The sequence below is a fragment of the Cupriavidus sp. 30B13 genome (assembly GCF_049059565.2).
GTDB lineage: Bacteria > Pseudomonadota > Gammaproteobacteria > Burkholderiales > Burkholderiaceae > Cupriavidus.
Map to the genome: position 1 here is coordinate 723,327 of NZ_CP188223.1, position 113,099 is coordinate 836,425.

The 113,099-nt window shown below is 69.5% G+C and carries 98 protein-coding genes and 1 other RNA gene (2 of these 99 cut by a window edge); 63 read left to right on the plus strand and 36 right to left on the minus strand.

Going from position 1 to position 113,099, the window contains the following annotated elements; translation table 11 throughout:
• A protein-coding gene (locus ACKI2N_RS03465) for a FadR/GntR family transcriptional regulator (protein WP_420994630.1) crosses the window boundary here: on the plus strand, positions 1-703 show its 3' portion. Its footprint begins 50 nt before the window's first position; 703 of the gene's 753 nt are visible here — the last part of the coding sequence; the start codon falls outside the window, past its left edge; its stop codon occupies positions 701-703.
• A 78-nt stretch (positions 704-781) separates the two neighbouring features.
• On the opposite strand, the gene ACKI2N_RS03470 is transcribed toward ACKI2N_RS03465, so the two are convergent.
• The 3 genes from ACKI2N_RS03470 to ACKI2N_RS03480 form a co-directional block, all read right to left on the minus strand.
• Positions 782-1,765, minus strand: a complete 984-nt coding sequence (locus ACKI2N_RS03470; protein WP_420994631.1) for a Bug family tripartite tricarboxylate transporter substrate binding protein — start codon at positions 1,763-1,765, stop codon at positions 782-784.
• Between the two features lie 142 nt (positions 1,766-1,907).
• Positions 1,908-2,867, minus strand: coding sequence for a LysR substrate-binding domain-containing protein (locus ACKI2N_RS03475; RefSeq protein ID WP_420994632.1), 960 nt, complete (start codon positions 2,865-2,867; stop codon positions 1,908-1,910).
• A gap of 60 nt (positions 2,868-2,927) precedes the next feature.
• The gene (locus ACKI2N_RS03480; protein ID WP_426990413.1) at positions 2,928-4,565 is read right to left on the minus strand and encodes a thiamine pyrophosphate-binding protein; all 1,638 of its coding nucleotides are present in this window, start codon (positions 4,563-4,565) and stop codon (positions 2,928-2,930) included.
• Between the two features lie 316 nt (positions 4,566-4,881).
• Between ACKI2N_RS03480 and uvrA the strand changes: the two genes are divergently transcribed.
• Together uvrA and ACKI2N_RS03490 are read left to right on the plus strand one after the other, a co-directional pair.
• Positions 4,882-10,794 (plus strand): excinuclease ABC subunit UvrA, encoded by a 5,913-nt coding sequence (uvrA, locus tag ACKI2N_RS03485; RefSeq protein ID WP_420994635.1) that lies wholly within the window; start codon positions 4,882-4,884, stop codon positions 10,792-10,794.
• A gap of 281 nt (positions 10,795-11,075) precedes the next feature.
• Positions 11,076-11,399 carry a hypothetical protein gene (locus ACKI2N_RS03490; RefSeq protein ID WP_420994636.1) on the plus strand — a complete coding sequence of 108 codons (324 nt, stop codon included), beginning with the start codon at positions 11,076-11,078 and terminating at the stop codon, positions 11,397-11,399.
• A 15-nt stretch (positions 11,400-11,414) separates the two neighbouring features.
• On the opposite strand, the gene ACKI2N_RS03495 is transcribed toward ACKI2N_RS03490, so the two are convergent.
• From ACKI2N_RS03495 to ACKI2N_RS03505, 3 genes are all read right to left on the minus strand, one after another.
• On the minus strand, positions 11,415-12,134 hold the full coding sequence (locus ACKI2N_RS03495; RefSeq protein WP_420994637.1) for a GntR family transcriptional regulator: 720 nt from the start codon (positions 12,132-12,134) through the stop codon (positions 11,415-11,417).
• A gap of 134 nt (positions 12,135-12,268) precedes the next feature.
• Positions 12,269-13,003 carry an aspartate/glutamate racemase family protein gene (locus ACKI2N_RS03500; RefSeq protein ID WP_420994638.1) on the minus strand — a complete coding sequence of 245 codons (735 nt, stop codon included), beginning with the start codon at positions 13,001-13,003 and terminating at the stop codon, positions 12,269-12,271.
• A 20-nt stretch (positions 13,004-13,023) separates the two neighbouring features.
• Positions 13,024-14,535, minus strand: coding sequence for an NCS1 family nucleobase:cation symporter-1 (locus tag ACKI2N_RS03505; protein WP_420994639.1), 1,512 nt, complete (start codon positions 14,533-14,535; stop codon positions 13,024-13,026).
• A 306-nt stretch (positions 14,536-14,841) separates the two neighbouring features.
• On the opposite strand from ACKI2N_RS03505, the gene ACKI2N_RS03510 reads away from it, so the two are divergent.
• The gene (locus ACKI2N_RS03510; protein ID WP_420994640.1) at positions 14,842-16,044 is read left to right on the plus strand and encodes a pyridoxal phosphate-dependent aminotransferase; all 1,203 of its coding nucleotides are present in this window, start codon (positions 14,842-14,844) and stop codon (positions 16,042-16,044) included.
• Here the strand turns inward: ACKI2N_RS03510 and ACKI2N_RS03515 are convergent.
• Genes ACKI2N_RS03515 through ACKI2N_RS03535 form a run of 5 tightly spaced genes read right to left on the minus strand, consistent with a single transcriptional unit; the run spans position 16,021 to position 21,397 of the window.
• Positions 16,021-17,550: an efflux transporter outer membrane subunit gene (locus ACKI2N_RS03515; protein ID WP_420994641.1), complete on the minus strand. Its 1,530-nt coding sequence runs from the start codon at positions 17,548-17,550 to the stop codon at positions 16,021-16,023. The genes ACKI2N_RS03510 and ACKI2N_RS03515 overlap by 24 nt on opposite strands.
• Before the next feature lie 11 nt (positions 17,551-17,561).
• Positions 17,562-18,719 carry an ABC transporter permease gene (locus tag ACKI2N_RS03520; protein WP_420994642.1) on the minus strand — a complete coding sequence of 386 codons (1,158 nt, stop codon included), beginning with the start codon at positions 18,717-18,719 and terminating at the stop codon, positions 17,562-17,564.
• Positions 18,716-19,696, minus strand: a complete 981-nt coding sequence (locus ACKI2N_RS03525; protein WP_420994643.1) for an ABC transporter ATP-binding protein — start codon at positions 19,694-19,696, stop codon at positions 18,716-18,718. Before ACKI2N_RS03525 ends, ACKI2N_RS03520 begins: the two co-directional genes overlap by 4 nt.
• Positions 19,693-20,685, minus strand: a complete 993-nt coding sequence (locus tag ACKI2N_RS03530; RefSeq protein ID WP_420994644.1) for an HlyD family secretion protein — start codon at positions 20,683-20,685, stop codon at positions 19,693-19,695. Before ACKI2N_RS03530 ends, ACKI2N_RS03525 begins: the two co-directional genes overlap by 4 nt.
• Before the next feature lie 28 nt (positions 20,686-20,713).
• On the minus strand, positions 20,714-21,397 hold the full coding sequence (locus ACKI2N_RS03535) for a TetR/AcrR family transcriptional regulator (protein ID WP_420994645.1): 684 nt from the start codon (positions 21,395-21,397) through the stop codon (positions 20,714-20,716).
• Between the two features lie 230 nt (positions 21,398-21,627).
• On the opposite strand from ACKI2N_RS03535, the gene ACKI2N_RS03540 reads away from it, so the two are divergent.
• On the plus strand, positions 21,628-23,043 hold the full coding sequence (locus ACKI2N_RS03540) for a carbohydrate porin (protein WP_420994646.1): 1,416 nt from the start codon (positions 21,628-21,630) through the stop codon (positions 23,041-23,043).
• 1,005 nt (positions 23,044-24,048) lie between these two features.
• Here ACKI2N_RS03540 and queF read toward each other — a convergent pair.
• Together queF and ilvA are read right to left on the minus strand one after the other, a co-directional pair.
• Complete coding sequence (gene queF, locus ACKI2N_RS03545) at positions 24,049-24,882, minus strand: NADPH-dependent 7-cyano-7-deazaguanine reductase QueF (RefSeq protein WP_426990418.1); 834 nt, start codon at positions 24,880-24,882, stop codon at positions 24,049-24,051.
• Between the two features lie 92 nt (positions 24,883-24,974).
• The gene (ilvA, locus tag ACKI2N_RS03550; RefSeq protein WP_420995822.1) at positions 24,975-26,501 is read right to left on the minus strand and encodes a threonine ammonia-lyase, biosynthetic; all 1,527 of its coding nucleotides are present in this window, start codon (positions 26,499-26,501) and stop codon (positions 24,975-24,977) included.
• A gap of 238 nt (positions 26,502-26,739) precedes the next feature.
• Here ilvA and otsB point away from each other — a divergent pair, with 238 nt between their 5' ends.
• From otsB to otsA, 3 genes are all read left to right on the plus strand, one after another.
• On the plus strand, positions 26,740-27,537 hold the full coding sequence (gene otsB, locus ACKI2N_RS03555; protein ID WP_420995824.1) for a trehalose-phosphatase: 798 nt from the start codon (positions 26,740-26,742) through the stop codon (positions 27,535-27,537).
• 96 nt (positions 27,538-27,633) lie between these two features.
• The gene (locus tag ACKI2N_RS03560; RefSeq protein ID WP_426990822.1) at positions 27,634-29,391 is read left to right on the plus strand and encodes a glycoside hydrolase family 15 protein; all 1,758 of its coding nucleotides are present in this window, start codon (positions 27,634-27,636) and stop codon (positions 29,389-29,391) included.
• A gap of 48 nt (positions 29,392-29,439) precedes the next feature.
• The gene (gene otsA / locus ACKI2N_RS03565) at positions 29,440-30,831 is read left to right on the plus strand and encodes an alpha,alpha-trehalose-phosphate synthase (UDP-forming) (protein ID WP_420995827.1); all 1,392 of its coding nucleotides are present in this window, start codon (positions 29,440-29,442) and stop codon (positions 30,829-30,831) included.
• A gap of 22 nt (positions 30,832-30,853) precedes the next feature.
• Here otsA and ACKI2N_RS03570 read toward each other — a convergent pair whose 3' ends face one another.
• The 8 genes from ACKI2N_RS03570 to ACKI2N_RS03605 all read right to left on the minus strand — a co-directional run bounded on the left by ACKI2N_RS03570 (position 30,854) and on the right by ACKI2N_RS03605 (position 39,287).
• Complete coding sequence (locus ACKI2N_RS03570) at positions 30,854-31,522, minus strand: nucleotidyltransferase family protein (protein ID WP_420995828.1); 669 nt, start codon at positions 31,520-31,522, stop codon at positions 30,854-30,856.
• Positions 31,523-31,574: 52 nt separating this feature from the next.
• Positions 31,575-32,603 carry an XdhC family protein gene (locus tag ACKI2N_RS03575; protein ID WP_420995829.1) on the minus strand — a complete coding sequence of 343 codons (1,029 nt, stop codon included), beginning with the start codon at positions 32,601-32,603 and terminating at the stop codon, positions 31,575-31,577.
• Complete coding sequence (locus ACKI2N_RS03580; protein WP_420995830.1) at positions 32,576-33,211, minus strand: CoxG family protein; 636 nt, start codon at positions 33,209-33,211, stop codon at positions 32,576-32,578. Before ACKI2N_RS03580 ends, ACKI2N_RS03575 begins: the two co-directional genes overlap by 28 nt.
• On the minus strand, positions 33,202-34,470 hold the full coding sequence (locus ACKI2N_RS03585; RefSeq protein ID WP_420995831.1) for a vWA domain-containing protein: 1,269 nt from the start codon (positions 34,468-34,470) through the stop codon (positions 33,202-33,204). The genes ACKI2N_RS03580 and ACKI2N_RS03585 overlap by 10 nt, the downstream gene beginning before the upstream one ends.
• Positions 34,471-34,473: 3 nt before the next feature.
• Positions 34,474-35,367, minus strand: coding sequence for an AAA family ATPase (locus tag ACKI2N_RS03590; RefSeq protein ID WP_420995833.1), 894 nt, complete (start codon positions 35,365-35,367; stop codon positions 34,474-34,476).
• A 212-nt stretch (positions 35,368-35,579) separates the two neighbouring features.
• Complete coding sequence (locus ACKI2N_RS03595) at positions 35,580-36,380, minus strand: FAD binding domain-containing protein (RefSeq protein ID WP_420995835.1); 801 nt, start codon at positions 36,378-36,380, stop codon at positions 35,580-35,582.
• Positions 36,381-36,394: 14 nt separating this feature from the next.
• On the minus strand, positions 36,395-38,788 hold the full coding sequence (locus tag ACKI2N_RS03600) for a xanthine dehydrogenase family protein molybdopterin-binding subunit (protein WP_420995837.1): 2,394 nt from the start codon (positions 38,786-38,788) through the stop codon (positions 36,395-36,397).
• A 10-nt stretch (positions 38,789-38,798) separates the two neighbouring features.
• Positions 38,799-39,287, minus strand: a complete 489-nt coding sequence (locus tag ACKI2N_RS03605; RefSeq protein ID WP_420995839.1) for a (2Fe-2S)-binding protein — start codon at positions 39,285-39,287, stop codon at positions 38,799-38,801.
• A 256-nt stretch (positions 39,288-39,543) separates the two neighbouring features.
• Between ACKI2N_RS03605 and ACKI2N_RS03610 the strand changes: the two genes are divergently transcribed.
• The 17 genes from ACKI2N_RS03610 to ACKI2N_RS03690 all read left to right on the plus strand — a co-directional run bounded on the left by ACKI2N_RS03610 (position 39,544) and on the right by ACKI2N_RS03690 (position 60,253).
• A complete protein-coding gene (locus ACKI2N_RS03610) occupies positions 39,544-40,122 on the plus strand; it encodes a YqaA family protein (RefSeq protein ID WP_420995841.1) in 579 nt (192 codons plus the stop codon).
• 168 nt (positions 40,123-40,290) lie between these two features.
• Positions 40,291-44,265: a DUF3683 domain-containing protein gene (locus ACKI2N_RS03615; protein WP_426990425.1), complete on the plus strand. Its 3,975-nt coding sequence runs from the start codon at positions 40,291-40,293 to the stop codon at positions 44,263-44,265.
• A complete protein-coding gene (locus ACKI2N_RS03620; RefSeq protein ID WP_420995845.1) occupies positions 44,262-44,699 on the plus strand; it encodes an HIT family protein in 438 nt (145 codons plus the stop codon). The genes ACKI2N_RS03615 and ACKI2N_RS03620 overlap by 4 nt, the downstream gene beginning before the upstream one ends.
• 150 nt (positions 44,700-44,849) lie before the next feature.
• Positions 44,850-46,733, plus strand: a complete 1,884-nt coding sequence (locus ACKI2N_RS03625; RefSeq protein ID WP_420995847.1) for an ABC transporter ATP-binding protein/permease — start codon at positions 44,850-44,852, stop codon at positions 46,731-46,733.
• A gap of 52 nt (positions 46,734-46,785) precedes the next feature.
• On the plus strand, positions 46,786-47,199 hold the full coding sequence (locus ACKI2N_RS03630; protein ID WP_420995849.1) for a gamma-butyrobetaine hydroxylase-like domain-containing protein: 414 nt from the start codon (positions 46,786-46,788) through the stop codon (positions 47,197-47,199).
• Between the two features lie 101 nt (positions 47,200-47,300).
• A complete protein-coding gene (gene ubiE / locus ACKI2N_RS03635) occupies positions 47,301-48,032 on the plus strand; it encodes a bifunctional demethylmenaquinone methyltransferase/2-methoxy-6-polyprenyl-1,4-benzoquinol methylase UbiE (RefSeq protein WP_420995851.1) in 732 nt (243 codons plus the stop codon).
• A 51-nt stretch (positions 48,033-48,083) separates the two neighbouring features.
• The gene (locus ACKI2N_RS03640; RefSeq protein ID WP_420995853.1) at positions 48,084-49,070 is read left to right on the plus strand and encodes a Tim44 domain-containing protein; all 987 of its coding nucleotides are present in this window, start codon (positions 48,084-48,086) and stop codon (positions 49,068-49,070) included.
• Between the two features lie 201 nt (positions 49,071-49,271).
• Positions 49,272-49,967 carry a ubiquinone biosynthesis accessory factor UbiJ gene (locus tag ACKI2N_RS03645; RefSeq protein WP_420995855.1) on the plus strand — a complete coding sequence of 232 codons (696 nt, stop codon included), beginning with the start codon at positions 49,272-49,274 and terminating at the stop codon, positions 49,965-49,967.
• Positions 49,968-50,039: 72 nt separating this feature from the next.
• The gene (gene ubiB, locus ACKI2N_RS03650; protein ID WP_420995857.1) at positions 50,040-51,617 is read left to right on the plus strand and encodes a ubiquinone biosynthesis regulatory protein kinase UbiB; all 1,578 of its coding nucleotides are present in this window, start codon (positions 50,040-50,042) and stop codon (positions 51,615-51,617) included.
• A gap of 64 nt (positions 51,618-51,681) precedes the next feature.
• A complete protein-coding gene (locus ACKI2N_RS03655) occupies positions 51,682-52,305 on the plus strand; it encodes a methyltransferase domain-containing protein (RefSeq protein WP_420995859.1) in 624 nt (207 codons plus the stop codon).
• A 284-nt stretch (positions 52,306-52,589) separates the two neighbouring features.
• A complete protein-coding gene (locus ACKI2N_RS03660; protein ID WP_420995861.1) occupies positions 52,590-54,026 on the plus strand; it encodes a sodium:solute symporter family protein in 1,437 nt (478 codons plus the stop codon).
• Between the two features lie 200 nt (positions 54,027-54,226).
• The gene (locus ACKI2N_RS03665) at positions 54,227-54,571 is read left to right on the plus strand and encodes an FmdB family zinc ribbon protein (protein WP_420995863.1); all 345 of its coding nucleotides are present in this window, start codon (positions 54,227-54,229) and stop codon (positions 54,569-54,571) included.
• Between the two features lie 14 nt (positions 54,572-54,585).
• A complete protein-coding gene (locus ACKI2N_RS03670; RefSeq protein WP_420995864.1) occupies positions 54,586-55,287 on the plus strand; it encodes a DUF502 domain-containing protein in 702 nt (233 codons plus the stop codon).
• A gap of 43 nt (positions 55,288-55,330) precedes the next feature.
• The gene (gene aspS, locus ACKI2N_RS03675) at positions 55,331-57,136 is read left to right on the plus strand and encodes an aspartate--tRNA ligase (protein WP_420995866.1); all 1,806 of its coding nucleotides are present in this window, start codon (positions 55,331-55,333) and stop codon (positions 57,134-57,136) included.
• Positions 57,137-57,496: 360 nt separating this feature from the next.
• On the plus strand, positions 57,497-58,366 hold the full coding sequence (locus ACKI2N_RS03680; RefSeq protein ID WP_420995868.1) for a TauD/TfdA dioxygenase family protein: 870 nt from the start codon (positions 57,497-57,499) through the stop codon (positions 58,364-58,366).
• A gap of 14 nt (positions 58,367-58,380) precedes the next feature.
• Entirely contained in the window at positions 58,381-59,241 is an 861-nt protein-coding gene (locus tag ACKI2N_RS03685; RefSeq protein ID WP_420995870.1) for an HpcH/HpaI aldolase family protein, read from the plus strand.
• Positions 59,242-59,266: 25 nt separating this feature from the next.
• Positions 59,267-60,253, plus strand: coding sequence for a Bug family tripartite tricarboxylate transporter substrate binding protein (locus ACKI2N_RS03690; protein WP_420995872.1), 987 nt, complete (start codon positions 59,267-59,269; stop codon positions 60,251-60,253).
• Positions 60,254-60,274: 21 nt separating this feature from the next.
• Here ACKI2N_RS03690 and ACKI2N_RS03695 read toward each other — a convergent pair whose 3' ends face one another.
• Positions 60,275-61,024 carry an IclR family transcriptional regulator gene (locus ACKI2N_RS03695; protein WP_420995874.1) on the minus strand — a complete coding sequence of 250 codons (750 nt, stop codon included), beginning with the start codon at positions 61,022-61,024 and terminating at the stop codon, positions 60,275-60,277.
• A gap of 137 nt (positions 61,025-61,161) precedes the next feature.
• Here ACKI2N_RS03695 and ACKI2N_RS03700 point away from each other — a divergent pair, with 137 nt between their 5' ends.
• The 6 genes from ACKI2N_RS03700 (at position 61,162) to ACKI2N_RS03725 (ending at position 66,322) form a co-directional block, all read left to right on the plus strand.
• Positions 61,162-62,064 carry an isocitrate lyase/PEP mutase family protein gene (locus tag ACKI2N_RS03700; protein ID WP_420995876.1) on the plus strand — a complete coding sequence of 301 codons (903 nt, stop codon included), beginning with the start codon at positions 61,162-61,164 and terminating at the stop codon, positions 62,062-62,064.
• On the plus strand, positions 62,061-63,335 hold the full coding sequence (locus ACKI2N_RS03705) for an aconitase family protein (RefSeq protein WP_420995878.1): 1,275 nt from the start codon (positions 62,061-62,063) through the stop codon (positions 63,333-63,335). The genes ACKI2N_RS03700 and ACKI2N_RS03705 overlap by 4 nt, the downstream gene beginning before the upstream one ends.
• Positions 63,332-63,859, plus strand: coding sequence for a hypothetical protein (locus tag ACKI2N_RS03710; RefSeq protein ID WP_420995880.1), 528 nt, complete (start codon positions 63,332-63,334; stop codon positions 63,857-63,859). The genes ACKI2N_RS03705 and ACKI2N_RS03710 overlap by 4 nt, the downstream gene beginning before the upstream one ends.
• Positions 63,860-64,029: 170 nt before the next feature.
• Positions 64,030-64,929: a hypothetical protein gene (locus ACKI2N_RS03715; RefSeq protein WP_420995882.1), complete on the plus strand. Its 900-nt coding sequence runs from the start codon at positions 64,030-64,032 to the stop codon at positions 64,927-64,929.
• A 134-nt stretch (positions 64,930-65,063) separates the two neighbouring features.
• Complete coding sequence (gene nudB, locus ACKI2N_RS03720) at positions 65,064-65,543, plus strand: dihydroneopterin triphosphate diphosphatase (protein ID WP_420996009.1); 480 nt, start codon at positions 65,064-65,066, stop codon at positions 65,541-65,543.
• Entirely contained in the window at positions 65,540-66,322 is a 783-nt protein-coding gene (locus tag ACKI2N_RS03725) for an endonuclease/exonuclease/phosphatase family protein (protein ID WP_420995884.1), read from the plus strand. The genes nudB and ACKI2N_RS03725 overlap by 4 nt, the downstream gene beginning before the upstream one ends.
• Positions 66,323-66,341: 19 nt before the next feature.
• On the opposite strand, the gene ACKI2N_RS03730 is transcribed toward ACKI2N_RS03725, so the two are convergent.
• Positions 66,342-67,220 carry a LysR substrate-binding domain-containing protein gene (locus tag ACKI2N_RS03730; RefSeq protein ID WP_420995886.1) on the minus strand — a complete coding sequence of 293 codons (879 nt, stop codon included), beginning with the start codon at positions 67,218-67,220 and terminating at the stop codon, positions 66,342-66,344.
• Between the two features lie 137 nt (positions 67,221-67,357).
• Between ACKI2N_RS03730 and ACKI2N_RS03735 the strand changes: the two genes are divergently transcribed.
• Entirely contained in the window at positions 67,358-67,960 is a 603-nt protein-coding gene (locus ACKI2N_RS03735; protein WP_420995888.1) for a short chain dehydrogenase, read from the plus strand.
• On the opposite strand, the gene mobB is transcribed toward ACKI2N_RS03735, so the two are convergent.
• Positions 67,945-68,472, minus strand: coding sequence for a molybdopterin-guanine dinucleotide biosynthesis protein B (gene mobB, locus ACKI2N_RS03740; protein WP_420995890.1), 528 nt, complete (start codon positions 68,470-68,472; stop codon positions 67,945-67,947). The genes ACKI2N_RS03735 and mobB overlap by 16 nt on opposite strands.
• 131 nt (positions 68,473-68,603) lie before the next feature.
• Here mobB and clsB point away from each other — a divergent pair, with 131 nt between their 5' ends.
• From clsB to ACKI2N_RS03770, 6 genes are all read left to right on the plus strand, one after another.
• Positions 68,604-69,938, plus strand: coding sequence for a cardiolipin synthase ClsB (clsB, locus tag ACKI2N_RS03745; RefSeq protein ID WP_420995892.1), 1,335 nt, complete (start codon positions 68,604-68,606; stop codon positions 69,936-69,938).
• A 375-nt stretch (positions 69,939-70,313) separates the two neighbouring features.
• Entirely contained in the window at positions 70,314-70,904 is a 591-nt protein-coding gene (locus ACKI2N_RS03750) for a TetR/AcrR family transcriptional regulator (RefSeq protein WP_420996010.1), read from the plus strand.
• Between the two features lie 73 nt (positions 70,905-70,977).
• Positions 70,978-72,765 carry an acyl-CoA dehydrogenase C-terminal domain-containing protein gene (locus ACKI2N_RS03755; RefSeq protein WP_420995893.1) on the plus strand — a complete coding sequence of 596 codons (1,788 nt, stop codon included), beginning with the start codon at positions 70,978-70,980 and terminating at the stop codon, positions 72,763-72,765.
• Between the two features lie 246 nt (positions 72,766-73,011).
• Positions 73,012-75,435, plus strand: coding sequence for a 3-hydroxyacyl-CoA dehydrogenase/enoyl-CoA hydratase family protein (locus ACKI2N_RS03760; RefSeq protein WP_420995895.1), 2,424 nt, complete (start codon positions 73,012-73,014; stop codon positions 75,433-75,435).
• An 18-nt stretch (positions 75,436-75,453) separates the two neighbouring features.
• Positions 75,454-76,653 carry an acetyl-CoA C-acyltransferase gene (locus ACKI2N_RS03765; protein WP_420996011.1) on the plus strand — a complete coding sequence of 400 codons (1,200 nt, stop codon included), beginning with the start codon at positions 75,454-75,456 and terminating at the stop codon, positions 76,651-76,653.
• Between the two features lie 162 nt (positions 76,654-76,815).
• Positions 76,816-77,592 carry an enoyl-CoA hydratase gene (locus ACKI2N_RS03770; protein ID WP_420995897.1) on the plus strand — a complete coding sequence of 259 codons (777 nt, stop codon included), beginning with the start codon at positions 76,816-76,818 and terminating at the stop codon, positions 77,590-77,592.
• A gap of 4 nt (positions 77,593-77,596) precedes the next feature.
• On the opposite strand, the gene ACKI2N_RS03775 is transcribed toward ACKI2N_RS03770, so the two are convergent.
• Complete coding sequence (locus ACKI2N_RS03775; protein ID WP_420995899.1) at positions 77,597-79,807, minus strand: TonB-dependent receptor; 2,211 nt, start codon at positions 79,805-79,807, stop codon at positions 77,597-77,599.
• A 209-nt stretch (positions 79,808-80,016) separates the two neighbouring features.
• A complete protein-coding gene (locus ACKI2N_RS03780) occupies positions 80,017-80,421 on the minus strand; it encodes an acyl-CoA thioesterase (protein ID WP_420995901.1) in 405 nt (134 codons plus the stop codon).
• Between the two features lie 151 nt (positions 80,422-80,572).
• Between ACKI2N_RS03780 and ACKI2N_RS03785 the strand changes: the two genes are divergently transcribed.
• The 4 genes from ACKI2N_RS03785 to ACKI2N_RS03800 all read left to right on the plus strand — a co-directional run bounded on the left by ACKI2N_RS03785 (position 80,573) and on the right by ACKI2N_RS03800 (position 85,441).
• Positions 80,573-82,468, plus strand: coding sequence for an ABCB family ABC transporter ATP-binding protein/permease (locus ACKI2N_RS03785; protein WP_420995903.1), 1,896 nt, complete (start codon positions 80,573-80,575; stop codon positions 82,466-82,468).
• Between the two features lie 183 nt (positions 82,469-82,651).
• Complete coding sequence (locus ACKI2N_RS03790) at positions 82,652-83,770, plus strand: ABC transporter substrate-binding protein (protein ID WP_420995905.1); 1,119 nt, start codon at positions 82,652-82,654, stop codon at positions 83,768-83,770.
• Between the two features lie 2 nt (positions 83,771-83,772).
• A complete protein-coding gene (locus ACKI2N_RS03795) occupies positions 83,773-84,639 on the plus strand; it encodes an ABC transporter ATP-binding protein (RefSeq protein ID WP_420996012.1) in 867 nt (288 codons plus the stop codon).
• A gap of 16 nt (positions 84,640-84,655) precedes the next feature.
• Positions 84,656-85,441, plus strand: coding sequence for an ABC transporter permease (locus ACKI2N_RS03800; protein ID WP_420995907.1), 786 nt, complete (start codon positions 84,656-84,658; stop codon positions 85,439-85,441).
• Between the two features lie 64 nt (positions 85,442-85,505).
• On the opposite strand, the gene ACKI2N_RS03805 is transcribed toward ACKI2N_RS03800, so the two are convergent.
• Positions 85,506-85,967 (minus strand): Lrp/AsnC family transcriptional regulator, encoded by a 462-nt coding sequence (locus tag ACKI2N_RS03805; protein ID WP_420995908.1) that lies wholly within the window; start codon positions 85,965-85,967, stop codon positions 85,506-85,508.
• A gap of 69 nt (positions 85,968-86,036) precedes the next feature.
• Entirely contained in the window at positions 86,037-86,597 is a 561-nt protein-coding gene (locus tag ACKI2N_RS03810) for a cysteine dioxygenase (protein WP_420995910.1), read from the minus strand.
• Positions 86,598-86,771: 174 nt separating this feature from the next.
• Here ACKI2N_RS03810 and ACKI2N_RS03815 point away from each other — a divergent pair, with 174 nt between their 5' ends.
• The 6 genes from ACKI2N_RS03815 to ACKI2N_RS03840 all read left to right on the plus strand — a co-directional run bounded on the left by ACKI2N_RS03815 (position 86,772) and on the right by ACKI2N_RS03840 (position 92,764).
• Positions 86,772-87,779: a LysR family transcriptional regulator gene (locus tag ACKI2N_RS03815; protein WP_420995912.1), complete on the plus strand. Its 1,008-nt coding sequence runs from the start codon at positions 86,772-86,774 to the stop codon at positions 87,777-87,779.
• Positions 87,780-87,897: 118 nt separating this feature from the next.
• Complete coding sequence (locus tag ACKI2N_RS03820) at positions 87,898-89,217, plus strand: Glu/Leu/Phe/Val family dehydrogenase (protein WP_420995914.1); 1,320 nt, start codon at positions 87,898-87,900, stop codon at positions 89,215-89,217.
• Positions 89,218-89,646: 429 nt separating this feature from the next.
• Positions 89,647-90,546: a glutamate/aspartate ABC transporter substrate-binding protein gene (locus ACKI2N_RS03825; protein ID WP_420995916.1), complete on the plus strand. Its 900-nt coding sequence runs from the start codon at positions 89,647-89,649 to the stop codon at positions 90,544-90,546.
• Between the two features lie 63 nt (positions 90,547-90,609).
• The gene (locus tag ACKI2N_RS03830) at positions 90,610-91,338 is read left to right on the plus strand and encodes an amino acid ABC transporter permease (protein ID WP_420995918.1); all 729 of its coding nucleotides are present in this window, start codon (positions 90,610-90,612) and stop codon (positions 91,336-91,338) included.
• Between the two features lie 11 nt (positions 91,339-91,349).
• The gene (gltK, locus tag ACKI2N_RS03835) at positions 91,350-92,033 is read left to right on the plus strand and encodes a glutamate/aspartate ABC transporter permease GltK (RefSeq protein ID WP_420995920.1); all 684 of its coding nucleotides are present in this window, start codon (positions 91,350-91,352) and stop codon (positions 92,031-92,033) included.
• Positions 92,030-92,764 carry an amino acid ABC transporter ATP-binding protein gene (locus ACKI2N_RS03840; RefSeq protein ID WP_420995922.1) on the plus strand — a complete coding sequence of 245 codons (735 nt, stop codon included), beginning with the start codon at positions 92,030-92,032 and terminating at the stop codon, positions 92,762-92,764. The genes gltK and ACKI2N_RS03840 overlap by 4 nt, the downstream gene beginning before the upstream one ends.
• Before the next feature lie 80 nt (positions 92,765-92,844).
• Here the strand turns inward: ACKI2N_RS03840 and ACKI2N_RS03845 are convergent, their stop codons facing one another.
• Positions 92,845-93,675, minus strand: coding sequence for a class II glutamine amidotransferase (locus ACKI2N_RS03845; protein WP_059410478.1), 831 nt, complete (start codon positions 93,673-93,675; stop codon positions 92,845-92,847).
• Positions 93,676-93,859: 184 nt separating this feature from the next.
• On the opposite strand from ACKI2N_RS03845, the gene ACKI2N_RS03850 reads away from it, so the two are divergent.
• From ACKI2N_RS03850 to rnpB, 5 genes are all read left to right on the plus strand, one after another.
• Entirely contained in the window at positions 93,860-94,948 is a 1,089-nt protein-coding gene (locus ACKI2N_RS03850) for a tartrate dehydrogenase (protein WP_420995925.1), read from the plus strand.
• Entirely contained in the window at positions 94,945-96,258 is a 1,314-nt protein-coding gene (locus ACKI2N_RS03855) for a glycerate kinase type-2 family protein (protein ID WP_420995927.1), read from the plus strand. Before ACKI2N_RS03850 ends, ACKI2N_RS03855 begins: the two co-directional genes overlap by 4 nt.
• Positions 96,259-96,308: 50 nt before the next feature.
• A complete protein-coding gene (pyrC, locus tag ACKI2N_RS03860) occupies positions 96,309-97,343 on the plus strand; it encodes a dihydroorotase (RefSeq protein ID WP_420995929.1) in 1,035 nt (344 codons plus the stop codon).
• 11 nt (positions 97,344-97,354) lie between these two features.
• On the plus strand, positions 97,355-98,242 hold the full coding sequence (locus tag ACKI2N_RS03865) for a DUF3025 domain-containing protein (protein ID WP_420995931.1): 888 nt from the start codon (positions 97,355-97,357) through the stop codon (positions 98,240-98,242).
• Between the two features lie 79 nt (positions 98,243-98,321).
• Positions 98,322-98,662, plus strand: an RNA gene (gene rnpB, locus ACKI2N_RS03870) — RNase P RNA component class A.
• 85 nt (positions 98,663-98,747) lie between these two features.
• Here rnpB and ACKI2N_RS03875 read toward each other — a convergent pair.
• Positions 98,748-99,170 (minus strand): OsmC family protein, encoded by a 423-nt coding sequence (locus ACKI2N_RS03875; RefSeq protein ID WP_420995933.1) that lies wholly within the window; start codon positions 99,168-99,170, stop codon positions 98,748-98,750.
• Between the two features lie 772 nt (positions 99,171-99,942).
• Between ACKI2N_RS03875 and rplM the strand changes: the two genes are divergently transcribed.
• The 5 genes from rplM to erpA all read left to right on the plus strand — a co-directional run bounded on the left by rplM (position 99,943) and on the right by erpA (position 102,740).
• Positions 99,943-100,371, plus strand: coding sequence for a 50S ribosomal protein L13 (gene rplM, locus ACKI2N_RS03880; RefSeq protein ID WP_420995935.1), 429 nt, complete (start codon positions 99,943-99,945; stop codon positions 100,369-100,371).
• Between the two features lie 11 nt (positions 100,372-100,382).
• A complete protein-coding gene (rpsI, locus tag ACKI2N_RS03885; protein ID WP_017226024.1) occupies positions 100,383-100,775 on the plus strand; it encodes a 30S ribosomal protein S9 in 393 nt (130 codons plus the stop codon).
• Positions 100,776-100,996: 221 nt separating this feature from the next.
• Positions 100,997-101,737 carry a DUF6776 family protein gene (locus tag ACKI2N_RS03890; RefSeq protein ID WP_420995937.1) on the plus strand — a complete coding sequence of 247 codons (741 nt, stop codon included), beginning with the start codon at positions 100,997-100,999 and terminating at the stop codon, positions 101,735-101,737.
• A gap of 42 nt (positions 101,738-101,779) precedes the next feature.
• Positions 101,780-102,250 carry a bactofilin family protein gene (locus ACKI2N_RS03895; RefSeq protein ID WP_420995939.1) on the plus strand — a complete coding sequence of 157 codons (471 nt, stop codon included), beginning with the start codon at positions 101,780-101,782 and terminating at the stop codon, positions 102,248-102,250.
• A gap of 121 nt (positions 102,251-102,371) precedes the next feature.
• Complete coding sequence (erpA, locus tag ACKI2N_RS03900) at positions 102,372-102,740, plus strand: iron-sulfur cluster insertion protein ErpA (protein WP_420995941.1); 369 nt, start codon at positions 102,372-102,374, stop codon at positions 102,738-102,740.
• Positions 102,741-102,847: 107 nt separating this feature from the next.
• Here erpA and ACKI2N_RS03905 read toward each other — a convergent pair whose 3' ends face one another.
• Positions 102,848-103,660 (minus strand): phytanoyl-CoA dioxygenase family protein, encoded by an 813-nt coding sequence (locus ACKI2N_RS03905; protein WP_420995943.1) that lies wholly within the window; start codon positions 103,658-103,660, stop codon positions 102,848-102,850.
• 101 nt (positions 103,661-103,761) lie between these two features.
• Between ACKI2N_RS03905 and ACKI2N_RS03910 the strand changes: the two genes are divergently transcribed.
• Positions 103,762-104,676 (plus strand): LysR substrate-binding domain-containing protein, encoded by a 915-nt coding sequence (locus ACKI2N_RS03910; RefSeq protein WP_420995945.1) that lies wholly within the window; start codon positions 103,762-103,764, stop codon positions 104,674-104,676.
• Positions 104,677-104,707: 31 nt separating this feature from the next.
• Here the strand turns inward: ACKI2N_RS03910 and ACKI2N_RS03915 are convergent, their stop codons facing one another.
• Both ACKI2N_RS03915 and ACKI2N_RS03920 read right to left on the minus strand, forming a co-directional pair.
• Positions 104,708-105,859, minus strand: coding sequence for an anhydro-N-acetylmuramic acid kinase (locus tag ACKI2N_RS03915; protein WP_420995947.1), 1,152 nt, complete (start codon positions 105,857-105,859; stop codon positions 104,708-104,710).
• 6 nt (positions 105,860-105,865) lie between these two features.
• Entirely contained in the window at positions 105,866-107,245 is a 1,380-nt protein-coding gene (locus ACKI2N_RS03920; protein WP_420995949.1) for a M23 family metallopeptidase, read from the minus strand.
• 225 nt (positions 107,246-107,470) lie between these two features.
• Between ACKI2N_RS03920 and tyrS the strand changes: the two genes are divergently transcribed.
• The 4 genes from tyrS (at position 107,471) to ACKI2N_RS03940 (ending at position 110,673) form a co-directional block, all read left to right on the plus strand.
• Complete coding sequence (tyrS, locus tag ACKI2N_RS03925; protein ID WP_420995951.1) at positions 107,471-108,712, plus strand: tyrosine--tRNA ligase; 1,242 nt, start codon at positions 107,471-107,473, stop codon at positions 108,710-108,712.
• 19 nt (positions 108,713-108,731) lie between these two features.
• Positions 108,732-109,193: a D-aminoacyl-tRNA deacylase gene (gene dtd, locus ACKI2N_RS03930; protein ID WP_420995953.1), complete on the plus strand. Its 462-nt coding sequence runs from the start codon at positions 108,732-108,734 to the stop codon at positions 109,191-109,193.
• A gap of 64 nt (positions 109,194-109,257) precedes the next feature.
• Positions 109,258-109,914: a YbhB/YbcL family Raf kinase inhibitor-like protein gene (locus tag ACKI2N_RS03935; protein WP_420995955.1), complete on the plus strand. Its 657-nt coding sequence runs from the start codon at positions 109,258-109,260 to the stop codon at positions 109,912-109,914.
• A gap of 84 nt (positions 109,915-109,998) precedes the next feature.
• The gene (locus tag ACKI2N_RS03940; protein WP_420995957.1) at positions 109,999-110,673 is read left to right on the plus strand and encodes a histidine phosphatase family protein; all 675 of its coding nucleotides are present in this window, start codon (positions 109,999-110,001) and stop codon (positions 110,671-110,673) included.
• A gap of 21 nt (positions 110,674-110,694) precedes the next feature.
• Here the strand turns inward: ACKI2N_RS03940 and ACKI2N_RS03945 are convergent, their stop codons facing one another.
• The 3 genes from ACKI2N_RS03945 to ruvB all read right to left on the minus strand — a co-directional run.
• Complete coding sequence (locus tag ACKI2N_RS03945) at positions 110,695-111,420, minus strand: queuosine precursor transporter (protein ID WP_420995959.1); 726 nt, start codon at positions 111,418-111,420, stop codon at positions 110,695-110,697.
• Positions 111,421-111,510: 90 nt separating this feature from the next.
• Positions 111,511-112,095 carry a BPSL1445 family SYLF domain-containing lipoprotein gene (locus tag ACKI2N_RS03950; RefSeq protein ID WP_420995961.1) on the minus strand — a complete coding sequence of 195 codons (585 nt, stop codon included), beginning with the start codon at positions 112,093-112,095 and terminating at the stop codon, positions 111,511-111,513.
• 196 nt (positions 112,096-112,291) lie between these two features.
• Positions 112,292-113,099 carry the 3' portion of a Holliday junction branch migration DNA helicase RuvB gene (gene ruvB, locus ACKI2N_RS03955; RefSeq protein WP_420995963.1) on the minus strand. The gene runs 248 nt beyond the window's last position, so 808 of the gene's 1,056 nt are visible here — the last part of the coding sequence; the start codon falls outside the window, past its right edge; its stop codon occupies positions 112,292-112,294.

Consider the following 113,099-nt stretch of genomic DNA (forward strand, 5'->3'; position numbering starts at 1 on the left):
GGCGCGCGGCGCGGGAGACCGCTCCTACCAGGCGCTGGCCCGGCAGATCGTCCAGCTGATCGCATCGGGCGAGCTGGCTGCCGGCATGCGGCTGCCTTCCGAGCGCACGCTGGCCGAGCGCTTCGGCGTGAGCCGCACCTCGGTGCGCGAGGCGATCATCGCGCTCGAGGTGCAGGGCATCGTGGAGGTCCGGCTGGGTTCGGGGATCTATGTGACGGCCGGCGTCGGCGCCGCCCCGTCGGCGCGGCCCGTCGCGTTCGAGTTTCCGCGCGGCCCGGGGCCGATCGAGGCGTTGCGCGCGCGCGCGCTGATCGAATCGCAGGTGGCGGGGCTGGCCGCCACCGAGCGCAAGGACGCCGACCTCGACCGCATCTTCGCGGCGCTGGCGACGATGCGCGAGAACATGGACGACAAGGCCGCCAACGAGGCGTCCGACCGCGAGTTCCATCTGTGCATCGCGGCGGCCACCGGCAACAACGTGCTGCTGCACGTGGTGACGGCCATGTGGGACGGCGCGCGCAGCGACCCGCTGTGGGCCAAGATCGAGCAGCATTTCCACAGCCGCAAGATGCGCGTGGCCTCGCAGGAGGAGCACCAGCGCATCTTCGCCGCCATCATGGCGCGCGACGCCGAGGCCGCGCGCGCGGCCATGAGCGCGCACCTGGACCGCGTGGTCAACGAATTCACGCAGGCCTGGCGCTGAGGCGGCGCCGGGGCGCCGCGGCGGGTTGGGCGGACCAGGCGGGCGGCCCGGCGGCCCGCCGCCCGGGATCGGCCGGCTTTACTCCGCGCTGGCGCCGGAGTCCTTGGCCACCTTGGTCCACTTGACCGTCTCGGTGCGGATGAAGCCGGCCAGCTGCGCGGGCGTCATGTCGCCGGCGGTCACGCCCTGTTCCTCGAAGCGCTTCTGCACGTCGGGCTGCCTGAGCAGCCTGGCCAGCTCGGCGGCCACGCGCTGCTCCACCGCCGGCGGCGTGCCGTGCGGCGCCATCACGGCGTACCACGTGGTCACTTCGAAGCCTTTCACGCCGCTCTCGTCCAGCGTGGGCACGCCCGGGTAGGCGCCCGAGCGCTTCGCCGTCGTCACCGCGAGCGCGCGGACCTTGCCGCTGCGCACGTGCGGCGCGGCCGACGGGCTGGTCTCGATGGCCATCTGGATCTGGCCGGCGATGAGGTCGGTCATCATCGGCGCGCCGCCCTTGTAGGGCACGTGGGCGATGTCGGTGCCGGTCATCGAGCGGAACAGCTCGCCGGACAGGTGCTCGGTGCTGCCGGTGCCGGCCGAGCCGTAGTTGACCTTGCCCGGATGCGCCTTGATGTAGGCGATCAGCTCCGGCACGTTCCTGGCCGGGATCGACTGGTTGACCAGCAGCACGTTGGGCGTCAGCGCGGCCAGCCCGACGGGATCGAGATCCTTGACGAAGTCGTAGGGCAGGGACTTGTAGATGCCGGGCGCCATGGTGTGCGCCACCGTGGCCAGCAGCAGGGTGTAGCCGTCCGGCTGCGCGCGCGCCACGATGCCGGCGCCGAGCGTGCCGCCCGCGCCGGGGCGGTTGTCCACCACCACCGGCTGGTGCAGCGCCTCGCCGAGCTTCTGGCCGATGGTGCGGCCGATGATGTCGGTGGTGCCGCCCGCGGCGAACGGCACCACCAGCGTGACCGGCTTGGCGGGCCACGGCTCGGCCGCGAACGGCGCGGTGCCTGCCGACATGAGGATGGTGCCGAGGATGCCGGCGAGCGCGGCGCGGCGGGCGGTGGACTGCATGATGTCTCCTGGAGGGATGGCTCTTGTCGTGGCGTGCGTCCGGCGCCGGGCAATGCAGGGGCATGCGCCGGCGCGGCGCGCTGTTGGCGTGACTGTACGCAGCGCCGCGCGGCGGCGCCAGTCACGTTGCGGCAAGGGGTCTTCAGGATTCGTGAAGGGTGGCGCCCGGCCAGCGGCCCTCGGTGACCAGCGCGCGCGTCACGCTGGCCAGCACGCTGCGCGCGGCCAGGCCGGCCGGCGACAGTTCGTCGTCGCACAGGCTGACCAGCAGGTTGGGCCGGCACACCGTGCCGGAGCCATTGCCGCCATTGGCGCCATTGCCGCCGTCGGCGATCTCGGTCATGGCGAGCGGCTCGCCCAGCAGCCGCGCCACCGCGGCGCCGGGCTGGATGGTGGCGCCCAGCCCGGCGCGCACCGCGTCCATCAGCATGGCCAGGCCGTCGATCTCGGCCACCACGTTGGGCTGGTGCTGGCCGCGCGCGAACGCCTGGTTGAGCAGCGCGCGCAGGCCGTGCGGGCTGCTCGGCAGGATCAGCGGCAGCGCGCCGAGCTGCTCCAGTTCCAGCGGCCCGCCGGCGGGCATGCCGGCCAGCCCGTCGCGCGCGATCAGGAACAGGCGCTCCTCCAGCAGCGGCGTCACGCTCCAGCGCTGGCCGGCCTCGACCTGGAACAGCACGGCCAGGTCGAGCTGGCGCGCGCCGATCATCGCGGCCAGGTTGCCGGACAGGTTCTCCACCAGGTGCAGGCGGATGTCGGGATAGCGTGCGCGCATGGCGAGCAGGAAGGGCAGGCCGAGCACGGCCACGGTGCTGGGCGCCATGCCCACGCTGACGTGGCCGGACAGGCGCGCGAGCTGGGCCGCGCGCACTGCGTCGTCGGCATGGCGGATCGCCAGCTGGGCCTGGCGCCAGAAGGCCAGGCCGGCGTCGGTGGGCACCGCGCCGCTGGAGGTGCGCTGCAGCAGGCGCGTGGACAGCTCGCTCTCCAGCCGGCTGATCTGCTGGCTCAGCGCGGAGGTGACCACGCCCAGCTTGTGCGCCGCCTGTCCCATGCTGCCCATCTCCACCACCTGGACGAAATAGCGTAGCTGCCGAAGTTCCATGTCTGCCTTTCTTTTGGTTTTCCCGTACCTGGCATTGTGTACCGCGCCCGTGCACCGCGCCTAGCCGCGCGCCACCATCGACGCCACCACCGGCGCCGCCACGCCTTCGATCCGCACGTTGACGCAGGCCGGCCGGCCCGAGGCAATGGCGCGCCGCACGGCGGGCAGCAGTTCCGGGGCCGTCCGCACCAGCTCGCCGTGGCCGCCGAAGGCCGCGCATACCTGGTCGTAGCGCGTGGGCAGCAGCTCGCAGCCGACCAGGCGGTCCCGGCCGTAGCTGTTCAACTGGATCTGGTACTCGGCGTTCCAGCGCGCGTCGTTGCCGACCACGGCGACGAACGGCAGGCCGTAGCGCAGCGCGGTGTCGAACTCGGCGATATGGAAGCCCGTGCTGCCGTCGCCCATCATGGCGATCACGGGCGCGTCCGGCTGCGCCAGCCGCGCCGCCAGCGCCATCGGCAGGCCCGCGCCGATGGCGCCCGCGGGCCCGTTGATGACGCGGTGCGGCGCCTGCAGGCAGGCCTGCGCCCACTGCCCGAACTCGCCGCCGTCGGACACCAGCACCGCATCGGGGTGGCTGTCCAGGATCGCCTGCAGCGGGCGGCACGCCTGCGCCGGGTGCAGCGCGCCGGCGCCGGCCGCGGTGTCCCACGCCGCCGGCCGGTAGCGGATGGCGGCCGCCACCTCGTCGCGCCACGCGGCGTGCCTGTGGGCGCCGTCCGCGCACGCCATCAGTTGCGCGATGGCGCTGCCCGCCCCGGCCTGCCGGGCGAAACGCAGGCGCGCGCCCGCCGCGCGGCGGGCGCGCGCCAGCTCGGCCTCGTCGGCGTCGATCTGCAGGAAGGCGCAGTCCGGCGCGAAGGCGGGCGCGGCGCCGAAGCGCAGCGTGAAGTCCAGGCGCTTGCCCAGCAGCAGCACGCAGTCGGCCCGCGCCAGCATTTGCGCGAACGCGCCCAGGCCCGGGTCGGCGATGCCGCGCGGACTTTCCATGCCGGCCACGGGGATGCCGGTGCGCGCCTCCAGCGCCGCGGTGGCGGCGCGGCCGCGCGCGCCCAGCCAGGCCGGCCCGGCCAGGATCAGCGGGCGCTGCGCGCCCGCCAGCAGCGCCAGCGCGGCCCGCGCGTCCTGCGCGCCGAGCGCGGGCGCATCGGCCGGCGCGGCGATCGACGCGGGCGTGCCGGCGTGGCGCACGAGGTCTTCGAGCGCGTCGGTGGGCAGGCTCAGGTGCACCGGGCCGGGCCGCCCGGCGGCGGCGATGCGCATCGCCAGCGCCACGTCGGCGGCGACGGCGTCCGCGCCGGCGCAGGTCCAGGCCGCCTTGCACACCGGCGCCGCCATCTCGGCCTGGCGCATTTCCTGGAACGCGCCGAAACCGTGCTGCCGGTTGGGCGCGTGGCCCGACAGCAGCACCACGGCAGATTCCGACATCTGCGCGGTGTAGAGCGCCGAGATCGCGTTGGCGTGGCCGGGGCCGCCCGTGACCAGCGCCACGCCGACCTCGCCGGTCAGGCGCGCCCAGGCGTCCGCCATGTGCACGGCGGCGGCTTCGTGGCGCGTGTGCAGCAGCGTGATGCCGGCGTCGAGGCAGGCGTCGAAGACCGGCATGACGTGGTTGCCGGACAAGGTGAAGATGCGGCGCACGCCGGCTTGCGCCAGCGTGGCGGCGAGCGCGTCGGCGCCGCGTGGGGACTTCGCCATCTGTGTTTTCCTGTGTTTGCGGTTTTCGTGGGCGGCCCGCGGCGGGGCGCGCCCCGCAGTTTGCCAGCCCGGCGGCGCATCGGTTTCCGGGCCCGTTCCCCGATGCGTCCCCATTTTCTCCTGACAGCGTACTGTCAGGAGATGTCAGCGCCACACCCGGGTCCCGGGCACGCGCGCGTGCTTCGGGATAGGATAGCGGCCTGATCGTACCAATACCGCATGCTGCATGCCGCCGGCGGCACCCGCCCGGGCGGCCGGATCCTCCGCCGCGCGCCGGCGGGCCCGCAGCAAGCCGCAAGTCAAAAGGACGCAATCCATGTCATCCGGTGTCATCCGCATCCGCGGAGCCCGTCAGCACAATCTCAAGAATCTCGACCTCGACCTGCACACCGGCGAAATGACCGTGGTGACGGGGCCGTCGGGGTCGGGCAAGTCGAGCCTGGTGTTCGACACGCTCTATGCCGAAGGCCAGCGCCGCTACGTCGAGACCTTCAGCGCCTACGCGCGCCAGTTCCTCGACCGCATGGACCGGCCGCAGGTGGACCGCGTGGACGGCGTGCCGCCGGCCATCGCCATCGACCAGACCAACCCGGTGCGCAGCTCGCGCTCCACGGTCGGCACCATGACCGAGCTCAACGACCACCTCAAGCTGCTCTACGCGCGCGCGGCCGAGCTGTTCGACCGCAAGACCGCGCGGCCGGTGCGCCACGATTCGCCCGAGACGATCTACGCCGAACTGCAGGCGCGCGCCGCGCAGGACGACCCGCGCCTGGTGGTGACCTTCCCGGTGGAGCTGCCCGAGACCACCACCGAGGCCGAGATCGAGCAATGGCTGTCGGTCAGCGGCTACACGCGCGTGCAGGCGCAGCGCGTGGTGGAGTCGCCCACCGGCCCGCGCAAGGTGCTCGACGTGGTGGCCGACCGCTTCCGCCTGGGCAACACGGAAAAAGTGCGCGCGCTCGAGGCCATCGAGGCCTCGCTCAAGCGCGGCGGCGGCCGCGTCAACGTCTATGTGCTCGACGCCGGCGGCGGCGACACCGCCGCCGAGCCGCAGGTGTGGCGCTTCTCCACCGGCCTGCACAGCCCCGAGAGCGACATCCGCTACGCCGATCCGCAGCCCGCGCTGTTCTCGTTCAACTCCGCCTACGGCGCCTGCGAGGCGTGCCGCGGCTTCGGCCGCGTGATCGGCGTCGACCTCGGGCTGGTGATCCCGGACGAGCGCAAGAGCCTGCGCGACGGCGCCATCAAGCCGATGCAGACGCCGGCCTGGAAGGAATGCCAGGACGACCTGATGCGTTACGCCGCGAAGGCCGGCATCCCGCGCGACGTGCCGTGGTCCAGCCTGATCGCGGCCGAGCGCGCCTGGGTCATCGACGGCTCGCCGGACTGGAACGGCAAGTGGAACACGCACTGGTACGGCGTCAAGCGCTTCTTCGACTACCTCGAGTCGAAGGCCTACAAGATGCATATCCGCGTGCTGCTGTCGAAGTACCGCAGCTACACCCCGTGCGAGACCTGCGGCGGCGCGCGCCTGAAGACCGAGGCGCTGCTGTGGCGCCTGGGCAGCAAGGCCGGCGCCGATGCCGTGTGCGAGCCGGCGCGGCGCTTCCTGCCGCGCGGCGTCGACTGGGACCGCGCCCGGCTCGAAGCGATGCCGGGCCTGACCGTGCACGACCTGATGCTGATGCCGATCGAGCGCATCCGCCAGTTCTTCGACGAACTCACGCTGCCGAGCCTGATGCTCGACGACGCGCTCAAGCTGCTGCTGGCCGAGGTGCGCACGCGCCTGAAATACCTGTGCGACGTGGGCCTGGGCTACCTCACGCTGGACCGCCAGAGCCGCACGCTGTCGGGCGGCGAGGTGCAGCGCATCAACCTGACCACGGCGCTGGGCACCTCGCTGGTGAAGACGCTGTTCGTGCTGGACGAGCCCAGCATCGGCCTGCACCCGCGCGACCTCAACCGCATCGTCGAGGCCATGCGGCGCCTGCGCGACGCCGGCAACACGCTGGTGGTGGTGGAGCACGACCCGTCGGTGATGCTGGCGGCCGACCGCCTGATCGACATGGGCCCCGGGCCCGGCGAGCGCGGCGGCAACATCATCTATGACGGCACGCCGGGCGACATCCGCGCCTCCGGCACGCTGACCGGCGAATACCTCGCCGGGCGCCGCCAGGTGACCGACCTGTCCGCCTGGGCGCCACGCCCGGTGGACGCCGCCACGCCGCGCATCGTGCTGGAAGGCGCCACCGAGCACAACCTGCGCGACGTCACCGTGGAGATCCCGCTGCAGCGCCTGGTGTGCGTGACCGGCGTGTCCGGCTCGGGCAAGTCCACGCTGCTGCAGGACGTGCTGTATCCGGCCATGGCGCGCCACTTCGGCAAGTCCACCGACGCGCCGGGCGCGTTCCGCCGCCTGGCCGGCGCCGAACAGGTCAGCGACGTGGTCTTCGTCGACCAGTCGCCGATCGGCAAGACCGCGCGCTCCAACCCGGCCAGCTACGTCGGCGCGTTCGACGAGATCCGCAAGCTGTTCGCCAAGGCGCCGATGGCGCTGCAGCGCAGCTATACCGCCGGCATGTTCAGCTTCAACTCCGGCGACGGGCGCTGCCCCACCTGCGGCGGCTCCGGCTTCGAGCACGTCGAGATGCAGTTCCTCTCCGACGTCTACCTGCGCTGCCCCGACTGCGACGGGCGCCGCTACCGCGCCGAGATCCTCGAGGTGAAGATCGAGCGCGCGCTGCCGGGCCAGCCACCGCGCCCGCTCAGCGTGGCCGACGTGCTGGAGCTGACCGTGAGCGAGGCGGTGGCGTACTTCGCCGGCGACGCCGCGGTGCTGCGCGTGCTGCAGCCCATCGTCGACGTGGGCCTGGAATACGTCAAGCTGGGCCAGCCGGTGCCCACGCTGTCGGGCGGCGAGGCGCAGCGCCTCAAGCTGGCCGGCTACCTGGCCGAGACCGCGCAGGGCGGCATGGCGTCGCGCAACAAGCCGCTGCCGCACGAAGGCCGGCTGTTCATGTTCGACGAGCCCACCACCGGCCTGCACTTCGACGACATCGCCAAGCTGATGCGCGCGTTCGGCAAGCTGCTCGACGGCGGCCATTCGCTGATCGTGATCGAGCACAACCTCGACGTGGTGCGCGCCGCCGACTGGATCATCGACCTCGGCCCCGAAGGCGGCGACGCCGGCGGCGAGGTGCTGTGCGTGGGCACGCCGCGGGACGTGCGCGGCTGCGCCGCGTCCCATACCGGCCAGGCGCTGCTGCACTACGACCGCGCCATCGGCCACGCCTTCGCTCTGGACGACGAAGGCGTGCCGCTGCAGGCCGCGCTGCGCGCCGCGCGCGAGCGCCGCGCGGTGGAGGGCGTGGACGTGGTGCGCATCGTCAACGCGCACGAGCACAACCTCAAGGCGCTCAACGTCGACATCCCGCACGGCAAGTTCAACGTGGTCACGGGCGTGTCCGGCTCGGGCAAGTCCACGCTGGCCTTCGACATCCTGTTCCACGAAGGGCAGCGCCGCTATCTCGAATCGCTCAACGCCTACGCGCGCTCCATCGTGCAGCCGGCGGGCCGGCCCGAGGTGGACGCGGTGTACGGCATCCCGCCCACGGTGGCGATCGAGCAGCGCCTGTCGCGCGGCGGGCGCAAGAGCACGGTGGCCACCACCTCCGAGGTCTGGCACTTCCTGCGCCTGATGTACGTGAAGCTGGGCATCCAGCACTGCATCCACGACGGCACGCCGGTCACCTCGCAAAGCCCCGAGTCCATCGCCGCGCAACTGCTGCGCGACTACAAGGGCCAGCACGTGGGTTTGCTGGCGCCGCTGGTGGTCAACCGCAAGGGCGTCTACACCGACCTCGCCAAGTGGGCCAAGGCGCGCGGCAATACGCACCTGCGCGTGGATGGCGAATTCCTGCCGGTCGATCCGTGGCCGCGCCTGGACCGCTTCCGCGAGCACACCATCGAGCTGCCGGTGGGCGACCTCAAGGTGTCGGCCGAGAACGAGGCCGCGCTGCGCGCGCTGCTCGGCCAGGCGCTCGAAGCCGGCAAGGGCGTGATGCACCTGCTGGCGCCGCTCGACGGGCTGGACCATGCGATGGGCAACGGCGGCACGCGCGGCATCGGCGCCACCACGGTGTTCTCCACCAAGCGCGCCTGCCCGGTCTGCAGCACCAGCTATCCGGAGCTCGACCCGCGCCTGTTCTCGTACAACAGCAAGCACGGCTGGTGCCCGAGCTGCGTCGGCACCGGCCTCACGCTCACGCGCGAGCAGCGCGCGGCCTTCGACGACACCGTGATGGCCGACGACAACCGCGGCCGCGAGCAGACCCTGCCGTCCGAGCAGCAGGAGCCCGACGACGTGGCCGACCTGCCGTGCCCCGACTGCGGCGGCACGCGCCTGAACCCGGTGGCGCGCGCGGTCACGTTCGACGCGCACGCCATTACCGACGTGGCGCAGTGGACCGTGTCCGACACCCACCGCTGGGTGCAGAAGCTGCGCCTGGCCGGGCGCGACGCCGAGATCGCGCGCGACGTGGTCAGCGAGATCCGCAGCCGCCTGCAGTTCCTCGAGGAAGTGGGCCTGGGCTACCTCAGCCTGGACCGCGCCGCGCCCAGCCTCTCGGGCGGCGAGGCGCAGCGCATCCGCCTGGCCGCGCAGCTCGGCAGCAACCTGCAGGGCGTGTGCTACGTGCTCGACGAGCCGACCATCGGCCTGCATCCGCGCGACAACCAGATCCTGCTCGACGCGCTGCGCAAGCTCGGCGAGAAGGGCAACACGCTGGTGGTGGTGGAGCACGACGAAGACACCATCCGCCGCGCCGACCACATCATCGACATCGGCCCCGGCGCCGGCAAGCGCGGCGGCACGCTGGTGGCGCAGGGCGGGGTGGCGGCGCTGTCGGCCAGCCCCGACTCGCTGACCGGCCAGTTCCTCGCGCACCCGATCCTGCACCCGCTGCAGCCGCGCCGCGCGGTGCGGCCCGCAGGCAAGGGCCGCGAGGCGGTGCCGGCGCAATGGCTGACCGTGCACGGCGCTTCGCTGCACAATCTGCGCGGCGTCACCGCCGCCATCCCGCTCGGGCGGCTGGTGGCGATCACCGGCGTGTCCGGCTCGGGCAAGTCCACGCTGGCGCGCGACGTGCTGATGACCAACCTGCTCGACGCGGTGGGCCGCTCGGTGATGTCGTCGCCGGCCACGCGCCGCGCGCGCAAGGCGGCCGGCGCCGACGCGGCCAGCGCCGCGCGCACGCGCAGCGCGGCGCGCGCCGAGCCGCGCCGCAAGCCCGACGTCACGCACGACTGGCAGGGCTGCGACGCCGTCACCGGCTTCGAGAGCATCGACCGCGTGCTGGAAGTGGACCAGACCCCGATCGGCAAGACGCCGCGCTCGTGCCCGGCCACCTACATCGGCGTGTGGGACACCATCCGCAAGCTGTTCGCGCAGACGCTGGAGGCCAAGGCGCGCGGCTACTCCGCCTCGCGCTTCTCGTTCAACACCGGCGACGGCCGCTGCCCGGCCTGCGAAGGCCAGGGCGTGCGCACCATCGGCATGAGCTTCCTGCCCGACGTGAAGGTGCCGTGCGACGTCTGCCACGGCCAGCGCTTCAACCCGGAAACGCTGGCGGTGACGTGGCGCGGCAAGAACATCGGCGACGTGCTGACCATGGAGATCGACGAGGCGGTGGAGTTCTTCGCCGCCATGTCCAACATCGCCCACCCGCTGCAACTGATGAAGGACGTGGGCCTGGGCTACCTCACGCTGGGCCAGCCGTCGCCCACGCTGTCGGGCGGCGAGGCGCAGCGCATCAAGCTGGTGACCGAGCTGTCCAAGGTGCGCGACGACATCACGCGGCGCGGGCAGCAGGCGCCGCACACGCTGTACGTGCTGGACGAGCCCACCGTGGGGCTGCACATGGCCGACGTGGCCAAGCTGATCCGCGTGCTGCACCGGCTGGCCGACGGCGGCCACAGCGTGGTGGTGATCGAGCATGACCTCGACGTGATCGCCGAGGCCGACTGGATCATCGATCTCGGGCCGGAAGGCGGGGTGGCCGGCGGCGCCATCGTCGCCGCGACCGATCCGGAAGGGCTGGTGAAGGTCAGGGCCAGCCATACCGGCGCGGCGCTGGCGCCCGTGCTCGCGCGCGGGAAGGCGCCGGCCGCCGCGCCGGCGGCCGGCACGGATGGCGGCGAGCCCAAGCGCCGCGCGGTCGCGCTCGAGTAGGAAGCCGTTTCGAAAAGATCCTGGCGTCGTCGCGGGGCGCGGCAGGTACTGCTTGTGCTGTCCGCGGCCCCGCGCCGGGCCAGGACCGCTTCGCTTCATCTTGAAACCACCTCCAGGGCTCCGAGGCCGCTTGCCGGGGGCGGGGACGCGGCCGGTGCCCGGCGCGGCCCGCCCGCCGGCAATATGCCCCGGCCGGCCGCCATCTGAGACAATGGCGGCTTCAGCAACTGCGATGACGGCGCCAGCCGCTGGCCAGCCCCGTGCCGCGCCGCCGTGTGACAGTGATCTCCAGACCCCTTATCTTCCTTCTCGTGGCGCTATCCGCCGGCATGGCCGCCCAGGCCGCGCCGGCGGCGCCGCCGTCCCCGTCCGCCGCCAGCGATGCCCGCGCGGCAGGGCAGGCCGCGCCGCGCGCCGGCGGCAATGCAGCCGCTTCGCCGGCCGCCCAGCAGGCCGCTCAGCAGGCCACGCCGCCTGTCTCGCAAGGCAGCCGCGACCAGTACGCGCTGCGCCCCGAGCGCGAGGCGCAGCCGCGCAGCAGCTTCGGCCTGCGCATGAAACCGGGCTGGGTGCAGCCCGGCGACGGGGATACGGGCGGGCGGTAGGCCCCCCCCGGGCGCTCAGCCGCGCGCGAAGATGCTGTGGAAGTCGGGCGTGCCGCTGGCCTGCGCGGTGAGGTCGAGCGAGGCCTCGATGTGTTCCAGGTGCTCGGTCATCAGTTCGGCGGCGCGCCGCGCGTCGCGCTTTTCGATGGCGTCGATCAGTTCGCGGTGCTCGTGCTCGGGACAGGCCGGGGCGCCCGGGCGGTCGTAGAGCGTGATGATCAGGCAGGTCAGCGAGACCATCTCGCGGATCAGCTTCTCCAGGATCGCGTTGCCGGCGATCTCGGCCAGCAGGATGTGGAATTCGCCGGACAGGCGGATCATGGCGGCGCGGTCGCCGCGGCTGCGCGCGCTGTCTTCCTCCTGCGCGTGGCGGCGCAGGCTGCGGATGCGGGCCGGCGTGGCCTGGCGCGCGAGCACGCCGGCCAGTTCCGGCTCCACCACGCGGCGCGCCTGGAACACCTGGCGCGCCTCGTCCACCGTGGGGTTGGCGATGAAGGCGCCGCGGTTGGGCACCAGCGTCACCAGCTTCTCGTGCGCGAGCCGCGCGAATACCTGGCGGATGCGCGCGCGGCTCGCGCCGGTGACTTCGCACAGGCGCTCCTCCACCAGCTTGGTGCCCGCCAGCAGGCGATGCTCCATGATCGCGGTGAGCAGGTGGAGGTAGATGGTCTCGACGGCCGAGGCCTCGCCGGTTTCGGCCGCCTCGGCCGCCTCCGTGGCGGTATCGCCGGCCACGGCCTTTTCCTTTTCCTTCGGTTTCGCTCTGCTTCTGCTGGTTGCCATCTGGGTACGCATGGTCGGCTTGCCGCCGAGATTGGCGACGAAATTCCCGCATATCGTACACAAGTTGGCCGGGGCCGGCTGCGGCGTCAGTTGAGCGCGAACGGCGCCAGCATGCCGGCGTAGGCCTTGGGCAGCGGGCGCGCCCAGTCTCCGCGCTTGCTGGTGCCCAGCCCGATCGAGACCAGCCCTTCGGCCATCTTCACCGCCGCGCTGACCCCGTCGATCACCGGCGCGCCGATGGCCTCGGCGATTTCCTCGCACAGGTCGGCCATGCCGGCGCAGCCCAGCACGATGCAGTCGCTGCCGTCGCGCGCCAGCGCGCGGCGGCACGCCTCGGCGACGATGCGGCGCGCGTCCGAGCCGGGCCGCTCCAGGTCCAGCACCGGCAGGTCGCAGGCGTGCACGTCGCGGCAGAAGCGCTTCATGCCGTAGCGCTCGGCCAGGTGCCAGGCGATGTTGCAGGTGCGCGCCAGCGTGGTCACCACGCTGAAGCTGGTGCCGACCATGCTGGCCATGTGCATGGCCGCCTCGGCCACCCCGATCACCGGGCCGCGCGCGACCTCGCGCGCCGCGTACAGGCCCGGGTCGCCGAAGCAGGCGATCACGTAGCCGTCGGTGCCGTCCTGCTCGCCGGCCAGGATCTCGTCGAGGATGCCCGGCACCGACAGCGCTTCGTCATAGTGGCTTTCGATCGAGGCCGGCCCCATGCGCGGGCTGACCGCGGCGATACGCGTGCCGGGCGCGGCCACGGCGGCGGCGCACTGCCCGATCTTGTCGGTCATGCTCTGGGTGGTGTTGGGGTTGATGATCTTGAGCTTCATGGCGAGTCTTGTTCTGCGGTTCAGGAAGGGTTGGCAAGGTGGGCCGGCATCAGGCGCGGCGCCAGCAGGCGGTACAGCAGCAGGGCCATGCCCATGCCGATGAACCAGCTGTAGTTGGCCAGCAGCTGCCACGCCGGCACCACCACGCACAGGATCGGGATCAGCGCGGACGGCACCATGGCCAGCACGGCGGCCGGGTTGTAGCCCTTGCGGTACCAGTAGCGGCCCTGCGGGCTCATGGTGTAGAGATCGTCCACCACCACTTGCTGCCGGCGCACCAGGTAGTAGTCGGCGATCAGGATGCCGAACAGCGGGCCGATGAAGGCGCCCAGGATGTCCAGCGTGTAGTGGATGACCTGCGGGTTGTTGTAGAGATTCCACGGCGTGATGAAGATCGACGCCACCGCCGCGATCATGCCGCCGGTGCGCCAGCTGATGTGCCGGGGCGAGACGTTGGAGAAGTCGAACGCCGGCGAGACGAAGTTGGCCACGATGTTGATGCCGATGGTGGCGGTCATGAAGGTGAACGCGCCCAGCAGCATGGCGAAGGTGCTGTCGATGTGGCTGACGGTTTCCACCGGGTCGGTGATGAGCTTGCCGAACACCGGCAGCGTGGCCGAGGTGGTGATCACCGTCAGCAGCGAGAAGCCGAGGAAGTTGACCGGCAGGCCCCAGAAGTTGCCGCGCCGCACGGAGCGGAAATCCTTCGCATAGCGCGAGAAGTCGCCGAAGTTCAGCATCGGGCCGGAGAAGTAGGACACCACCAGCGCGATCGCCGTGAGCATCACCGGCACCGCGTCCCAGCCGGTGTACTTGAGAAAGCTCAGCGTGAAGTTGACGTTCTCCCAGCCGGCCTTCCGCACCAGCCAGATGGCCAGCGCGATCATCACCACGTAGACCGCCGGGCCGGCCCAGTCGATGAACTTGCGGATGGTCTCCATGCCGTTCCAGAACACCAGCGCCTGCAGCACCCACAGCGTCATGAACGCGCACCAGCCCAGCGCGGACAGCCCGGCGAAACCGTGCAGCCCGGCATCCGCGTAGGGCGCCAGCGCCGGGAAGAAATGCAGCGCCAGCACCAGGAACGCGCTCGACGCGAGATAGGTCTGGATGCCGTACCACGCCACCGCGATCAGCCCGCGGATCACCGCCGGGATATTGGCGCCCAGCACGCCGAACGAGGCGCGGCAGATCACCGGGTAGGGCGTGCCGGTGGCCTGGCTGGGCTTGGCCACCAGGTTGCAGAAGAACTGCACGATCACGATGCCCACCAGCAGCGACACCAGCACCTGCCAGCTGGACAGGCCCAGCGCGAACAGGCTGCCGGCGGTGATGTAGCCGCCCACGCTGTGCACGTCGGACATCCAGAACGCGAAGATGTTGTAGGTGCCCCAGGTCTGCTTGCGCAGCGGGGCGAGGTCCTCGTTGGTCAGCCGCTCGTCGTAGCCGGGCTTGATGAGGGCGTTGCCGTGCGCGTGGCCGGCGGCCTGGGCAGCGTCGGGCGGCGCGGTGGGGGTGGCGGTCGCTTGCATCGTGGGTTTCTCCTGGTGGCGGGTGCCGGCCGTGGTGCCGCCCGCAGCCTGCCGCTATATTGAAAACAAGATTGTCTACAAAATTTACTGATGTTGTAGACGAATTTGTAGGCGATGCGGCCCGGGGAGTCAATGTGGACGGGATCGGGACAATCCCTAGGCCGGGAGGGTTGGGAAGGGGCCGGGTGGCGCGGGAATTGCCCGGCGCCCCGGGCCGGCGCCGCTACCGGGGACGCCCGCTTTGCGTTACGCTTGCCCGGTCCGCCGCCGCGCGGCCCGGATTCCCCTCACCACCAAGGAGTGCAGATGTCCACCAGCCAGCCCGGCCCGGCGGCCCGTTTCGCCAGCCCAGCCGCCGCCCGCGCCGCCGTCCATGACCTGCGCGCCTCGCGCATCCGCGAGGTGGCCAATGCCGGCATCGGCCTGCCCGACGTGCTGCCGTTCTGGTTCGGCGAGTCCGACCAGGTCACGCCCGCCTTCATCCGCGACGCCGCCAGCCGCGCGCTGGCCGGCGGCGCCACCTTCTACACCCACAACCTCGGCATCGCGCCGCTGCGCGAGGCGCTGGCCGGCTACGTGAGCGCGCTGCACGGCGCCACCGCGACGGACAACGTGGCGGTCACCAGCGCCGGCGTCAACGCGCTGATGCTGGCCGCGCAGCTGGTGGCCGGCCCCGGCGACCGCGCCGTCGCCGTCACGCCGCTGTGGCCCAACCTGGTGGAGATTCCCAAGATCCTCGGCGCCGAGGTGCAGACCGTCTCGCTCGACTACGGCGCCCACGGCTGGACGCTCGACCTGGACAAGCTGCTGGCCGCGCTCACGCCGGGCACGCGGCTGCTGATGATCAACTCGCCCAACAACCCGACCGGCTGGGTGATGTCGCGCGCGGACCAGCAGGCCGTGCTCGACCACTGCCGCCGGCATGGCATCTGGATCGTCGCGGACGAGGTCTACGAACGCCTCTACTACGGCGCCGGCGAGTCCGGCGTGGCGCCGTCCTTTCTCGACATCGCCGGCCGCGACGAGCGCGTGATCTGCGTGAACTCGTTCTCGAAGGCGTGGCTGATGACGGGCTGGCGGCTGGGCTGGATGGTGCTGCCAGCGGCGCTCGCCGGCGATCTCGGCAAGCTGATCGAGTACAACACCTCGTGCGCGCCGTCCTTCGTGCAGGAGGCGGGCATCGTGGCGGTGCGCGAGGGCGAGGCCTTCACGCGCGAGCTGGTCGGCAAGCTGCGCGCGGCGCGCGACCACCTCGTCGGCGCGCTGTCGGCGGTGCCGGGCGTGGACGTGCATGCGCCGCAAGGCGCGATGTACGTGTTCTTCCGGCTCGAAGGCGCGCGCGACAGCCTGGCGCTGTGCAAGCAACTGGTGCGCGAGGCGCATCTCGGCCTCGCGCCCGGCAGCGCGTTCGGCGACGAAGGCGAGGGCTTCGTGCGCTGGTGCTACGCCTGCGACACCGCCCGCCTGGACGAAGGCGCGCGGCGGCTACGGGCGTTCCTGGGCCGCTGAGGCGAGGCCGCCGCCGGTGGCTTGCGGCGCGGCGGCTTCCCGCTCCTGCCACCAGCCGCCGCCGAGCGCCTGCAGCAGCGCCGCCGAGTCGGCAAACCGGCTCGCGCGCGCCTGCGCCAGCGCCAGCCGCGCCTGCCGGTCCCGCCGCTCGGCATCGAGCACCGCCAGCTGGCTGGCGCCGCCGAGGCGGTACTGTTCCCTGACCACCGCGAGCGTGGCGCCGGCCTGGCGCGCGCTGTCCGCGCGCGCCTGCAACGTGCCGGCGTCGGCTTCGAGCGCGCGCAGCGTGTCGGCCACTTCGCGCAGGCCGGTCAGCACGGCCTGCCGGTAGGCGGCCAGCGATTGCTCGTACGCCGCCTCGGCCGAGCGCTTGCGCGCCATCAGCTCGCCGCCGCGGAACACCGGCTGCACGATGCCGGCGGCCAGCGACCACACGTTGAAGCTGTCGAACAGGTCGCGCGTGGACATGGCCTGGGTGCCGGCGCTGCCGCTGAGCGTGAGCTGCGGATAGAGCTGCGCGGTGGCCACGCCGATATTGGCCGAGGCCTGGTGCAGCAGCGCCTCGGCCGCGCGGATGTCGGGCCGGCGCTGCGCCAGCGCGGACGGCAGGGCCAGCGGCAGCGTGTCGGGCAGCGTCAGGTCTTCCAGGCGGAATTCCGGCAGCCCGGCGCTGGCCGGCGGCTGGCCCGCGTACACCGCGAGCTGGTGGCGCGTGGCGGCGAGCTGCTGGACCAGTCCCGGCAGCAGCGCCTGGCTCTGCGCCAGCTCGCCGCGCTGGCGCTGCACGTCGACGGCGGCCACGCCGCCGGCCTGGTAGCGCTGCTGCGTGATGGCGAGCTGCTGCTCCCCGGCCTGCACGATGGCCTCGGTGTCGGCGATCTGCGCGCGCAGGCCGGCCTCGCGGATGGCCGCGGTGGCCACGTTGCCGGCCAATGCCAGGCGCGCCGCCTCCAGCTCGAAGCGCTGGTAGTCCACCGCCGCGCGCAGGCCTTCGAGCTCGCGCCGCGCGCCGCCGAACAGGTCGAGCGTGTAGGAGACCTCCACGCTGGCGCCGTACAGCGTGAACGGGCCCGGGCTGGGAAACGCGGTGATGCCGACCGTGGCGAGGTCGACCTGCTCGCGCGTGGCGTTGAGCCTGGCGTCCACGCGCGGCAGCAGCAGCGCGCCGGTGCCGGCGGACAGGTCCTGGCGCGCCTGCTCCAGCCGCGCGCGCGCCTGCGCCAGCGTGGGGCTGGCTTCCAGCGCGGCGCGGATGGCGCGCTCCAGCGCCGGGCTGCGGAACAGGGTCCACCACTGCGCGGGCACGTCGGCGCCGGCCACCAGTTCCTGCGCCTGGCCGTCCGGCGCGTCGGCCGCGCCGGTGCGCCGCGGCTGCGTGCCGGCGGTGTAGGTGTCGCCGTCCGGCGCGGGCGGCACCGCGAAATCGGGGCCGGCGGCGCAGCCGCCGAGCGCGAGGGCGAGCGCGGCGGGCAGCATGGAGACGAGCAGACGCGGCGAGGCTGGCATGGCCGGCTCCCTTAGTCGAGTGTGCGGCGGTAGAAACGCACCGCGATGGCCATCACCACGGCGGTAAACAGCAGCAGCGGCCACACGTCGGGCCACAGCTCGGCCCAGCCGTTGCCCTTGAGCAGGATGCCGCGGATCATGCGGTTGAAGTAGGTCAGCGGCAGCACGCTGCCGATGCCCTGCGCCCAGCCCGGCATGCCCTGGAACGGGAACATGAAGCCCGACAGCAGGATGCCCGGCAGGAAATAGAAGAAGGTCAGCTGCACCGCCTGCAACTGGTTCTGCGCCAGCGACGACAGCGTAATGCCGACCGTCAGGTTGGCGGCGATGAACAGCAGCGCCGCCAGGTAGACCGCCACCACCGAGCCGACGAACGGCACGTGGAAGATCCAGCGCGCCGCCAGCAGGATGATGGTGGACTGGATCAGGCCGATGAACACGTAGGGCACGATCTTGCCGGTGATCACCTCGAGCGGCCTGACCGGCGTGGCGAGCAGGTTTTCCATGGTGCCGCGCTCGCGTTCGCGCGTCATCGCCAGGCCGGTCATCATCACCATGGTCATGGTCAGGATCACGCCCATCAGGCCGGGGATGATGTTGTACGGCGTCAGGCCTTCCGGGTTGTAGAGGCGCTGCACCTGCACCTCGAACGGCGCCTTGCCGCCGGCCAGGTGCGCGAGCGCGCCCTGCAGGTCCTTGTCGGCCACCGAGTAGGCCAGCTGCGGCAGCGCGGCGATGGCCTGGCCGGTGGCGGACGGGTCGGTGGCGTCGGCCTCGACCAGCAGCGCCGGGCGCTCGCCGCGCAGCAGCCGCGCGGTGAAGTCGGCCGGGATGGTGAGCACGAACTGCACGTCGCCGCGGCGCAGCGCGGCGCGCCCGGCCGCTTCGTCGGGCAGGGTGCGGGTCACGCGGAAGTAGGTGGAAGCCTGCATGCCGGCCACGAACGAGCGCGTGAACTCGCTCTGGTCCGCCGCGATCACCGCGGTGGGAAGCTGGCGCGGGTCGGTATTGATGGCGAAGCCGAACAGCATCAGCTGGATGATGGGCAGGCCCACGATCATGCCGAAGGTGACGCGGTCGCGGCGCAGCTGCAGGAACTCCTTGATGACGATGCTCCACCAGCGCTGCAGCGAGAAGGCGAAGCGGCCGCCGTTGCCGTGGGCGCTCATCGGCGGGCCTCCTGGCCGGCGCGCATATTGTCCTCGGCGCGGCTCATCATGTGGATGAAGACGTCTTCCAGGCTGGTGTCGATGCGCTCCAGCCGGTGCTGCGCGCCCGCCACGCGGCGCAGCGTGGCTTCCAGCGCGGCCGCGTCGTGGCCGGTGACGTGCAGCGCGCTGCCGAACACCACCGTCTGTTCCACGCCGGGCGCGTCGCGCAGCTGGTCCGACAGCGCCGAGAGCCGTTCGCCCTGCACGCTCCAGGTGACCAGCTTCTGGCTGGCCACCACCTCGTCCGCGGTGCCCTGCGCCAGCAGCTTGCCGTAGGCGATATAGGCAAGCTTGTGGCAGCGCTCGGCCTCGTCCATGTAGTGCGTGCTGACCAGCACCGAGATGCCGCGCGCGGCGAGCTGGTGCAGTTGCGCCCAGAAATCGCGCCGCGCCTTGGGGTCGACGCCGGCGGTGGGCTCGTCGAGCAGCAGCAGTTGCGGCTCGTGCAGCAGGCAGGCGGCCAGCGCCAGGCGCTGCTTCCAGCCGCCCGAGAGCGAGCCGGCCAGCTGTTGCGCGCGGCTGGCCAGGCCGAGCTCCTCGAGCGCGCGGTCGACGGCTTCGCGCCGCTTCGGCATGCCGTACACGCGCGCGACGAAATCCAGGTTCTCGCGGATGGAGAGGTCGTCCCAGTAGGAGAACTTCTGCGTCATATAGCCCACCCGACGCTTGATCTGCGCGCTCTCGCGCAGGATGTCGTAGCCCAGGCAGGTGCCGCTGCCGCCGTCGGGCGTGAGCAGGCCGCACATCATGCGGATCGAGGTGGTCTTGCCGCTGCCGTTGGGGCCGAGGAAGCCGAAGATCTCGCCGCGCGTGACCTGCAGGCTGAGCTTGTCGACGACCACCTTGTCGCCGTAGCGCTTGCTGAGGTCGCGCACGTCGATGACCGGTCCGGCGTGGCCGCCGGCGCGCGCGGCCGGCGCGGAGGATGCGCTCATGGCCGCGCCACCTCGACCGGCTGGCCCGGGTGCAGCTTCGGCGCGTCGGCCGCGGCCGGGCGCGCCTCCACCAGGAACACCAGCTTGCCGCGCGTCTCGTTGCTGTAGATCACCGGTGGCGTGAACTCGGCCTGGCTGGAGATGTAGCTGACGGTGGCGTCGACCGGCGCGGCGCAGCCGTCGCAGCGCACGCGCACCGCCTGGCCGGCCCGCAAGGCGCCGACCACGGTTTCCGGCACGTAGAAGCGCACCTTCACGTTGCCCGGCGGCAGCATCCTGACCACCGGGCTGCCGGCCGGCACCCAGTCGCCCAGGCGGAACGGCGTGTCGTAGACCAGGCCGGCCTGGGCCGCGCTCACGGTCTTGCGCGAGAGTTTCCAGTCGGCCTGCGCGAGCGCGGCGCGCGCGGCGGCCACCTGGGCTTCCTGCGCGGCGCGCTGGGCGCTGCGGCCCGGCAGGCGCGCGACTTCCACGTCGCGCTGCAGCTCGCGCACGCGGGCCGCGTCGGCGGCGGCGCCGGCGCGGCTTTCCTCGAGCTGCGCCTGGGCGATGCCGCCGATGGCGAACTGCGCCTGGTCGCGCCGGTACTGCGCCGCGCTGCGCACCGCGCTGGCCTGCGCCTGCGCGAGCTGGGCGCGCGCGGCGTCCACTTCGGGCGGGCGCTTGCCGGTCTGCAGGTCGGCCGACTGCGACTCGGCCACGCGCAACTGCGCGGCGGCCTGCTGCTGCGCGGCGCGCTCGTCGTCGGCTTCCAGCGCGAACAGCGGCGCGCCGCCGGCGACCTGCTGGCCGCGCTGCACGGCAAGCTGGTCCAGCCGCCCGGCGAACGGCGAGGCCACGCTGACGAACTCGCCTTCCACATAGCCCTGCCACGAGGGCGGCGCGTCGTTGCCGCAGGCGCCGAGCAGCGCGGCGGCGCCTGCGCCGGCGCCGGACAGGGCCAGGGCGGCGGCGCGGCGAGAGAGTCGGGAGAGGCGGTAGCGATGCATGGGCGGCTCCGGGCGCATGGCTGGATTTTCAGGCGGAGGGGCTGGGCGGGACAGGCAGCGGCGACATCCCGTGCGCCAGCAGCGCGCCGACATGGCGCGCCAGCGCTTCGGCGTCGATCGCCTGCGCGCCGGGCAGGCGCCGCCAGATATGCGTGGTGGCCAGCGGCAGCAGCGCCAGGCCGATCAGCGACACCATCAGCAGCGCCGGCTCCACGCCCGGGTTGAGCTTGCCGGCCGCGCGCGCGGCGCTCAGGTGGGCGGTGACGAGGCCGGCGCGCCGCAGCGCGATCTTCTGCAGCACGCGCTCGTGCAGTTGTCCCTCCACGCTGACGATCTCGCGAATCCACAGCCCCGGGAACCACGGCGTGGCGGCGGCGGCGCGGATCAGCCGCGTGGCAATGCCCACCAGCATCGCGGTGGGGTCGTCCAGGTCCGCCAGCGCGGGCGCGAAGACCTGCTCCACCAGCGGCTGCAGGCGCTCGTCGACCACCGCGTCGAGCAACTGGTCGCGGTCGCGGAAGTAGTAGTGCACCAGCGCCGGCGTGACGCCGGCATGCGTGGCGATGGTCTTGATCGGCGTGGCGGCCACGCCGTGCTGCGCGAACAGGGCGGTGGCGGCGTCCAGCAGCTGCGCGCGCTGGCCGGCCGTGGCCGCCTTGCCGGCGGCGGGCCGGCCCGGGCGCCGGGGCGGGGAAGGGGTGTCTGCGGGCATGGACGGAGAGACGGCCGGAATGAAGGAAATATTAATTTTCGAATTAATTAATTCAAGGCCGGTTACAAAATGGCTGGAGCCGGGTCCGCGCCGCGCTTGTATTGTTGCAATGCAGCAATACAAGGTAGACATGTCATAAACGCTTGGCTATGCTTCGTCCCGCCAATTCGCCCGGCAGCGCCGTTGCTGCCGCCGGCCACGCCGCCGGTCATGCTTTCCCCGGATTTTTCATGCTGCTTCGCCGTCTCATTGCCGCCCCGGCGCGGCTCCGCTTGCCTGCCGCCTGCCGGCTGTCGGCCGCCGCCCTTTCGCTGCTGGCCTGCGCCGGCATGGCGCAGGCCCAGGACGCGGGCGCCGGCCAGGTGCCCGCCCCGATGCCGGCCTCGGGCAGCCTGGTGAACGAGGCCGACGCGCCATTTTCGTTCCACGGCCAGACCACCTATATCTGGCAGCGCAAGCCGGACTTCGGCGCGGCCTATTCGGGCGAGAACAGCCTGAGCACGCAGCGCGCCAAGAGCTATTCGTTCAGCACCACGCTCGACCTGGGCATCCGCCTGTGGCGCGGCGCGGAATTCCACTTCAACCCGGAAGTGACGCAGGGCGTGCCGTTCTCCGAACTGCACGGCCTGGGCGGGCTGCCCAACGGCGAGCTGGCCAAGGTATCGAGCACCAGCCCGGTGTTCTACCGCGCGCGCGCCTTCATCCGCCAGACCTGGGGCCTGGGCGGCGGCAGCGAGGACGTGGAGGCCGATTTCAACCAGTTCGCCGGCAGCGTCGACAAGCGCCGCGTGGTGCTGACCGCCGGCAACTTCGGCGCGCTCGACGTGTTCGACCAGAACGAATTCGGCTCCGACCCGCGCACCCAGTTCATGAACTGGTCGTTCCTCACCCACGGCTCGTTCGACTACCCGGCGGACGCGCGCGGCTACGACTGGGGCGTGGCGCTGGAATATATCGGCGACACCTGGTCGGCGCGCATCGGCCGCTTCCTGCAGCCGCTCGAATCCAACGGGCTGGAACTGGACACGCGCATGTTCCAGCACTACGGCGACATCCTCGAATTCGAGAAGCGCTACAGCATCGCCGGCCAGCCCGGCACGGCGCGGCTGCTGTTCTTCCGCAACAAGGCGCGCATGGGCGCGTTCAGCGACGCGCTGCAATTCGGCGCCGCCAACGGCACCACGCCGGACGTGGCCGACGTGCGCGAGGAACACGCCAAGATCGGCGTGGGACTCACCCTGCTGCAGCGGATCAACGATTCCCTGGGCGTGTTCGCGCGCGCCAACATGTCGGACGACAAGACCGAGACCTACGCCTTCACCGAAATCGGCCGCCAGGTATCGGCCGGCGGCATCCTCAACGGCAACGCCTGGGGCCGCCCGCGCGACGCGGTGGGGCTGGCGGTGGCAGTCAACATGCTGGGGCCGCGCCACCGGGCATACCTGGCGGCCGGCGGCCTCGGCGCGTTCCTCGGCGACGGCACGCTGCGCTACGGGCCGGAGCAGGTGCTGGAACTGTATTACAGTTTTCAGCCGGTGAAGTATTTGAGTATCAGCCCGGATTTTCAGTATATTCGGAATCCGGGGTATAACCGGGACCGGGGGCCGGTGAAGTTTTATGGGGTAAGGTTACATGGGGAGTTTTGATTTTCTTGATTTGTGATGGTTGAGGGGGGTGGATTGGGATTGATTGGTTTTTTTTGGCGTATTTAGAGTCTGCTTGTCTTTGTGGGCCTAGCGGCTTTGGCTTGGTAGCCCATTCGCACACATGTAAGTGTCACTTTTCTTTTCTCGAAAAGAAAAGTAACCAAAAGAAAGCGATTCTTGCAGAAGGCTGGGCGCTCAGACTTTAAATCTGATTTGGGTTTCGTGGTGGTCGCGACGGCTTCGATAAGACTGCTGACGCTACCGGTTTGCTCGCCTGCGGCGTCGCGGGTGGTGTTCGATTCGCGGTGAAGCTGCATGATGGCAGCGGCCCAGGTGGTTCAAGCTGCTGCCGCGACCGGAGCGGATGGGCACGTCATAGGCGCCGCGCTGGTTTCGTGGTGGGCGCGGTGGCCCCAGTTTGAACGTAGCCCCATACATCCGCGCTCCGGTCCACCACGCCCACCACGAAACCACGAGGATGCTACGCCGTGGCCGCCCAAGCCGGTAACGGCAGATGGCAGAACAAGCAGTGCGCCCGCCATCATAGGTCTGACCCCGAGACCACTGCCGTCAGCAAGATCGTGGCCGCTCGCACCGGTAACGGCAGGATGCCAGCAGAACCACCGTCCCCACCACGAAACCACCAACAACCAGAAACCCCAACGTTTCTGCCCCTGCCGGCCAGGCAGTCCGCTTTCTTTGCCTACTTTCTTTTCGGAAAAAAGAAAGTAGGTCGCTCCGGGGGAGCGAAAGCCTTTGACTTTGAAGTTAAGACTTTGAAGTTAAGACTTTGAAGTTAAGACTTTGAAGTTAAGACTTTGAAGTTAAGACTTTGAAGTTAAGACTTTGAAGTTAAGACTTTGAAGTTAAGACTTTGAAGTTAAGACTTTGAAGTTAAGACTTTGAAGTTAAGACTTTGAAGTTAAGACTTTGACTTTAAAGACTTTGAATTTAAAGATTTTGACTTTGAAGTTGACTTTAATCTTCCAAAAAAAATAAAAATCCCTACTGCCGAGCATTCCGCCGATTATCCGGCCACGCCGTATTATAATTAGTCCGAAACGGATTAATATCCAGCCCGCCGCGCCGCGTATACCTCGCATATACCGCCAGCTTCACCGGCCTGCACTCCCGCATCACGTCAGTAAAAATCCGCTCCACGCACTGCTCATGGAATTCATTATGGTTGCGGAAAGAAATCAGATACTTGAGCAGCCCTTCCTGGTTGATCGGCGCACCCACGTAGCGGATCTGCACGCTCCCCCAGTCCGGCTGGCCGGTCACCAGGCAATTCGACTTGAGCAGGTGCGACACCAGCGTCTCCTCGACCGGCGCCTCGTCCTGGTTCGCGTGCAGCAAGTGCGGCGCGGGTTCGTAGATGTCGGTCTCGATGTCGAGGCGGTCGAGCTGGATGCCGTCGAGTTCGCCCATCTTCTGGGTGCCGAGGTCGGCTTCGGTCACGAGGCGGACCTGCACGGTGCCGCCGGCGGCTTCGGACAGGTCGTGGTGCAGCAGTTGCTGCACGGCCTCGGGCGAGGCGATCTTGCTCTGGTTGAACGAGTTCAGGTAGAGCTTGAACGACTTGGACTCGACGATGTTGGGCGTGTCGGCGGGAATGATGAAGCTGGCCAGCGCGACCTGGGGCTTGCCTTTCAGGTTCAGCCACGACAATTCGTAGGCGTTCCAGATGTCCACGCCGAAGAAGGGCAGGGCGCGGCCTTCGGCCAGGCCGATCTCGGTGCGCTTGGGCTGGCGCGGGATCGGGAACAGCAGGCTGGGGTCGTATTCGGTCTTGTAGGCCGAGGGCTTGCCCAGCGGCGAGTGTTCGGGGAGGCTCATGGGGGCTCCGGGGGCATCGGGGTCTCCCCCTCCCTCTCCCGCGGGCGGGAGAGGGAGGGGGAGACCCCGGCTATCGTTTCGGTCGGGGCAAATCAGGACAGGAACAGCTTGTAGACCGGGTTCTCGGTTTCTTCCCAGTGTACGTAGCCCAGCGTGGCGAGGAAGGCGCGGAACGCGCGTTTCTCGTTCTTGGGTACCTGGATGCCGACCAGGATATTGGAAGTGTCGCCGCCCTGGTTGCGGTAGTGGAACAGGCTGATGTTCCAGTTCGGGCTCATGCTGGAGAGAAAGCGCATCAGCGCGCCCGGGCGCTCCGGGAACTCGAAGCGGTACAGCAGTTCGTCGTGCGCCAGCGGCGAGTGGCCGCCCACCATGTAGCGGATATGCTGCTTGGCCAGCTCGTTGTTGGACAGGTCCACCGTCTCGAAGCCGTGGCGGCGGAAGCCCGCGGCGATCTTGTCGTTCTCGGCGCGGCTGGCGATCTGCACGCCGACGAAGATGTGCGCCGTGCTGTTGTCGGCGATGCGGTAGTTGAACTCGGTCACGTTGCGGGTGCCGACCTGTTCGCAGAAGCGCCTGAAGCTGCCGCGTTCCTCGGGGATGCTGACCGCGAACACGGCTTCGCGCGCCTCGCCCACCTCGGCGCGCTCGGCGACGAAGCGCAGGCGGTCGAAGTTCATGTTGGCGCCGCAGGCGATGGCCACCAGGTGCTGGCCCTTGAGCTTTTCGCGCTCGGCGTAGAGCTTGAGGCCGGCCACGGCCATGGCGCCGGCCGGCTCGAGGATGCTGCGGGTGTCCTGGAACACGTCCTTGAGGCCGGCGCAGATGGCGTCGGTGTCCACCAGCACGATCTCGTCGACCAGCTCGCGCGTGATGCGGAAGGTTTCCTTGCCGACCAGCTTGACCGCGGTGCCGTCCGAGAACAGGCCCACTTCCTTGAGTTCCACGCGTTTGCCGGCGTCGACCGAGCGCTTCATCGCGTCGGAATCCACGGTCTGCACGCCGATCACCTTGATCTCGGGGCGCACCGCCTTGATGTAGGACGCGATGCCCGAGATCAGCCCGCCGCCGCCGATGGCCACGAACACCGCGTGCAGCGGCCCCGGGTGCTGGCGCAGGATTTCCATGGCGATGGTGCCCTGGCCGGCGATCACCTCGGGGTCGTCGAACGGGTGGATGAAGGTCAGCTTGTGCTTCTTCTCCAGTTCCACCGCGTGGTTGTAGGCGTCGCTGTAGGAGTCGCCGTGCAGCACGATCCGGACCCATTCGCCGCCGCGCTCGCGCACCGCGTCGATCTTCACCTGCGGGGTGGTGACCGGCATGGCGATCACCGCCTTGCACTGCAGGCGCGCCGCCGACAGCGCCACGCCCTGCGCATGGTTGCCGGCCGAGGCCGCGATCACGCCGCGCCGGAGCTCTTCCGGCGTCAGCGATGCCATCTTGTTGTAGGCGCCGCGCAGCTTGAACGAGAACACCGGCTGGGTGTCCTCGCGCTTGAACCACACCGAGTTGCCGGTGCGCGCGGACAACTGCTGGGCAAAGGTGAGATCGGTTTCCTGCGCCACGTCATACACTTTGGTGGTGAGGATTTTTCTCAGGTAATCGGGTTTGCGGGTCATCGTGGACAGCCGGGGCAGGGATGGCGAAACCGTCAATGATAAAGGATGGCGCGCGGCGCGATGCTTGCGCAGGCACCCGGCGGGCGAATCCCGCGCCCTGCCGGGACCGCCCCGAGAGCAGGCCGGCGCACGCACCGCGGCGGTGCAGGCGCCGCCGCGGTGCGGCCTGCGCGGCCACGCACCATGTAGGACGGCGTCCGGTGGACGCTGTCAAAACACTCTGATACGGTGTAGCGCAATGCCTCCTTTGCCCCTCATCGAACCCGACACGGCGCTGTTCCTGGACTTCGACGGTACGCTGGCGGACCTCGCGCCTCGCCCCGATCTGGTCCGGGTCGAACCGGAACTGGTAGGGACCCTGCGCGCCCTGCACCGCCACCTGGACGGCGCCGTCGCGCTGGTGTCCGGCCGGCCCATCGCCGAGCTCGACGACTTCCTCAAGCCCCTGCTGCTACCCGCGGCCGGCGTGCACGGCGCGGAACTGCGCGACGCCGGCGGCCACCGCCTGCGCGAGCCCGACCCCGGCGTGCCCCTGCTGCTGCCGCCGCTGCAGGCGCTGGTGGCCGCGCATGCGGGCCTGCAGCTCGAGCGCAAGTCCGTCGCCGTGGCGGTGCACTACCGCGCCGCGCCCGAGCTGGAGGGCCTGGTGCGCGACGTTGCCGCGCGGCTGGCCGCCGGCGTGCCCGGCATCGAAGTCCTGCACGGCAAGATGGTGGTGGAGTTCAAGCCGGCCGGCGTCGACAAGGGCGGCGCCATCGACACCTTCATGCGCGGTCCGCCGTTCGCGCGGCGCCGGCCGCTGTTCGCCGGCGACGACATCACCGACGAAGCCGGCTTCGCGGTGGTGCGCCGCCTCGGCGGCGTGGGCGTGCTGGTGGGCCAGCGGCCCAGCGCGGCCACCGTCAGCGTGACCGGGCCGGCGGCGCTGCGCTGCTGGCTGCACCGCTCGGCCAAGGCGCTCGAAGTCATGGCCGCGGCCGGCGATGCGCCCGCGCCGCCTTCCGCGCCCGCGCCCACATCCACGACGACGTCTTGAGGGGGAATCGCTGTGAGCCAATCATCCACCGAAGATAGCCGCCCGCGTGCCGCCGGCGCCATCCACCGCCACGCCGATCCCTCGCTCTCGCTGGGCATGATCGGCAACTGCGCGATCTCGGCGCTGGTCGACGGGCGCGGCCGCTACGTCTGGTGCTGCCTGCCGCGCTTCGACGGCGACCCGGTCTTCAACGCGCTGCTCGACCCGAGCGGGGACGCCGGCCACTTCTCCATCGAGATCGAGGATTTCCAGGAAGCGCAGCAATGGTACGAGCCCAACACCGCGGTGCTGCGCACGCGGCTGACGGACCGCCACAACAACTGCCTGGAGATCACCGATTTCGCGCCGCGCTTCTTCCGCCTGGGCCGCTATTTCCGCCCGACCACGCTGATCCGCCGCATCCGTCCCATCCGCGGCGCGCCGCGCGTGCGGGTGACGGTGGCGCCGCGTTTCGACTGGGGCCGCATGGCGCCCGAGATCACGCGCGGCAGCAGCCACGTGCGCTATATCGGCGACGGCATGACGCTGCGCATGACCACCAACGCGCCGCTGACCTATGTGCTGTCGCAGACGCCTTTCCTGCTCACGCGCAGCCTCGACTTCATCCTCGGCCCCGACGAGACGCTGCAGGGCGGGGTGGAGGAAACGGCGCGCGATTTCGAGCAGGAAACCACCGCCTACTGGCGCATGTGGAGCCGCCGCCTGGCGGTGCCGCGCGAATGGCAGGACGCCGTGATCCGCGCCGCCATCACGCTCAAGATGTCGCTGTTCGAGGAGACCGGCGCCATCGTCGCGGCCATGACCACCAGCATCCCCGAGGCGCCCGGCAGCGGCCGCAACTGGGACTACCGCTTCTGCTGGCTGCGCGACGCCTTCTTCGTGATCCGGGCCCTCAACAGCCTGTCCGAGGTGGGCACCATGGAGGACTACCTGCGCTGGCTGTCCAACGTGGTGATGCAGTCCAAGGACGGCCACATCCAGCCGCTGTACGGCATCGGCCTGGAGCTGGAGCTGCCCGAGAGCGTGCTCGATCACCTGTCCGGCTACCGCGGCATGGGGCCGGTGCGCGTGGGCAACCAGGCGCAGGAGCACTTCCAGCATGACGTGTACGGCAACGTGGTGCTGGGCGCGGCGCAGGCCTTCCACGACCATCGCCTGCTGCACCGGGGCGGCGCGGCCGAGTTCCGCGTGCTGGAAAGCGTGGGCGAGCAGGCGGTGCGCGTGTTCGGCACGCCCGACGCCGGCATGTGGGAACTGCGCACGCGCGCGCGCGTGCACACCTCGTCGGCGCTGATGAGCTGGGCCGCGTGCGACCGCCTGGCCAAGATCGGCGACGCGCTGCAGCTGCCGGACCGCGCCGCCTACTGGCGCGGGCATGCGGACACCATGAAAGAGCGCATCGTGCGCGAGTCCTGGAGCGAGGAGCGCCAGGCCTTCGCCGAGAGCTTCGGCGGGCGCGAGCTGGACGCCAGCGTGCTGCTGATGGCCGAGGTGGGCTTCATCGCGCCGCAGGACGAGCGCTTCATGTCCACGCTCAAGGCGATGGAAGCCTCGCTGTGCGACGGGCCCTACATGCGCCGCTACGAGGCGCCCGACGATTTCGGCAAGCCCGAGACGGCATTCAACATCTGCACCTTCTGGCGCATCGACGCGCTGGCCCGCGTGGGGCGGCGCGAGGAGGCGCGCGAGATCTTCGAGGCCATGCTGGCGGCGCGCAATCCGCTCGGCCTGCTGTCCGAGGATACCCACCCGGTGACCGGCGAGATGTGGGGCAATTTCCCGCAGACGTATTCGATGGTGGGTTTGATCAATGGCGCCACGCGCCTGTCGGCGCCGTGGGATGCGGTGATCTGACACGGCGCTGCCTTCCGGCGACGGGAGCGTGGCACGACAAAGGAAAACATGGGCAGACTAGTTGCGGTATCCAACCGCGTTGCCGATCCCCGCAATATTGCCGCGGGCGGCCTGGCGGTGGCCTTGGGCGAGGCGCTCAAGGCCACCGGCGGGGTCTGGTTCGGCTGGAGCGGCAAGATCGTGGAGGCCGCGCAGGGCGGCACGCCGGGCGAGGGCGAGCTGCATATCCAGCAGGCCGGCAATGTCACGCTGGCCACGGTGGACCTGTGCCGCGAGGACCACGACGCGTATTACCAGGGCTACAGCAACGGCGTGCTGTGGCCGGTGTTCCACTATCGCATCGACCTGGCGGACTTCGACTCGGCCCACCTCAACGTGTACCGCCGCGTCAACCAGCTGTTCGCGCGCAAGCTCGCGCCGCTGCTGCGCCCCGACGACGTGATCTGGATCCACGATTACCACCTGATCCCGCTGGCGTCGGAGCTGCGCGCCATGGGCTGCGGCCAGCGCATCGGCTTCTTCCTGCACATCCCGCTGCCGCCGCCGCTGATCCTGGCCGCCATCCCGCAGCACGAGTGGCTGATGCGCGCCATGTTCGCCTACGACCTGATCGGCTTCCAGAGCCAGCTCGACCTCGAGCATTTCTCGCGCTACGTGCAGCGCGAGGCGCAGGCCGAGCCGATGGGCGACAACCGCTTCCGCGCCTTCCACCGCACGGTGCGCGCGCAGGCCTTCCCGATCGGCATCGACGTGGACGAGTTCGCCGCGCTGGGGCAGGGCGAGGACTCGCGCGAGACCTACGAGATGATGCGCGGGCAGTATTCCACGCGCCGGCTGCTGCTGGGCATCGACCGCCTGGACTATTCCAAGGGCCTGCCGCAGCGCCTCAAGGCGGTGCGCGCGCTGATGGCGCAGTATCCGGAGAACCGCCGCAGCGCCACGCTGATCCAGATCGCCGCGCCTTCGCGCGAGACGGTGGATGCGTATGCCGACCTGCGGCGCGAGATGGAAGGGTTGTCGGGCGCCATCAACGGCGAGTACGGCGAGCTGGACTGGATGCCGGTGCGCTACATCCACCGCACCACCGCGCGGCGCCGGCTGCCCGGGCTGTGCCGGGCCTGCCGCGTGGCGCTGGTGACGCCGCTGCGCGACGGCATGAACCTGGTGGCCAAGGAATTCGTCGCCGCGCAGGACCCGGACGATCCCGGCGTGCTGGTGCTGTCGCGCTTCGCCGGCGCGGCCGAGCAATTGCGCGAGGCGCTGCTGGTCAATCCTTACGACATCAACGCCACCGCGCAGGCGATCCAGCAGGCGCTGCACATGCCGCTGGCCGAGCGCCAGTCGCGCCACCAGAAGCTGCTCGAGCGCATCCGCGCCCAGGACGTGCACTGGTGGCGGCGGGAATACCTGCGCGCGCTCTCGGAGGCGGACGGCAACTGACGCCGCGCCCCCGCGCGGGTGGTCAGCCCGCCAGGTCGCCCGCCACGTCCACATCGCGGAAGGCGCCTGGATCTTCGGTCAGGATCCTGACCACCGGCTGCGTCTTCAGCAAGGCCCGCGCGCCTTCGTCGCCGTCGAGCCCGAGCAGCGCGCCGCGCCAGGCCGCGCCGAATCCCACCGGGTGCCCGCGCTGGCCGTCGCGCCACGGCGCGGCGATGGCGTCCGGCGTGGTGATGGTGAGCGCGACCGCGCGCACCAGGTCCGCCGGCAGCCACGGCATGTCGGCCAGCGCCACCACCCAGCCGCGCGCATCGGCGGTGGCGGCGACCGCCGCCGCCAGCGCGGCGCCCATGCCGGCCTCGGCCGCGGGTGCTTCGAGCACGCGGCAGCCGGCCGCGCGCAGCTCGGCCGCCAGCGCCGGGTGGCCCGGGCGGATCACCGCCAGCGAACCTGGCAGCGTGGCGGCCAGCGTGCGCGCGCTGCGCCCGGCCACGGTCTGGCCGTCGGGCAGGCGGGCGAGCAGCTTGTTGTGCCGGCCGGTGGCGTCGAAACGGCGGCCGTAGCCCGCCGCCAGCAGGATCCCGGTGGGCGGCTCGGCGGCATTGAAGGCCAGCCTGGCGCCGTCGCTGACGGGGCCGGACAGCGGCGCGGCGCCGGTGCCGCCGGCGGGGGCGCTGGCGGGGTCGCTCATGGATGGCTCATGGGTGGCATCGCTGGCGCGTCACGGATGCGTCACGGATGCGTCACGAGCCGACGCCGCAGGAACTGGCCGCGTCGGCCGCCAGCTCGCGCGCGGCCTTGGCGCCTTCGACCTGCAGGATGTCGGGCAGCGAGACGTGGTTCTTGGCGGCCACCACCTCGGCCAGGATCGAGATGGCGATTTCCGGCGGCGTGCGGCTGCCGATGTAGATGCCGACCGGGCCGTGCAGGCGCGCGAGCTGCAGGTCGTTGAGATCGAATTCCTTGAGCCGTTCGCGGCGCGCCTGGTTGTTGCGGCGCGAGCCGAGCGCGCCCACGTAGAACGCGCGCGTGCGCAGCGCTTCCATCAGGGCCAGGTCGTCGAGCTTGGGGTCGTGGGTGAGGGCGATCACCGCGCTGCGCTCGTCCAGCTTCATTTCCATCACGGTGTCGTCCGGCATGGTGCGCACCATGGTGACGCCGGCGATGTCCCAGCTCTCGGTGTATTCCTCGCGCGGGTCGCACACGGTGACCTGGAAGCCCAGTCCCACCGCGATCTGGCACAGGTACTTCGACAATTGCCCGGCGCCGATCACCAGCATGCGGTAGCGCGGGCCGTGGATGGTGAGCAGGGTGCGGCCGTCGAAGGCCAGGCCGTCGGTGGCCTCGGCGCGGCCGAGCGTGGCGCGGCCGCTGGCCATGTCGAGCGTGCGCGCCACCAGCTTGCCGCCTTCCACCGCCGCCAGCAGCTCCGCCAGCCCGCTGGCGGCGTTCAGCGGCTCGGTCACCAGTTCGATGGTGCCGCCGCAGGGCAGGCCGAAGCGATGCGCCTCCTCGGCGCTGATGCCGTACTTGACCGACTCGGGGCGGGTGCCGGCGATGCCCTCGCGCCGCACGCGGTCGATGAGGTCATCCTCGATGCAGCCGCCCGAGACCGAGCCGACCACCAGGCCGTCGTCGCGCACCGCCAGCATGGCGCCTTCGGGCCGCGGCGACGAGCCCCAGGTCCTGACCACCGTCACCAATAGCGTGCGGTGGCCTTCGGCCATCCAGCGCACGCTGCTTTTCAGGACTTCGAGATCCACGCTGTCCATGATCGTTTCCGCTTCGTTTCACCGTTCTGTGCATCGGGCGCGCTGCCGTCGCCGGCAGCCGCCCCGTCCCCGGCGGCATCGTCCGCCGTCCTTGTCTGCGCCTCCACCCCGGTCTCCGCGCCGGTCTCCACCCCGGTCTCGGCCCCGGCCTGCGCCTGCGGGCCGCCGCCGAGCGCCGCCGTGAAGCGGTCGAAGAAGGCGTCGGCCATCTTGCGCGCCGCGGCGTCGACCAGGCGCGAGCCGATCTGCGCGATCTTGCCGCCGACCTGGGCGTTGACCGTGTAGGTCAGCAGCGTGTGCTCGCCCGCGGGCGCCAGCGTCACGCGCGCGCTGCCCTTGCCGAAGCCGGCCGCGCCGCCCTGCCCGTCGAACTGGATGGTGTAGCTGTCGGGCGCCTGGACGTCCTGCAAGGCCATGCGTCCCTTGAAGCGCGCCTTGACCGGGCCGACCGCGGCGGTCAGCGCCAGCAGGTAGGCGTTGCCGGCGTCGCCGTCAGGCTCGATGCTCTCACATCCCGGGATGCACTGCTTGAGCAGGGCCGTGTCGTTGAGGGCTTCCCAGGCGGTCTGCTGCGCGACCGGCAGCTGCCTCGTCTGTGTCATTTCCATGGTGGGGCGGTCTCCTTGGCGGGTTGGCCGGGCTTTGTCCGTAATGTGCGCGGGGCGGCCAGCAGTGCTTCGAGCGCGAACAGGCTGTCCAGGTTGTGGGCCGGGCGCAGCGCGTCCACGTGGGGCAGGATGGCTTGCACGCCACGCGCCTGCGGCGTGAAGCCGGCGTAGCGCAGCAGCGGGTTGAGCCACAGGATGCGGTGGGCGAAGCGGCGCAGGCGCGCCATTTCGTCTTCCAGCAGGCCGATGTCCTCGTGGTCCAGGCCGTCCGTGACCAGCAGCACGGTGGCGCGCCCGGACAGCGTGCGGCGCGCCCACTGGCGGTTGAAGGCGCCCAGCGCGGCGCCGATGCGGGTGCCGCCGGCCCAGTCGCGCACCTGGCCGGCGATGGCCTCGATGGCCTGGTCGGGGTCGCGCTCGCGCAGCGTGCGGGTGATGTTGGTCAGGCGGGTGCCGAACAGGAAGACGGACAGCCGCTCGCGCGACTGCATCAGCGCGTGGCAGAAGTACAGCACCGCGCGCGAGTACTGGCTCATCGAGCCGGAGATGTCCAGCAGCAGCACCAGCGGCGGGCGCCGCTCGGCCTGGCGGCGGAATTTCCAGCGCAGCCATTCGCCCTGCTGGCGCACCGCCAGCCTGGCGCTGGCGCGCAGGTCGGCGCGCGGCCCGCCGGCGGCGGCGCGCAGGCGGCGCGTGCGCTCGGTGGCCAGCCGCGTGTGGCGCGCGCGGATCATGTGCCGCAGCGCGCGCCATTCCTCGGCGCCGAGCGTCTCGAAATCGCGCCGCGCCAGCCGCTCCTGCGCCGAGAAGGTGAGCGGGGCGCCGAAGCGTTCCTCGCGCGCTTTGTTTTCCTGGCCGCGCCGCGCGGCTTCGGGCGGGCGCTGCGCGGCCAGCGCGTCGGCCAGGCGGTTGTTGCGCCGCGGCGGCGGCGCGCCGGCATCCACGCGCGGCAGCAGCAGGGCGCGCAGCTTGCCTTCCCAGTCGGGGTCGCGCCAGAACAGGTCGAAGGCGGCGTCGAACAAGGGCCGCTGGTCGGGGCCGCCGACCATCAGCGCGGCCATCGCCGCGCGCACTTCGTCGCGCCGGCCGATGTCGACGTATTGCAGCGCCACCAGCGCGTCCACGGCGTGCGCCGGCGACAGCCCGAAGCCGGCGTCGCGCAGCAGCCGCACGAAGTGCGTGACGTTGCGCGCCAGCATGGGCATGGCGCCGGCGGCAGTCGCGCCGGCGGGCTTGGCGTCCGGGTGCAGCGCGGGCATGGCTCAGGCTCGCGGCGCGCCGGCCAGCAGCTCGGCCACGGTGGGGCCGTCGACGCGGGCCAAGTCGTCCTGGTACTTCAGCAGCACGCCCAGCGTGTCGCGCACCGATTGCGGGTCGAGCTCGCTCACGCCGAGCGCGGCCAGCGCGCGGCACCAGTCGATGGCCTCGGCGATGCCGGGCGCCTTGAACAAGTCGATGCCGCGCAGGCCGTGGATGAAGTCGATGGCCTCGCGCTGCAGTGCCTCGGCGGCTTCCGGCGCGCGCGCGGCCACGATCTGCAGTTCGCGCTCGCGCTGCGGATAGCCCATCCACCGGTACAGGCAGCGGCGCTTGAGCGCGTCGTGCACCTCGCGCGTGCGGTTGGAGGTGACCACGATCAGCGGCGCGCGTCCGGCCTGCACCACGCCGATCTCGGGGATCGACACCTGGTATTCGGACAGCACTTCCAGCAGGAAGGCCTCGAACGGCTCGTCGGCGCGGTCGATCTCGTCGATCAGCAGCACGCGCGGCATGCCCGGCGCCGCCGGGTCGGGCAGCAGCGATTCGAGCAGCGGGCGCTTGAGCAGGAAATCGTCGTGGTAGAGCGACTGCGCCTCGGGCCGCTCGCCGCGCGCCTCGGCCAGGCGCAGCGCCATGATCTGGCGCGGGTAGTCCCACTCGTAGAGCGCGCTCGACGCGTCCAGCCCCTCGTAGCACTGCAGGCGCAGCAGGCGCGTGCCGAGCGCGCCGGCGATGGCGCGCGCCAGCGCGGTCTTGCCCACGCCAGGCTCGCCTTCGAGGAACAGCGGGCGCTGCATGCGCAGCGCCAGGTAGAGCACGGTGGCGGTCTCGCGGTCGGCGAAATATTGCTGCGCCTCCAGCAGGGCGGCGGTGTGGTCGATGGAGGTGGGGAGCATGGTGTTGGGGGCGCGGAGTGAGGCGGTGGGTTTGCGTGGGCTTGGTGGGGCTGCGGCGCTGGCCCTCTCCTCCGGCCTCTCTCCCGCGTGCGGGAGAGGGGAGAAAGCCGACGGTGCCTGCATCGCTGTCGGTGTGCTCCCCTCTCCCACTTGTGGGAGAGGGGCCGGGGGAGAGGGCGGGCGCCCGCCAGTGCGAAAGCGCCCGCGCCGCCTCAGCCCCCGCCGGCCTGCGCCACCGCCCGCGCCGCCAGCACCGGGATCAGGTGCGCCCGGTACTCGGCCGACGCATGCAGGTCGGCGTTCAGCCGGCCCGCATCCACCGTGACCGCGCGCGCCGCCGCCGCCGTGAAGCTGGCCGACAGCGCCTGCTCCAGCGGCGCGCAGCGGAACACGCTGTCGGCCGCGCCGGTGACCGCCACGCGCACCGCGTTGCCGAAGCGGGCCACCATCACGCCCACCAGCGCGAAGCGCGAGGCCGGGTTGCGGAACTTGATGTAGGCGGCCTGGTCCGGCACCTTGAAGCGCACCGCGGTGATCAGCTCGTCGGGCGCCAGCGCGGTCTCGTAGAGTCCTTTGAAGAAATCGTCGGCGGCGATGCTGCGGCGGTCGGTCGCCACGGTGGCGTCGAGCGCCAGCACCGCGGCCGGATAGCAGGCCGCGGGATCGTCGTTGGCGAGCGAGCCGCCCAGCGTGCCCATCGCGCGCACCTGGCGGTCGCCGATGCCGCCGGCCAGCGCGGCCAGCGCGGGAATGGCCTTGGCCACTTCCGCGTTGCCGGCCACGTCGGCATGGCGCGCGGCCGCGCCGATCACCAGCTCGCCGTTGTCCATGCGGATGTCGGCCATGCCGGCGATGCGCGATACGTCGATCAGCGCCGACGGCGCCGCCAGCCGCAGCTTCATCGCGGCCAGCAGGCTCTGGCCGCCGCCGAGGAACTTGGCGTCGACATCGGCCTGGAGCCTGGCCACCGCGGCCCTGGCGTCCGCGGCGCGTTCGAAGTGGAATGCGTACATGGTCTGCCTCCGGTTCAGTTGGCGCCTTGCGCGCGGCGGTTGGCCTGCTGGATCGCCTGCCAGACGCGGTGCGGCGTGGCGGGCATCTGGATGTCGTGCACGCCGAGCGGCGCGAGCGCATCGACCAGCGCGTTGATGAAGGCCGGCGGCGAGCCGATCGCGCCGGCTTCGCCGCAGCCCTTCACGCCCAGCGGGTTGTGCGTGCAGGGCGTGCCCTTGGCGGTTTCCACGGTGAAGTCCGGCAGGTCGCCCGCGCGCGGCATGGCGTAGTCCATGTAGGAGCCGGTCAGCAGCTGGCCGCTGTCGTCGTCGTAGATGCACTGCTCGAACATGGCCTGCCCTAGTCCCTGGCCGATGCCGCCGTGCACCTGGCCTTCGACGATCATCGGGTTGATGATGTTGCCGAAGTCGTCCACCGCGGTGAACTTGACCACCTGGCTCTCGCCGGTGTCCGGGTCCACCTCCACTTCGCACACGTAGGCGCCGGACGGGTAGGTGAAGTTGGTGGGATCGTAGAAGGCGTTTTCGTTGAGGCCCGGCTCGAGCTTGTCGAGCGGGTAGTTGTGCGGCACGTAGGCGGTCAGCGCGATCTCGCCGAAGGTCTTGCTGCGGTCGGTGCCGGCCACGCTGAACACGCCGTCCTTGAACTCGATGTCGGCGTCGGACGCCTCCAGCAGGTGGGCCGCGATCTTCTTGGCCTTGGCTTCGATCTTGTCGAGCGCCTTCATGATGGCCGAGCCGCCCACCGCCAGCGAGCGCGAGCCGTAGGTGCCCATGCCGAACGGCACCCGGCCGGTGTCGCCGTGCACGATCTCCACCGCGTCGAGCGCGATGCCCAGGCGGTCCGCCACCACCTGCGCGAAGGTGGTCTCGTGGCCCTGGCCGTGGCTGTGCGAGCCGGTGAAGACGGTCACGGTGCCGGTCGGGTGGACGCGGATCTCGCCCACCTCGAACAGCCCCGCGCGTGCGCCCAGCGCGCCGGCGATGTTCGACGGCGCCAGCCCGCACGCTTCGATGTAGCACGAGTAGCCCAGGCCGCGCAGCTTGCCGCGCTGGCTGGCCTCGTCGCGCCGCGCCGGGAAGCCCTTCACGTCGGCGAGCTCCTGCGCGCGCGCCAGGCACGGTTCGTAGTCGCCGGTGTCGTAGGTCAGGCCGACCGGCGTGGCGTAGGGGAACGCGCGGATGAAGTTCTTGCGGCGCAGCTCGGCCGGGTCCATCTTCAGCTCGCGCGCGGCGGCTTCCACCAGCCGCTCGACCACGTAGGTGGCTTCCGGGCGGCCGGCGCCACGGTAGGCGTCCACCGGCGCGGTGTTGGTGAACACGGCGCGCACCTCGGCGTAGATGGCCGGCGTGGCGTACTGCCCGGCCAGCAGCGTGGCGTAGAGGATGGTGGGCACGCTCGAGGCGAAGGTCGACAGGTAGGCGCCCATGTTGGCCACCGTGTGCACGCGCATGGCCAGGAACCTGCCGTCGGCGTCGAGCGCCAGTTCGGCCTTGGTGACGTGGTCGCGCCCGTGCGCGTCGGTGAGGAAGGATTCCGAGCGTTCGGCGGTCCACTTGACCGGCCGCCCGACCTTCTTCGAGGCCCAGGTCAGCGCCACGTCCTCCGCGTACAGGAAGATCTTGGAGCCGAACCCGCCGCCCACGTCCGGCGCGATGATGCGCAGCCGCGACTCGGGCAGGCCCAGCACGAAGGCGCCCATCAGCAGGCGTTCCACGTGGGGGTTCTGGTTGGCGACGTACACCGTGTAGCTGTCGTCCTGGCGCGTGTAGCTGGCGTTGACCGCGCGCGGCTCGATCGCGTTGGGGATCAGGCGGTTGTTGACGATTTCCAGCGTGGTCACGTGGGCGGCGCGGGCGAAGGCGGCGTCGGTGGCGGCGCGGTCGCCGTGGCCCCACACGTAGCTGGTGTTCTCCGGCACGTCGTCGTGCACCAGCGCGGCGGCCGCGGCGGCCTGCGCGGTGTTGACCACGGCCGGCAGCTCCTCGTAGTCCACCTCGATCTTCTCGGCGGCGTCCCGGGCCTGCGCCAGGGTCTCGGCCACCACCAGCGCGACCTGGTCGCCCACGTGGCGCGCCTTGCCCTGCGCCAGCACCGGGTGCGGCGGCTCCTTCATCGGGCTGCCGTCGATATTGTGGATCAGCCAGCCGCAGGGCAGGCCGCCTACCTTGTCGGCGGCGATGTCGTCGCCGGTGAAGACGGCGATCACGCCGGGCGAGGCCAGCGCCCCGGTCTTGTCGATGGCGCGGATGCGCGCGTGCGCGTGCGGCGAGCGCACGAAACAGCCGTAGCTTTGCTGCGGCAGCACGATGTCGTCGGTGTACTGGCCGTTGCCGGTCAGGAAGCGGTAGTCTTCCTTGCGCCTGACCGGGGCGCCGATGAGGTGCTGGTGTTCGGGTGCGTTCATGGCGGGCCCCTTATTCGGCGCTGGCGGTGGCGCCATGCATCGCGGCCTGGCCTTCCTGCACGGCGCGCACGATGTTGTGGTACCCGGTGCAGCGGCACAGGTTGCCGTCGAGCTGCTCGCGGATGGCGGCGGCGTCGGCATCGGGCCGGGACTTGACGAGCGCGGTGGCGCTCATCACCATGCCGGGCGTGCAGAAGCCGCACTGCAGGCCGTGGCAGTTGCGGAAGGCTTCCTGCATGGGATGGAGCTGCCCTTCGGGGGCCAGCCCTTCGATGGTGGTGACGCGGGCGCCGTCCGCCTGCAGCGCCAGCAGGTTGCACGACTTGACGGCGCGGCCATCCAGGTGCACGGTGCAGGCGCCGCATTGCGCGGTGTCGCAGCCCACGTGGGTGCCGGTCAGGCGCAGCTGTTCGCGCAGGAACTGGACGAGAAGGGTGTTGGGTTCGACCTGGGCCTCGACGGCGCGGCCGTTGACGGTCAGGCGCAGAGGAATCGCCATGCTTGTCTCCATGTGGGTGGACACGTGCATGACCAATGCCGCAAATCCCGAAATGCTGCGCGGGACTGGCCACGACGCGTTACTGCCGTTTGGTGATGTTGCTGCTGACGGCTATTTCGTGATGTTGGTCCTGGCCGCGAACGTTTGCCCGCGGCAGGCTCTAACAGTTAATCACAAATCACCGGTGCCTGCCATGCGGGTTGCCCCCCTGGGGCGGCCCGCGCGGCGGCGCGGAACCACAGGATCATTCTTGCCAATGGAAGGCTTCATCGACTGGCTGTTCGGCACCGTCGCCCTGCCCAAGGTGGGGCTGCCGGCGATCTTCGTGGTCAGCCTGGTTTCGGCCACGCTGCTGCCGCTGGGCTCCGAGCCGGCGGTATTCGGCTACATCAAGCTCAACCCGCACATGTTCTGGCCGGCGGTCGTGGTGGCCACGCTCGGCAACACCGCCGGCGGCGCCATCGACTGGTGGCTCGGCTACGCCGCCAAGCTCGCGCTGGTGCGCTTTCGCAAGCGCCGCCAGCAGCGCGAGCACGCGCAGGAGCACGCCGAGCACCGGCGCCACCCGCGCCAGCCGCACAAGCCGGCGCTGAACCAGCGCTACTTCCGCTGGATGCGCCGGCTCGGGCCGCCCACGCTGCTGGCGTCGTGGCTGCCGGCCATTGGTGATCCTTTGTGCACTTTGGCCGGCTGGCTGCGCCTGCCGTTCTGGCCCAGCCTGGTTTACATGGCGATCGGCAAGTTTCTGCGCTACCTTGCCATGACCGTGGCCCTGCTGACGGTGCCGGACAGCGTCTGGCACGGCATCGGTGCCAGCCTGCGCGGCCTGTTCTAGGCGCCTTTCCGGGGCGGCCGCGGCCGCCGGCGGCCCGGCGCGGGCGCCGCCGGGGCTATTCCATTCCCGCATGCTGCGGTGCGGCGAAAGCAGGCCTTGAAGTACAATTGCCCTTTAAAGACGATCCGGCGCACCGTCCCCGTGCGCTACAGGTAGCGGTCCCTCCCCATGAACGCCCCACTCGTGCTCGATGCCAAACTCGCCGCGCAGGATGCCCCGCCGCGCCTGCGTGAGATCCCTTATAACTACACGTCTTTCTCGGATCGCGAGATCGTCATCCGGCTGCTGGGCGAGGAAGCCTGGCGCATCCTGGACGAACTGCGCGGCGAGCGCCGCACCGGCCGCTCCGCCCGCATGCTGTACGAAGTGCTGGGCGACATCTGGGTGGTGCGCCGCAATCCCTACCTGCAGGACGACCTGCTGGAGAATCCCAAGCGCCGCCAGATGCTGGTGACCGCGCTGCATCACCGCCTGTCCGAAGTGGAGAAGCGCCGCGCCGCCGACCGTGCCGAGCACGCCGAGCCGGCCGCCGAGGGCCGCTCCCACCGCGTCGAGCAGCTGGTCAGCTTCGCCAAGCAGGCCATCGAGGACTTCAAGCAGGAGTTCGCTGACGCCTACGAGCTGCGCAAGCGCACCCAGCGCGTGCTGGGCCGCGTCACGCAGAAGGACAACATCAAGTTCGACGGCCTGTCGCGCGTCTCGCACGTGACCGACGCCACCGACTGGCGCGTGGAATATCCGTTCGTGGTGCTCACCCCGGACACCGAGGAAGAGATCGCCGGCCTGGTCAAGGGCTGCTTCGAGCTGGGCCTGACCATCATCCCGCGCGGGGGCGGCACCGGCTACACCGGCGGCGCCGTGCCGCTCACGCCGATGAGCGCGGTCATCAATACCGAGAAGCTCGAGCAGCTCGGGCCGGTCGAGCAGAGCGACCTGCCGGGCGTGGCGCACAAGGTCGCCACCATCTTCTCCGGCGCCGGCGTGGTGACGCGCCGCGTGGCCGACGCGGCCGACCGCGCCGGGCTGGTGTTCGCGGTGGACCCAACCTCCATCGATGCCTCCTGCATCGGCGGCAACGTGGCCATGAACGCCGGCGGCAAGAAGGCCGTGCTGTGGGGCACCGCGCTGGACAACCTGGCCTGGTGGCGCATGGTGGACCCGGAAGGCAACTGGCTGGAAGTCACCCGGCTGGACCACAACCTGGGCAAGATCCACGATGTGCCGGTGGCCACGTTCGAGCTGAAGTGGTCCGACGGCAGCCGCGCGCCCGGCGAGAAGCCGCTGCGCACCGAGACGCTGGCCATCGAAGGGCGCAAGTTCCGCAAGGAAGGCCTGGGCAAGGACGTCACCGACAAGTTCCTGGCCGGCCTGCCCGGCATCCAGAAGGAAGGCTGCGACGGCATCATCACCAGCGCGCGCTGGATCCTGCACCGCATGCCGGCGCACGTGCGCACGGTGTGCCTGGAGTTCTTCGGCCAGGCGCGCGACGCCATCCCCAGCATCGTCGAGATCAAGGACTACCTGGACGTCGAGTCGCGCACGCCCGGCGGCGCCATCCTGGCCGGCCTGGAGCACCTCGACGAGCGCTACCTGCGCGCGGTGGGCTACGCCACCAAGAGCAAGCGCAACGCGTTTCCGAAGATGGTGCTGATCGGCGACATCGTCGGCGACGACCAGGACGCGGTGGCGCGCGCCACCTCCGAGGTCATCCGCATGGCCAACGGCAAGAGCGGCGAAGGCTTCGTCGCGGTCAGCCCCGAGGCGCGCAAGAAATTCTGGCTGGACCGCTCGCGCACCGCCGCCATCGCCAAGCACACCAACGCCTTCAAGATCAACGAAGACGTGGTGATCCCGCTGCCGCGCATGGGCGAGTACACCGACGGCATCGAGCGCATCAACATCGAGCTGTCGATCAAGAACAAGCTCAAGCTGACCGACGCGCTGGAGGCGTTCTTCGCGCGCGGCAACCTGCCGCTGGGCCGCAGCGACGACGCCAACGAGATCCCCAGCGCCGAGCTGCTGGAAGACCGCGTGCAGCACGCGCTGCAGCTGCTGCGCGAGATCCGCTCGCGCTGGATCTACCTGCAGGACCACCTCGACACGCCGCTGTCGGCCGCGCGCGCCGCGCTGATCGGCCACGGCCTGGGCCTGCTCGGCCAGGCCTTCGAGGCGCGCCTGGCGCAGCAGCCGGACGCCACCGTGTTCCACCTGCTGCAGGACCGCACCATCCGCGTGTCGTGGAAGAGCGAAGTGCGCGCCGAGCTGCGCAACATCTTCAACGGCGGCGAGTTCAAGCCCATCCTGGACGAGGCGCAGAAGATCCACAAGCAGGTGCTGCGCGGGCGTGTCTTCGTGGCGCTGCACATGCACGCCGGCGACGGCAACGTGCACACCAACATCCCGGTCAACTCCGACGACTATGACATGCTGCAGGATGCCCACCGCGCGGTGGCCCGCATCATGGCGCTGGCGCGCTCGCTCGACGGCGTGATCTCCGGCGAGCACGGCATCGGCATCACCAAGCTGGAGTTCCTGACCGAGGACGAGATCGGCGAGTTCCGCCAGTACAAGCAGCGCGTGGACCCGCAGGGCCGCTTCAACAAGGGCAAGCTGCTGCCGGGCGCGGACCTGCGCAACGCGTACACGCCGTCGTTCGGGCTGATGGGGCACGAGTCCATCATCATGCAGCAGAGCGACATCGGCGCCATTGCCGACAGCGTCAAGGACTGCCTGCGCTGCGGCAAGTGCAAGCCGGTGTGCGCCACCCACGTGCCGCGCGCCAACCTGCTGTACAGCCCGCGCAACAAGATCCTGGCGACCTCGCTGCTGGTGGAGGCGTTCCTGTACGAGGAGCAGACCCGGCGCGGCATCTCGATCAAGCACTGGGACGAGTTCTCCGACGTGGCCGACCACTGCACGGTGTGCCACAAGTGCGTGACACCGTGCCCGGTCAAGATCGACTTCGGCGACGTGTCGATGAACATGCGCAACCTGCTGCGCAAGATGGGGCAGAAGAAGTTCAACCCCGGCACCGCGGCGTCGATGTTCTTCCTCAACGCCACCAGCCCGCAGACCATCAACATGACCCGCAAGGTCATGATCGACTGGGGCTACAAGGCGCAGCGCCTGGGCAACGACGTGCTCAGGAAGCTGGCGAAGAAGCAGACCGCGCACCCGCCGGCGACGGTGGGCCGGGCGCCGGTGCAGGAGCAGGTGATCCACTTCATCAACAAGAAGATGCCGGGCAACCTGCCCAAGAAGACCGCGCGCGCGCTGCTCGACATCGAGGACAACGAGATCGTGCCGATCATCCGCGACCCGAAGCGGACCTCGCCCGAGACCGAGGCGGTGTTCTACTTCCCGGGCTGCGGCTCGGAGCGGCTGTTCTCGCAGGTCGGCCTGGCCACCCAGGCCATGCTGTGGCACGTGGGCGTGCAGACCGTGCTGCCGCCGGGCTACCTGTGCTGCGGCTATCCGCAGCGCGGCAACGGCCAGTTCGACAAGGCCGAGAAGATCGTCACCGACAACCGCGTGCTGTTCCACCGCGTGGCCAACACGCTCAACTACCTCGACATCAAGACCGTGGTGGTGAGCTGCGGCACCTGCTACGACCAGCTCGCCGGGTACGAATTCGACAAGATCTTCCCGGGCTGCCGCATCATCGACATCCACGAATACCTGCTGGAGAAGGGCGTCAAGCTCGAAGGCGTGACCGGCACGCGCTACATGTACCACGACCCCTGCCACACGCCGATCAAGACCATGGACCCGACCAAGCTCGTCAACGCGCTGATGGGCGGCAACGAGGGCGGCGGCAAGATCGAGAAGAACGAGCGCTGCTGCGGCGAGTCGGGCACGCTGGCGGTGAGCCGCCCGGACGTCTCCACGCAGATCCGCTTCCGCAAGGAAGAAGAGATGACCAGGGGCGCGGACAAGCTGCGCGCCGACGGCTTCGGCGGCGACGTCAAGATCCTGACCAGTTGCCCGTCGTGCCTGCAGGGTTTGTCGCGCTACAAGGAAGACGCCACGGTGCAGGCCGACTACATCGTGGTCGAGATGGCCAAGCACCTGCTGGGCGAGAACTGGATGCCCGACTACGTGGCCCGCGCCAATGCGGGCGGCATCGAGCGGGTGCTGGTGTGACGCGCGCCGCGGATGGCTGCCCCCTGTGCGAGACCGACGGCGGCGAGCTGGCCTGGCGCGGCGAGCGCGCGCGCATCATCCTGGTCGAGCACGCGCGCTTTCCGGGCTTCTGCCGCGTGGTCTGGAACGGCCACGTGGCCGAGCAGACCGACCTGCCCCATGAGGACCAGGCCTGGCTGATGCGGCTGGTGGCGCGCGTCGAGCGCACCGTGCGCGAGGTGATGACGCCCGACAAGATCAACCTGGCCGCCTTCGGCAACATGGTGCCGCACCTGCACTGGCACGTCATTCCGCGCTATCGCTGGGACACGCACTTCCCGGAGGCCGTGTGGGCCGCGCCGCAGCGCGAAGCCGACGCCGCGCGGCTGGCGGAGCTGGCGTCGCGGCTGCCGGTGCTGTGCGACGCGTTGTCGCACATCGAGGAGCCTGGCTAGGCGTCCACGCCGGGCGGGCGTGCCGCGTTGTAGTCGCTATGGAACCCGGCACGCGCCGCCGGCTTCTAACAGGCTGGCTTCTAACAGGCTAATATCTTCCACGAGCGCAGGCCGGTGGCCTTGCGTGCCCCTGCTTGCGCGAAAGGTGCCATGTCTACACCCACCTCCGTTACCGTACCGGGCCCGGCCGTGCCGGCCCGTGCCCTCAAGATCCAGAGCCGCCTGCGCATGGCGGAGACCTGGGACCTGATCAAGCCCTACTGGAAGTCCGAGGACCGCAAGGCCGGGCTCGGGCTGCTGGCCCTGGTGGTGGCGCTCAACCTGGGCATCGTCTATATCAACGTGCTGCTCAACGAGTGGAACCGGGTGTTCTACAACGCGCTGGAGCAGCACGACTACACCTCGTTCAAGACGCTGCTGCTGCGCTTCTCGTGGATCGCCGGCTTCTTCATCGTGGCCGCCATCTCGCGGCAGTACTACACCATGATGCTGCAGATGCGCTGGCGTACCTGGATGACCGGCCAGTTCATGGACCACTGGCTCAGCCACCAGGCCTACTACCGCATCGAGCAGACCCACGCCACCGACAACCCCGACCAGCGGCTGGCCGACGACCTGCGCTCGTTTACCGACGGCGCGCTGTCGCTCTCGCTGGGGCTGCTCAATTCGGTGGTCACGCTGCTGTCCTTCGTCGGCATCCTGTGGGTGGTGTCGGGGCCGATCAGCTTTGCGCTGGGCGGCACCACGCTCACCATTCCCGGCTACATGGTGTGGTTCGCGGTGGGCTACGCGGTGGTCGGCTCGCTGATCGCCCACCTGGTGGGGCGCCCGCTGATCGGCCTGAACTTCCAGCAGGAGCAGTACGAGGCGGATTTCCGCTTCACGCTGGTGCGCCTGCGCGAGAACAGCGAGCCGGTGGCGCTGTACCGCGGCGAGCCGACCGAGCAGGCCGGGCTGCGCTCGCGCTTCGACCGCATCCGCGCCAACTGGAACCAGCTGATGCGCTATACGCGGCGGCTGACCTTCGTCAATTCCGGCTACAGCCAGTTCGCCATCATCTTCCCGCTGATCGTGGCGGCGCCGCGCTACTTCGGCGGCAAGATGACGCTGGGCGGGCTGATGCAGATGAGTTCCGCCTTCGGCCAGGTGCAGGGCGCGCTGTCCTGGTTCGTCGACAGCTATGCCACGCTGGTGGGCTGGAAGGCGGCGGCCAACCGGCTGATCGATTTCCGCGACGCCATCCGCGTGGCCGAGCGCCAGGACCAGGAGCACACCGGCGTGCGCGACATCGAGGTGGACCAGGCCGACGGCGAGGCCATCCGCATCGACACGCTGGCGCTGGCGCTGCCGGTGCGCACCGAGACCCGCGGCGAGATCCTGCAGCGCCCGCTGGTGGCGCCGTTCTCGCTGCAGATCGCGCCGGGCGAGCGCTGGCTGGTGAGCGGCCCGTCGGGCTGCGGCAAGAGCGTGCTGTTCCGCGCGCTGGCCGGCATCTGGCCCTACGGCAGCGGCACGGTGTCGATGCCGCGCGCGGCGCGCATGCTGTTCCTGCCGCAGCGCAGCTACCTGCCGATCGGCTCGCTGGCCGACGCGCTGGCCTATCCGGACGCGGGCACCGTGCACAGCACGGAAGCGCTGCAGCGGGTGCTGGTGCAGGCCCGGCTCGGCGCGCTGACCGGCCAGCTCGACGTGTTCGACAACTGGTCGCTGCGGCTGTCGCCGGGCGAGCAGCAGCGGCTGGCCTTCGCGCGCGCGCTGCTGCAGAAGCCCGACTACCTGTTCCTCGACGAAGCCACCAGCGCGCTCGACGAGGAAACCGAGGAAGCGATGTACCGCCTGATGGTGGAGTCGCTGCCCCGCGCGGCCATCGTCAGCATCGCCCACCGCAGCACGGTGGCCGCTTTCCACGGCCGCCGGCTGCGCTACGTCGCCGCCGACGGCGCGCACTGGGAGGCGGACCCGAACGGACAAAACGGGCAAAGTGGGCAAGGCGAGGCGGCTGCGGTAAGCTATCGGGTCGTACACGAAGCGTGAGAGCGGTTGTGGCCGCAGCCTGCGGCGCGCCCGCAGCCGCGCGCCACCCATCATGGCAGGCCTCGAAAAAGATACTCCCCATCCCACCGCCCTCACCGTGCATACCCAGTCGCGCGTGCTGGAGGTGGGCTTCGACAACGGTGCCAGCTTCCGGCTGCCCTTCGAATACCTGAGGGTGAACTCGCCCTCGGCCGAGGTGCAGGGCCACGGGCCCGGGCAGGAAGTGCTGCAGACCGGCAAGCGCGACGTCACCGTCGCGGCGGTCGAGCAGGTCGGCAACTACGCCATCCTGATCCGCTTCTCGGACGGCCACGATACCGGCATCTATTCCTGGGAACTGCTGTACCGCCTCGGCGCCGAGCAGGATGCCAACTGGCAGGCCTACCTGAAGCGGCTGGAGGCGGCGGGCATCGACCGCGACGCTCCCATGCCGGCCGCCGGTGGCCACGCCTGCGGCAACCATTGAGCCCGGCCGCCGCGCGCGGTGAGGCGCGCGGCCGCGCGCACGGCGACCGAAGCGGTCACCGGCGCGGATATTGACGCGATTACTGAATTACGGAGCAAGTCATGAGCGAAACCCATTTCGGGTTCGAGAAGGTCAGCGAAGAGGAGAAGGCCGGCAAGGTGGCGGACGTATTCCATTCGGTGGCCAGCAAGTACGACGTCATGAACGACCTGATGTCGGGCGGCATGCACCGGCTGTGGAAGATGTTCACCATCGCCCAGGCCGGCGTGCGCCCCGGCTTCAAGGTGCTCGACATCGCCGGCGGCACCGGCGACCTGGCCAAGGTCTTCGCCCGCCAGGCCGGCCCGTCCGGCGAGGTCTGGCTGACCGACATCAACGAGTCGATGCTGCGCGTGGGCCGCGACCGGCTGCTCAACAAGGGCATCGTCACCCCGGTCTGCCTGTGCGATGCCGAGCACATTCCGTTCCCCGACAACCACTTCGACCTCGTCACGGTGGCCTTCGGCCTGCGCAACATGACCCACAAGGATGCCGCGCTGGCGGAGATGCGCCGCGTGGTCAAGCCGGGCGGCAAGGTGATGGTGCTGGAGTTCTCCAAGGTCTGGAAACCGCTGGAAAAAGCCTACGACATCTATTCTTTCAAGGTGCTCCCCTGGCTCGGCGAGCGCGTGGCCCAGGATTCCCACAGCTATCGCTACCTGGCGGAATCGATCAGAATGCATCCAGACCAGGTTTCACTTGTACGTCTGATGGAACATGCGGGCCTGGAAAATGTCGAATACTTCAATCTGACGGCCGGAGTCGTGGCTCTTCACGTCGGGCGAAAGTACTAGACTGATATAGGCTCAATGAAGATGAGCGAACTTGACAGGGGAAGTGCATATATGTCGCAAATTCGCGGAAAATTCATGGCGGCGGTGCTGATCGGCACCCTCGCCCTCGGCATGGCGCTGGACGCCAATGCCAAGCGCTTGGGCGGCGGCTCGCGCAGCTTCGGCAAGCAATCGTCGAACGTGACGCAGCGCCAGCAGACGCCGCCGCAGCAATCGCCGAACCAGGCGCCGGCCCAGCAGCCGGGCCAGCAGGCCGCGCCCGCCGGTGCCGCAGCCGGCGCCGGGGCGGCCGCCGCGGCCGCGCCCAAGCGCAACTGGGGCGGCATGTTGGGCGGTATCGCCGCCGGCCTGGGCATCGGCTGGCTGCTGTCGCACTTCGGCCTGGGCGGCGCGGCGATGAGCTTCCTGTCCAACCTGATCCTGATCGCGCTGGCCGCCTTCGTGGTGATGTGGCTGATCCGCAAGTTCCGCGGCGGCGCCGGCCGCGCGCAGCAGCCGGCCTACGCCGGCGGCGGCCTGGGCGGCATGAACAGCGGCTCGAGCGGCAGCAGCGAGCCGGTCCTGCGCCAGCAGGTGCCCGCCGGCGCGCCCAATCCCGTCATGCCCGCGGCCGGTGCGGCCGCGCCGGTGATGGCGGGCGCGGCCGCCGCGCAGCCCTGGGGCGTGCCGGCCGATTTCGACACCGACGCCTTCCTGCGCAACGCCAAGGTCTACTACGTGCGCCTGCAGGCCGCGTGGGACGCCGGCAACCTCGAGGACATCCGCGAGTTCACCACGCCGGAAATGTTCGCCGAGATCAAGATGGACCTGTCCGAGCGCGGCGCCGAGATCAACAAGACCGACGTGGTCACGCTGGACGCCGAGCTGCTGGGCATCGAGGACAGCCCCGCGCAGCATCTGGCCAGCGTGCGCTTCTCCGGCATGATCCGCGAGAAGGCCGGCGATCCGGCGCAGCCGTTCGCCGAGGTCTGGAACCTGGCCAAGCCGGTCAGCGGCAGCGGCGGCTGGGTGCTGGCCGGGATCCAGCAAGTGTCCTGAGCGTGACAAGCGTGCCGTGCCGGCGGGCTGCTGCCCGGCGGCAGGTGGCTTAGAATGGAGGCCCACGTGAAAACGTGGGCTTTTTTTGTTCGGCGGCGCCGCACCGCGGCAGCCGCCGGCACCGATCCGCCAGCCACCCGGATTCCGCGGACTTCAACCCGAACGCACTGAAAGGCCCCGCCCCCAGCCCACCCCGTCCTTATGCCCACCCTCCCCACCGCCCTGACCACGCCCCCCATCACTGCCCTGAACCACCTGCTCGAGCAGGAGCCGTGGGCGCTGTCGCTGCTCCAGCCCTTCGCCGGCCGCGTGATCCGCTTCGATGCGGCTGCCTTCACGGTGGCCCTGCGCGTCACCGGCCAGGGGCTGGTCGAGCCGGCGCCGGCGGCAGAGGCGCCGGCGGTGACGCTGACCGTGCCGCTGCAGCAATGGCCGCTGGTGGCGTCCGACATCGCCGATGGCGGGCAGGCGGCGGCGATGAAGCACGTGCGCATCGAGGGCGACGCCGAGCTGGCCAACACGGTGTCGACGCTGGCGCGCAGCCTGCGCTGGGATGCCGCCGAGGACCTGTCGCGCGCGCTGCGCGGCATCCTGGGCGGCCCGCTCAGCGACAGCGTGGCGCAGCGCGTGGTGCAGGGCGCGCAGCAAGCGCATGCGCAGGCCACGCGGCTGGGCCGCGCGCTGGTCGACAACGTGACCGAATACCTGCTGGACGAGCAGCCCACCCTGGTGCGCCACGCCGCGCTCGACGAGTTCGACACCGGGGTGCGGGCGCTCGGCGACGATCTGGCGCGGCTGGAAAAACGGCTGGAGAAGCTGGAGCAGCGCGCCCGCCCGCAGCCCGGCGCGGCCGCGGGCGCCGGGGCGGGCAGCGGCCTGCCGTCCGCCCATCGCTGAACGCCGCCAGCCCATGCCGACGGCACTCCCGCATCGGCCAATCCGTAGCGCCCAAATACTGAAAAAACCTGCATGACCCGCTTCCTGCGCCTTTGCAAGATCGTTTTCGTCATCCTCTACTACGGGCTGGACGAACTCGTGCTGTCCGGTTTCAAGAGCCGCCGCATCCGTTTCCTGGTGCGGGTCATCACGATCGGGCGCAAGCTCGACATGCCGCGCGGCGAGCGCCTGCGGCTGGCGCTCACGCGGCTGGGGCCGATCTTCGTCAAGTTCGGCCAGGTGCTTTCGACCCGGCGCGACCTGATGCCGGCCGACATCGCCGACGAGCTGGCCAAGCTGCAGGACCAGGTGCCGCCGTTCGACCCGGTGGTGGCGGTCAAGATCATCGAGCGCTCGCTGGGCCGGCCGCTGGCCACGCTGTTCGAGAGCTTCGACCACCAGCCGGTGGCCAGCGCGTCGATCGCGCAGGTGCACTTCGCCACCCTCAAGGGCGGCTCCGGCCACGGCCGCGAAGTGGCGGTGAAGGTGCTGCGCCCGGGCATGCTGCCGGTGATCGACAGCGACCTGGCGCTGATGCGCGACCTCGCCACCTGGCTCGAGCGCTTCTGGGCCGACGGCAAGCGCCTCAAGCCGCGCGAGGTGGTGGCCGAGTTCGACAAATACCTGCATGACGAACTCGACCTGATGATCGAGGCCGCCAACTGCAGCCAGCTGCGTCGCAACTTCAACGACACCAGGCTGCTGCTGGTGCCGGAGGTGTTCTGGGACTTCTGCAGCAGCGAGGTCTTCGTGATGGAGCGCATGCACGGCGTCCCCATCTCGCGCACCGAGGCGCTCAAGGCCGCCGGGGTGGACATGCACAAGCTGGCGGAGGAGGGCGTGGAGATCTTCTTCACGCAGGTCTTCCGCGACGGCTTCTTCCATGCCGACATGCACCCGGGCAACATCCTGGTGTCGGTGGCGCCGCAGACGCTCGGCCGCTACATCGCGCTGGACTTCGGCATCGTCGGCGCGCTCTCCGAGTTCGACAAGAACTACCTGGCGCAGAACTTCATCGCCTTCTTCCGCCGCGACTACCATCGCGTGGCGCTGCTGCACGTCGAATCGGGCTGGGTGCCGTCCGACACGCGCGTGGAAGAACTGGAAAGCGCGGTGCGCGCCTGCTGCGAACCGTATTTCGACAAGCCGCTCAGGGAGATCTCGCTGGGCATGGTGCTGATGCGCCTGTTCCAGACCTCGCGCCGCTTCAATGTCGAGATCCAGCCGCAGCTGGTGCTGCTGCAGAAGACCCTGCTCAATATCGAAGGCCTGGGCCGCCAGCTCGATCCCGACCTGGACCTGTGGAAGACCGCCAAGCCCTTCCTGGAAAAATGGATGCACGAGCAGGTGGGCTGGAAGGGCGCCTGGGAGCGCCTGCAGGTGGAGGCGCCGCAATGGGCCAAGATGCTGCCCGACTTCCCACGCCTGGCGCACCAGTTCCTCGAGCGCCGCACGCTGGTGGACAACGGCCACCAGGAGAGGCTGCTGGGCACGCTGATCGCCGAGCAGCGCCGCACCAACCGCCTGATCGCCACCGCGCTGCTGCTGGCCGGCGGCTTCCTCGCCGGCATCGTGGTGACGGAGCTGCTGAGCCTGGGCGGCTATCTGTAGCCCGCTTGCAGCCCGGCACCGCGGGCCTGTCCATATATAGAAGAACATCGCAAGGAGACACAGCTTGAACCAGGCCGACCAGCGCGCCGCCGCGCCCGCCTTCGCCACCCGCGACGCCGCCGATCCGGCGTTCTGGGACGAGCGTTTCGAAAAGGGCTTCATGCCCTGGGACCTGGGTGGCGTGCCGGCCGAGTTCAAGGCCTTCGCCGCCGCGCTGGCGCCGTGCCCCACGCTGGTGCCCGGCTGCGGCAACGGCTGGGAAGCCGGCTGGCTGCACGCGCACGGCTGGCCGGTGACCGCGATCGACTTTGCGCCGCAGGCCGTGGCGAGCGCGCGCCAGGCGCTGGGGCCGGCCGGCGCCGTGGTGCGCGAGGCGGATTTCTTCGCCTTCGTCCCCGAGCCGGCCTGCCGCCTGATCTACGAGCGCGCCTTCCTGTGCGCGCTGCCGCCGGCCATGCGGGCCGCCTACGGCGCGCGCGTGGCCGAGCTGCTGCCGGCGGGCGGCCTGCTGGCCGGCTACTTCTTCTTCGACGAGACGCGCGGCGGCCCGCCGTTCCCGATCCCGCGGGCCGAGCTGGATGCCCTGCTGGCGCCGGCCTTCGAGCTGGTGGAGGACCGTCCCGCCACGGGTTCGCTGCCGGTATTCGCCGGGCGCGAGCACTGGCAGGTGTGGCGCCGGCGCGCCTGAGAAGTCGTTTCAAAAAAGATCCTGGCGTCGTTGCGCGGCCTTGCCCGCGCTGCACCGCTTCGGGGATTTGCCGGGCGCCCGGAATTTTTTTCGCCCGCGGCGGTCTGCGTGGCTATAATCCGCGTTTTGATTCGGCTACGACCGCAGGCTAGATCAGCCACCCATGCGGCCCCGACCGATGAATTGGACCCGGGGCAGGGCAGCAGAGGCACTCCACCAAGGCATCCCGCCCACCCGGCAACCGGTTTTTCGCCGCAAGGGCATTTTTGGGATAGGGCAGCGCCATGCTGATCTGGTTCGTCGTCATCTACTGGGTAATTTCCGTCGGTATCGGCCTGTGGGCCGCGCTGCGCGTGCGCAACACCACGGACTTCGCGGTCGCCGGCCGCAGCCTGCCTTTCTATATCGTCACCGCCACCGTCTTCGCCACCTGGTTCGGCTCGGAAACGGTGCTCGGCATTCCCGCCGTCTTCCTCAAGGAGGGCCTGTCCGGGGTGGTGTCCGACCCCTTCGGCTCCTCGCTGTGCCTGATCCTGGTCGGCCTGTTCTTCGCGCGTCCGCTGTACCGCATGAACCTGCTCACCATCGGCGACTACTACCACAACCGCTACGGGCGGCTGGCCGAGGTGCTGACCACGCTGTGCATCGTGATGTCCTACCTGGGCTGGGTGGCCGCGCAGATCAAGGCGCTCGGGCTGGTGTTCTTCACCGTCTCGGACGGCGCGCTGTCGCAGGAGGCCGGCATGATGATCGGCGCGGCCAGCGTGCTGGTCTATACGCTGTTCGGCGGCATGTGGTCGGTGGCGGTGACCGACTTCATCCAGATGATCATCATCGTGATCGGCATGCTGTACATCGGCTACGAGGTCAGCGGCCAGGCCGGCGGCGTGGGCGCGGTGGTGTCGCACGCGGCGGCGGCCGGCAAGTTCACCTTCCTGCCCTCGCTGGACCTGGTGCAGATCGTCGGCTTCGCGGCGGCGCTGTTTACCATGATGCTGGGGTCGATCCCGCAGCAGGACGTGTTCCAGCGCGTGACTTCGTCGCGCACCGAGCAGATCGCCGGGCGCGCCTCGGTGCTCGGCGGCGTGCTGTATTTCTGCTTCGCCTTCATCCCGATGTTCCTGGCCTACTCGGCCACCATGATCGATCCGCAGATGGTGGAGAAGTACATCAACACCGACTCGCAGCTGATCCTGCCCAAGCTGATCCTGACCCACGCGCCGATGTTCGCCCAGGTCATGTTCTTCGGCGCGCTGCTGTCGGCCATCAAGAGCTGCGCCTCGGCCACGCTGCTGGCGCCCTCGGTGACGTTTGCCGAGAACATCCTGCGGCCGTACTTCCGCCACCTCGACGACCGCCGCTTCCTGCGCGTGATGCAGGCCGTGGTGCTGTGCTTCGCGGTGCTGGTGACCCTGTTCGCGCTGAACTCGCACCTGTCCATCTTCCACATGGTGGAAAACGCCTACAAGGTCACATTGGTCTCGTCCTTCGTGCCGCTGGCGTTCGGCATGTTCTGGAAGCCCGCCACCCGCCAGGGCGGCCTGGCCGCCATCCTGCTGGGGCTGGTGTCGTGGCTGTGCTGCGAGGTCGCCTTTCCCGAGGCGGCGGTGCCGCCGCAGATGGTCGGGCTGATGTTCTCGATCGGCGGCATGGTGTTCGGCTCGCTGCTGCCGCAGTGGATCGGCGACCATCCGCGCGTCAAGGAAGTCCACCTGGTCTGAGCGGCGCCGGCACCGCATCCCGCCGGGCGTGCGTCTGGATGCATTTTGTGCCCCTTTTCCTGCGGCCCGGCTCACGCAGAACGGTTTATAATTCAAGGCTTTGCACCGCCATGCGGCGACCCGGAGCGGCAACCTCCCGGCCGGCACGGCGGCGCGGTCCCCATCCAGTTTCCGTTCCAGAATCCTCGCGGAGAGCCACTATGCCGATTTATGCCTACCGTTGCGACGCCTGCGGCCACGGGCGCGATGTGCTGCAGAAAATGAGCGATGCCCCGCTCACCGACTGCCCATCTTGCGGCGCGGCGGGCACCTTCAAGAAACAACTGACCGCAGCGGGCTTCCAGCTCAAAGGCTCCGGCTGGTACGTCACCGACTTCCGCGGCGGCAACAGCGGCACCTCCGCGCCGGCCACGGCGCCGGCCGCCGGCAGCGGCGAGAGCGCGGCAGCGGCGCCCGCAGCGGCGCCGGCGGGCGAGGCGGCCTCCACCACCACCGCATCGACAAGCACGGCCGGCGGTTGCGGCAGCGCTTGCGCCTGCCATTGAAAACAGAACGCACCGTGCCGGCGAAGAAAACCTCCGCCCTCAAGACCTGGTTCCTGACCGGGCTGCTTGTCCTGGTGCCGCTGGGCATCACCCTGTGGGTGCTCAGCCTGGTCATCGGCACCATGGACCAGAGCCTGGCGCTGCTGCCCGAAGCCTGGCGCCCGGACCGGCTGATGTTCGGCAAGCGCGTGACCGGGCTGGGCGCGATCCTGACGCTGCTGTTCATCCTGCTGGTCGGCATGCTGGCCCACAACTTCATCGGCCAGCGGCTGGTGCGCTGGTGGGAAGCGCTGCTGGGCCACATCCCGGTGGTCGGCCCGATCTACACCAGCGTCAAGCAGGTGTCCGACACCCTGCTGTCCTCGTCCGGCAACGCCTTTCGCAAGGCGCTGCTGGTGCAGTACCCGCGCGAAGGCTCGTGGACCATCGCCTTCCTCACCGGCCGCCCCGGCGGCGACGTGCAGAATCACCTCCAGGGCGAGTACGTCAGCGTCTACGTGCCGACCACGCCCAACCCGACCTCGGGCTTCTTCCTGATGATGCCCAAGGCCGATACCATCGAACTCGACATGACCGTCGACGCCGCGCTGAAGTACATCGTCTCGATGGGCGTGGTGGCGCCGACCGAGCTGCCGCGCAAGAGCGGCACGCTGCGCGACGACGAAGCGCCGGACGAAGCCCTCGCCGAGTCCGCCGACACAACGCCTTCAAATTGATCGCCGGCCGCGACGGCGGCCGCGTTATTCCGGGAATTCTCTTATGTCCTCCATGCGTACTCACTATTGCGGTCTCGTGACCGAACAACTGACGGGCCAGGAAGTGGCCCTGACCGGCTGGGTGCAGCGCCGCCGCGACCATGGCGGCGTGATCTTCATCGACCTGCGCGACCGCGAAGGCCTGGTCCAGGTGGTGTGCGACCCCGACCGCCCCGAGATGTTCAAGGCGGCCGAAGAGATCCGCAACGAGTTCTGCATCCGCATCACCGGCAAGGTGCGCGCGCGCCCGGCCGGCACCGAGAACGCCAACCTGACCTCCGGCAAGATCGAGGTGCTGTGCCACGAGCTGACCGTGCTCAACCCGTCGGTCACGCCCCCGTTCCAGCTCGACGACGACAACCTGTCGGAGACCACGCGCCTGACGCACCGCGTGCTGGACCTGCGCCGCCCGCAGATGCAGTACAACCTGCGCCTGCGCTACAAGGTGGCGATGGAAGTGCGCAAGTTCCTGGACGCGCAGGGCTTCATCGACATCGAGACGCCGATGCTGGGCAAGAGCACGCCGGAAGGCGCGCGCGACTACCTGGTGCCCTCGCGTACCAACCCGGGGCATTTCTTCGCGCTGCCGCAGTCGCCGCAGATCTTCAAGCAGATGCTGATGGTGTCGGGCTTCGACCGCTACTACCAGATCACCAAGTGCTTCCGCGACGAGGACCTGCGCGCCGACCGCCAGCCCGAGTTCACGCAGATCGACTGCGAAACCTCGTTCCTGACCGAGCAGGAGATCCGCGACCTGTTCGAGGACATGATGCGCACGGTGTTCAAGAACGCCATCGACGTGGACCTGGACGCCAAGTTCCCGGTGATGGAGTTCCGCGAGGCCATGGCCCGCTTCGGCTCGGACAAGCCTGACCTGCGCGTCAAGCTCGAATTCACCGAGCTGACCGACGTCATGAAGGACGTCGACTTCAAGGTGTTCTCCGGCCCCGCCAACAGCGACAACGGCCGCGTGGTCGGCCTGCGCGTGCCGGGCGGCAGCGCCATCTCGCGCGGCGAGATCGATGCCTACACCCAGTTCGTCGGCATCTACGGCGCCAAGGGCCTGGCCTGGATCAAGGTCAACGAAGTGGCCAAGGGCCGCGACGGACTGCAGTCGCCGATCGTCAAGAACCTGCACGACGCCGCCATCGCCGAGATCCTCAAGCGCACCGGCGCCCAGGACGGCGACATCATCTTCTTCGGCGCCGACAAGGCCAAGGTGGTCAACGACGCCATCGGCGGCCTGCGCCTGAAGATCGGCCACTCGGAATTCGGCAAGAACAACGGCCTGTTCGAGGACGTGTGGAAGCCGCTGTGGGTGATCGACTTCCCGATGTTCGAGTACGACGAGGAAGACGCCCGCTGGGTCGCCATGCACCACCCGTTCACCAGCCCCAAGGACGAGCACCTGCAATACCTGGAGACCGATCCGGGCAAGTGCATCGCCAAGGCCTACGACATGGTGCTGAACGGCTGGGAAATGGGCGGCGGCTCGGTGCGGATCTACCGCGAGGACGTGCAGAGCAAGGTGTTCCGCGCGCTCAAGATCGGCGAGGAAGAAGCCCGCGCCAAGTTCGGCTACCTGCTCGACGCGCTGCAGTACGGCGCGCCCCCGCACGGCGGCCTGGCCTTCGGCCTGGACCGCATCGTGACGATGATGGCCGGCGCCGACTCGATCCGCGACGTGATCGCCTTCCCCAAGACCCAGCGCGCCCAAGACCTGCTGACCCAGGCCCCGAGCACCGTCGACGAGAAGCAGCTGCGCGAGCTGCATATCCGCCTGCGCTCGGCCGAGCCGAAGACCGCCTGACCGCCTGACCGCCTGATGCCGGGCGGCCCGCGGGCCGCCCCTCCTCGAAGAGCCCTGCGTGGCGCCCGACTCCGGTTGGCGCCACGCGGGGCTTTTTTCTTGCGCCGCGCCCGCCCGGGGTCCGCGCGCTGTGTGCGCTGCCGCACGCGCCCGGCGCGCGGCGGCTGTCCGCCGAGCCGCGCCACGGGCGGCTTTCCGGCGCTGCGGGCCGGAAATAGGAACAAACCCGCGCTTGCCTCGATTTGTCCATCCAGTGGACAAGTTGCATTGAGGGCCGCCGCCCCGCTCCTGATAATGGCTCCATACCGCGCCGGCATTCCACGCCAGAAGCGCGGCGCACAGACCAGAAAGGAGACAGAGGTGCACTTCCGCAAGCTATCCAATTCCCTGGGCGCAGAAGTCGTCGGCTTCAGGATTGCCGACGACTGCGCGCCGGACGACCTGGCCGCGATCCGGCAAGCGTTCGCGCAATACCAGGTGCTGCTGTTCCGCGACCAGGACATTTCGTTCGACACGCATATCGCGTTCAGCCGGAAGTTCGGGCCGCTCGAGCAGCACGACGCGATCCCCGAGTACCGCCACCCGGACTACCCCGAGCTGATCGTCGTCACCAACGAGGGCAAGGAGCGCTCCAAGGTGTTCGGCCAGCAGTGGCATTCGGACCACTCGATGACCGTGCGCCCGAGCATGGCGTCGCTGCTGCATGCCCACGTGATTCCCGAGGTGGGCGGCGACACCATGTTCGCCAACATGTACGACGCCTACGACACGCTCTCGGACGGCATGAAGCGCCTGCTGGAGCCGCTGCGGGCGGTGCACACCGTGATCGCCGCCAGGCACCTGCGCGGCCTGGACGAGAAGACGCTGGCCGCCAAGGTCAGGAACAACCCGCCGGTGGTCCACCCGGTGGTGCGCATCCATCCGGTGACCGGGCGCCCGGCGCTGTACGTCAACGAGATGCTGACCAGCCATTTCGAAGGCATGACGGTGGCCGAGAGCCAGCCGCTGCTGCAGTACCTGTTCGCGCACTCCACGCAGTCCGAGTTCGTCTACCGCCACCAGTGGCGCAAGCACGACGTGCTGATGTGGGACAACCGCTGCACCATGCACCTGGCGCTGATGGACTACGACCACCAGCAGTTGCGCCGCCTGTTCCGCACCACGCTGGAAGGCGACTACCAGGGCGAGTATCTGGGCGAAGCGGCGGGCGCGCGCGCCGCCGCGGCATGAACGGGGAGACAACCATGCTATTCAGGGAAAACAGGATCAAGGCGGCGCTGGCCGCGGGCAGCGCGCCGATCGGCGCGTTCGTGCAGATGGCTTGCCCGGAGATCGTCGAGGTGGCGGGCAATGCCGGCTACGACTATGTGTGGATCGACGGCGAGCACGGCTCGTTCGGGCTCGAGACCGCGGTGCAGATGATCCGCGCGGCAGAAGCCACCGGCGTGACGCCGATGGTGCGCGTGCCCAGCCACGATCCGGCCGGCATCGCCAAGACGCTCGACGCGGGCGCGATGGGCGTGATCGTGCCGCAGGTGGCCACCCGCGCGCAGGCCGAGGCCGTGGTGCAGGCGGCGCGCTACCGCAACACCGACTGGCCGCAGGGCAAGCGCGGCGCCTGCCCGCTGATCCGCGCCACCGGCCACCAGACGCTGGACTGGAAGGGCTACGCCAAGTGGGCCAACGACAACGTCATGGTGTGGCTGCTGGTGGAGACCGTGGAAGGGCTGGACAATCTCGAAGAGATCCTCCAGGTGCCGGGCATCGACGCCATCGTGCTGGGCGCGTTCGACCTCGCCGTGTCGATGGGCCATGACGGCGACCGCCATCACCCGGCCGTGGTCGCGAAGCTCGACGGCATGATCGGCATGGTGCGGGACCACGGCGTGGAGGTGGTCGCGCTGCTGTTCGACGCGGCCATCGAAGACATGAAGACGGCGCAGCGCCACTACGCCGCCAGCGGCTGCCGCATCATCATCGCGGGCAGCGACCGGCGCACCATCTCCAATGCCTTCGGCGCCATCCACGACGCCATCCGCGACGCCGCGCAGGACACCGGAGCCGATGCCGCCCGCGGCGCCAGCCACGATGTCGTCGCGGCCTGAGGCCGGCCCACGGGAGACAGCCATCATGCATTCCATTCCCCTCATCGCGGGGCGCGCGCTCATTGCCGCGGCCCTGGCCTGCGGCGCGCTCGCCGCGCAGGCCCAGCAGCCCTATCCGTCCAAGCCGGTGCGCGTGGTGGCGCCGGCGCCGGCCGGCGGCGGCACCGACTTCCTGGCGCGCCTGATCGGCGTGAAGATCGGCGAGAAATCCGGCCAGCCGTTCGTGGTCGACAACGTCACCGGCGCCAACGGCAACATCGGCGCGGCGCAGGTCGCGCGCGCCACGCCGGACGGCTACACCCTGCTGATGTCCTACGTCGGCACGCAGTCGATCAACCCGAGCCTGTACAAGTCGATGCCGTACGACCCGTCCACCGACCTCGAGCCGATCGCCAAGGTGGCGTCGTATCCGTTCGTGATCGCGGTCAACAGCAGCGTGCCGGTGAATTCGATCAAGGAACTGATCGAGTACTCGCGCGCCAACCCGACCAAGCTCAGCTTCGGCACGGCCGGCGTCGGCAGCGGCGGGCACCTGGTGGGCGAGATGTTCAACCGCCGCCACGGCACCCATATCGCCCACGTGCCGTACCGCGGCAGCGCGCCGGTGATCACCGACCTGATGGCCGGGCAGCTGCAGGTCATCTTCGACACGCTGAACACGGCGGGGCCGTATATCCGCGCCGGCAAGATCAAGGCGCTCGCGGTGACCAGCGAGACCCGCGTGCCGTCCTATCCGGAGATCCCCACGGTGGCGGAGCAGGGCTTTCCCGACATGGTGATCAGCGGCTGGTACGGGCTGTTCGCGCCGCGCTCGACGCCCGCGCCGATCGTGGCCACCATCCGCAAGCAGGTCGACGACGTGCTGGCCAGCGCCGACTACCGCGACAAGGTCGCGGCGGCAGGCTACGTGCCGGCGACGCCGCAGTCCGGCGGCCAGTTCAGGGACTTCGTCAACGCGGAGACCAAGCGCTGGGCGGTGCTGGTCAAGGACAGCGGCGCCAGCATGGACTGAGCGCGGCGCGGCGGCAGCGCGTCAGTGGCCCGACGCCTTGATCTCGGCCTGCATGATCGCCACGGCTTCGCGCTGGCGCGCGATCGACATCCGGTCCACCGGCGCGGTCACGCTCATGGCGGCCTGGCCGAGGCCGCCCGACGCCTTCATCGGCACGCCCACGGCCAGGATGCCCTTGAGCGAGTAGTTGCCGACCACGGCGTAGCCGCGCTCCTGACAGCTCTCGACCAGGCGGCGCACGGTGGAGACATGGAGATTGCCGTAGTCCAGGTAGGCCTCGGCGTTGGCCTCGAGGAGCGCGGTCACCTGGCGCGGGCCCAGCGTGGAAAGCAGGGCCACGCCGGCCGCGCCGACGCCCAGCGGCTGGCGCCCGCCGACGGGCAGCGACAGGATCTGGATCGGGTAGGTGCCGATTTCGCGATGCAGGCAGAGCAGGTCGTTGTCCTTCTGGCGCACCAGGAACACGGCGTTGCCGGTGCGCTGCGCGATGCGGCGCATCACCGGCTCCATCTGGCGCACGAACGCGCCCCAGCGGTCGTCCGGGTTGTCGCCGGCGGCCGCCAGCGTGAACGACTTGCCGTCCGCCTCGCGCGCCACGAAGCCTTCGGCCTCGAGGATCTCGAGCAGCCGGTACACGGTGGGGCGCGGGATGCCGGTGAGCGTGGCGAGCTCGCCCGCGCGCAGCGCCGCGGCGTCGCGCAGCGCGCTGAGGATGCGCAGGCCGCGGCGCAGTGCGCCGGGCTCCATCGGTTCGGTCGGGGGCGTGTCCATAGGACGGACATATTAGATGGCAACGGCGGCGCTGGCAAAGCGCGCGCCTGCGCCGGTACCGGCGCCGGGTCCCGCTGCGGGGCACGGCGACTTTCATTCTGACGTTCATTCTTGAATTTCTGAGCAAGGAGCAGGCAATGACCAACCCAAGCGCAGGCGCCCGGCTGCGGGCACTGATCCAGCGCGGCACCATTTCCGTGGCGCCCGGCTGCTACGACGGCCTCACCGCGCGCCTGGTCGAGCAGGCCGGGTTCGAGGTGGCCTACATGTCCGGGCTGTGCGTGGCCGCCACGCAGGGCGAGCCGGACGTCGGCGCGATCAGCGTGGACGACATGGTCGGGCGCGCCAGGACCATCGCGCAATCCACCTCGCTGCCGCTGATCGTCGACGCCGACAGCGGCTACGGCGGCGCCTACAACGTGTTCCGCGCCACGCGCGCGTTCGAGGCGGCGGGCGCCGCGGCGCTCCATCTCGAAGACCAGCCGTTCCCGAAGAAATGCGCGGCGATGCCGGGCAAGACGCTGGTCAGCACGGCCGAGATGGTGGCGCGCATCCGCGTGGCGCTGGAGGCGCGCACCGACCCCGGCTTCATGATCATCGCGCGCACCGATGCGTTCGCGGTCGAAGGCCTCGACGCGGCCATCGCCCGCGCGCAGGTCTACGAGCAGGCCGGGGCCGACGCCACCATCATCATGTCGGTGGCCGCCGAGGCCGACATGGAGCGCATCACCGCCAGCCTGGAGAAGCCCACCATCGTCATGATGGTGGAGAACCTGCGCCCGCTGGTGCCGGCCGCGCGCCTGCAGGAGATCGGCTATCCGCTGGTGGTCTATCCGGTGTCGCTGCTGCAGGGGCAGGTCCACGCGCAGGCCCGCATGCTGGCCGCGCTGCGCGCGGACGGCACCACCGCCGCGAGCGCGGACGCGGCCGTCACGCTGGGCGACATCGCCGGCTACCTGGACCTGCCGCGCGCCAACCGCGTGGATGCCGACTATGCGCGGTACATGGCGCAGGCCCGCGACGGAGTCGCCGCGCAATGACCGAAGCGCGAATGACCGAAGCGCCAACGACGGACGCGCCGCTCACCGTGGCCGAGAAGGTGCTGGCGCGCGCCGCCGGTGTCGGCGCCGTGCGCGCCGGCGACGTGGTGTGGGCCGTGCCGGACCTGATCGTCGCCCACGACCTGAACTACCACCGCCACCGCAAGATGCTGGAGGAGCTCGGCTACGCGAACCTGGCCGCGCCCGGGAAGGTCTTCGTCACCATCGACCACACCACCAACTCGGCCGCGCCCGGGCACCTGGAAGCGCATGCCTTCATGCGCAGCGACACGCGCGCGCAGGGCGTGGGCTGGTTCCTCGACAGCGGCAGGCACGGCATCAGCCACAACGCGCCGCTGGACCTCGGCATCGTCAGGCCGGGCATGCTGGTGGTGGCCGCCGACACGCGCGCGCCGGCGCTCGGCTGCACCGGCGCGCTCGGCGTGGCGCTGGGGCTGAGCGTCACGCTGGCGCTGGCCACCGGCAAGGTGTGGCTGCGCGTGCCCGAGACGATACGCGTGCGCCTGTCGGGCCCGGTGCGTGCCGGCGTGATGAGCCGCGACGTGGGCCAGTGGGTGGCGGCCGCCATCGGCGCGGAGCGCGGCGACTACCGCTGCATCGAGTTCCACGGCAGCTACGTCGACGCGCTCGGCGAGGACGAGCGCCACACGCTGTGCAACGCGATGGTGGACATCGGCGTCAAGACCGCGGTCTGCCCCGCCACCGACGCGCACGGCGTGCGCTGGGCCAGCGACCCCGGCGCGCGCTTCGCCGAGGACATCGCCTTCGACGTGTCCGCGCTGGACCTGCAGGTGTGCCTGCCGCCCGACCCGCAGAACACCGTGCCGCTGGCGCAGGTGGCCGGCGTGCCCATCACCTCGGCCTTCATCGGCTCGTGCATCGGCGGCAAGATGGAGGACCTGCGCGCGGCGGCGGCCGTGCTGGCGGGGCGGCGCGTGCGCGCGGGCGTGCGGCTGACCGTGATCGCCGCGACCCAGGCGATCTACCAGCAGGCCATGCGCGAAGGATTGCTGGCCACCATCTCGGCGGCCGGCGCGGAGATCTCCGCCGGCATCTGCGGGCCCTGCTACGGCACCTACGCGCCGCTGGGCGACGACGACGTCTCCATCTGCACCGCCACGCGCAACGACCACGGCCGGCTCGGCAGCGAGCGCGCGCCGGTGTACCTCGCCAACGCCGCGGTGGTGGCGGCATCCGCCGTGATGGGCCGCATCGCGGCGCCGGCCGAACTGAACCGGGAGCCAGCATGACCACGACCTCCGGCGGCACGCTGGTGCAGCGCGGCCGCGTATGGCGCTTCGGCGACGACGTGCTCAACGACGGCCAGATCATGGATATCGAGATGACCCGCCAGGTGGTGTACGACCCGGCGCGGCTGGCGCCGCTGGCCATGTGCGGGCTCGACAAGGATTTCGCCCGGCTGGCGCGGCACGGCGATTTCGTGGTGGCGGGGCGCAACTTCGGCAAGGGGCCGATGCACATCCAGGGGCCGCTCGCGCTGGGTGCGCTCGGCGTCTCGGTGCTGGCCGAGTCGATGGCGCGCTCGTTCTTCCGGCTGGCCGTGTCGGTGGGCCTGAAGACGCTGCCGTTCGCGGCCGGCATCACGGCCTTTGCCGGGCAGGGCGACGAGATCGAAGTGGATTTCGTCAGCGGCGAAGTGCTCAACCACACACGCGGCACGCGCGGCGACTTCGGCGCCATGTCGCCGGCGCTGGTCGAGATCGTGCGCGCCGGCGGCGAGCAGGCGTGGCTGAAGGCGCAGGCGGGCGCCTGAACGCGCGGACCGGCGGCGTGGCGCAGGCGGCGTGCGGCCGCCGGCACGCCGGCTGGTTTCCAATTGTTACATCGCGGAACGAAGGGCACCGGCCCCAAGTCTTCTTCCTTTATAGCGCCAAGCCGCAAGCCCGTTTCGAAGGCACGCCGGCCGCGCGGGAGGAATCTGCCGTGTCCCTGGATATAGACCTGATCCGCCAGTTTTTGCTGGCCCATGCCGAAACCATCCTGACCTGGCTGGCGGCCGGGCTGGCGATGATGCTGCTGGCGCGTTTCGAGCTGCGGCGCGCGGTGCGCCGCTCGGCCATCGCCATGTCCGAGTCGGTCGCCACCACGGTGGCGGCCTGCGTGCCGGAGATCGCGCATGCCGCCCAGAGCGGCGGCGCCGGCGCCCCGCCGCAGCCCGAGCCGGTGGAGCTGCAGCGCGCCGAGGCGCTGCGCCGGGTCGCGCTCGACACCGTCGGCACCGTGATGGCGCGCGGGCGCTGGCTGGAAGACCTGGGCAACCTGCGCGTGGCCGACGATGCGCTGCTGCCCGGCGGGCGCGCCGGCGGCGCCGACCCGCTGCTGGTGGTGGCGCCGCAGCCGGTGGTGCAGGCCTACCTGGCGGCCCAGCGCAGCTTCGAGGAACACGCCGCGCAGCTGCGCGACGAGCGCCGCGAAGCCATGCGGCTGCTCGACGCGCTGCAGGCGCTGTCCGACGAGGCCGCCCACGTCGAGCAGGAAACCACCAGCATCGTGATGCGCTTCGAGCAGGCCAACGCGCAGGCGGCGCAGGGCGTGGAGCCCGGCGACTACCACCGCTTCCTGATCCAGAAGTACAACGCGCTCGGCGTGCGCGAGAAGGAAATCGGCCAGGAACGCGCGCAGCTGCAGGCGCAGGCCCGGCAGGCCGCCGACCGGCTGGCCGCGCGCGCCAACGTGGCGTCGCGCGACTACACGCAGGCGCTCACGCCGCTGATGCAGCAGTTGCGCGCCGCCTGGGGCCACGGCGATTCGCCGGGCGTGTTCGAGACCTGGCTGCGCGAGGTGCCCGCCCAGCCGCCGCAATCCAGCGTGCACGCCGCTTGAGTGCCGGCCGGCATCGCCCGGGAGCCCCCGTGCCTGGCACCGCCGCCGCGCCCGGCACCACGGCGCCGCCGCGTTTTCCCGTCGCGGCCGCGTCCATCTGCGGTAAGCTTGGGGACATCGTCCGCCCCAATCCCATGCCCTACAAGATTCCCCAATCCGTGCTGGTCGTGATCCACACGCCGGACCTGCAAGTGCTGTTGCTGGAGCGCGCCGACCGGCCGGGTTACTGGCAGTCGGTCACCGGGAGCCTGGACACGCCCGACGAGCCACTGGCCGCCACCGCCGCGCGCGAGGTGGCAGAGGAAACCGGGCTCATCGCCGCCGAGCACCAGCTCGAAGACTGGCACCACACCCTCGACTACGAGATCTTCCCGCAATGGCGCCACCGCTACGCGCCCGGCGTGACGCGCAACACCGAGCACTGGTTCGGCCTGCGCGTGGCGCGGCCGGTGCCGGTGACGCTGGCGCCGCGCGAGCACCTGCGGTGGCAATGGCTGCCGTGGCGCGAGGCGGCCGCGCTCTGCTTTTCGAGCAGCAACGCGCAAGCCGTGCTGCAGCTGGACTGGCGCGTGCAGGGACAGGCACGGCCGGTGTCCTGCGGAGCCGATTCATGAGATTGCGCGTGGTCACCTACAACATCCACAAGGGCGTGACCGGCATCGCGCGCAAGCCGCGCATCCAGAACGTGCGCACCGGGCTGCAGACGGTCGACGCCGACATCGTCTTCCTGCAGGAAGTGCAGGACCGCAACGACCGCCTGGTGGCCGCCGCGCTGTTCGACGCCGACCACACCCAGCTCAACTACCTCGCCACCGACGCGTATCCGCACTCGGTGTACGGGCGCAACGCGGTGTACGACCACGGCCACCACGGCAACGCCATCCTGTCGCGGCACCCGATCCTGATGTCGGAAAACCTCGACATCTCCGACCACCGCTTCGAGCAGCGCGGCCTGCTGCACGCGGTGGCCGACATGAACGGCACCGAGGCGCACCTGATCTGCGTGCATTTCGGCCTGTTCGCGCGCAGCCGCGCGCGCCAGGCCGAGGCGCTGGTCAAGCGCGTGTGCGACGTGGTGCCGGCCGAGGCGCCGCTGCTCATCGCCGGCGACTTCAACGACTGGAACCACCGGCTGGACGACCTGATCTGCTCCCGGCTGGGCACCACCGAGGTGTCCCATGCCGGCGGCGCGCGCCTGCATACCTTTCCCAGCCACATGCCGTGGTGGCAGCTCGACCGCATCTACGTGCGCGGTTTCGAGATCGAGCGCGCCAGCGCGCTGACCGGGCGCGACTGGGCGCAGCGTTCCGACCACGTGCCGCTGATGGCGGAGCTGGCCCGCATCACGGTGCCGGAGCGGCCGCTCGCGCACAAGGCCAGGAGCGGCTCCTGAGCGCGGCGCCCGCGCTTGCTCAGATTCCCAGCCTTTCGACCATGCTCTCGACGAAACGCACCCGCTTGGGCAGTGGGCGCGGGTCGCGCGGATAGAGCAGGTGCACCGGGCGCGGCGGCGGCAGGGCGTCCTCCAGCAGCGGCACCAGCAGCCCGGCGGCGAGGTCGGCGGCCAGCAGCACTTCCGGCTGCATCACGATGCCGCAGCCGGCCAGCGCGGCGCGGCGCAAGGCCTGGCCGTTGTTGCTGCCCAGCGGCGCGCCGCCGGCCGGCACGCCGTCCACCAGCTCGGGCCAGCCCATGCCGTGGCGCCACAGCAGGTGGCTCAGGCAGCGGTGGCCGGCCAGCTCGGCCGGCGTGCGCGGCACCCCGGCCTGGGCCAGGTAGGCGGGCGCCGCGCAGATGCACATGCGGTAGGGGCGCAGCGGGCGGGCCACCAGGAGGTCGGAAGCGGGCAGGGGGCCGATGCGGATCAGCGCATCGAAGCCGTCGGCGATCAGGTCGGCATAGGTGTCGTCGAGCACCAGTTCCACCTTGACCTCGGGGTGGCGCAGCAGGAAGGCGGCCACCGCCTCGGCGATCGCGGTTTCGCCCAGCGTGACCGGCGCGCCGATGCGCAGCAGGCCGCGCGGCTCGCTGTGCAGGCGCTCGGCCACGGTGTCGGCGGCGCGCACTTGCGCCAGGATGCGCCGGCATTCGTCCAGGTAGAGATGGCCGGCCTCGGTCAGGCTCTGGCGGCGCGTGCTGCGCTGGAGCAGGCGCACGCCCAGGCGCTGCTCGAGCTGGCCCACGTGCTTGCCCACCATCACCGCCGACATGCCCAGCGCCGGCGCGCAGGCACTGAAGCTGCCGGCCTCGGCGGCGGCGGCGAAGATCTCCATGCTGCGCAGCTTGTCCATCGATTGCGAACCCGTGGTTAGGAATGCCCGAAATCCTAGCCCATTTATCGGCGATCTGCCGGCCGCCACAATGGACTGCATCGGCGGCATGAAGGAATGGCCGCCCTGACCGCACACATCCGCAAAAGGAACAGCCAATGAAGAAGATCGTCGTGATCGGTGCCAGCGGCACGCTGGGCAAGGCCGTGGTGGACAACCTGGCGGGCCGCCATGAAGTGATCCGGGTCGGCAAGACCCACGGGGAATTCCAGGTGGACATCACCATCCCGGAATCGGTGCAGGCGCTGTTCGGGCGCCTGGGCAAGGTGGACGGCATCATCTCCACCACCGGCCAGATGTTCTTCGGCCCGGTGACGCAGATGCGCGCCGAGGATTTCGCCATCGGCCTGAACGACAAGCTGCTGGGCCAGGTGCGCCTGGCGCTGGTGGGCCAGCACTACCTGAACGACGGCGGCTCGATCACGCTGACCAGCGGCATCCTCAGCGACCAGCCCATCCATGCCGGCGCCAACGCCTCCAGCGTCAACGCCGCGCTGGACGGCTTCGTGCGCGCCGCCGCGGTGGAGCTGGGCCGCGGCCTGCGCATCAATGCGGTCAGCCCGACCGTGGTGCAGGAATCGTGGGGCGCCTACGGCCCGTTTTTCCCGGGTTTCGAGGCGGTCTCCGCGGCGCGCGTGGCGCTGGCCTACCAGCGCAGCGTCGAAGGCCCGCAGACCGGCCAGGTCTATCGCGTCTGGTAAGCCGGCCTGGCGGCGTGCGCGCGCACCAGCGCGGCGATGGCATCGAGGTCGGCCAGGTCCAGCACCGGCAGCGCGGTAAGCGCCGCCACCGCGCGCGGCTCGTCGGTGGCCACCGCCATCACGCCGGGGAGGTCGCCCCACAGCGGCGCGCGGCCCAGCGCGGGGCGGTAGACCTCCAGCTTGGGAAAGCTGCTGCGCTTGTAGCCTTCCACCAGCACCAGGTCGGTATCGGCGGGCAGCACGGCGAGCGCATCGGCCAGCTCGGGCGACGGCGCGTCCTGCGGGTAGTGGCGCATCAGCGTCAGGTGGCGCGCGCCGACCAGCACCACGTTGGCGCAGCCCGCCTCGCGCATGCGCCAGGAATCCTTGCCGGGCGTATCGGGGTCGAAGCCGTGGTGGGTGTGCTTGACGCCGGCCACGCGCAGGCCGGCGGCAACGAAGCGCGGGATCAACTGGTCCAGCAGCGTGGTCTTGCCGCTGCCGGACGAGCCGGAAATACCGAAAACCTTCACGATGTGGGGGCGCGTGGCGGGATAAAGCGCCGAAGATAGCAGAGATCGGCATGCGCGGTGCGGCAAGGCAGCCGCTGCCGCGCGCGGGCCGAAACATGCGCATGACACCGGCGTGCCTGATAATGTGCCCCATGCCGACGTTTCCGCTTTCGTTTCCCTGTCCGCTGCGGCCGTGCCGCGCCGGCCTCGCCGCCCTGCGCGACGATGCCGACGCGCCCGTGTCGCCACCGGCGCCGCGCCGCGCCGGCCCGCTGCGCTCCGAGTGGCGGCGCGGCAAGCCGCTCGGCGGCAACGACGTGCGGCTGCTGCGCGGCGGCGGGGAGTTCTTCCCCGCGCTGATCGCCGCCATCGACCGCGCGGTCTTCTCGGTCTCGCTGGAGACCTATATCTACGCCGACGACGAGGTGGGCGTGGCCGTGACCGACGCGCTGGTGCGCGCCGCCGCGCGCGGCGTGACCGCGCGGCTGGTGGTGGACGGCTTCGGCGCCGGCGACATGCCCGCCGCGCTGGCCGCGCGCCTGCGCGAGGGCGGCGTGGCGCTCAAGGTGTTCCGTCCGCTGCGCGGCTTCCGCCTGGCGCGGCGCAACCTGCGCCGGCTGCACCGCAAGCTCGCCGTGATCGACCAGCAGGTCGGCTTCGTCGGCGGCATCAACATCATCGACGACCACAACCACGGCCCCTTCGAGAGCGCGGGCCTGGGCCCGCGCTACGACTTCGCCGTGGAAGTGCGCGGCCCGCTGGTCGGCCAGATCGCGCTGAGCGCGGAGCGCCTGTGGTGGCAGCTTACGCTGCGCGGCGAGATGCGCAGCGTGGGCCTGGCCGGGGTGGCGGCCGAATTCCCGCTGATCACCGACCTGCCGCTGCCGCGCCAGGATCTGGCCGGCGGCATGCGCGCCGCGCTGCTGCTGCGCGACAACCTGCGCAACCGCCGCGCCATCGAGCGCCAGTACCTGCACGCGCTGGGCAGCGCGCGGCGCGAGGTGATCATCGCCAACGCCTATTTCCTGCCCGGCTACAAGATGCGGCGCGCGCTGCTGGCCTGCCGCGAGCGCGGCGTGCGCGTGCGCCTGCTGCTGCAGGGCATGGTCGAGTACCGGCTCCAGCACTACGCCACGCATGCGCTCTACGCCACCCTGCTCGGCGCCGGGGTGGAGATCTACGAATACGCCGACAGCTTCCTGCACGCCAAGGTGGCGGTGGTCGACGACGCCTGGGCCACGGTCGGCTCCAGTAATATGGATCCCTTCAGCCTGCTGCTCGCGCGCGAGGCCAACGTGGCGGTCTACGACGCCGGCTTCTGCGCCGGCCTGCGCCACGAGCTGGAGCATGCCATCGCCACGCGCAGCAGCGAGGTCAAGGCCGACACGCACGCGCGCCGTTCCGCGCTGCGGCGCGTGGGCAGCTGGGCCGCCTACATGGTGTTGCGCATCGGCGTGGTGGTGGCCGGGGTGACCGGGCGCTACTGAGCGTGCCCGCCGCGTCTTTGTTGCTCCGCAATGGCGCGGGCGGGATGAAGCGGCGGCGCGGCGCGGCGCCGCCATGCGGCGGCTTGTTGCGCCGCATCGGAGCGCGCCGCTGCGTTTAGAAACGCCGGTCTAATTAAATGCTTGCCGCCGAAGGGCGCCATCACAATAATCTGAACGACCGTTCTTTTTTGCCTTAGACTGCGTGCATTCGCGTCTGCCGGGGAGCGTCTTTCAGGGCCGCCGGGCAGCGAAAAACAGCATTACGTCAGGGTCATCGCGCGGCGGCGAACAGGATCGCGCCGCGCCGAACGGAGAAAAATCATGCGACACCAGTCTGCCCGTCTCGAATCCGCCGCTTCCGCGTCTCCCGCGCCCATGCGCAAGGGGGAAATGACGCGCGTGGCGATTCTGGATGCCGCGCTGGAACTGTCGTCCCGCGACGGGCTCGAGGGTTTGACCATCGGGCTGCTCGCGGAACGCATGCAGATGAGCAAGAGCGGCGTGTTCGCGCATTTCGGTTCGCGCGAGGACCTGCAGGTGGAAGTGGTGCGCGAGTATCACCGGCGTTTCGAGCAGGAGGTGTTCTACCCCTCGCTGCACGAGCCGCGCGGGCTGCCCCGGCTGCAATCCATGGTGCGGCGCTGGATGGAAAAACGCATCCAGGAGGTGACCACGGGCTGCATCTATATCAGCGGGGCGGTGGAATACGACGACCGCGCGGAAAGCCCGGTGCGTGACGAGCTGGTCAAGAGCGTCACCATCTGGCGCGCCGCGCTCACGCGCGCCATCGACCAGGCCAAGGAAGAGGGGCACCTGCGCGCGGACTGCGATCCGCGCCTGATGCTGTTCGAGATGTACAGCCTTGAACTAGGCTTGCATCATGACGCCCGCTTCCTGCGCCTGCCCACCAGCGCCGAGCTTGCCATGGTCGCGCTCAACAAGTTGATCCAGTCTTACCGTACCTGACGCCGCGCGGCGTCCGTGCCGGACCGTGCACGGGTGGCGTAGCGGCTTTGCAAATACCTCCAAGGAGTCTTTGATGGGCCAGTACACCGCACCGTTGCGCGACATGCAGTTCGTGCTCCATGAATTGCTCGGCGTGGAAGCCGAACTCAAGGCGATGCCCAGGCATGCCGACGTCGACGCGGACACCATCAACCAGGTGCTCGAGGAAGCCGGCAAGTTCTGCTCCGAGGTGGTGTTCCCGCTCAACCAGAGCGGCGACCGCGAAGGCTGCACCTACGTCGGCGACGGCGTGGTGACCGCGCCCAAGGGCTTCAAGGAAGCCTACCGGCAGTACGTCGAAGCCGGCTGGCCGGCGCTGGGCTGCGATCCGGAATACGGCGGCCAGGGCCTGCCCATCCTGGTCAACAACGCCCTGTTCGAGATGCTGAACTCGGCCAGCCAGGCGTGGACCATGTACCCGGGCCTGTCGCACGGCGCCTACGAGGCGCTGCACGCGCACGGCACGCCCGAGCTGCAGAAGACCTACCTGCCCAAGCTGGTGTCCGGCGAGTGGACCGGCACCATGTGCCTGACCGAGCCGCATTGCGGCACCGACCTCGGCATCCTGCGCAGCAAGGCCGAGCCGCAGGCCGACGGCTCCTACCGCATCACCGGCACCAAGATCTTCATCTCGGCCGGCGAGCACGACCTCTCGGCCAACATCATCCACCTGGTGCTGGCGCGCCTGCCGGACGCGCCGCAGGGCACCAAGGGCATCTCGCTGTTCGTGGTGCCCAAGTTCATCCCCGACGCCAGCGGCGACCCGGGCGAGCGCAACGGCATCAAGTGCGGCTCGATCGAGCACAAGATGGGCATCCACGGCAACGCCACCTGCGTGATGAACCTGGACGGCGCGCGCGGCTGGATGGTGGGCGAGCCCAACAAGGGCCTCAACGCCATGTTCGTGATGATGAACGCGGCGCGCCTGGGCGTGGGCATGCAGGGCCTGGGCCTGACCGAGGTGGCCTACCAGAACTCGCTGGCTTACGCCAAGGACCGCCTGCAGATGCGCGCGCTGACCGGCCCCAAGGCGCCGGACAAGCCGGCCGACCCGATCATCGTCCACCCCGACGTGCGCCGCATGCTACTGACGCAGAAGGCCTACGCCGAAGGCGGCCGCGCGTTCAGCTACTGGACCGCGCTGCAGATCGACCGCGAGCTGTCGCACCCGGACGAAGCCGTGCGCAAGCAGGCCGGCGACCTGGTGGCGCTGCTCACGCCGGTGATCAAGGCGTTCCTGACCGACAACGCGTTCACCGCCACCAACGAAGGCATGCAGGTGTTCGGCGGCCACGGCTACATCGCCGAGTGGGGCATGGAGCAGTACGTGCGCGACGCGCGCATCAACATGATCTACGAAGGCACCAACACCATCCAGGCGCTGGACCTGCTGGGCCGCAAGATCCTCGGCGACATGGGCGCCAAGCTGAAGGCCTTCGGCAAGATCGTGCAGGAATTCGTCGAGCAGGAGGGCACCAGCGAAGCCATGCAGGAGTTCGTCAACCCGCTGGCCGACCTGGGCGACAAGGTGCAGAAGCTGACCATGGAAATCGGCATGAAGGCGATGGCCAACCCCGACGAAGTCGGCGCGGCCGCGGTGCCTTACCTGCGCGTGGTGGGCCACCTGGTGTTCTCGTATTTCTGGGCCCGCATGGCCAAGGTGGCGCTGGAGAAGGAAGCCGCCGGCGACAAGTTCTACACCAGCAAGCTGGCCACGGCCCGCTTCTACTTCGCCAAGCTGCTGCCGGAGACGGCCGCCGAGATCCGCAAGGCGCGTGCCGGCTCGGCCAGCCTGATGGCGCTGGACGCGGATCTGTTCTGATCTTCGCGGTTGCCATTGCGCGTGCGCTTCCGGCGATGCGGCAGGTTGGCTCCCCTCTCCCATGCAATGGGAGAGGGGCCGGGGGAGAGGGTCGGCGGTTCGACAGGCGACGTCGCCTGAACGAGCGCCCGCCCTCTCCCCCAACCCCTCTCCCGCAAGCGGGAGAGGGGAGCCAGCCGCCAGCATGACCGGACGCACGCGGGCAACCCCCTCTCTTCTCAACGCTCACTTCTCCTAGGAGCGCGCATGTCCAATTTCATCGTCAAGAAGGTCGCCGTGCTGGGTGCCGGCGTCATGGGGGCGCAGATCGCGGCGCATCTCGTCAATGCCCGCGTGCCGGTGGTGCTGTTCGATCTTCCCGCCAGGGAAGGCGCCAAGAACGGCATTTCGCTCAAGGCCATCGAGAACCTCAAGAAGCTCTCCCCGGCGCCGCTCGGCATCAAGGAGGAAGCCTCGCTGATCCAGGCCGCCAACTACGAGGACGACATCGGCCTGCTCAAGGAATGCGACCTGGTGATCGAGGCGATCGCCGAGCGCATGGACTGGAAGCATGACCTGTACAAGAAGGTCGCGCCGCACCTGGCATCGCACGCCATCTTCGCCACCAATACCTCCGGGCTGTCGATCACCGCGCTGTCGGAGGGGTTCGACGCGGACCTCAAGTCGCGCTTCTGCGGCGTGCACTTCTTCAACCCGCCGCGCTACATGCACCTGGCCGAGCTGATCCCGACCGCCGCCACGCAGCCCGCCATCCTGGACCGCCTGGAGACGTTCCTGACCTCCACGCTCGGCAAGGGCGTGGTGCGCGCCAGGGACACCCCCAACTTCATCGCCAACCGCGTCGGCATCTTCTCGATCCTGGCGGTGTTCGCCGAGGCCGAGAAATACGGCATCCCGTTCGACGTGGTGGACGACCTGACCGGCGCCAGGCTGGGCCGCGCCAAGTCCGCCACCTTCCGCACCGCCGACGTGGTGGGCCTGGACACCATGGCCCACGTCATCAAGACCATGCAGGACACGCTGCAGGACGACCCGTTCGCGCCGGTCTACAAGACGCCGGCCGTGCTCAAGGGACTGGTGGACGCGGGCGCGCTGGGGCAGAAGACCAGCGCCGGCTTCTACAAGAAGGAAGGCAAGGCCATCAAGGTGCTGGACCCGAAGACCGGCCAGTACGTCGACGCCGGCAAGAAGGCCGACGAGATCGTGGTGCGCATGCTGAAGAAGGAGCCGGCCGAGCGCATCAGGCTGCTGCGCGAATCCGCCAATCCGCAGGCGCAGTTCCTGTGGGCGGTGTTCCGCGACGTGTTCCACTACATCGCCGTCTACCTCGAGCAGATCGCCGGTTCGGCCGCCGACATCGACCTGGCGATCCGCTGGGGCTTCGGCTGGAACTCCGGCCCGTTCGAGGACTGGCAGGCGGCCGGCTGGAAGCAGGTGGCCGAGTGGGTGAAGGAAGACGTGGAAGCCGGCAAGGCGCTAGCGCAGGCCGCGCTGCCGGCGTGGGTGTTCGCCGGTCCCGTGGCCGAGGCCCAGGGCGTGCACAGTGCCCAGGGCTCGTGGTCGCCCGCGGCCGGCGCGTTCGTCCGGCGCGCCGAATTGCCGGTCTACCGGCGCCAGGTGTTCCGCGCCGCGCTCAGGGGCACGGCCGCGGCCGATCCGCGCAAGGCGGGCCGCACGGTGCAAGAGAACGATGCGGTGCGCATCTGGGTGAGCGAGGGCCAGGACGACGTGCTGGTGGTCTCGTTCAAGAGCAAGATGAACACCATCGGGCCGGACGTGATCGACGGACTCACGCGCGCCATCGACCTGGCCGAGGCGGAGTACAAGGGCCTGGTGGTGTGGCAGCCGACCTCGCTGCAGCTCGGCGCGCCGGGCGGTCCGTTCTCGGCGGGCGCCAACCTGGAAGCCGCGATGCCGGCCTTCATGATGGGCGGCGCCAAGGGCATCGAACCCTTCGTCAAGACATTCCAGGACGGCATGATGCGCGTGAAGTACAGCGCCGTGCCGGTGGTGGCGGCGGCGTCCGGCATCGCGCTGGGCGGCGGCTGCGAGCTGATGCTGCATTCGGCCGCGCGCGTGGCCGCGCTGGAGACCTACGTCGGCCTGGTGGAAGTGGGCGTGGGCCTGGTGCCGGCCGGCGGTGGCCTCAAGGAGGCGGCGCTGGCCGCGGCACGCGCCGCGCAGGCGGCGGGCAGCACCAACTACCTGCAGTTCGTCACCAGCCGTTTCCAGAGCGCGGCCATGGCCAAGGTCTCGGCGTCGGCGCTGGAGGCGCGGGCGATGGGCTACCTGCAGCCGTCGGACGCCATCGTGTTCAACGTGCACGAGCTGCTGCACGTGGCGCAGCACACCGTGAGCGCGCTGGCCGACGCCGGCTACCGCGCGCCGCTGCCGGCGCTGGTGCCGGTGGCGGGCCGCTCGGGCATCGCCACCATCAAGGCGCAGCTGGCCAACATGCGCGACGGCGGCTTCATCTCCGCGCACGACTTTCTGATCGCCAGCCGCATTGCCGAGGTGGTGTGCGGCGGCGACGTCGAGGCCGGCTCGCTGGTCAGCGAGGAATGGCTGCTGGCGCTGGAGCGCCGCGCCTTTGTCGAGCTGCTCGGCACGGGCAAGACCCAGGAACGCATCATGGGCATGCTGCAGACCGGCAAGCCGGTGCGCAACTAAGGCAAGCGAGGAACCGACATCATGAAACAACTGCAAGACGCATACATCGTTGCCGCGACCCGCACGCCGATCGGCAAGGCGCCCAAGGGCGCGTTCAGGAACACCCGGCCGGACGACCTGCTGGCCACCATCCTGCGCGCGGCCGTGGCGCAGGTGCCCAACCTCGATCCCGCTCTGATCGAGGACGCCATCGTCGGCTGCGCGATTCCGGAAGCGCAGCAGGGGCTGAACGTGGCGCGCATCGGCGCGCTGCTGTCGGGCCTGCCGGTCAGCGTGGGCGGCATCACCGTCAACCGCTTCTGCGCCTCGGGCGTGTCGGCGGTGGCGATGGCGGCCGACCGCATCCGCGTGGGCGAGTCCGACGTGATGATCGCCGCCGGCGTGGAGTCGATGAGCATGGTGCCGATGATGGGCAACTCGCCGTCGATGTCGCCGTCGATCTTCGCGCGCGACGAGAACATCGGCATCGCCTACGGCATGGGCCTGACCGCCGAGAAGGTGGCCAGCCAGTGGAAGGTCAGCCGCGAGGACCAGGACGCCTTCTCGCTGGCATCGCACCAGAAGGCGACGCGCGCGCAGCAGGCCGGCGAGTTCGCCGACGAGATCACGCCGGTGGAGATCGTCGAGAAATTCCCCGACCTGGCCACCGGCCAGGTCGACGTCAAGACGCGCACCATCGCGCTCGACGAAGGCCCGCGCCCGGAGACCTCGCTCGAAGGGCTGGCCAGGCTGCGCCCGGTGTTCGCCAGCAAGGGCAGCGTCACCGCCGGCAACAGCTCGCAGACCTCGGACGGCGCCGGCGCGCTGATCCTGGTCTCGGAGAAGATCCTCAAGCAGTTCAACCTGGTGCCGCTGGCGCGCTTCGTCTCGTTCGCGGTGCGCGGCGTGCCGCCCGAGATCATGGGCATCGGTCCCAAGGAGGCGATTCCCGCGGCGCTCAAGGCGGCGGGCCTGAGGCAGGACCAGATCGACTGGATCGAGCTCAACGAAGCCTTTGCCGCGCAGGCGCTGGCGGTGACGCGCGACCTCGGCCTGGACCCCGACAAGGTCAACCGCATGGGCGGCGCCATCGCCCTGGGCCACCCGCTCGGCGCCACCGGCGCGATCCGCTCCGCCACCGTGGTGCACGCGCTGCGACGCCATGACCTGAAGTACGGCATGGTGACCATGTGCGTGGGCACGGGCATGGGCGCGGCAGGGATCTTCGAGCGCGTCTGAGCGCGCCGCCGCCGCAGGGGCCGCGGGAACACGGATTCGCGCCGTGGCCGCGCGGCCGCGCGGCCCGTTTGCCTGTTTTGCCCGTTTTGCCATTGTCCCGGCCGGTTGCGGCAGGCCGGGGCCCATGCCGGTCGACCCGGCCAGCAAGGAGCAGACCATTCCATGAGCATTCTCACCACCATCGAGCAGGGCATCCTGACCATCGAGTTCGACCGGCTCGACAAGAAGAACGCGATCACCGCGGCGATGTACCAGGCCATGGCCGACGCGCTGCGCGCGGCCGAGACCGACCCGGCGGTACGCGCGATCCTGCTGCGCGGCAAGCCCGAGGTATTCACCGCGGGCAACGACCTCGAAGATTTCATGAAGCGTCCGCCGACCGGCGGCGAAGGCGCGGAACCGGCGCCCGTGTTCCAGTTCCTGCAGCAGATCAGCCAGGCCGGCAAGCCGCTGGTGGCCGCGGTGAGCGGCCCGGCGGTCGGCGTGGGCACCACCATGCTGCTGCATTGCGATCTGGTCTACGCCTCCGAGACGGCGCGGCTGTCGCTGCCGTTCGCGCAGCTCGGGCTGTGCCCGGAAGCCGCCTCGAGCCTGCTGCTGCCGCGCCTGCTGGGCTACCAGCGCGCGGCGGAAAAGCTGCTGCTGGGCGAGGCCTTCGGCGCGCAGGAAGCGCAGCAGATCGGCCTGGTCGCGCGCGTGCTGCCGGTGGCGGAGCTGCATGAGTTCGCCTGGCAGCAGGCGCGCAAGCTGGCGGCGCTGCCGGCCTCTTCGCTGCGCGAGACCAAGCGCCTGATGAAGGGCGGCGACAAGGCCGCGGTGCTGGCCAGGATGGCGGAGGAAGGCGAATCGTTCCGGCGCATGCTGCAGGCGCCGGAGGCGAAGGAAGCCTTCACCGCGTTCTTCGAGAAGCGCAAGCCCGATTTCTCGCGCTTCGACTGACGCGTCAGAACGAATAGACCGCGCTCAGGATGGCGACGCGGCCGTCGCCGTATTCGAGCGCCGACGAGCGCGAGGCGGTGCCCAGCGACTGCCGCACCCGCTCCACATACGCCTTGTTGAACAGGTTGTCGATGTTCAGCTGGAACCTGAGGTTCTTGTTCGGCGCGTAGCCGATCATGGCGTTGTGCACGAAGTAGCTGCCGAGCGTGCCGTCGCCGGCCGAGGTCACGTTGCGCCTGCCGACGTAGCGCGCGCCGTAGCCCAGGGTCCAGCCGGCCGGGAGCTGGTAGGTGGTCCACAGGCTGAGGGTGTGCGCCGGCGTGTTGGCCAGCGCCTTGCCTTCGCGCGCGGGCGCGGACGGCGACTGGCGCGTGGTGCTGTCGAGATAGGTGTAGCTGGCCAGCACGTCCCACTGCGGCGTCAGCTTGCCGGCCGTGCCCAGTTCCAGGCCGCGCACGCGCTGCTTGCCCGCCAGCGCGTAGCTGCCGTCGGCCAGCCGTTCGCGCGCGTTGCTCTTGTCGACCTGGAACAGCGCCCCGTTCACGCTCAGGCGGCGCGCCAGGAACTCCCATTTGGTGCCGACTTCGAAGGTCCTGTTCTTTTCCGGCGAGAGCGAGGCGGTGCTCTTGTCCAGGCCCGAGCCGGTGGTCACCAGGTGCTCGGCGGACGGATTGAAGGCGGTGCCGTAGGCGGCATAGACGCGGCCGTTGCCGGCGGGCTTGAAGACCACCCCGGCGCGCGTGCTGAGCTGGCGGTCGGCGCTGTCGGCGCGCTCCATGGGCTTGCCCGCCGGCGTGCTCTCGGAGGTGCCGTCTATCCAGTCATAGCGCAGGCCCAGGCTCAGGTCCCAGGATTTGCCCAGGGCGACGGTGTCGAGCGCATACAGTGCCTTTACGTCCAGCCAGGTCCTGTTGTTGCCGCTGTCCTGCCGCTGGACCGGGCCGCTCCAGAAGCCCGGCGGGTTGTAGAGGTCGTAGCCGCTGGCGGGGTAGTACTTGGCGAGATTGTAGGAATAGGTGCCGCGGTCGTAGGACTCGCGCGAGATCTCGAAGCCGCTGACCAGCGTGTGCGCCAGCCCGAAGGTATCGAACTGGCCGGTCAGGTTGGTCTGGTTGATCCACATGGCGGTGGTCGAGTCGCGGCCATAGCCCTGCGGGCCGGCCGGCCTGTAGCGCCCCGGCGGCAGCTTGGTCTGGTCGACGTGCGAGGCCGAGATGACCGTGTCGCGGTGCAGCCGCGAGTAGCGCGTCAGGTTCTGCAGCTTGAGCTTGTCGCTGAATTCGTGTTCGAGCCTGGCGGTCACGGCATCGCTGGTGATGTCTTCCTTGTCGAGGTTGCGCCAGCCGAAGTAGCTGTGCCGCCCGACGCCGGCCAGCGGGTTGCCGTTGAGCGCCGGCACGCCGTAGTCGGGCAGGTTGTCGTCGCGCTGGTGGAAATAGCTCAGCGTCAGGCGTGTCGGCGATTTCAGGCCGAACACGATCGACGGCGCCATGCCCCAGCGTTGCCGGTCGACCGGGCCGCGGCCCGGCACGTCGTTCTCGTGCGCCATCAGGTTCAGGCGCACGGCCGACGATTCCCCGCCCCACGGCAGCGGCTGGTTGGTGTCCAGCGTGAGGCGGCGGAAGCTGGCGGTGCCGAGCCCGGCGCCGGCGTGCGTGAAGCGCTCGGCCGTGGGCTGCTTGCTGATCATGTTGATGCTGCCGCCGGTGGTGCCGGCGCCGCCGAACACCGAGTTCGGCCCCTTGATGACCTCGACCGCCTCCAGGTTGAAGAGATCGGTGCGGTTGTTCTGCGCGCTGTCGCGCAGGCCGTCGACCTGCATGTTGGCGTTGGCGCTGAAGCCGCGGATGTTGATGCTGTCGCCCGAGCCGCCGCCGCCCTCGCCGGCGTTGAAGGTGATGCCGGAGATATTGGACAGCACCTGCCGCAGGCTCAGGGCGTTCTGTTCCTCCATCACCTGCCGCGGCACCACCGAGATGGTCTGGGGCGTGTCCAGCAGCGGCGCCGCGTACTTGGCCGATGCCGAGGCGTCGACCTTGGCGCCGGGCAGGAGCGATTCCTTCAGCGTGACCGTCTCCAGCTCGACGTGCCGGCCTTGCCGCTCGCGTTCGCGCTCCTCCGCCAGGACCGGCGTGGCGCAGGCCGCCATTGCCAGCACGGTGCAGGCGAGAGGGCGGCGCGGCGGCAGCGCGACGGATTTTATGTAGCGGCTCATTCTGTACTCCTTATATACGATTGATAATCGTTCGCATTTAAGGGCCAGAAGGGAGGCCGAGGATTCGGAAGCAGCCTAAATCATGTGAGGAAATTTCCGATTTTCCATCGGAGAGCGTGCACTTGAAGTGCTACCGGGCCAGGGCGCCCACGACCCGCGGCGGGTCCGGCGGCCTGGCGGCAGTGTGGGGCAGGGCGGCGGCGGGCGGGTCAGATGGCCGGCAGCACGCGCGGCTGCCGGGTGTCGTCGGTCGCCACGTAGGTCAGCGTGGCCTCGGTTACCTTGACGATTTCGTTGCTGTGGCGCATGCGCTGCGCATAGACCTCCACCGACACCGTGATCGAGGTGCGGCCGGTCTTCTCGATATCGGCGTAGAAGCTCACCAGGTCGCCGACGAAGACGGGATGCTTGAACAGGAACGAGTTCACCGCCACCGTGGCCACGCGGCCCTGCGCGCGCTCCACCGCGGGAATCGAGCCGGCCAGGTCGACCTGCGCCATGATCCAGCCGCCGAACACGTCGCCGTGCACGTTGGCATCGGCCGGCATGGGGACGACGCGCAGCGCGGGATATTTGCCGGGCGGCAGGCAGGGGTGGTCGATGGCTTGGGTCATGATGGGCTGGGGCAGAAGAGACTGGGTTGGGACGGTGCGCCGGCATCGCGGCATGGCCGCAGCACGGACGTGGCAAGGGCCGGTGCGAGCATGGCGCCGGCCAGGCAAGCCGATCTCTGCCACAATCGCATATTCGCCCGAATTCTAACGTATGCGACGCTATTCCCCGCCGGCCGAGCCGTCCCCCGCCCAGCCCGCTTCCCTGTTCGGCAAGTCCAGCGTTCCGCGCAGCGACTGGCAGACGGTGCGCAATCTGCTGCCTTATGTATGGCACTACAAATGGCGCGTGATGCTGGCGCTGGTCTGCCTGGTGGCGGCCAAGGTGGCCAACCTCGGCGTGCCGGTGCTGATGAAGAAGCTGGTGGACAACATGAACGTGCCCGCCGGCAGCGCCGCCGCGCTGCTGGTGGTGCCGGTGGGGCTGATCCTGGCCTACGGCGTGCTGCGGCTGTCCGGCACGCTGTTTACCGAGCTGCGCGAGATCCTGTTCGCCAAGGTCACGCAGAGCGCGGTGCGCGAGATCGCGCTGCAGGTGTTCCGCCACCTGCACGCGCTGTCGCTGCGCTTTCACCTGGAGCGGCAGACCGGCGGCATGAGCCGCGACATCGAGCGCGGCACGCGCGGCATCCAGTCGCTGATCTCGTACTCGCTCTACAGCATCCTGCCGACCCTGGTCGAGATGGGGCTGGTGATGGGCTTCTTCATCCTGCACTACGACATCTGGTTCGCAGCCATCACCGGCTGCGCGCTGGTGAGCTACATCGTCTTCACCATCGTGGTGACCGAGTGGCGCACGCACTTCCGGCGCAGGATGAACGAGCTGGATTCGCGCGCCAACCAGAAGGCGATCGACTCGCTGCTCAACTTCGAGACCGTGAAGTACTTCGGCAACGAGGAATACGAGGCGCGCCGCTACGACGAGAACCTGCTGACCTACCGCTCGGCGGCGATCCGCTCGCAGAACTCGCTGTCCTTCCTCAATTTCGGCCAGCAGGCCATCATCGCCGCCGGGCTGATCCTGATTCTGTGGCGCGCCACCGTGGGCGTGGCGGCGGGCAAGCTCACGCTGGGCGACCTGGTGCTGGTCAACACGCTGATGATCCAGCTCTACATCCCGCTGAACTTCCTCGGCGTGATCTACCGCGAGATCAAGCAGGCCACCACCGACATGGACCGCATGTTCGTGCTGCTGGGCACCAACCGCGAGGTGGCCGACGCGCCGGGCGCGCCGGCGCTGCGCGTGCAGGGCGCGGCGGTGCGCTTCGCGCACGTGGGCTTCGGCTACGAGAGCAACCGCGCCATCCTCGACAACGTGGACTTCACCATCGCGGCGGGCACCACCACCGCGGTGGTGGGCCACAGCGGCTCGGGCAAGTCCACGCTGGCGCGGCTGCTGTTCCGCTTCTACGACGTGGGCAGCGGCGCCATCGAGATCGACGGGCAGGACATCCGCGCGGTCACGCAGGACAGCCTGCGCCGCGCCATCGGCATCGTGCCGCAGGACACCGTGCTGTTCAACGACAGCATCTACTACAACATCGCCTACGGCCGCCCCGAGGCCAGCCACGAGGAGGTCATCGCGGCGGCGCGCGCGGCGCAGATCGACACCTTCATCCGCGAGCTGCCGCAGGGCTACGACACGCCGGTGGGCGAGCGCGGCCTCAAGCTCTCGGGCGGCGAGAAGCAGCGCGTGGCGATCGCGCGCACGCTGCTCAAGAACCCGCCCATCCTGGTCTTCGACGAAGCCACCTCGGCGCTCGATTCGCGCACCGAGCAGGCCATCCAGGCCGAGCTGATCCGGCTGGCGCAGAACCGCACCACGCTGCTGATCGCGCACCGGCTCTCGACCGTGGTGCACGCCGACCAGATCCTGGTGATGGACCACGGCCGCATCGTCGAGCGCGGCACCCATGCCGAGCTGATGCGCATGGACGGCCGCTACGCCGAGATGTGGCGCATCCAGGCGCGCAGCGCCGCGCAGAACGCCACGCCGGTGGAAGACGCGACGCTGGCCATCGAGGCGGGCGACGCCACCCAGGACGCCTGAAGCGTCCCGCGGACACGCCGCGGATTGCCGACAATCCGCGGCGGCAAACGCCGCCGGCATATCCCCTTGCACAAGTTTGGTTAGACAAACGGCCGCGGGCTCGCCCCGGCCTGGTGCGCCGGATCATGGCATGCGCCTTGCAGACGGACTCTCCACGAAGACGTTCAACAGGAGAGAGAGTCCATGCCGAAATCCCGTGCCGCCACCCCGATCGATGTCATTGCCGCCGCCATCGTCGCGCCGGCCGCGCCGGCCGCCTCAGCGCTGCGCCGCCGCGTGCTGCAGCTCGGTCTGGCGCTCGGCACCGCGCTGGTGCTGTCGACACAATTCGCCGGCGAGGCGCATGCCCAGACCAAGGTCCGCTTCCAGCTCGACTGGCGCTTCGAGGGGCCGTCCGCGCTGTTCCTGCTCGGCGAGCAGAAGGGCTACTTCAAGGCCGAGAAGCTGGACGTGTCGATCGATGCCGGCAACGGCTCGGGCAACGTGGTCAACCGCGTGGCTTCCGGCACCTATGACATGGGCTTCGCCGACCTGGCCTCGGTGATGGAGTTCTACGGCAACAACCCGGACGCGCGGAACAAGCCGGTGGCCGTGATGATGGTCTACAACAACACGCCGGCGGCCGTGCTGGCGCTGAAGAAATCCGGCATCAGGACGCCGCGCGACCTGGCCGGCAAGAAGCTCGGCGCGCCGGTGTTCGACGCCGGGCGCCGCGCCTTCCCGATCTTCGCCAAGGCCAACGGGCTGCAGGCATCGGGCTTCAACTGGCAGGCGATGGACCCGACCCTGCGCGAGACCATGCTCACGCGCGGCGACCTGGACGCCATCACCGGCTTCTCGTTTACCTCCATCCTCAATCTCAACGCGCGCGGCGTGAAGGACGAGGACATCGTGGTGCTGCCGTATCCGCAGTACGGCGTGAAGCTGTACGGCAACGCGGTGATCGCCTCGGAGGAATTCATCAAGAAGAACCCGGAAGCCGTGAAGGCCTTCCTGCGCGCGTTCGCCAGGTCCGCGCGCGACGTGATCGCCAGCCCGGAAGACGGCATCAAGGCGGTCAAGGCGCGCGACGGCATCATCGACGAGAAGCTCGAGGTCAAGCGCCTGAAGCTGGCGCTGGACAGCGTGGTCAAGTCGCCCGACGCGCGCGCCGAGGGCTTCGGCCGCGTCAGCAAGCCGCGCCTGTCGCTGATGGCGTCGCAGGTGGCCGATGCGTTCGGCACCAAGGGCCGCATCAACCCCGATGCGTTGTGGACCGACGCCTACCTGCCGTCGGCCGCCGAACTGGATGTGCTGCGATGACGATGGGACCTGCTTCGTTGCGCGCGGGCGCGCCGGCAGGACGGGCTGGGACGGACGAAGCGGCCGAGCCGGCGGAAAAGCCCTTCGTCGAGTTCAACCGCGTGTGGCTGGCCTATAACGACGAGCTGGCCCACCAGGGCGAGTTCGCCGTGGAGGACATCTCGCTGCAGGTCGAGCCCGGCGAGTTCATCGCCATCGTCGGGCCTTCGGGCTGCGGCAAGTCCACCTTCATGAAGCTGGCCACCGGCCTGCGCCCGGCCACGCGCGGCGTGGTCCGGATCGCCGGCGAGAAGGTGACCGGCCCGCTCAAGATGGTGGGCATGGCGTTCCAGGCGCCGACGCTGCTGCCGTGGCGCACCACGCTGCAGAACGTGATGCTGCCGCTGGAGATCGTCGAGCCTTACCGCTCCACGCTGCGCGAAAAGCGCGAGGAATACACCGCGCGTGCGCGCGAGCTGCTGCGCACGGTGGGGCTGGCCGGCTACGAGGACAAGTACCCGTGGCAGCTTTCCGGCGGCATGCAGCAGCGCGCCTCGATCTGCCGCGCGCTGATCCACGAGCCGCGCATGCTGCTGCTCGACGAGCCGTTCGGCGCGCTCGACGCCTTCACGCGCGAGGAACTCTGGTGCGTGCTGCGCGACCTGTGGCAGGCGCGCCGCTTCAACGTGATCCTGGTCACCCACGACCTGCGCGAAGCGGTGTTCCTGGCCGACACCGTCTACGTGATGAGCCAGCGGCCCGGGCGCATCGTCACGCGCAAGGAGATCGACCTGCCGCGCCCGCGCGACCTCGACCTGACCTATACCGAACCCTTCGCCGATCTCGTGCACGCGCTGCGCGAGAAGATCGGCCACGTCCGCCAGCACTGACCATGGGCACTTTCGCATGAGCACCTTTTCTTCCCCGATGAGCGCCGCGCGGCAGCGCCGCGTGCAGCGCGTGGCGCCATGGCTGCTGCTGGCCGCGTTCCTGGCGCTGTGGCAGGGCGCGTGCCTGGCGTTCGGCCTGTCGGACTTCATCCTGCCCAGCCCGGGCGCCATCGTCACCGCGCTGTTCGACTACAGGGACGTGATCGCCGGCCACGCCTGGCGCACCTTCTGGACCACCATGGTCGGCTTCGGCCTGGCCATCGTGGTCGGCGTGGCGCTGGGACTGGTGATGGGGTCGTCCAAGCTGGCCTACGCGGCCGGCTATCCGCTGATGACGGCCTTCAACGCGCTGCCCAAGGCGGCCTTCGTGCCGATCCTGGTGGTGTGGTTCGGCCTCGGCGCCGGGCCGGCGATCCTGACCGCGTTCCTGATCTCGTTCTTCCCGATCATGGTCAATATCGCCACCGGCCTGGCCACGCTCGAGCCCGAGCTGGAGGACGTGCTGCGCGTGCTTGGTGCAAAGCGCACCGATGTGTTGCTCAAGATCGGGCTGCCGCGCTCGATGCCGTTCTTCTTCGCCTCGCTCAAGGTGGCCATCACGCTGGCCTTCGTCGGCACCACGGTGTCGGAGATGAGCGCGGCCAACGAAGGCATCGGCTACCTGCTGGTGTCGGCCGGCTCGGCCATGAAGATGCCACTGGCCTTCGCCGGGCTGGTGGTGATCGCGGTGATGGCGATGGTGATGTACGAATTCTTCGCGGTGGTGGAGCGCAGGATGACGGGCTGGGCCAGCCGGGGATGAAAGCACCGGGGATTTTCGCGCGGCGTTGGCGCATCCCGTCGGCTTCACCGGGCGTCGCGGATATTTATGCCGCGTAGTCCAGCGGCAGCGCCGTGGTGTACTTGATCTGCTCCATGGCGAAGCTGGAGCTGACGTCGGCCAGCTCCGCGCCCTGGATCAGCTTCTTGTAGACGCGGTCGTAGGCGGCGATGTCCGGCACCACCACGCGCAGCAGGTAGTCGGTGTCGCCGGCCATGCGGTAGAACTCGGTGACTTCGGGAATCGAGGCGACCAGGTCGTGGAAGGTCTTGAGCCACTTGACGCTGTGCTGGCTGGTGCGGACCGAGACGAACACCGTCACGCCCACGTTGAGCAGCGCCGGGTCCAGCAGCGCCACGCGCTTGCGGATCACGCCGCTTTCCTCCAGCTTCTGCATGCGCCGCCAGCACGGCGTGGAGGTGAGGCCGACGCGCTCGCCGAGTTCGGCCACCGGCACGGTGGCGTCTTCCTGCAGGGCGGCGAGTATCTGGCGGTCGTAGCGGTCCATGGCGTGGCTCCTGCTCTGGGTCCTGGCATGCAGCGTCGGTCGGGTGCCCGGCCGCGCGCCGCCCGGGAATCAGGCCGCGTCGACCAGCAGGTTCACACCGCTGCCGATGTGTTCCTGGTCCACCCCGTAGATATGCAGCGACACGGCTACCTCGTCGCCGTCGTTGCCGAGCGCGTGGATATGGCGCAGGCCGGCCGGCACGCTGAAGGTGTCGCCCACGGTGCGCGACATTTCGCCGCACTGCCGCGCGCGCTGCGCCTGCGCGTCCCAGCGGTAGTGGCGCTCGTGCAGCGTGCCTTGCAGCACGCGGTAGGCGCACCAGGTCTGGTGGCCGTGCACCGGGCTGTGCTGGCCGGGCCGCCAGACCAGCAGCATGGCCGAGTAGCGCGCCAGCGGATCGGCGTGGACCAGGTAGCGCACATAGCCGTGCGGGGAGCCGGCGCGCAGCGCTTCGGGCAGCAGCGCCAGCAGGGCGTCGTCGTCCGGCAGGCTGTCCTCGATGCCCTGCGCCACCAGGCGCGCGCTGGCCGCGAAGGCCGCGGACATGCCCGCGGAAAGCGGGGCGAACATGCCGGGGTACAGGGCCTGGCGGGGGATGGCATCGGCTGCGCCGGCTTGCTGGGTGGCCATGGCGGGCTCCTTGTTGGTCTGCGACCATCATAGCGCCGCGCCCGTAGCAAACACGTGCGTCTTGTCGTGCAAATCTGGGTGAAAGTGTAACTTGATTCTATATAAATGCAAGAAAATAGAATTTCATTCCTGAACCCGCGCCGGCCGCCGGCGGCCGGTGGATAATGCCGCCTCATGGAAATCAAATGGCTTGAAGACTTCGTCAGCCTGGCCGAGACGCACAGCTTCTCGCGCTCGGCCGAGCAGCGCCACGTGACGCAGCCCGCGTTCTCGCGCCGGATCCAGTCGCTGGAGTCCTGGGTGGGCACGGAGCTGATCGACCGCTCCAGCTATCCCACCAGCCTGACGGCGGCCGGCAAGGTGTTCTACGAGCAGGCGCTGGCGATGCTGGCGCAGGTCAGCGAGACGCGCGCGCTGATGCGCGGGCAGCGCTCGGCCAACGGCCACGTGCTGGAATTCGCGGTGCCGCACACGCTGTCGCTGACCTTCTTCCCGGAATGGCTCAAGGCGGTGGAGCGCGAGATCGGCACGCTGCCGTGCCGGCTGCGCGCGCTCAACGTGCACGACGCGGTGCTGGCGCTGGTCGACGGCGGCTGCGACCTGGTGATGGTCTACCACCATGCGCGCCAGGCCATCCAGCTCGACCCGGCGCACTACGACATGATGGTGCTGGGCATCGAGCGGCTGTCGCCGTACAGCGTGCCCGACGCCGCCGGCAAGCCGCTGTACCGGCTGCCGGGCACCGACAAGAAGCCGGTGCCGTTCCTCAGCTACACGCCCAACGCCTTCCTCGGCCGCATGGTGGACATGCTGTTGAACGAGACCACCGACAAGCTCAAGCTCGACAAATGCTATGAGACGGACATGGCCGAGGCGCTCAAGGTGATGGCGCTGGCCGGGCACGGCATGGCGTTCCTGCCCGAAAGCGCGGTGCGCGAGGAACTGGCGCGGCACCGGCTGGTGCGGGCCGAGCCGGCGCGCGGCGCGCCGCTGTCGATCGACATGGAAATCCGGCTCTACCGCGAAAAGCCGGGCGAGCAGGCCAGCGAACGGCGCAGCGCGCAGCAGCGCAACAAGCGCCAGCTGGTCGAGCGCGTGTGGAATTCGCTGGCGGCGCGCCGCCTGCCCGCGCAACCACCGGAAGGCGGCACGGCCGGCGCCGCGGCAAGCGCGGCCGCGTAGCCGCGCGATGTCGCCCGCAAGGTTATGCAATCGCTGCATAACCGGATGACCAAACGGCATTGGCTTCGGCGGGGCCGCCTCCTCTAAGCTGGCGGCACTTTCACACCGAGACCCAACGATGTCTTCCGCCGTGCCGTCCTCCGTACTGTCCAAAGCTGCCGCTTCGTCCCACACCCTGCCGTCCTATCTCAATCCCGAGGCCCTTGGCCCCTGGGGCATCTACCTGCAGCAGGTCGACCGCGTCACGCCCTACCTGGGCTCGCTGGCCCGCTGGGTCGAGACGCTCAAGCGCCCCAAGCGGGCGCTGATCGTGGACGTGCCCATCGAGATGGACAACGGCACCATCGCCCACTTCGAGGGCTACCGCGTGCAGCACAACCTGTCGCGCGGCCCGGGCAAGGGCGGCGTGCGCTTCCACCAGGACGTGACGCTGTCCGAGGTGATGGCCCTGTCGGCCTGGATGTCGGTCAAGAACGCCGCGGTCAACGTGCCGTACGGCGGCGCCAAGGGCGGCATCCGCGTTGACCCGCGCACCCTGTCGCAGGGCGAGCTGGAACGCATCACGCGCCGCTACACCAGCGAAATCAACATCATCATCGGGCCCAACAAGGACATCCCGGCGCCGGACGTCAATACCAACGCGCAGGTGATGGCGTGGATGATGGACACCTATTCGATGAATTCGGGCAGCACGGCGACCGGCGTGGTCACCGGCAAGCCGATCTCGCTGGGCGGCTCGCTGGGCCGCCACGAGGCCACCGGCCGCGGCGTGTTCGTGGTCGGTTCCGAGGCGGCGCGCAACCTGGGGCTGGACATCCGCGGCGCCCGCGTGGCGGTGCAGGGCTTCGGCAACGTCGGCGCGGTGGCGGCCAAGCTGTTCCATGAGGCCGGCGCCCGCGTGGTGGCCGTGCAGGACCACCGCACCTCGCTGTACAATCCGGCCGGCCTGGACGTGGCCGCCATGATGGAGTACGCGTCGCATGGTGGCACCATCGAAGGTTTCCAGGGCGAGACCATCTCGACCGAGCAGTTCTGGCAGGTCGACTGCGACATCCTGATCCCGGCGGCGCTGGAAGGCCAGATCACCGCGCAGAACGCGCCCCAAATCAAGGCACGCATGGTCATTGAAGGTGCGAACGGCCCGACCACGCCCGAAGCCGACGACATTCTGCGCGAGCGCAACATCCTGGTGGCACCGGATGTGATCGCCAACGCTGGCGGCGTCACGGTTTCCTACTTCGAATGGGTGCAGGATTTCTCCAGCTTCTTCTGGACCGAAGAGGAGATCAACCAGCGCCTGGTACGAATCATGCAAGAGGCTTTCCGTGCGATCTGGCAGGTCGCTCAGGAAAACAAGGTTACCTTGCGTACGGCTGCGTTCATCGTGGCCTGCACGCGGATTCTGCAGGCGCGCGAAATGCGCGGCCTCTACCCCTGATGGTCGGGGTGGCTTGCTGCCGCGGCGTCGCCGGAGGGTGATGCTGCATAGCAGCAATTCAGTCGGGTTTTGGTAACGCGGCTGCCGGAGGTTCCGGCAGCCGCGTTGTCGTATGGTGTCGCTCGCCGCGCTCGACGGGAAGCGGCGGCGGCCATCCGGCATGTGACCGCCCGATGACGGCCGCGCGAATGCCGGTCGGCGGCGTTTCCGGGCGTTGCCGGCGGGAAACGGCAGGCCGGCAAGCGGGCAGCACGCGGGACCGTATGCGGGCAGCAACAGGGTGCGATCTCCCCGCAAACCATGCCTATATTGGCTTTGCTAGGGGAAAAACCCGTTGTCTTGAGTGCATGCCTGCGCAATACTATTTCGTCGGCGGGTGGTTTTTTGTTAGAGTCCCGCCTTTCTTCTCTTCATGGTCAAGGAGATGTTATGAATGTTGCCAAGTTGGCTTCCCTGATGATTGCAGCCGGCGTGCTGTGCGGTACCGCGCAAGCCGCCGAGCAACTGACGGGCACGCTGCAGAAGATCAAAGACACCGGTGTGATTACGCTTGGCGTTCGTGAATCGTCGATTCCGTTCAACTACAACCTCGGCGGCGTGCGCCAGGTCGGCTACTCCTACGACATCAACGTCAAGATCGTGGAAGCGATCAAGGACCAGCTGAAGCTGCCGAACCTGCAGGTCAAGGAAATCCCGATCACCTCGCAGAACCGCATCACGCTGCTGCAGAACGGCACCATCGACATCGAGTGCGGCTCGACCACGAACAACCTGGAACGCCAGAAGCAGGCATCGTTTACCACCAGCATCTTCATCATCGGCACCCGCATCATGGTGAAGAAGGACGGCGGCATCAAGGACTGGGCCGACCTCAAGGGCAAGAACGTGGTGACCACCGCCGGCACGACGTCGGAGCGCCTGCTGCGCAAGATGAACGATGACCAGAAGCTGGGCATGAACATCATCAGCACCAAGGACCACGGCCAGTCGTTCCTGACGCTGGAATCGGGCCGCGCGGTCGCGTTCATGATGGACGACGCCCTGCTGTACGGCGAGCGCGCCAAGGCCAAGAACCCGGCCGACTGGATCGTGGTCGGCAAGCCGCAGTCGCGCGAGTCCTACGGCTGCATGATCCGCAAGGATGACGCACCGTTCAAGAAGCTGTCGGACACCGTGATCACGGGCATGATGAAGGACGGCTCGATCAACACGCTGTACACCAAGTGGTTCCAGCAGCCGGTGCCGCCCAAGGGCCTGAACCTGGACTTCCCGCTGTCCGAAGACATGAAGGCGTTGTTCAAGACGCCGAATGACAAGGCGCTCGACTGATCCTTGGATTCCGGTTGTGCGAAACGGAAGGCATGTCCTTCCGTTTCTTTTTGAGGACTCATCATGAATTACAGCTGGCATTGGGGTGTATTCCTCGAACAGGCCGCCCAGAACGAGACCTACCTTGACTGGATGATTTCCGGGCTCAAGGTCACGCTGGCTCTCGGTCTTTCGTCGTGGATCATCGCCCTGGTCATCGGCTCGGTGCTCGGCGTGCTGCGCACGGTGCCCAACAAGTGGCTGTCCGGCCTTGCCGCGACCTACGTCGAGATCTTCCGCAATATTCCGCTGCTGGTGCAGCTGTTCATCTGGTATTTCGTCATGCCCGAGCTGTTGCCCGGCGGCGAGACGTTCAAGCAGATGAACCCGTTCGCGCAGCAGTTCCTGGCGGCCATGCTCTGCCTGGGCACGTTTACCGCGGCCCGGGTCTGCGAACAAGTCCGCTCGGGCATCAACTCGCTGCCGCCGGGCCAGCGCAACGCCGGTCTGGCGATGGGCTTCACGCTGGCGCAGACCTACCGGTTCGTGCTGCTGCCGATGTCGTTCCGCGTCATCGTGCCGCCGCTGACCTCGGAGTTCCTGAACATCTTCAAGAACTCCGCGGTGGCGTCGACGATCGGCCTGCTGGAACTGGCCGCCCAGGGCCGCCAGCTGGTGGACTACACGGCGCGGCCGTATGAGTCCTTCATCGCGGTGACCCTGATGTATGCGCTGATCAACATCGTCGTGATGCTGCTGATGCGCTGGGTCGAAGGCCGCACGCGCGTGCCCGGCTTCATCGGCGGCAAGTAAGAGGACACGTCATGGCATATACATTCGATTTCAGCTCGATCAACGCGACCACGCTGGAAGTGCTCGGCGAGGGCATGCTGGTCTCGCTCAAGATCACCGTCACCGCGGTGGTGGTCGGCATCGTCTGGGGCACCATCCTGGCGATGATGCGGCTGTCCTCGGTCAAGCCGCTGAACTGGTTCGCGCAGGGCTACGTGACCATCTTCCGCTCCATCCCGCTGGTGATGGTGCTGTTGTGGTTCTTCCTGATCATCCCGCAGGTGCTGCAGAAGATGTTCAACCTGTCGCAGGCGTCGGACCTGCGCATGACCTCGGCGCTGATCGCCTTCGCCCTGTTCGAGGCGGCGTACTATTCCGAGATCATCCGCGCCGGCATCCAGAGCGTGTCGCGCGGGCAGATGTTCGCCGCGCAGGCGATGGGCATGACCTACGGGCAGGCGATGCGGCTGGTGATCCTGCCGCAGGCGTTCCGCAACATGGTGCCGCTGCTGCTGACCCAGGGCATCATCCTGTTCCAGGATACGTCGCTGGTCTACGTGAGCGCGCTGGCCGACTTCTTCGGCCAGGCCTACGGCATCGGCGAGCGCGACGGCCGCATCGTGGAGATGCTGCTGTTCGCCGGGCTGGTGTACTTCATAATCTGTTTTTCCGCATCTCTGCTGGTCAAGCGTTACCAGAAAAAGGTGGCCGTATGATTGAAATCAACAACGTCTCCAAGTGGTACGGCGCCTTCCAGGTGCTGACCGATTGCACCACCAAGGTCGCCAAGGGCGAGGTGGTGGTGGTGTGCGGTCCGTCGGGCTCCGGCAAGTCGACCCTGATCAAGACCGTCAACGCGTTGGAACCGTTCCAGAAGGGCGACATCATCGTGGACGGCACCTCGGTCGGCTCGCCCAAGACCAACCTGCCCAAGCTGCGCTCGCGTGTGGGCATGGTGTTCCAGAACTTCGAGCTGTTCCCGCACCTGTCGATCACCGAGAACCTGACCATCGCCCAGATGAAGGTCCTCGGCCGCTCGAAGGAAGAATCCACCGCCAAGGGCCTGAAGTACCTGGACCGCGTGGGCCTGAAGGCGCAGGCGGCCAAGTTCCCCGGCCAGCTGTCGGGCGGCCAGCAGCAGCGCGTGGCGATCGCCCGCGCGCTGTCGATGGACCCGATCTGCATGCTGTTCGACGAACCCACCTCGGCGCTGGACCCGGAAATGGTCAACGAAGTGCTGGACGTGATGGTGCAGCTGGCGCAGGAAGGCATGACCATGATGTGCGTGACCCACGAAATGGGTTTCGCGCGCAAGGTGGCCAACCGCGTGATCTTCATGGACGCGGGCAAGATCGTCGAGGACTGCGCGAAGGAAGAATTCTTCGGCAATATCGACGCCCGCTCGGATCGCGCCAGGCAGTTCCTGTCGAAGATCCTGCATCACTGAGAGCGTGCGGCCGCCGTGGGCGGCAAGCCATGGAAAAGGGACGCTTCGGCGTCCCTTTTATCGTTGGCGCCGCGCGCCCCTCAGGTGCAGGCGCTGTTGGCCGCGTTCCTGGCCTGCACCTCCGGCGGGATCGGCACCGACAGCGTCATCACCGAGCGGCCTTCCTCGAACATCATCAGCTCGCCCGGCGCGAAGGCGGTCCAGGTCTCGTTGTCGGTCAGCGGCGCGGTGGCGATGACCGCCACGCGGTCGTCCGGCGTGGTGACCTGGGCGAAGTCGATCGACAGGTCGGCGTCGATCAGGTGCGCCGTCGAGAACGGCCACTGGCGCACGATGTAGTACAGGCGGGTGGAGCAGTGCGCGAACAGCGCCTGCCCGTTGGACAGCAGGTAGTTGAACACGCCGTGCAGCGTGATCTCGCGCGTGATGTCGGCCAGCGCGTGGCACAGCTCGTTGAGCGGCGGCTGCGAGCCGGGGAAGCGCTTGCGCAGGCCCTGCATCAGCGTGCAGAAGGCCAGCTCGCTGTCGGTGTCGCCCACCGGCTGGTAGACGCCGGACAGGAACGGCGAGAAGTTCTTCAGGTCGCCGTTGTGGGCGAAGATCCAGTGCCGTCCCCACAGCTCGCGCATGAACGGGTGGCAGTTCTCCAGCAGCACGGTGCCCTGGGTCGCCTTGCGGATATGCGAGATGACGTTCTTGGACTTGATCGGGTAGCGCTTGATCAGGTCGGCTACCGGCGAGGTGCCGGCGGACTGGTTGTCGATGAACAGGCGGCAGGCCTTGTCCTCGAAGAACGCCACGCCGAAACCGTCGGCATGGTGGTCCGTGACGCCGCCGCGGGCGGCGAAGCCGGTAAAGGAGAACGTCACGTCGGTCGGCGTGGCGCAGTTCATGCCGAGCAGCTGGCACATGGCGGGGCACCGGACCGGCAGCAGGCTGCCGGATTGCAATAGAATGTTCCATTATCCGGCCAGCCCGGGTTTTCTGCCAAGCGCGTCGCGTTTTCCTCCCGGGGAGCCGCCGGCATGCCGTCCGGCCGTCGCCGGCGCTCCCCGACAACCATTCGTCCTGTACTTACAGCGGGCCTTTCGAGACATGAGCAAATACAAGATCGCAGTCATTCCCGGCGACGGCATCGGCACCGAAGTGATGCCCGAGGGGCTGCGCGTGATGGATGCCGCCGCGCGGCGCTTCGGCATCGACCTGCAGTTCGACCAGTTCGACTTCTCCAGCTGCGACTACTACGCCCGGCACGGCAAGATGCTGCCGGACGACTGGTTCGACACCCTGGTCAAGTACGACGCGATCTATTTCGGCGCGGTGGGCTGGCCCGATGCCGTGCCCGACCATGTCTCGCTGTGGGGCTCGCTGCTGCAGTTCCGACGCTCGTTCGACCAGTACGTCAACCTGCGCCCGGTGCGGCTCATGCCCGGCATCCGCAGCCCGCTGGTGGACCGCGACGGCAACCCGCGCAAGCCCGGCGACATCGATTTCTACGTGGTGCGCGAGAACACCGAGGGCGAGTATTCCAGCATCGGCGGGCGCATGTTCCCCGGCACCGACCGCGAGGTGGTGATCCAGGAAACGGTGATGACGCGCACCGGCGTGGACCGCATCCTGCGCTTCGCCTTCGAGCTGGCGCACAAGCGCCCGGGCAAGCATCTGACCTCGGCCACCAAGTCCAACGGCATTTCCATCACCATGCCGTACTGGGACGAGCGGGTCGAGGCCATGGCGGCCAACTACCCGGGCGTGAAGGTCGACAAGTACCACATCGACATCCTGACCGCGCACTTCGTCCAGCATCCCGACTGGTTCGACGTGGTAGTGGCCAGCAACCTGTTCGGCGACATCCTTTCCGACCTGGGCCCGGCCTGCACCGGCACCATCGGCATCGCGCCGTCGGGCAACATCAACCCGGACCGCACCTTCCCCAGCCTGTTCGAGCCGGTGCACGGCTCGGCGCCGGACATCGCCGGGCGCGGCGTGGCCAACCCGATCGGCCAGATCTGGTGCGGCGCCATGATGCTGGAGCACCTGGGGCATGCCGAGGCCGGCGCGGCCGTGCTCGGCGCCATCGAAAAGGTGCTGGCGGCCGGCCCGGAACACGCGCCGCTGACGCGCGACATCGGCGGCAAGGCCGGCACCGCGGACCTGGGCCTGGCCATCGCGGGGGCGCTGTGAACGCGGCCGACGCGCGGGCCCTGCTGCTGGAGACCTTCCAGGCGGCGGTAGCGGCGGCCGATCCGCTGCGCATCGTGGCGGACCACCTGCCGCCGCCGCAGCCCGGCGGCCGCACGCTGGTGGTGGGCGCGGGCAAGGCCGCCGCCTCGATGGCGCTGGCGGTGGAGCAGGCCTATGCGCGCCTGGACCCGGCCCACGTCATCGAAGGGCTGGTGGTCACGCGCTATGCCCACGGCCTGTCGACCGCGCACGTGCGCGTGATCGAGGCCGGCCACCCGGTGCCCGACGAGGCCGGCGAACGCGCCGCGGCCGAGATCCTGGCCCGCGTGGCCGCGCTCGGCCCCGACGACCGGCTGGTCGTGCTGGTCTCGGGCGGCGGCTCCAGCCTGCTGTCGCTGCCGGCCGAAGGCATCGCCATGGCCGACCTGAAGGCCACCACGCAGGAATTGCTGCGTTGCGGCGCGCCGATCACCGAGATGAATATCGTGCGCAAGCACCTGTCGCGCATCCAGGGCGGGCGGCTTGCCCAGGCCAGCCGCGCGCCGGTGACCACGCTGATCGTCTCCGACGTGGCCGGCGACGACCCCAGCGCGATCGCCTCGGGCCCCACGGTGCCGGACCCGAGCACCTACGGCGACGCGCTGGACATCCTGCGCCGCTATGGCGCCACGGTGCCGCCCGTGGTGCGCCAGCATCTCGAGCGCGGCGCGCGCGGCGAAGTGACGGAAACGCCCAAGCCCGGCGACGCGCTGTTCGCCCGCGTCGACAACCGCGTGATCGCCACGGCGCACGGCAGCCTGGCGGCAGCGGCCGAGCGCTTCCGCGCCCAGGGCATCCAGCCGGTCGTGCTGGGCGACACGGTCACCGGCGAGGCGCAGGAAGTGGCGCGCGTGTATGCCGCGCTGGTGCGCGAGATACGCGCGTACAATGCGCCGTTCGCCGTGCCGGTGGCGCTGATCTCCGGCGGCGAATGCACCGTGACGCTGCCCCCCGGCGGCGGCGCGGCCGGCACCCGGGCGCGCGGCGGGCGCTGCACCGAATTCCTGCTGTCGCTGGCGCTGGAGCTCGACGGCGCCGCCGGCGTGTATGCCATCGCCGCCGATACCGACGGCATCGACGGCTCGGAAGACAATGCCGGCGCCTTGCTGGACCCGTCGACGGCGGCGCGCGCACAGGCCGCCGGCGCCCCGGCGCGCGCGCGGCTCGACGCGCACGATGCCTGGGGCTTCTTCGACGCCGCCGGCGACCTCGTGGTCACCGGCCCCACGCGCACCAACGTGAACGACTACCGCGCCATCCTGATCCTGTAATCCCGAGACAGCGCCGGCCGCTACGACGGCCGGCCATCCATGCCACGCCCATGACCCAGACCCTCACCATCACCCGCCCGGACGACTGGCACCTGCACCTGCGCGACGGCGCGGCGCTGGCCGCCGTGCTGCCCGACACCGCCCGCCAGTTCGCCCGCGCCATCATCATGCCCAACCTCAAGCCGCCCGTGACCACGGTGGCGCAGGCGGCGGCCTACCGCGGGCGCATCCTGGCGGCGCTGCCGGCCGGCATGGCGTTCGAGCCGCTGATGACGCTGTACCTGACCGACAACACCCCGGCCGAGGAAATCGCCGCCGCCAAGGCCAGCGGCTTCGTGCACGGGGTCAAGCTGTACCCGGCCGGCGCCACCACCAACAGCGACGCCGGCGTCACCGACCTGCGCCGCTGCGCGCCCGCGCTGGCGGCGATGGAGCGCGCCGGCCTGCCGCTGCTGGTGCACGGCGAGGTGACCGATGCCGACATCGACATCTTCGACCGCGAGGCCGTTTTCATCGACCGCGTGATGACGCCGTTGCGCCGCGATTTCCCCGGCCTCAAGGTGGTCTTCGAGCACATCACCACCAAGGACGCGGCCGACTACGTGCGCGACGCGCAGGGCCCGGTGGGCGCCACCATCACCGCGCATCACCTGCTGTACAACCGCAACGCCCTTTTCACCGGCGGCATCCGCCCGCACTATTACTGCCTGCCGGTGCTCAAGCGCGAAATCCACCGCGCGGCGCTGGTGTCCGCCGCCGTGTCCGGCAGCCCGCGCTTCTTCCTCGGCACCGACAGCGCGCCGCACGCGCGCGGCCTGAAGGAACACGCCTGCGGCTGCGCCGGCTGCTACACCGGCCTGCATGCGATGGAGCTGTACGCGGAGGCCTTCGAAGCCGCCGGCGCGCTGGACAAGCTCGAAGCGTTCGCCAGCCTCAACGGCCCGGCCTTCTACGGCCTGCCGCGCAACAGCGGCACGCTGACGCTGACGCGCGAAGAGTGGGAACTGCCGGCCGAACTGCCGTTCGGCGACACCACGCTGGTGCCGTTGCGCGGCGGCGAAACGCTGCGCTGGAAGGCCAGCTGAGCCACGCCGTCGTGGCGCAGCGCAATGGCGGCACGCCGTCCCTGGCCGGCGCCGTGGCGCAGATCGACTGGAGCCTGCCCTGGTACCGGCCGTTCGCCGGGACCGGCGCGGCGCTGGCCGGCGCGCTGCAAGCCGGTGCCGACCTGCGTGCGGCGCTTGGCGAACTCAGTGCGCGGCAAGGCCTGCGCAACGCGCGGGGCCTGCCGCTGCGCTTCGTGCCGCAGGACGCGCTGCCGGCCGGCACCGCCTATGAGGCGCATATCTTCGCCTCCGGCGCGGTACCCACGCGCGACAACCTGCACGACTTCTTCAATGCGCTGGTCTGGCTGCATTTCCCGCAGGCCAAGCGCGCGCTGAACCGGCTCCAGGCCGGCGCGATCGCCGCCGCCGGCGTGCAGGGCCGCCGCGGCGGCCTGCGCGACGCCGCCACCTTGTTCGACGAGAACGCCATCCTGTTCCTGAGCGCGGACGGCAGCCTGGAAAGCGCGCTGCGCGGCTTCGCCTGGGAAACGCTGTTCGTGGCGCGGCGCGCGGACTGGGGCGGCGGCGCGGGGGAGGGCGCCCGCTGCGCCGTGGTGCCGTTCGGCCACGCGCTGCTGGAAAAGCTGGCGCGGCCCTACAAGGCCCTGACCGCGCACGCGTGGCCGCTGGGCGTGCCGCCCTGCGCAGGCGGCGAGCTGCCTGGCACGCTGGACGCCGCCGTGGCCGCCTCGCTGGAAGGCACCGGACCATCGGGGCTGCCGGACATGCCTCGCATGCCGGACCGCCGGCTGTCCAGCCGGCATTTCGCGCCGCTGCCCGTGCTGGGCATCCCCGGCTGGTGCGATGCCAACCGCGATCCCGCTTTCTATGCCGATGCCGGCGTGTTCCGCCCGGGCCGGCGCGCGGCAGCCGCGTAAGTGCACCTCGGGCACATCAGCACGCAAGCCGCGCCCGGCTGGCCGGGCCGGCCTCAAACGGTGTTAGACTGCGGGCCGCAAAGCAGGCCAGACAATCGCTGCTTGCATCGCAAGGTGCAAGGGGAGGAAAGTCCGGACTCCACAGGGCAGGGTGTTGGCTAACAGCCATCCACGGCAACGTGCGGAATAGGGCCACAGAGACGAGTCTTGCCGCCGGGTTCGCCCGGCGGGAAGGGTGAAACGCGGTAACCTCCACCTGGAGCAATCCCAAATAGGCAGGCATCGAGGCGGCCCGCTGAGCCTGCGGGTAGGGAGCTGGAGCCGGCCGGTAACGGCCGGCCTAGAGGAATGGTTGTCACGTGCCGCCGGCCGCAAGGCGGGCGGTGCGCACAGAATCCGGCTTATCGGCCTGCTTTGCTTCTCGATTCTTCCGGTCCGGCCGTGTTGCCCGGACGGATGCGCGGCCGGCATCCCGGCCCGCGCGTTTTCCTTGCTCGCGCGCCGCTTACGCTTCCACGATTTCCAGCGTGTGCGTGATCTCGGCCGTCTTGGCCAGCATGATCGACGCCGAGCAGTACTTGTCGTGCGACAGCTGGATGGCGCGCTCGACCGTGCTGGCGTTGAGGCCGCGGCCCGTCACGGTGAAATGGAAGTTGATGCGCGTGAAGACCTTCGGGTCTTCGCCGGCGCGTTCGGCTTCCAGCTTCACGCTGCAGCCGCGCACGTCCTGCCGGCCCTTCTTCAGGATCAGCACGACGTCATAGGCGGTGCAGCCGCCGGTCCCCAGCAACACCATTTCCATCGGGCGCGGCGCCAGGTCATGGCCGCCGCCTTCGCGCGCGCCATCCATGGCGACCACGTGGCCGCTGCCGGTCTCGGCCACGAAGGTCATGCCCTCTGCGCCCATCCAGGTTACTTTGCATTCCATTTTGTTCGATCCTGCGCTCTGGTGAGTGCGTATCCGATCACGAACACGCGATTTCGAAACTTGATTTTTTAGTATATGCCACTTGCCAATGTGTGGTCAGGACGCATCAGATTCCGCCGAAAACCGAGGGTTTCCTCTAAGATGACAGTTTGATGACACACGTGAATCAAGACAAGTATTTGATTTTATTGAAAAACATCCATATCGGCGGCGTGCCTTGATTTTTTACAATGCAAAACGACATCCCGCACTGCAAATTTTGTTGCGCCAAAAAGGCCCTCATGTATAATTTCAATCATTGAACGACGGCATGCCAAGGCACGTCAGAGTGCGAAAGCGAACTTCCCGGTGAGCCTCCCGGTCCGCAGCCGCACCGCCCGCCGGCAGCACCCGCCGTTCTCCAGGTGTCTCCTCCACCCTCCTCCTTTGGTGGATTCAAACCCAAGCTTTATGGCTTGGGTTTTTTTTCGTCTCTTTCGTCCCGGCCTCGGGGCGCCGGCCGGGCGGGGCACGGCGGAGTGTCCGAAGCGCCGCCCCGTAACTGGCATCTTGACGTGGCGCCCAGACTTTGCTTGTGCCCGCGCCAGAAACGACAGTATAATCGAGGGCTTTTCCGTCATGCCCGCGGATAAGAATTCAGGGAGAGCCTGCACATACAAGCAGGGAAGGCCAGGTCCCAAGGGCCGGCCGACGACGTCAGCATCGATCAGCGATCACAAGCAAGGCGGTGCGCGTCACGTTACGGGCAGTTCTACAAGTCTCAGGAAAAATCATGAAGACCTTTTCCGCCAAGCCTGCAGAGGTAAAGCGCGACTGGTACGTGATTGACGCGACGGACAAAGTCCTCGGCCGTGTTGCCAGCGAAGTGGCACGCCGACTGCGCGGCAAGCACAAGCCGGAATTCACTCCGCACGTCGACACTGGTGATTACATCATCATCGTCAACGCAGCCAGGCTGCGTGTCACGGGTACCAAAGAAACGGACAAGAAGTACTACCGTCACTCGGGCTATCCCGGCGGTATCTACGAAACGACGTTCGGCAAGATGCAGCAGCGTTTCCCGGGCCGTGCCCTGGAAAAAGCTGTGAAGGGCATGCTGCCCAAGGGCCCGCTGGGCTATGCGATGATCAAGAAGCTGAAGGTGTACGCCGAAGCCGAGCATCCGCATGAAGCGCAGCAGCCTAAGGCGCTGGAAATCTAAGGGGGCCATCCATGATCGGAAACTGGAATTACGGTACCGGCCGCCGCAAAAGCGCTGTGGCTCGTGTCTTCATCAAGTCGGGCAAGGGCGACATCATCGTCAACGGCAAGCCCATCAATGAGTATTTCGCTCGCGAAACCTCGCTGATGATCGTGCGCCAGCCGCTCGAACTGACCGCCAATGCACAGACCTTCGACATCAAGGTCAACGTGACCGGCGGCGGCGAAACCGGCCAGGCCGGCGCGGTCCGCCACGGCATCACGCGTGCACTGATCGACTACGACGCCACCCTGAAGCCCACCCTGTCGAAGGCTGGCTTCGTCACGCGCGATGCGCGTGAAGTGGAACGTAAGAAGGTCGGTTTCCACAAGGCACGTCGCCGCAAGCAGTTCTCGAAGCGCTGATCGTGTCGGGCAGGTCCGGTTTGCCGGATCTGGCCGAGCCAGAAAAACCGCACGGTTCGCCGTGCGGTTTTTTTTTGCCGCCGGCCGGGCCGGCCGCCTCCGGCGGGGCAGGTTGCACGCGCGTTTTATAATGCCAATGCATCTTACCGGATACAATCCCGGCACTTCCCGCCCGGAGAACCCCAGATGACCCAACCGCCAGCGCGGCCGTCGCGCAGCGCATGAAATACCGCCTGCTGCGCCCGCGCCGCGGGCCGATGTCGCGGCCGCTGGCCGTGCGCTCGCGCCGGTCGTGGCCGGTGCGCGTGCTGGGCGCCGCGCTGGTGGCCGCGCTGGTGGCGGTGGCGGCGGGGAGCGCGTATTACGCTGGCCGGCGCCTGGCCGGCGCGCAGCCGGACCTGGCGGCGGAGAACCTGGCGCTGCGCGAACAGGTGGCGTCGGTCTCGGCGGAGCGGGACCGCCTGCAGGCGCTCGCCAACACCGCCGAGTCGCAGTTGCAGATGGCGCGCGGCGCGCAGCAGGGCCTGGCCCGGCAGCTCAAGGCGGCGGAGGGCGAAGCCGCCCAGTTGCAGGAAGACCTGGCCTTCTTCGAGAGCCTGCTGCCCGCAGGCGGCAATACGTCGGGCATCCATGTGCGCAGCTTCCGCGTCAGCGTTGACGAAGCTGACACACAGAAGATGCACTATCGGTTACTTGTGATGCAGGGCGGATCGAAGGCGTTCTCCTCGCTGCCCGAGTTTCGCGGTGAGTTACAGTTGGTGGCTTCGCTGGTGCGGGATGGCAAGCCTGTCACCTTGACCCTGGACGAGGACCAGGCAGGCCCGCTGCCGGGCCTGCTCCTCACGCACTACCAGCGCATCGAGGGAACGTTCCCGCTGCCCGCCGGCGCCACCGCGCGGGCGGTGACGGTACGAATTTTGCAAAACGGTCAGTTGCGCGCGACCCAGACGGCCCTGCCGTAGGGCCGTGTCCGCCGGCAACTCCAGAGAGGGGCAAAAGGACCTATGTTTTTTTCCAAGAAGAAAGGCTTGGCGATCGATACCCTGATCGGCCAGCACACCGTGATCCAGGGCGATCTCACGTTTTCCGGCGGCCTGCGCCTGGACGGGCGCGTGCGCGGCAACGTGACGGCGCTGGCCGAGCAGTCCAGCATGCTGGTCATCAGCGAGAAGGGCGTGGTCGAAGGCGAAGTCCGCGTCGGGCACCTGATCCTCAACGGCACCGTGACAGGCCCGGTCCACGCGGCGGAACTGCTGGAGCTGCAGCCGCACGCGCGCGTGTACGGCGAAGTGCACTACGCGGCGCTGGAAATGCACCAGGGCGCGCTGGTGGAAGGGCGCCTGGTGCCGCTCGGCGCCAGCGAGCCGAAAGCGCTGCCCAACCTGTCGCTCGCCAGCGGCGGGCAGGGCGCGAGCGGGGCGGCCGAAGAGGTGGAGGTGGCCGAGGTGGCCGAGGAATCGCAGAAAACCGCCTGACGGCGCGCCTGCCGGCGCACCCGCGGCGTCCATCGGAGGCAGAAGCCCTTGAAGTTGCGGGGTTTCGGCACGATCTTCCCGGAGCGCTTAGAATACAGGCGTATCTAAACAGGAGAACCCCATGAACGCAGTCGCAGAGGCACCCGTTACCGAGGACATGCCGGCTCCGTTTGTCTTTACTGACAGCGCTGCCGACAAGGTCAAGCAGTTGATCGAGGAAGAGGGCAATGCCGAGCTGAAACTGCGCGTCTTTGTGCAGGGCGGCGGCTGTTCCGGCTTCCAGTACGGCTTCACCTTCGATGAAGAGGTGAACGAGGATGACACCACCCTCGACAAGAACGGCGTCACGCTGCTGATCGACTCGATGAGCTACCAGTACCTGGTGGGCGCCGAGATCGACTACAAGGAAGACATCAACGGCGCGCAGTTCGTGATCAAGAACCCCAACGCAACCACGACCTGCGGCTGCGGTTCTTCGTTCTCGGTCTGACATACCGGGTCACATACCGGCAGCATCGAGAAGTATCGGAAAAGCGCACTTCGGTGCGCTTTTTGCTTTTTGGGCCCGGCGTGCACCGGCATGAGGCGGCGGCGGGCCTACGGCGCGCGGCGCCACACCACCGGGAACCAGTCCTCCCGCATGCGCTCGCCGTTGGCCAGCCCGATGCCGGGGAACGGCGGCGAGGTCCGGCCGGGCCGTTCCAGGTAGCGCACGTCGTCGCCGAGGAAGCGCGCCGAGAAGGCGCGGCGCCGGCCGGTGCCGGCATTGCCCGCGGCGCCATGCACGGTGCGGAAGTCGAACACCACCGCGTCGCCGGGCTCCAGTTCCGGCGCCAGGATCGCGTGGCTGCCATCCTCCACGTCGGGCATTTCCATGAACTGGTCGCCGCCGGCGTAGAAATTCTCGTTGCTGGCCCAGCGCTTGGGCCGCACCAGCCGGGGCCAGCGGTGCGAGCCGAGCACCACGCGCAGGGTGTCGGCGGTGGTGACGGCGTCGAGCGGTATCCAGTAGCTCGCGGTCTGCAGCCCTTCCACGCAGTAGTAAGGCAGGTCCTGGTGCCAGGGCGTGGGCTTGGCCGTGCCCGGCTCCTTGACCAGGATGTGTTCGTGGAAGACCTGCACCGCGCTGGCCCGCATCAGCTGCCCGGCCATCTCCGCCGCCGGCGAGCGGCGGATGAAGTCCGCGAACGGCGCGATGCGCTGCCAGTTGCAGTAGTCCTCGAAGAAACGCCCGCGCTCGCCGTCGCCGACGTTTTCGATGGCGAAGGGGCCGGGATGGGCGAGGTTCTGCTCGAAGCCCTCGCGCAGCCTGGCCACCCAACCGGCGAAGGCGCCGCGCAGCACCAGCGCGCCGTCGCGCTGGTAGGTTTCGATATCGGCTGGCGAGAGGGCGGCTGGCGAGAGGGTCACGATGGTCCTTTCCGGCGGTCGTGGGGCGGGGATGGGACGAGTATCGTGGCTGCCGTGGGATAGGAAAAGTATATATTTCCTATGCTGTAGTATTGGAAATCATGATTGATTTCTCTTTCCGCCAGCTCGAGTACTTCGTGGCCGCCGCCGAGCACGGCAGCATCAGCGCCGCCGCGCGGGCGCGCCATGTGTCGCAGCCATCGGTATCGCTGGCGATCGCGCAGCTCGAGGAAACGCTCGGGGAAACGCTGTTCCGCCGCCAGGTCAGCCGCGGGCTGGAGCTGACGCCGGCCGGCCAGCAACTGCTAGGCCGCGCGCGCGATATCCTGGCGCTGGCCGCGGGCCTGACGGTGGGCGGCGCCCAGGGCGCCGGCGGGCGTGGCCTGAGCGGGCAGCTTTCGCTGACGTGTTTCCAGGACCTCGGCGCCTACTACGCGCCGCGCCTGCTGGCGGGCTTTCGCCGCGAGCACCCGCATGTGTCCGTGACCTTGTTCGAGGCCGACCTGGTCGCCGTGCACCGCACGCTGAGCGCCGGCAAGGCGGAACTGGCGCTGACCTACGATCTCGGTTTCGACCAGCGCATCGCGCGCTGGGTGGTGGCGCGGCTGGCGCCCCATGCCTTGCTGCCGGCCGGCCACGCGCTCGCCGGCCAGGCGGACGTCAGCCTGGCCGAACTGGCCTCGGAGCGGCTGATCCTCGAGGATATCGCGCAGACGCGCGAGTATTTCCTGTCGCTGTTCTGGGCCCACGGCCTGCGCCCGCAACGGCACCAGTACACCCAGACCTTCGAGATGCAGCGCGGGCTGGTGGCGCACGGCTATGGCGTGGCGCTGTCGTGCACGCGCCCGGCCGGAGACCACAGCTATGACGGCGAGCCGATCGTCTGCCTGCCGCTGCGCGACGCGGTGGCGCCGCAGCGCGTGGTGCTGGCGCGCTCGCCGGCCATGCGGCCGTCGCCGGTCGCCGAAGCCTTTATCCAGTGGGCATGCGAGGCCGGCCACGCGGCGCCGGCGTGAAGGCGGTGGCGAGGCTGCGGCCCGGCGTGCCTCAGCGCGGGTATAGCGCGCCCAGCACGCGCGGGCCGGCCGCGCCGGTGACGGTCGGCACGTTGCCCGGCGCGCGCAGCAGCATCCGGCGCGCCAGCCACGCAAAGGCGATGCCTTCGACCTGCGAGACCGGCACGCCGAGCTCGTCCGAGCTTTGCACCGCCACGCCCGGCAGCGCGCGCGCCAGCAGCGCCATCACGAAGCCGTTGCGCGCGCCGCCGCCGCACACGATCAGCCGCACGGCGCCGGGCGCGTGCGCGCGCACGTCGCGCGCGATGGCCTCGGCCGTAAGCGCGGCCAGCGTGGCCTGCACGTCGGCCGGCGCGAGCGCCGCGCCGTGCGCGCCGAGATGGCTTTCCAGCCAGGCCGGGTGGAACAGGTCGCGCCCGGTGCTCTTGGGCGGGGCCATGCTGAAATACGGCTCGGCCAGCAGGCGCGCCAGCAGCGCCTGGTCGATCTTGCCGCTTGCGCCCCAGGCGCCGCCGGCGTCGAAGGCCTGGCCGTGGTGGCGCTCGACCCAGTAGTCGAGCAGCACATTGCCGGGACCGCAGTCGAAGCCGGTCACCGCGGCCCGGCCCGCGTCCGCGGCGGGCAGCACGCTGATGTTCGAGATGCCGCCGATATTGCAGGCCACGCGCGTCTCGCCGGCGGCGCCGAACAGCGCCTGGTGCAGCGCCGGCACCAGCGGCGCGCCCTGGCCGCCGGCGGCCACGTCGCGGCTGCGGAAATCCGCCACCACGTCGATGCCGCACAGCTCGGCCAGCAGCGCCGGCTGCTGGCTCTGGCGCGTGTAGCCGGTGCCGTCGTACAGGCCGGGGCGATGGCGGATGGTCTGCCCGTGCGCGCCCACGGCCGCGACGTCCGCCGCCGCCAGCCCGGCTTCGCCCAGCAGCGACGCCACGCAGCCGGCATAGACGCGCGCCAGCCCGTTGGCGGCCAGCGCCTCGCGGTGGATCTCGTCGGCGCCGGGCTGCTGCAGCCCCGCGAACGCCTCGCGCAGCTCGGGCGGGAAGGGCTGGTGGGCCGCCGCCAGCACCGCGGGCCGCGCGCCGGAGAAATCGACCAGCACGCCATCCGCGCCGTCCATGCTGGTGCCGGACATGATGCCGATGAAGCGGTCGGGGAAGGGCGGGGCGGACGGCGGAGTCGGCATGCGGGCTCAGTTGTTGATGGAAGCCACGTTGTAGGTGCGCAGCGCGTTGATGCGGCTGAGCAGTTCGCTGGAGTAGGCCTGGAACTGCTGGCGCGCGGGCCCGGTCAGCGCCGGCGTGTCCAGCGCGGCGATGGCCAGCGGGTTGAGCGGCACGTCGTTGACGCGGAACTCGTAGTGCAGGTGCGGCCCGGTGGCCCAGCCGGTCTGGCCGACGTAGCCGATCACCTGGCCCTGCGACACATGCTGCCCGCGCTGCATGCCGGCAAAGCCGGACAGGTGCGCGTAATAGGTGGAGTAGCCGCTGTGGTGCCGGAGGATGACGATGTTGCCGTAGCCGTTCTGCTGGCCGACGAATTCCACCTCGCCGTCGCCGGTGGCCATCACCCTGGTGCCGGTGGGCGCGGCGAAGTCCACGCCCTTGTGCTGCGCCCAGTTGTGATGCAGCGGGTGGTTGCGCCCGCCGAAGCCGGACGACACGCGCGAGAATTCCACCGGCGAGCGCAGGAACGGCCGCTTCATGCTGCGCCCGTCGAAGGTGTAGTAGGCGCCCTGGGCGCTGCCGTCGGGCGCGTACCACAGCGCCTGGTGCAGCTGGTTGTGGTTGATCAGCTCGACCGCGACCACGCGGCCGTTGCGCACGAAGGCGGCGTCGCGGTAGCCCGCCTCGTAGACGATGCGGAAGCGGTCGCCGGCGGTGATGTCGTGGTGGAAGTCGATGACGCCGGAGAAGATCGAGATCATCTGCGCGACCACGTCGTCCGGCACGTCGGCGGTGTCCATGGCCTTGAAGAAGCCGCCCGCGGCGATGGCGCCGGACAGCATCTCGTAGTGCACGTCGTTCTTCACCGACTGCACGCGCGCCTTGTAGACCGGCGCGGCGGCGTCGCCGGCGCGCTCGATCACCAGCTCGCGCGAGGACTGCGCGTCGCCGCCGAGGTTGGCCTGCAGCGACACCAGCAGATTGTCCTGGTCGACCTCGGCCTGCACGTTCTGGCCCGGCTCGAGCGCGAACAGGCCGCGCGCGGTGGCGTTGCCGCGGATGAAGACCTGCGCGTCGGGGTCGTCGATGCCGAGCCGCTTGAGCAGCGCGGCGATGGTGTCGCCGCGCTGCATGCGCGCCTCGCGCACGTAGGTGGCGTCGGTTTCGGTAAGTTGTTCGAGCTGGTCGCGCAGGTCGGGCAGCCGGATGGCTTCCCGTACACGCGGCGCAAGGGGGTCGTCGTAGGCATTGCGCGGCGCCACGCCCATGGCGGCCGCCATGCCAAGCGTAAACACCGTGCCGACCGCTGCCGTGAGCTGCTTGCGCCGGCGCGCGTGCAGGGCATTGGTCGGATCGACGAGAACCACCAGCTCACGCGCGAAAACTTCGCGGAGTCTGGACCACATCACGTAAAATTCACTCTTTGTTTCGGGCTGCGCAGCCGCGACGATCTGCTTCGTCTGCCTTCCTCCCCCGAGGTGCGGCGCGTGCCATATTGGTTTGCCGCCGTAGAATGGCGGTTGGCCCACGGGAACGTCCCGCCGGCACAAGAAGCGCGGATTATACCAAAAGCAGCTGCTGTCTGTTTTTCGTACGCGTCTGAATTCTCATGTTTTTCAAAGACTTACGTCATGACTGAAGTTTCCTCCGGCGCCGCCACCTCCTACCCCCTCACGCCTACCGTGATGCACGCCCTGGAAGTGTCCAAGCGCGGTTGCGACGAGCTGCTGGTCGAGTCCGAATGGCTGGCCAAGCTCGCGCGCAGCGAGGCAACCGGCGTGCCGCTGCGCATCAAGCTCGGCCTCGACCCGACCGCGCCCGACATCCACATCGGCCACACCGTGGTGCTCAACAAGCTGCGCCAGCTGCAGGACCTCGGCCACCAGGTCATCTTCCTGATCGGCGACTTCACCTCCACCATCGGCGACCCGTCCGGGCGCAACGCCACGCGCCCGCCGCTCACGCGCGAGCAGATCGAGGCCAACGCCCAGACCTACTACCGCCAGGCCAGCCTGGTGCTCGACCCGGCCCGCACCGAGATCCGCTACAACAGCGAGTGGAGCGATCCGCTCGGCGCGCGCGGCATGATCGAGCTGGCGGCCAAGTACACGGTGGCGCGGATGATGGAGCGCGACGACTTCACCAAGCGGTTCCGGTCTGGGATTCCGATTTCGGTCCATGAGTTCCTCTACCCGCTGATGCAGGGCTACGATTCGGTCGCGCTCAAGTCCGACCTCGAGCTCGGGGGCACCGACCAGAAGTTCAACCTGCTGGTCGGGCGCGAGCTGCAGAAGGAATACGGCCAGGAGCAGCAGTGCATCCTGACCATGCCGCTGCTGGTGGGACTGGACGGCGTGGAGAAGATGTCCAAGTCCAAGGGCAACTACATCGGCGTGACCGAAGCCCCGAGCGACATGTTCGGCAAGCTGATGAGCATCTCCGACGACCTGATGTGGAAGTACTTCGAGCTGCTGTCGTTCCGCCCGCTGAGCGAGATCGACCTGATGAAGCAGGAAATCTCGCTGGGCCGCAACCCGCGCGACTGCAAGGTGCTGCTCGGCCAGGAGATCGTCACGCGTTTCCACAGCGCCGCCGACGCCGAGCGCGCGCTGGAAGACTTCAACCACCGCGCGCGCGGCGGCGTGCCCGACGACATCCCCGCCGTCAGCCTGTCCGGCGCGCCGCTGGGCATCGCCCAGCTGCTCAAGCAGGCCAGCCTGGTGCCGTCCACCTCCGAGGCCAACCGCAATATCGAGCAGGGCGGCGTCAAGATCGACGGCGCCGTGGTCAGCGACAAGGCGCTCAAGGTCGAGGCCGGCAGCTACGTGGTGCAGGTCGGCAAGCGCCGCTTTGCGCGCGTGACGCTGGCGTGAGCGCGTCCCGGAGCCGTTCATGATCGCGCTGATCCAGCGGGTCTCGCAGGCCCGCGTCACGGTCGAAGGCCGCACCACCGGGGAGATCGGCGCCGGCCTGCTGGCGCTGGTGTGCGCCGAGCGCGGCGACACCGAGGCCCAGGCCGAGCGCCTGCTGGCCAAGCTGCTGTCCTACCGCGTGTTCTCCGACGCCAACGGCAAGATGAACCTGCCGGTGCAGGACATCGACGGCCGCGGCACGCGCGGCGGCCTGCTGGTGGTGTCGCAGTTCACGCTGGCGGCCGACACCAACAGCGGCACGCGCCCGAGCTTCACCCCGGCCGCCGCGCCGGCCGACGGCGAGCGGCTGTACGACCATTTCGTGCAGCGCGCCCGCGCCGCGCACGGCGAGGTCCAGACCGGCGAATTCGGCGCCATGATGCAGGTCAGCCTGGTCAACGACGGCCCGGTGACCTTCTGGCTGCGCGTGCCGCCAGCCTGAAGCGCCGGCCCGAACCCCATACGGCCGCGCCGCGCGCGGCGCCCAAACCAGCAAGGAGAGACACATGAAGATCTGGAGCAAGGCATTCGGCGACAACGGGCCCATTCCGGTCGAGTTCGCCTTCGGCGCGATGGACCCCGCCGCCCACGTGGCGCTGTCCGCCAACCGCAATCCCGACCTGCACTGGGACGAGGCGCCGGCCGAGACGCGTTCGTTCGTGCTGATCTGCCACGACCCGGACGTGCCGAGCCGCGGCGACGACGTCAACCAGGAAGGCCGCGAGGTGCCGGCCTCGCTGCCGCGCGTGGACTTCTTCCACTGGGTGCTGGTGGACATCCCGCCCGGCCTGCGCTCGATTTCCGCGGGCAGCCACAGCGACGGCGTGATCGCGCGCGGCAAGCCCGGCCCCGAGGCCACCGGCGGCACCGCGGCCGCGGGCGGCCTGCGCCACGGCCTCAACGACTACACCGGCTGGTTCGCCAACGACCCCGACATGAAGGGCGACTACTACGGCTACGACGGCCCCTGCCCGCCGTGGAACGACGCGCTGCTGCACCACTACGTGTTCACGGTCTACGCGCTCGACATCGACCGCCTGCCGCTCGACGGCACCTTCACCGGCGCGCAGGTGCGCGAGGCGATCCGGGGGCACGTGCTGGCGCAGGCGGCGATCACCGGCACCTACACGCTCAACCCGAAGCTGGCCGGCCTGGCGCAATAGGCCGCGAGGCCGCGAGGCCGCGCGCGCTGCCGGCCATGCCGGCGGGGCGCGCCGGCAAACGCAAGGAAGAGAAAAGGAAACGGCATGTCGCAATTGCCCGGGCCGCATTCGCTGGCCTTCACCCACCTGATCCTGATCCGCCACGGCGAGACCGCCTGGAACCGCGAGCGGCGCCTGCAGGGGCAGCTCGACATCCCGCTCAACGCCACCGGCGTGGCGCAGGCGGATGCGCTGGCGCAGGCGTTGTCCGGCGAGCCCATCGACGCGGTCTACGCCAGCGACCTGTCGCGCGCGATGCAGACCGCGGCGCCGCTGGCCGAGGCGCTCGGCACCACGGTGCGGCCCGACGCGCGGCTGCGCGAGCGCTGCTACGGCGCGCTCGAGGGCAGGACCTACGCGGAGGTGGCGGAGAATTCGCCCGAGGATTTCGCCCGCTGGCAGGCGCGCGTGCCGGACTACGCGCCGGAAGGCGGCGAGTCCCTGCTGGCTTTCCATGAGCGCGCGGTGGAAGCCGCGCTGGCGCTGGCGCGCCGCCATCCGGGCGAGCGCATCGCGCTGGTGGCGCATGGCGGCGTGCTCGACTGCCTCTACCGCGAGGCCAACGACATGACGCTGGAAGCGCCGCGCCAGCACGAGCTGCTCAATGCCAGCATCAACCGCCTGCGTTGCGACAGCCAGCGGCTGACCGTGATGCAATGGGCCGACGTGGCCCACCTGCAGGACCTCACGCTGGACGAGGTGGACCGCCGCGTGCCCTAGCCGCGGGCACGGCGCGCAGCCTTACACGCGCAGCCGGAACGGCGTGAAATCGGTATTGCGGTCGTACCAGTCCTCGCGCTCGGCGCGCTTGAGGAAACCCACCACCTTGTAGGTGACCGGCGTCATCACCACTTCCCAGCCGGTCTTCAGGATGTACTGGGCGATCGCCACCTGGATCACCTTCTCCAGCGGCCAGACGCCATAGAAGGCGATCACGTAGAACAGGGAAGAGTCGACCAGCTCGCCGGCCAGCGTGGAGCCGATGGTGCGCGTCCACAGCCAGCGGCCTTCGGTCCACAGCTTCATCTTGGCCAGCACGTAGCTGTTGGCGAAACTGCCGCAGCAGAACGCGATCAGCGAGCCGAGCGCGATGCGCCACGTGTTGCCGAACACGTCCTGCAGGCTCTTCTGGTAATCGCTCATGAACGGCGCCACCGGCATTTCCAGTACCACCAGGCTCATGAAGGTGGCGAAGGCCAGCGCGGCGAAGCCGGCCCACACCACGCGGCGGTCGCGCCCGTAGCCGTAGACCTCGGTCAGCACGTCGCCGAAGATGTAGGAAATGGGGAAGAACAGCACGCCGGCGCCGAAGGTCACCGGGCCGATCAGCGGCAGCGTGATCTGGGCCGCCTTGGCCGCGCCGATCAGGTTCGAGCACAGCAGCACGGTGACGAACGCCACCATCACGAGATCGTAGTAGCGGTAGACGCGCCCGGTATGGCCGGGCGTGGCGGTCGACGTGGTCATGGCGGTTCCAGGGGCGGCGGTGTGGCGATTATGCCAGCCATGCCGCCGCCGCGTCGCCGCCCGCAGCGGCCCGCGCGGGTCCGCAGGTTCCTACAGGTTCAGCTTGCCGATCTTGGAGCCGTCCAGGGAGACGTCGAACATCAGCCCGGCGTTGGTCTGCACGAAACCGATCACCGGCTGCCGGGCGGTGTTGGTGTCGATCGAGCCGTTGGCACCGATCTTGGCCAGCGCCACGCTGGCGTCCGCGCCGACGGTCCAGCCGCTGCTGTTGACGAACTTGTTGTAGGCGTCGGGCGTCATGAACATGATGATCACCGCCTTGGACTGCCCGCCCGCGGTCAGGCCCACCGAGGCCGAAGTGGTGCGGTAGTAGCCCACCGGGGCGCCGCGCGAGCGCAGCACGCCTTCGCCGTACTCGCCGCCGATCACCAGCCCGGCCGACAGTACGCGCGGGAAGATCAGGATCCCCTGGGCGCGCGCGGCCAGCTCGCGCGCGCTGCTGGTCGTGCTGTAGAGCCGGTTGAGCGCGCCGTCCGCCCCTGCGTCGATTTCCTGCTTCTTGGCCGCCGCATCGGTCGGCGCATCGGTGCCCGTGGTGGTGCAGCCTGCGGTGAAGGCGGTGGCCACGAGCAGGCCCGAGCCCGCCATCCGGGTCACAAACTGGCGTCGATTCATGTGTTCTCTCCTGTCAGGAACGAATCAGGCCGGCCGCCCGGCATGCAGCGCCAGGCCGGCACCGCGTCGCGGCGGCCGGAGCTAAGTCATTGTGGACAAACAGGCAGCCGCCAGCAATGCGCGACGAAAGAATTGTCTGCGGCGAACGAAAGTATTTAACGCGGGGGCTGCTGCACCGCGGCGGGGCCGCCTTCGCTCAGGGCGCCGGCTCGGCCTCGCCGCCCGGCGCGGCCAGGCCGAAGTGCAGGTAGGCGGCGGCGGTGGCCATGCGCCCGCGCGGTGTGCGCTGGAGGTAACCCTGCTGGATCAGGTACGGTTCCAGCACATCCTCGATGGTGTCGCGCTCCTCGCCGATGGCCGCGGCCAGGTTGTCCACGCCGACCGGGCCGCCGCCGAACTTGTGCAGGATCGCCTCGAGCAGCTTGCGGTCCATCAGGTCGAAGCCGACCGCGTCCACGTCCAGCATGGCCAGCGCGGCATCGGCGGTGGCGCGCGTGATGGTGCCGTCGCTCTTGACCTCGGCGAAGTCGCGCACGCGCCGCAGCAGGCGGTTGGCGATGCGCGGCGTGCCGCGCGCGCGGCGGGCGATTTCCAGCGCGCCGAGCGGGTCGATGCGGGCATTGAGCAGTTGCGCCGAGCGGGTGACGATGCGCCCCAGCTCCTCGGCGGTATAGAACTCCAGCCGCGCGACGATGCCGAAGCGGTCGCGCAGCGGGTTGGTCAGCATGCCGGCGCGCGTGGTGGCGCCGACCAGCGTGAACGGCTGCAGGTCCAGCTTGACCGAGCGCGCGGCCGGGCCTTCGCCGATCATGATGTCGATCTGGTAGTCCTCCAGCGCCGGATACAGGATCTCCTCCACCACCGGCGAGAGGCGGTGGATCTCGTCGATGAACAGGACGTCGTTGGCTTCCAGGTTGGTCAGCAGCGCGGCCAGGTCGCCCGGGCGCTCCAGCACCGGGCCGGAAGTCTGGCGCAGGTTCACGCCCATCTCGCGCGCGATGATA

Excerpts from the sequence above, each read along its gene's own strand:
- ACKI2N_RS03470 (WP_420994631.1), bottom strand. The coding sequence starts at position 1,765 with ATGCAGTCCACCGCCCGCCGCGCCGCGCTCGCCGGCATCCTCGGCACC.
- ACKI2N_RS03475 (WP_420994632.1), bottom strand. The coding sequence starts at position 2,867 with ATGGAACTTCGGCAGCTACGCTATTTCGTCCAGGTGGTGGAGATGGGC.
- ACKI2N_RS03480 (WP_426990413.1), bottom strand. The coding sequence starts at position 4,565 with ATGGCGAAGTCCCCACGCGGCGCCGACGCGCTCGCCGCCACGCTGGCG.
- uvrA (WP_420994635.1), top strand. The coding sequence starts at position 4,882 with ATGTCATCCGGTGTCATCCGCATCCGCGGAGCCCGTCAGCACAATCTC.
- ACKI2N_RS03500 (WP_420994638.1), bottom strand. The coding sequence starts at position 13,003 with ATGAAGCTCAAGATCATCAACCCCAACACCACCCAGAGCATGACCGAC.
- ACKI2N_RS03505 (WP_420994639.1), bottom strand. The coding sequence starts at position 14,535 with ATGCAAGCGACCGCCACCCCCACCGCGCCGCCCGACGCTGCCCAGGCC.
- ACKI2N_RS03510 (WP_420994640.1), top strand. The coding sequence starts at position 14,842 with ATGTCCACCAGCCAGCCCGGCCCGGCGGCCCGTTTCGCCAGCCCAGCC.
- ACKI2N_RS03515 (WP_420994641.1), bottom strand. The coding sequence starts at position 17,550 with ATGCCAGCCTCGCCGCGTCTGCTCGTCTCCATGCTGCCCGCCGCGCTC.
- ACKI2N_RS03520 (WP_420994642.1), bottom strand. The coding sequence starts at position 18,719 with ATGAGCGCCCACGGCAACGGCGGCCGCTTCGCCTTCTCGCTGCAGCGC.
- ACKI2N_RS03525 (WP_420994643.1), bottom strand. The coding sequence starts at position 19,696 with ATGAGCGCATCCTCCGCGCCGGCCGCGCGCGCCGGCGGCCACGCCGGA.
- ACKI2N_RS03530 (WP_420994644.1), bottom strand. The coding sequence starts at position 20,685 with ATGCATCGCTACCGCCTCTCCCGACTCTCTCGCCGCGCCGCCGCCCTG.
- ACKI2N_RS03535 (WP_420994645.1), bottom strand. The coding sequence starts at position 21,397 with ATGCCCGCAGACACCCCTTCCCCGCCCCGGCGCCCGGGCCGGCCCGCC.
- ACKI2N_RS03540 (WP_420994646.1), top strand. The coding sequence starts at position 21,628 with ATGCTGCTTCGCCGTCTCATTGCCGCCCCGGCGCGGCTCCGCTTGCCT.
- queF (WP_426990418.1), bottom strand. The coding sequence starts at position 24,882 with ATGAGCCTCCCCGAACACTCGCCGCTGGGCAAGCCCTCGGCCTACAAG.
- ilvA (WP_420995822.1), bottom strand. The coding sequence starts at position 26,501 with ATGACCCGCAAACCCGATTACCTGAGAAAAATCCTCACCACCAAAGTG.
- otsB (WP_420995824.1), top strand. The coding sequence starts at position 26,740 with ATGCCTCCTTTGCCCCTCATCGAACCCGACACGGCGCTGTTCCTGGAC.
- ACKI2N_RS03560 (WP_426990822.1), top strand. The coding sequence starts at position 27,634 with ATGATCGGCAACTGCGCGATCTCGGCGCTGGTCGACGGGCGCGGCCGC.
- otsA (WP_420995827.1), top strand. The coding sequence starts at position 29,440 with ATGGGCAGACTAGTTGCGGTATCCAACCGCGTTGCCGATCCCCGCAAT.
- ACKI2N_RS03570 (WP_420995828.1), bottom strand. The coding sequence starts at position 31,522 with ATGAGCGACCCCGCCAGCGCCCCCGCCGGCGGCACCGGCGCCGCGCCG.
- ACKI2N_RS03575 (WP_420995829.1), bottom strand. The coding sequence starts at position 32,603 with ATGGACAGCGTGGATCTCGAAGTCCTGAAAAGCAGCGTGCGCTGGATG.
- ACKI2N_RS03580 (WP_420995830.1), bottom strand. The coding sequence starts at position 33,211 with ATGGAAATGACACAGACGAGGCAGCTGCCGGTCGCGCAGCAGACCGCC.
- ACKI2N_RS03585 (WP_420995831.1), bottom strand. The coding sequence starts at position 34,470 with ATGCCCGCGCTGCACCCGGACGCCAAGCCCGCCGGCGCGACTGCCGCC.
- ACKI2N_RS03590 (WP_420995833.1), bottom strand. The coding sequence starts at position 35,367 with ATGCTCCCCACCTCCATCGACCACACCGCCGCCCTGCTGGAGGCGCAG.
- ACKI2N_RS03595 (WP_420995835.1), bottom strand. The coding sequence starts at position 36,380 with ATGTACGCATTCCACTTCGAACGCGCCGCGGACGCCAGGGCCGCGGTG.
- ACKI2N_RS03600 (WP_420995837.1), bottom strand. The coding sequence starts at position 38,788 with ATGAACGCACCCGAACACCAGCACCTCATCGGCGCCCCGGTCAGGCGC.
- ACKI2N_RS03605 (WP_420995839.1), bottom strand. The coding sequence starts at position 39,287 with ATGGCGATTCCTCTGCGCCTGACCGTCAACGGCCGCGCCGTCGAGGCC.
- ACKI2N_RS03610 (WP_420995841.1), top strand. The coding sequence starts at position 39,544 with ATGGAAGGCTTCATCGACTGGCTGTTCGGCACCGTCGCCCTGCCCAAG.
- ACKI2N_RS03615 (WP_426990425.1), top strand. The coding sequence starts at position 40,291 with ATGAACGCCCCACTCGTGCTCGATGCCAAACTCGCCGCGCAGGATGCC.
- ACKI2N_RS03625 (WP_420995847.1), top strand. The coding sequence starts at position 44,850 with ATGTCTACACCCACCTCCGTTACCGTACCGGGCCCGGCCGTGCCGGCC.
- ACKI2N_RS03630 (WP_420995849.1), top strand. The coding sequence starts at position 46,786 with ATGGCAGGCCTCGAAAAAGATACTCCCCATCCCACCGCCCTCACCGTG.
- ubiE (WP_420995851.1), top strand. The coding sequence starts at position 47,301 with ATGAGCGAAACCCATTTCGGGTTCGAGAAGGTCAGCGAAGAGGAGAAG.
- ACKI2N_RS03640 (WP_420995853.1), top strand. The coding sequence starts at position 48,084 with ATGTCGCAAATTCGCGGAAAATTCATGGCGGCGGTGCTGATCGGCACC.
- ACKI2N_RS03645 (WP_420995855.1), top strand. The coding sequence starts at position 49,272 with ATGCCCACCCTCCCCACCGCCCTGACCACGCCCCCCATCACTGCCCTG.
- ubiB (WP_420995857.1), top strand. The coding sequence starts at position 50,040 with ATGACCCGCTTCCTGCGCCTTTGCAAGATCGTTTTCGTCATCCTCTAC.
- ACKI2N_RS03660 (WP_420995861.1), top strand. The coding sequence starts at position 52,590 with ATGCTGATCTGGTTCGTCGTCATCTACTGGGTAATTTCCGTCGGTATC.
- ACKI2N_RS03665 (WP_420995863.1), top strand. The coding sequence starts at position 54,227 with ATGCCGATTTATGCCTACCGTTGCGACGCCTGCGGCCACGGGCGCGAT.
- aspS (WP_420995866.1), top strand. The coding sequence starts at position 55,331 with ATGTCCTCCATGCGTACTCACTATTGCGGTCTCGTGACCGAACAACTG.
- ACKI2N_RS03685 (WP_420995870.1), top strand. The coding sequence starts at position 58,381 with ATGCTATTCAGGGAAAACAGGATCAAGGCGGCGCTGGCCGCGGGCAGC.
- ACKI2N_RS03690 (WP_420995872.1), top strand. The coding sequence starts at position 59,267 with ATGCATTCCATTCCCCTCATCGCGGGGCGCGCGCTCATTGCCGCGGCC.
- ACKI2N_RS03695 (WP_420995874.1), bottom strand. The coding sequence starts at position 61,024 with ATGGACACGCCCCCGACCGAACCGATGGAGCCCGGCGCACTGCGCCGC.
- ACKI2N_RS03700 (WP_420995876.1), top strand. The coding sequence starts at position 61,162 with ATGACCAACCCAAGCGCAGGCGCCCGGCTGCGGGCACTGATCCAGCGC.
- ACKI2N_RS03705 (WP_420995878.1), top strand. The coding sequence starts at position 62,061 with ATGACCGAAGCGCGAATGACCGAAGCGCCAACGACGGACGCGCCGCTC.
- ACKI2N_RS03710 (WP_420995880.1), top strand. The coding sequence starts at position 63,332 with ATGACCACGACCTCCGGCGGCACGCTGGTGCAGCGCGGCCGCGTATGG.
- nudB (WP_420996009.1), top strand. The coding sequence starts at position 65,064 with ATGCCCTACAAGATTCCCCAATCCGTGCTGGTCGTGATCCACACGCCG.
- ACKI2N_RS03725 (WP_420995884.1), top strand. The coding sequence starts at position 65,540 with ATGAGATTGCGCGTGGTCACCTACAACATCCACAAGGGCGTGACCGGC.
- ACKI2N_RS03730 (WP_420995886.1), bottom strand. The coding sequence starts at position 67,220 with ATGGACAAGCTGCGCAGCATGGAGATCTTCGCCGCCGCCGCCGAGGCC.
- ACKI2N_RS03735 (WP_420995888.1), top strand. The coding sequence starts at position 67,358 with ATGAAGAAGATCGTCGTGATCGGTGCCAGCGGCACGCTGGGCAAGGCC.
- clsB (WP_420995892.1), top strand. The coding sequence starts at position 68,604 with ATGCCGACGTTTCCGCTTTCGTTTCCCTGTCCGCTGCGGCCGTGCCGC.
- ACKI2N_RS03750 (WP_420996010.1), top strand. The coding sequence starts at position 70,314 with ATGCGCAAGGGGGAAATGACGCGCGTGGCGATTCTGGATGCCGCGCTG.
- ACKI2N_RS03755 (WP_420995893.1), top strand. The coding sequence starts at position 70,978 with ATGGGCCAGTACACCGCACCGTTGCGCGACATGCAGTTCGTGCTCCAT.
- ACKI2N_RS03760 (WP_420995895.1), top strand. The coding sequence starts at position 73,012 with ATGTCCAATTTCATCGTCAAGAAGGTCGCCGTGCTGGGTGCCGGCGTC.
- ACKI2N_RS03770 (WP_420995897.1), top strand. The coding sequence starts at position 76,816 with ATGAGCATTCTCACCACCATCGAGCAGGGCATCCTGACCATCGAGTTC.
- ACKI2N_RS03775 (WP_420995899.1), bottom strand. The coding sequence starts at position 79,807 with ATGAGCCGCTACATAAAATCCGTCGCGCTGCCGCCGCGCCGCCCTCTC.
- ACKI2N_RS03780 (WP_420995901.1), bottom strand. The coding sequence starts at position 80,421 with ATGACCCAAGCCATCGACCACCCCTGCCTGCCGCCCGGCAAATATCCC.
- ACKI2N_RS03785 (WP_420995903.1), top strand. The coding sequence starts at position 80,573 with ATGCGACGCTATTCCCCGCCGGCCGAGCCGTCCCCCGCCCAGCCCGCT.
- ACKI2N_RS03790 (WP_420995905.1), top strand. The coding sequence starts at position 82,652 with ATGCCGAAATCCCGTGCCGCCACCCCGATCGATGTCATTGCCGCCGCC.
- ACKI2N_RS03795 (WP_420996012.1), top strand. The coding sequence starts at position 83,773 with ATGGGACCTGCTTCGTTGCGCGCGGGCGCGCCGGCAGGACGGGCTGGG.
- ACKI2N_RS03800 (WP_420995907.1), top strand. The coding sequence starts at position 84,656 with ATGAGCACCTTTTCTTCCCCGATGAGCGCCGCGCGGCAGCGCCGCGTG.
- ACKI2N_RS03805 (WP_420995908.1), bottom strand. The coding sequence starts at position 85,967 with ATGGACCGCTACGACCGCCAGATACTCGCCGCCCTGCAGGAAGACGCC.
- ACKI2N_RS03810 (WP_420995910.1), bottom strand. The coding sequence starts at position 86,597 with ATGGCCACCCAGCAAGCCGGCGCAGCCGATGCCATCCCCCGCCAGGCC.
- ACKI2N_RS03815 (WP_420995912.1), top strand. The coding sequence starts at position 86,772 with ATGGAAATCAAATGGCTTGAAGACTTCGTCAGCCTGGCCGAGACGCAC.
- ACKI2N_RS03820 (WP_420995914.1), top strand. The coding sequence starts at position 87,898 with ATGTCTTCCGCCGTGCCGTCCTCCGTACTGTCCAAAGCTGCCGCTTCG.
- ACKI2N_RS03825 (WP_420995916.1), top strand. The coding sequence starts at position 89,647 with ATGAATGTTGCCAAGTTGGCTTCCCTGATGATTGCAGCCGGCGTGCTG.
- ACKI2N_RS03830 (WP_420995918.1), top strand. The coding sequence starts at position 90,610 with ATGAATTACAGCTGGCATTGGGGTGTATTCCTCGAACAGGCCGCCCAG.
- gltK (WP_420995920.1), top strand. The coding sequence starts at position 91,350 with ATGGCATATACATTCGATTTCAGCTCGATCAACGCGACCACGCTGGAA.
- ACKI2N_RS03840 (WP_420995922.1), top strand. The coding sequence starts at position 92,030 with ATGATTGAAATCAACAACGTCTCCAAGTGGTACGGCGCCTTCCAGGTG.
- ACKI2N_RS03845 (WP_059410478.1), bottom strand. The coding sequence starts at position 93,675 with ATGTGCCAGCTGCTCGGCATGAACTGCGCCACGCCGACCGACGTGACG.
- ACKI2N_RS03850 (WP_420995925.1), top strand. The coding sequence starts at position 93,860 with ATGAGCAAATACAAGATCGCAGTCATTCCCGGCGACGGCATCGGCACC.
- pyrC (WP_420995929.1), top strand. The coding sequence starts at position 96,309 with ATGACCCAGACCCTCACCATCACCCGCCCGGACGACTGGCACCTGCAC.
- ACKI2N_RS03875 (WP_420995933.1), bottom strand. The coding sequence starts at position 99,170 with ATGGAATGCAAAGTAACCTGGATGGGCGCAGAGGGCATGACCTTCGTG.
- rplM (WP_420995935.1), top strand. The coding sequence starts at position 99,943 with ATGAAGACCTTTTCCGCCAAGCCTGCAGAGGTAAAGCGCGACTGGTAC.
- rpsI (WP_017226024.1), top strand. The coding sequence starts at position 100,383 with ATGATCGGAAACTGGAATTACGGTACCGGCCGCCGCAAAAGCGCTGTG.
- ACKI2N_RS03890 (WP_420995937.1), top strand. The coding sequence starts at position 100,997 with ATGAAATACCGCCTGCTGCGCCCGCGCCGCGGGCCGATGTCGCGGCCG.
- ACKI2N_RS03895 (WP_420995939.1), top strand. The coding sequence starts at position 101,780 with ATGTTTTTTTCCAAGAAGAAAGGCTTGGCGATCGATACCCTGATCGGC.
- erpA (WP_420995941.1), top strand. The coding sequence starts at position 102,372 with ATGAACGCAGTCGCAGAGGCACCCGTTACCGAGGACATGCCGGCTCCG.
- ACKI2N_RS03910 (WP_420995945.1), top strand. The coding sequence starts at position 103,762 with ATGATTGATTTCTCTTTCCGCCAGCTCGAGTACTTCGTGGCCGCCGCC.
- ACKI2N_RS03915 (WP_420995947.1), bottom strand. The coding sequence starts at position 105,859 with ATGCCGACTCCGCCGTCCGCCCCGCCCTTCCCCGACCGCTTCATCGGC.
- ACKI2N_RS03920 (WP_420995949.1), bottom strand. The coding sequence starts at position 107,245 with ATGTGGTCCAGACTCCGCGAAGTTTTCGCGCGTGAGCTGGTGGTTCTC.
- tyrS (WP_420995951.1), top strand. The coding sequence starts at position 107,471 with ATGACTGAAGTTTCCTCCGGCGCCGCCACCTCCTACCCCCTCACGCCT.
- dtd (WP_420995953.1), top strand. The coding sequence starts at position 108,732 with ATGATCGCGCTGATCCAGCGGGTCTCGCAGGCCCGCGTCACGGTCGAA.
- ACKI2N_RS03935 (WP_420995955.1), top strand. The coding sequence starts at position 109,258 with ATGAAGATCTGGAGCAAGGCATTCGGCGACAACGGGCCCATTCCGGTC.
- ACKI2N_RS03940 (WP_420995957.1), top strand. The coding sequence starts at position 109,999 with ATGTCGCAATTGCCCGGGCCGCATTCGCTGGCCTTCACCCACCTGATC.
- ACKI2N_RS03945 (WP_420995959.1), bottom strand. The coding sequence starts at position 111,420 with ATGACCACGTCGACCGCCACGCCCGGCCATACCGGGCGCGTCTACCGC.
- ACKI2N_RS03950 (WP_420995961.1), bottom strand. The coding sequence starts at position 112,095 with ATGAATCGACGCCAGTTTGTGACCCGGATGGCGGGCTCGGGCCTGCTC.